Genomic DNA, 111,181 nt, shown 5'->3' on the forward strand with positions numbered 1-111,181 from the left:
TCGTTGTTCACGAAGTCGTAGAGCACTCGGGCGACGCGCAAGTTCCCCACCGACACGCGATCAGTCATGTTTCTCCTCCAAAATGGCCTCATTGGACGCCAGTGGCTACTTCGTCAGCCTACCGGCCGGCAGCCCGAGCGAGCGTAACCGCCTTACCCGCAATCGCAGGTCAGGCGCGCGAACAGCTCCGCCCATGGCGCCGGGGCGGACCTTGAGAACCGCTTTCTGGCAACGCATGTACTGCCGGCCAAGACCGTGAGCCCGCCAGCACGTTAGTGCGCCGGCGGCCGTTCAATCATACGGGCCATGGGCCGCGCCCTTCGCCAGGCGGCCCGCGAACGGTGTCACTGCGCGTCGTTCATGACGCGTCGCGCATACTGCCGACCAGGTCCTCGACCAGATCCTCCATCGCCACCATGGCGACCACGTCACCGCTGCCGCTGGTCACCAGCGCCAGATGGCTGTTGCTGCGCCGCATCCGCGACAGCGCGTCGGCGAGCGGCAACGACGTGGGTACCCGCGGCAGCGGGCGCACCAACGCCAGATCGATCACGGTCTCCGGATCGTCATTGAGCGTCAACACATCCTTGATGTGGAGGTAGCCGATGAATTTTCCGTCGCGCGCCGTGACCGGAAAGCGGGAGTAGCCGGTCTGCGCCAAAGCTCGCTCGACGTCGGCGACCTTTGGCCCCGAGCCCGAAGCGGCCACCGATAGCGCCCGCACGTCGTCTAGGGGTACGGCCACGTCGCCGACCACCCGGCTGCCGATCTGCAGCGCGCGGGTCAGCCTGCTGTGCTCCTCGGGATCCAGCAGGCCCTCGGACACCGATTCGGCGATCATCTCGCTGAGCACGACGGGGGAGACCGCGATGTGCAGCTCGTCCTTGGGCTCCACGCCCAGCGCGCGCAGTATCGCGTTGGCGCATTTGTTGTAGAACACGATGAACGGCCGGGCGGCGCGCACGTACGCCAGGTAGGGCGGGACCAGCAGCATGGCGGTGCGTTCCGGGCCGGCCAGTGCGATGTTTTTGGGCACCATCTCGCCGAGCAGCACGTGCAGCGTCACCACCATCGCCAGCGCGATCGCGAACGAAAGCGTGTGCAGCAGCGTCGCGTTCATGTCGGCGAGGCCGAGCCCCCGCCGCAGCAGGTTCGCGACCGCCGACTCACCGATCCGGCCCAGCAGCAGCGACGCCACAGTGACACCCAACTGGGCGCCGGCCAGCATCGACGACAGCTGTTCACCGGCCCGGATCACGGTGACCGCGCGCGCCTTGCCCTGTTCGGCCAGCGCTTCGAGGCGGTCCCGCCGCGCCGAGATCAGCGAGAATTCCGCGCCCACGAAGAACCCGTTCGCCCCGATCAGCAGGATCGCGAGCACCACTCCGAGTGTGTCGTTCATCAGTGGCCACGCCCCATCGCCGGTTCGGCGCGGCCGCGCAGTTCGGTCAGCTCGAGCAGATCGATGCGGCGGCCGTCCATCCGCACCACGGTCGCGCGCCAGGGCATCGACGCGTCAGGCAGGCCGTCCGGGTCCAACGCGGTCAGCTCGACCGTTTCCCCGGCCACCGGGATATGGCCGATTTCGCGAAGCACCAAACCGCCGATGGTCTCGTATGGCCCCTCGGGTGCGCGATACCCGATCGCGGCGGCCACTTCGTCGATGCGCAGCAAACCCGACACCCGCCAACCGCCACCGGCGGCGTACACGTCGGGCGTGGCGTCGTCGTGTTCGTCGCGGACGTCGCCCACGATCTCCTCGATCAGGTCCTCGACGGTCACCATGCCCGCGGTGCCGCCGTATTCGTCGACGACCATCGCGGTCTGCAGGGGATTGGCGCGGATCTCGGCCATCACCGCGTCGCCGTCCAGCGTCGACGGGACCACCGGGACCGGCTGCGCGACCGTCGCCAGCGGCGTGCTCGCCCGATGGGCCCGCGGAATCTTGAAGACCTGCTTGACGTGCACGATCCCGACGGTCTCGTCGAGATCGCCGGCGACGATCGGGAACCGGGAGAACCCCGACTCCGCGGCCGCGGCGACCAGGTCGCTGAGCGTGTCGTCGGTCTGCAGCGCCACGATCTTGGACCGCGGCGTCATCAGCTCCTCGGCGGTGAGCGCGCCGAACTGCAGCGAGCGGCGTACCAGCGCGGCGGTGGCCGGGTCCAGCGAGCCGCTGCGGGCCGAGCTGCGCACCAGCGACACCAGCTCCTGCGGCGAGCGGGCGGAGCGCAGCTCCTCGGCCGGCTCGATGCCCAGCTCGCGCACGATCCAGTTCGCCGCGCCGTTCATCAGCCGGATCGCCGGGGTGAGCAGCAGCGAGAACAGCAGCTGGACGGCGACGACGGCGCGCGCGGTCGTCAGGGGCCGCGCCACCGCGAGGTATTTGGGAACCAGCTCGCCGAACACCATCGACACCGACGTCACGATCACCAACACCAGAAACGCCATGATCGCGTCGCCCACCCGGTCGGCAATCCCCATCGCGTCGAACCACGGATGCGGCAGATCGGCGACCATGGGTTCGGTCAGGTAGCCGGTCACCAGCGTGGTGATCGAAATGCCGATCTGAGCACCCGAGAGCTGGAACGACAGCCTGTTCTGGGCGCGTTGGATCAGGCGGTCGCGGCGGCCACCGCGGCGCGCGTTGGCCTCAACGGTCGCGCGGTCCAGCGCGGTCAGGGAGAATTCGGCGGCGACAAACACGCCGTTGCCGAAGATGAGCACCGCGATGGCCAGCACGCTGACGACGGTGACGGTGAGGTTCATGGCGGAGCTCGGTTATCGGGATGACGTCGCCGGTCTGGCCCGGGCAGCGGTAGGGAGTCGCCGCCCCGCCCGGAAGGCCCCCGACTCCAACGGGGCCTCGACGGGTGCCTGCGGCACGTCATCCCTCTCGCTCTAGTACGGTTCCGGGCCGCGCTTCGCTTTGCTGCGGCCCGCAAAGTTCCAGGATTCACATGGTAGCGAAGGCGGCGGCGTCACCAGCCCAGCGGCAGCGGGTGTCCCTCGGCGAATCCGGCGGCGGATTGCACGCCGACGACGGCCCGTTCGTGCAGCTCCGCCAGGTTCGAGGCGCCGACGTACGTGCAGGTGCTGCGCACGCCCGAGGTGATGTGGTCGATCAGGTCCTCGACACCGCCGCGGTCGGGGTCCAGGCCCATTCGCGACGTCGAGATGCCTTCCTCGAACAACGCCTTGCGGGCGCGATCGAACTCGGTGTCGGCGGCGGCGCGGGCCACCACCGCCCGCTTGGACGCCATCCCGTAGCTCTCCTTGTACGGCTGCTCGTCGCGATCGCGCATCAGGTCGCCGGGCGACTCGTAGGTTCCGGCGAACCACGAGCCGATCATGACGTTCGACGCCCCGGCGGCCAGCGCCAGCGCCACGTCCCGCGGATGCCGGATCCCGCCGTCAGCCCACACGTGCCCACCGAGTTGCCTTGCCGCAGCGGCGCATTCGAGCACCGCGGAGAACTGCGGCCGGCCGACCCCGGTCATCATCCGGGTCGTGCACATGGCCCCCGGGCCGACACCGACCTTGACGATGTTCGCTCCCGCGCTCAGCAGATCCCGGGTGCCCTCCGCCGACACGACGTTGCCCGCGGCCAGCGGAACACCCAAGTCCAGCGATGCCACCAGCTTGATCGCCTCCAGCGTCTTGACCTGATGCCCGTGCGCGGTATCGATGACCAGCACGTCGACGCCGGCCTCGACGAGGGAGCGGGCCTTGGCCCCCACATCGCCGCTGATGCCCACGGCCGCGCCGATGCGCAGCCGCCCGGCCGCGTCGGTGGCTGGGGTGTACAGGCCGGTTCGCAGCGCCCCGGTGCGGGTGAGCACCCCCGCCAGCGTGTCGTCCGGGTTGGTCACCAGCGCGACCTCGATCGGGGCGTGCTCGAGCAGATCGAAGATTTTGCGCGGGTCGGTTCCGATCGGGGCGCTGACGAAGTCACGGGTGGCGACGTCGCGCACCCGGGTGAAGCGGTCGATGCCGTGGCATGACGATTCGGTCACCAGACCGATGGGCCGCCCCTCGAAGACCACCACGGCCACGCCGTGCGCGCGCTTGTGGATCAGCGCGACCGCGTCGGACACCGAATCGTCGGGCGCCAGCATCACCGGGGTGTCCAGGACGAGGTCGCGGCTCTTGACGAATTCCACCGTCTGTTGCACCGCGGTGATCGGAAGGTCTTGCGGCAGAACCACAATGCCGCCGCGCCGGGCAACGGTCTCGGCCATCCGCCGCCCGGCGACGGCGGTCATGTTGGAGACCACCACCGGGATGGTGGTGCCGGAGCCGTCGCCGGTGGACAGATCGACGTCGAACCGCGACGCCACGTCGGAACTGTTCGGCACGATGAAGACGTCGTTGTAGGTCAGGTCGTACCCGGGTCGGTGCCCGTCCAGAAATCTCATCGCTCTCGCCCCACCGTCTGCAGCCCCCGCTAGGCCATGTTAGTTGGCGCGGGCTAGGCGGGTACTTCGCTGCGGTCACCGCTCCACAGGGTGTGGAACTTCTTGCCGGGGTCCTCGTCGATGCGGCCGTAGGTGTGCGCTCCGAAGAAATCGCGCAGGCCCTGGGTCAGGGCGGCCGGCAGCCGCTCGGTGCGTAGCGCGTCGTAATACGACAGCGCCGAGGAGAACCCCGGGATCGGGATGCCCAACTGCGTGGCGGTAGCCACCACGCGGCGCCAGCCGTCGATCGCGGCCTCGATGGCGCTGCGGAAATACGGCGCCACGATCAGGGTGGGCAGTTCGGGATCGGAGTCGTACGCCTCCTTGATCCGGTTGAGGAACTTGGCCCGGATGATGCAGCCGCCGCGCCAGATGGTCGCGAGATCGCCGGGCGTGATGCCCCAGTCGTATTCGGCGCTGCCGGCCTGAATCTGGTTGAAGCCCTGCGCATAAGCGATGATCTTCGACGCGTACAACGCCTGGCGGACGTCCTCGACGAATTGCTTTGCATCGCTTGGTTTTTCGCCGAGCTGGCCCGACGCCAGCCCGGTGGTGGCCTTGCGCTGGGTCACCGAACCCGACAGCGCGCGGGCAAACACCGCCTCGGCGATCCCGGTGACCGGCACACCGAGATCCAGCGCCGACTTCACCGTCCAGCGTCCGGTGCCCTTCTGCTCGGCCTCGTCGAGGATCACGTCGACGAGCGGCTTGCCGGTCTTGGCGTCGTTTTGGCGCAGCACCTTCGCGGTGATCTCGACCAGGAAGCTGTCCAGGTCGCCGGAGTTCCACTCGTCGAACACGTCGGCGATCTCGTCGGCGGTCTTGCCGAGCCCGTCGCGCAGCAGCTGGTAGGCCTCGCCGATCAATTGCATGTCGGAGTACTCGATGCCGTTGTGCACCATCTTCACGAAGTGCCCGGCGCCGTCGGGCCCGATGTGGGTGCAGCACGGCACGCCGTCGACGTGCGCGGAGATCTCCTCGAGCAGGGGGCCCAGCGACGTGTAGGACTCAGCCGGCCCGCCCGGCATGATCGACGGCCCGTTCAGCGCGCCCTCTTCGCCGCCGGAAATGCCGGCGCCGACGAAGTGCAGCCCACGTTCGCGCATCGCCTTCTCCCGGCGAATAGTGTCGGTGTAGAGCGCATTGCCACCGTCGATGATGATGTCGCCCTGTTCCATGGCGTCGGCGAGCTGATCGATGACGGCGTCGGTGGGGTCGCCCGCCTTGACCATGATCAGCACGCGGCGCGGCTTCTCGAGCGCGTCAAGGAATTCCTCGATGGTCTCCGATCGCACGAACTTGCCCTCGTCGCCGTGCTCGGAGAGCAGCGCGTCGGTCTTGGCGACGGATCGGTTGTGCAGTGCCACCGTATAGCCGTGCCGGGCGAAATTGCGGGCGATGTTCGAGCCCATGACGGCCAGGCCGGTGACGCCGATCTGCGCGGTGCCGGTCTTGGAATTCGGCTGGGAATCCGACGAACTCATGTCTTGCCTTTCAGTTAGGCCGCTCCGGTTGGAGAACACTGTGGCACAGCGGAGTGGTCGTCCTCCAAGGGGTTTCGCTTCGCGGTGCGCTAGAGGTTGAACAGCCGCTGCAGCTCGGTGAGCCACGGTACGGCCAGCGCGATGGTGGGCACCACCAGAATGGCCGCCGCGGTCAGGTATGCGGCCGCCGACAGCGCGAGGCTGTTGCCGCGCCCGGCGAGCCGGCGGACCCGCACCACCGTGCTGGGACCGCTCGCGGCCAGCGCGCCCGACGGCGCTAGGCCGGACGCGCAGGCGACCAGCGCGCGGGCCAGGGGAGTGCGCCCGGTGGCGCGCACCGCGGCGTCGTCGGCCAGGAGCTCAACGAGCAGTTGCACGGCCCGAAGCGCGTTGGCGCTGCGGACCAGCCGCGGGAAGGCGGCGTGCACCGCGGTGAAGGCTTCCAGGACGAGGTCGTGCCGGGCCCGCAGATGGGCCCGTTCGTGGGTGAGGATGGCGGCGACTTCGGTGTCGGCGAGCGTGTTCAGCGTTCCCTCGCTCACCACCACGCGGCTGCGCACGCCCGGCAGGCAGTAGGCGAGCGGCTGGGGCACGTCCAAGACGCGAAGGTCACGGGCCCACGCGCACGCCTCGGCCAGCGCCGCATCGTGTCCCACGCCGACCAGGTCGACCACCATGCGGTGGTGCGCACGCCGTCGCCGGTTGGCGATGGCCACCCGTGCCATCGAGATCATCAATCGGACACCGACCAGCACGGTCAACGCGAAGACGGCGATGTATGCGGTCCACAGCGGCCAGCCAAGCCGGCCCTCGGCACCGATGACGCTGGCCGTGGGCCGCCCGTCCGGGCCGGGCATGAGCACCCGCGTGGCGATCGCGATGCCGGCGCTGAAAGCCGAGAGCACCGCGGCCAGCGCGATGGCCTGCCACAGCACCATCGCGGCCCGGGGAGCGCGCAGCGGCCACGTCGCGCGTGCCAACAATGCCGGCGCCGGGCCGACCAGCAGCACCGCGAGGAGGGTGAAGGCCGCCGCGGACACGCTGCTAGTCTCCCTTACTCCTCAGCGGTAGCGCCAGCCGCTGGCGTTTTGCGTTGGCTTGCTTCCAATTCGGCGAGCGCCCGCCGCAGCGCGTCCGCCTCGTCGGCGCCGACGCGTTCGACGAAGTGCACCAGCGCGGCGTGTCGGTCGCCGGAGTCCTCAGCCTGGGCCAGGGCATCGACCATCAGCCCCGCGACCAGCTCGTCGCGGCCGTGCACGGGCGCGTACCGGTGCGCCCGGTCGTCGCGGATCTGCGACACCAGATTCTTTTTAGCCAGCCGTTGCAGCACGGTCATGATCGTTGTGTAAGCGAGGTCGCGTCGCGCCGACAACGCTTCGTGGACCTGCCGAACGGTCTGGGGTTCCGCCGTGGACCACAGATGGTCCATGACGGCGCGTTCCAGATCCCCGAGCCGTGTCAGTTTGGCCATAGTTCGTCATCTCCTGAGCGTCGCACCAAGCGTACTCCTTGTTTACTACCGACTGTCGTATCGAATGCTGGGCAATCTCTGTGACCACCTCCGGGCCCCGCCGGCGCGGGCGCGGACGCTACAAACCACCCTTGCAATATTAGGGCAGCCTTGCCTATGCTGAGTCCGGTCGAGAGACAACGGACCGCGGCAGAGTCCTGAGGGCTGCAGTGACCCCCGGTCCGTCCAACTCGATCGGCGAGCCCCGTGCCTTTAGCGCACGGGGCTCGCCTGTTTCGGCGCTCGCCGCCGCGGCCTCGCGCCGGCCGGGTTGGCCATGGTGTAGACACATGAGCGTGCCACCGCCGCCCGACGCGAGCGTCCCGCCCGATTTCACGGCCCCGTTCGACAGCGAAATAGGGCTGCAATTCACCGAACTCAGCCCCGACGGGGCCCGGGCGCAGCTTGAGGTCACGCCGAAGCTGCTGCAGCCGATGGGCCTCGTGCACGGCGGTGTGTACTGCTCGATGGTCGAGAGCATGGCCAGCGTCGCGGCGTACACCTGGCTCGCCACGCGCGGCGGCGGGAATGTCGTCGGGGTCAACAACAACACCGATTTCTTGCGGTCCATCGGCTCGGGGATGGTCTACGGCGCCGCGGACCCGATCCACCGCGGCCGGCGTCAGCAGCTGTGGCTGGTCACCATCACCGACGCGGACGGCCGGGTGGTCGCCCGGGGTCAGGTGCGGCTGCAAAACCTTGTGGACACGTAATACCTTGCGCTACAACGGATTCCGGGTGGTGCGAGCGGGCTAACTAGCCCGCCGCGCGGCCTCGGCCGGGGCGCGGGCCTCGGCCGCCAATTCGGCGAGCTGTTCGAGCCGTGTTCGCGCGAACGCCTGCTGGTCGGTGATCGTCAGCTGGCCGCGCCGGGTGCTCAGGAAGGTCACCGTCCACGACAGCAGCGTGGTGATCTTCGTCTTGAACCCGATCAGGTACACCAGGTGCAGCACCAACCAGATCAGCCAGGCGATGAAACCACTGAACTCCAGCGGGCCGATCTTGGCGACCGCGGAGAACCGCGACACCGTCGCCATCGAGCCCTTGTCGAAGTATTGGAACGGCTCCCGCTCCGCCGGGTCGGCGCCGGCGAGCTCGGCCTTGATCGTGTTGGCGACGTACTTGGCGCCCTGGATGGCGCCCTGGGCCACGCCTGGCACGCCCTCGACGGCGGCCATATCGCCGACGACGAACACGTTCGGGTAGCCGGGGATGGACAGGTCGGGCAGCACTTTCACCCGTCCGGCCCGGTCCAGTTCTGCCGGCGACTGCTCGGCGAGATCCCTGCCCAGGCGGCTGGCCTGCACGCCCGCGGACCAGACCTTGCACGCCGACTCGATGCGCCGCACGGTGCCATCGGAGTCCTTGACCGTGATGCCGTTGCGGTCCACGTCGGTGACCATGGCGCCCAGCTGGATTTCGACGCCCATCTTCTCCAGTCGCGCGGCCGCACGCTCGCCCAGCTTTTCGCCCATCGGCGGCAACACCGCGGGGGCGGCGTCGAGCAGGATCACCCGCGCCCGCGTCGAATCGATATGCCGGAACGATCCTCGCATGGTGTGTTGCGCCAATTCGGCGATCTGCCCAGCCATTTCGACGCCCGTGGGCCCGGCCCCGACGACGGTGAACGTCAGCAGCTTCCTGCGGCGCTCGGGATCGCTCGACCGTTCCGCCTGTTCGAACGCGCTGAGGATCCGGCCGCGCAGCTCCAGCGCGTCGTCGATCGACTTCATGCCGGGCGCGAACTCCGCGAAGTGGTCGTTGCCGAAGTAGGACTGACCGGCCCCGGCGGCCACGATCAGGCTGTCGTAGGGGGTTTCGTAGGTGTGGCCCAGCAACTCCGACACGACGCACTGGTTGGCCAGGTCGATGTGGGTGACGTTGCCGAGCAGGACCTGGACGTTGCGCTGGTTGCGCAACACCACCCGAGTCGGCGGGGCGATTTCCCCCTCGGAAATGATCCCGGTGGCGACTTGGTACAGCAACGGCTGGAACAGGTGGTGGGTGGTGCGGGCGATCAGTTTGATGTCGACGTCGGCCCGCTTGAGCTTCTTTGCCGCATTGAGTCCGCCGAACCCTGATCCGATGATGACGACGCGATGCCGACGCTTCGGTTCAGCTGTACCTTCTGGCTGCGGGCTCATGTATCCGTTGCTCCTGCCGGGGCTCCTTGATGCGCGAATTCAGTTAGCTACCACGCTAGTCAAGCCGCCACCCGGAAACCCAGATCGTAAGCCTGTGTAATGAACCACACCGGCGGTATTACCGCTGGTCGCCGAACGTGATCCGCGTCATGCCCCGCCGCTCGCGGCGGTCCCGGCTACAGGCCGACCAATGGCCGCAGCGCCTCGCCGGCCGCGGCGATGATGCCGGGTGTGTAGAAGGGCATGTTGATGATCACCCCGTCGACACCGGCGTCCAAGATCTTGGTCTTGATTTGGTCGGCGACCGAGTCGACGCTGCCGACGACCATGCGCTGGGTCATCTCCGCGGGGATCTGGTCGGCCTTGAAATTCTCGTCGACGACCGCCGTGGTGAGGGTGCTGGTTTCCAGCGTGGCCGGATCGCGGCCGATCTCCTCGCAGCGCTCCCGAACCACCCGCACCTTGGCCGGCAGCTCGTCGAACCCGGCGATGATGTTGAGGTGGTCGAAGTGCCGAGCCGCGAGCGGGATCGTCTTCTTCTCGCCGCTGCCGCCGATCATCAGCGGAATGTGTTCGCGGAAGCGAGGATTGGCCATCGCCTGGTCGGTGTGATACCACTTGCCGGAAAAGGTCGGCCGTTCGCCCTTGATCATCGGCAGGATGATCTGCAGCGCCTCGTCGAGCCGGTTGAACCGGTCGGTGAAGTTGCCGAATTCGAAACCCAGCTGATTGTGCTCGAGCTCGAACCAACCGGTCCCGATGCCCAGGATCGCCCGGCCCTGGCTCACCACGTCGAGCGTGGTGATGATTTTGGCCAGCAGCGTCGGATTGCGATACGTGTTGCCGGTTACCAAGGTGCCCAGTTGCACCCGTTCGGTCGCGGTGGCGAGCGCACCCAACGCGGTGTACGCCTCCAGCATCGGCTGGTCGGGATCGCCCAGCATGGGCAGTTGGTAGAAGTGGTCCATCACGAAAACCGAGTCGAAACCAGCCGATTCGGCCTCGCGGGCCTGAGCCAGAACAGTGGGGAAGAGTTTGTCTACCCCGGTGCCGTAAGAGAAATTGGGAATCTGCAGACCGAGTCGAATAGCCACGCGCTCTACCGTAGTGCGGCGCCGCGTGACGGGATACGGCTCTTATTCAGCCTCAGGCGAAACTGGCCAGCGCCCCGTGGCTGACGTGCAGCGTCTGGCCGGTGATGTGGCGAGCCGCCGAGGTGGTGAGGAACAGCGCCAAGCGGGCGACCTCCGTCGCGACCGACGGCGGGGTGCGCGAAAGGCCGTCGTAGCCGGCCTGGGCGCTTCGCCCGCTGGCCACCACGTTGATGGTGATCCCCCGAGTGCCGAAGATCTCGGCCTGGCCGGCAGCCCAATTCGAAAGGGCCGCTTTGATTCCGGAGTCGACGCTGCCCGCGGGCGGGTTTTCCGCAACCACGCCGATGATGGAGCCACCGGAGCGCAGGTGATCGCCCACGGCCTGCACGGTCAGCACCGCCGAAAGCACCGTCGCGTCAAGCGCGCTGCGCCACGCCCGGGCCGTGTCGGACATCGAATAGGTGCGCGGGTCGCCGCCGTCCCAGCCGGGAGCCGGCACGTGGACGATGGTGTCGAGATGATGGGGGAACAGGCCACGCGCCTCTTCGAGACTGGCCGGGTCGGTGGTGTCGCAGACGATCGCGTCCACGTCGAGCTCTTTGGCGGCGATTTCGAGGTCGCTGCGCCGCGCGCCCACGAGGGTCACCTTGTGACCGTCATCGCGGAAGCCCTCGGCCACTGTGCGCCCCAGCTCCGTGTCCCCGCCGGTGACCAGCACTTCCACAGCCATGACCTCCTCATGTTCAACGTTGAACCCCGACGTTGCGGCGTCGATTTCCATCGATGTTACTGGACAGTAGCTATACGGCGAAATTCCAGGCGGCGCGCCGCGCGAATCATTTGAATAACTATTCGGTCGCCACGTTTTTGCGACGATTTAGGCCCCAATCAGGCCGCATCCACGGCGGGTTAGGGTTCATCCATGCGCCGGGTCCAGGCCGTTGGGCTATCCGCGATGCTGCTGACCGCCCTCGTGTCCTGCGGCTCCAAGCCACCCTCGTCGTCACCGTCCGGGCCGCCGCAGACCTCCGGATCAATCGTGGTCTTCGCGGCGGCCTCGCTGAAATCCGCGTTCACCCAACTCGGAGAGCGGTTCAAGACCGAGAATCCGGGCGGCGGCGTCGAGTTCGAATTCGGGGGCTCCTCGGAGCTCGCGACCCAGCTGACTCAGGGCGCGACCGGCGACGTCTTCGCGTCCGCCGACACCGCGCAGATGGACGTCGTCTCCAGGGCCGGGCTGTTGGCCACCAGCGCGACGAACTTCGCCTCCAACACACTGGTGATCGTCACCGCGCCGGGCAACCCGAAAAACATCGTCGCCTTCGCCGACCTTGCCAAACCCGGCCTCAGCGTGGTGATCTGCCAACAGCCGGTGCCCTGCGGATCGGCGACCCAGCGCGTCGAGGACACCACCCGGGTGCGCCTGAACCCGGTCAGCGAGGAGCTCAGCGTGACCGACGTCCTCAACAAGGTCACCAGCGGGCAGGCCGACGCGGGGCTGGTCTACGTCACCGACGCGCACAGCGCCGGAAACAAGGTGACGACCGTCAACTTTCCCGAGGCCGCGGGCGCCGTCAACGTCTATCCGATCGGGGTGCTGAAGAAGGCGCCAAAGCCGGTCCTGGCGCAGAAGTTCGTGACTTTGGTGACCTCCGGCGCGGGTCAGCAGATCCTGGCCCAGTCGGGCTTCGCCAAGCCCTGACAGCCGCTCATGCATCGTCCGACGGATCTGCCCCGCTGGGTGTACATCCCCGCCGCCGCGGGGATCGTCTTCGTAGCATTGCCGCTGCTGTCGATCGCGATCGAGGTCGACTGGCCGAATTTCTGGTCGCTGATCACCAGCCCGTCGTCGCGGACCGCGCTACTGCTGAGCCTGGAGACCGCCTCCGCCAGCACCGCGCTGTGCGTGCTGCTCGGAGTGCCCATGGCGCTGGTGCTGGCGCGCGGCACCGGGCGGCTCGTGCGGCTGCTGCGGCCGCTGATCCTGGTCCCGCTGGTGTTGCCGCCGGTGGTTGGTGGCATCGCATTGCTGTATGCGTTCGGCAGGCTCGGGTTGGTGGGGCGGTACTTGGAGGCGGCCGGCGTCAGCATCGCGTTCAGCACCACCGCCGTGGTGCTGGCGCAGACCTTCGTCTCGCTGCCGTTTCTGGTGATCTCGCTCGAGGGCGCCGCGCGCACCGCGGGAGCCGACTACGAGGTGGTCGCGGCGACGCTGGGGGCGCGGCCCAGCACCGTCTGGTGGCGGGTCACCTTGCCGCTGCTGCTGCCGGGCATGGTGTCGGGCGCGGTGCTGGCGTTCGCCCGCTCGCTGGGGGAGTTCGGCGCGACGCTGACTTTCGCCGGGTCGCGGCAGGGGGTGACTCGCACGCTGCCGCTTGAGATTTACCTGCAGCGGGTCAGCGACGCCAACGCGGCGGTGGCGTTGTCGATCCTGCTCGTGGTGCTGGCCTCGCTGGTGGTGCTCGGCCTGGGGGCGCGCAGGCTGACCGGGAACCCGATTGGGATTGGGGCGAGGTAGCCGGCGATGAGCGAGTTGCAGCTTCGCGCGGTTGTGGCCAATCGGCTGCTGGGCGTGGAGTTTTCGGTGTCCGCGGGTGAGGTGCTCGCGGTGCTGGGGCCGAACGGCGCCGGGAAGTCGACCGCTCTGCACGTCATCGCCGGGCTGGTGCGACCCGACGAGGGCGTGGTGCGCCTGGGGGATCGGGTATTGACCGACACGTCGTCCGGTCTCAACGTGGCGACCCACGATCGCCGGGTTGGGCTGCTGCTGCAGGACCCGTTGCTGTTCCCTCACATGAGCGTCGCCGCCAACGTCGCCTTCGGACCGCACAGCCGTCGCAGCATTCGTGGCATGTCGCGTTCCGTTCGCGCCGGACGGCGCGAGACCGCGCTGCGCTGGCTGCGCGAGGTGGACGCCGAGGGGCTCGCCGACCGGAAACCGCGGCAACTGTCCGGCGGCCAGGCCCAGCGGGTCGCGATCGCCCGGGCGTTGGCGGCCGAGCCCGACGTGCTGCTGCTGGACGAGCCGCTCACCGGGCTGGACGTCGGCGCGGCCGCGGCCATCCGCGCGGTGCTGCGCAACGTCGTCACCCGCGGCGCCTGCGCCGTGGTCCTGATAACGCATGACCTGCTCGACGTGCTGACCCTGGCCGATCGGGTGCTGGTGCTGGAGTCCGGGAAGATCGCCGAGATCGGCTCGGTGGCCGAGGTGCTGGCCGCGCCGCGCAGCAATTTCGGCGCCCGCATCGCGGGGATCAATCTGGTCAACGGGACGATCGAAGAAGACGGCGCGCTGCGTGCTCGCTCCGGCGACCACTGGCACGGGATTCCCGCCCACGCCCTCGGCGTCGGGCGGGACGCCATCGCGGTGTTCCCGCCGACGGCGGTGGCCGTCTATCGCGACCGGCCGCACGGCAGCCCGCGCAACTGCATCGAGCTGACCGTCGCGGAGCTGGGAGTCCGCGGTTCCGCGGTCTTGGTGCGCGCCGGTGAGCAGGCCGACGGCGCGCCGGGCCTGGCCGCGGAGATCACCGTCGACGCCGCGTCGGAGCTGCGGCTGGCGCCGGGCCAGCGGGTGTGGTTTTCGGTCAAGGCGCATGAAGTGGCGCTGTATCCGGCGGCGCAACGCCACGCTGATTCGTGACAGGCGGGCGAACTCCACGGATGCGAAACCGGTTGCACATCGGCAACATCGGGAGCACCGGATCGCATCGTCCGCAAGGCACCCTTGCGTCACAGCCGTAACACGGTAGTTTCGTGGCCATGGATCAGGTGGACCCGAACTCGACACGTCGCAAAGCACTGTGGGCGACGCTGGCGATCGCCACGGTGACCAGTGCCAGCGCCGTCACCATCGCGTTACCGGCGTCGTCACACGCCGATCCCGAGACCCCGACGCCGGTCCCGGCAACCACGACCGCCGCACCGCCGCCGGCGGGAGCTCCGGCTCCGAACGCGCAACCGGCGCCGAATGCCCAACCCGCGCCGGGCGATCCCAACGCCGTGCCGCCGCCGCCCGTCGATCCGAACGCCCCGCCACCCCCGGACCCGAACGCCGGGCGCCTCGGCAATGCCGTCGGCGGATTCAGCTTCGTGCTGCCCCCCGGCTGGGTGGAGTCGGACGCGTCGCACCTCGACTACGGCTCGGAGCTGCTGAGCAAGACGATCGGCAACCCGCCGGCGCCGAACCAGGCGCCACCGGTCGCCAACGACACCCGCATCGTCATGGGCCGGCTGGACCAAAAGCTTTACGCCAGCGCCGAACCCAACAATGCCAAGGCCGCCGTCCGGCTGGGCTCCGACATGGGTGAGTTCTTCATGCCGTATCCGGGCACGCGGATCAACCAGGCGACGGCGCCGCTGACCGGCGCCAACGGGCTCACCGGAAGCGCGTCGTACTACGAAGTGAAGTTCAGCGATCCGAGCAAGCCGAACGGCCAGATCTGGACCGGGGTCATGGGGTCAGCTACCGCGAGCCCGCCGCAACGCTGGTTCGTGGTGTGGCTCGGCACCTCGAATGACCCGGTGGACACGAACGCGGCAACGGCGCTCGCGCAGTCGATACAGCCCTGGACGCCACCGCCGGCCGCGCCCGCGCCGGGAGCGCCCGCGCCCGCACCCGGAGCACCGGCCCCCGCGCCGGCTCCAGGCGCACCCGCGCCGGCCGCGCCGCCGGCCCAGGCGCCCGCGGGAGAGGCCACTCCCACGCCGGCGCCGCAGCAGACCGAATCCGCCTGACCCGGTTAACGTCGCGCTGCGCATTTGTCGTAGCCGGTAGTCGTGGGGCCGCGGCATCTCTCGTTTTCGCCTGGAGGATTACCCAAGTCAACTCGGCAATCGCTACAGCCCTGGGGTTGGCCGGAGCCGCACCGGGGTACCCGTCGAGCGTCCCCGCTAATCAATACCTGAAGGAGCCGGCGTGATCCTGCACATCATTTGGATGATCGTCATTGGTCTCGTTGTCGGCGCAATTGCGCGACTAATCGTGCCTGGCAGGCAGCCGTTGGGCATAATAGCGACTGCGCTTCTCGGCATCGTTGGATCGTATGTCGGCGGGACGCTGGGAAGCGTGGTTTTCCCACCGCACAAGTTTACGATTACCCCCCCGATCCATCACTCGTTTTTGGGCGCGATAGTCGGCGCGGTGATCTTGTTGTTGATCTACAAATTCGCGACGTCACGCACGAAAACTTTGTAGGCGCGCCAAACCTGTCATTTTTAGCGTTTCCTAATCGGCGGCACGAGGCAGCAAGATGAACTGATGGCCGCGGCGGCAACCACGACGATGCGCGCGTGGCGAGTGCGTCGGCCCGGACCGATGGAAACCGGTCCGCTCGAGCAGGTCACCGCCGACGTGCCACGCCCCGAGCCCTCCGAGTTGCTGGTGGCAGTGCGCGCATGCGGGGTGTGTCGCACCGATCTACACGTCGCCGAGGGTGATCTTCCGGTTCACCGCGAGCACGTGACACCCGGCCACGAGGTGGTGGGGGAGGTGATGGAAGTCGGCTCAGAGGCGGTCGGTGACGGCTTCGAGGTGGGCGACCGGGTAGGGATTGCCTGGCTGCGCCACACCTGCGGCGTCTGCAAGTACTGCCGTCGGGGCGCCGAGAACCTGTGTCCGGAGTCGCGCTATACCGGCTGGGATGCCGACGGGGGGTACGCCGAATTCGCCACGGTCCCTGCGGCTTTCGCACACCACCTGCCGAGCGGCTACAGCGACAGCGAGCTCGCCCCGTTGCTGTGCGCCGGCATCATCGGATATCGCTCCCTGCTGCGCGCCGAGCTACCGCCCGGCGGCCGGCTGGGTATCTACGGCTTCGGCGGCAGCGCCCACATCACCGCGCAAGTCGCGTTGGCGCAAGGCGCCGAGGTGCACGTGATGACGCGCGGAGCCGAGGCGCAGCAGCTGGCGCGCAAGCTCGGGGCGGCGTCGGCCCAAGGCGCGGCCGATCCGCCGCCGGTGCCGCTGGACGCTGCGATCCTGTTCGCCCCGGTCGGCGATCTGGTACCGCCCGCGATGGAGGCGCTCGACCGGGGCGGGACGTTGTCGATCGCCGGGATCCACCTGTCCGACGTTCCGAGCCTGAACTATCAACGACACTTGTTTCAGGAGCGCGAAATCCGGTCGGTCACGTCGAACACCCGGGCCGACGCGCGGGCGTTCCTCGACTTCGCCGCCGGGCATCACATCGAGGTGACCACGCCGGAATACCCGCTGGCACAAGCGGATCGGGCGCTGTCCGATTTGGCCGGCGGACACATCGCCGGCGCCGCCGTGCTGCTGGTGTGACGCGGCCTCAGGTCGACAGATGCCAGACGAGCGCGGCGGCCAGGGCCCCCAGCCCGTTCAGCGACCAATGCAACGCGATCGGCGCGATCAGGCTGCCGCTGCGCCGGCGTAACCAGCTGAAGACGAATCCGGCTGTCGCGGTGGCCAATACGGCCAACGTCACGCCGGCCAGCATCCCGACGAAACCCCCGCCGAACACACGGGTGAAACCGACGTTGCTGCTCGTCAGCCCCAGCGACGTGGCGACGTGCCACAGGCCGAACAGCAGGGAACCCGCCAGCGCGACCCCGCGAAATCCCCAGGCCCGGCTCAACGCGCCGTGCAGCACACCCCGAAACGCCAACTCCTCGGGTATCACGGTTTGCAGCGGAATGATGACCATCGACGCGATCAGCGCGCCCGAGATCGTCGCGTAGTGATTGTTCATGAACATCGGCCGGGTCATCGGCAGCAGCACACCGACCGCGATGACCGACGCGACCACGCCGACCGCGGCCAGCGCATAGCCGAACCCGGACTTCCAATGCTCACGGCCCAGGCCGAGGTCGGCCCAGTCCAGACCGTTGGCGCGCATCAACAACGCCAGCCCGACCGCGGCGGCGGGGACGGTCGCGACGCTCGCCCAGGGGGTGGTGAAGTGCGCGATCAGGTTGGTGAGCACCAGCACCACGACCACCACGGCGATGTCGAGGTGAACCCGGAAGCGGTGCAGCGCCGAAAGCTGCGACACCACCGGATGGGTGTGGGCGGCCGTCGTCGCGTCGGGCATCGGGCAAGTTTACCCGCGGCCCGCGTCGGCCCAGCTCACTTCGACTGCGGCGACTCCCAGGTCCAGTCGGCGATCGCCGGATCGTCCTCGCCGTGCTCGCGGGTGTAGCGGCGGGCGGCGATGCGCGCGTCCACCATGCGCTGACGAAGCACCGCGGAGCGGTTGGCCAGCCCGTCCACGCGGTCGATGACATCCATGACCAGGTGGAAGCGGTCGAGGTCGTTGAGCATCACCATGTCGAACGGTGTCGTGGTGGTGCCCCGCTCCTTGAAACCGCGCACGTGGATGTGGTGGTGGTTAGTGCGGCGGTAACTGAGCCGGTGGATCAGCCACGGGTAACCGTGGTAGGCGAAGATCACCGGCTTGTCGCGGGTGAACAGCGCGTCGAATTCGTTGTCGGGCAAGCCATGTGGGTGCTCGGAGTCCGGCAGCAGGCGCATCAGGTCGACGACGTTGACCACCCGCACGGCCAGGTCGGGCACTTCGCGGCGCAGGATGTCGGCGGCGGCCAGCGTCTCCTGCGTCGGGATGTCGCCGGCGCAGGCGAGCACCACGTCGGGCTCGGCGGTGGCCGTGCTCGCCCACTGCCAGATCCCCAGCCCGCGGGTGCAGTGCGCGATCGCATCGTCCATCGAAAGGTAGCTCAGCGCCGGCTGCTTGCCGGCGACGATGACGTTGATGTAGTCGCGGCTGCGCAGGCAGTGGTCGGCCACCGAGAGGAGCGTGTTGGCGTCCGGCGGCAGGTAGACCCGGACGATCTCGGCGCGCTTGTTGGCGACCAGGTCGATGAACCCGGGGTCCTGATGGGACGCGCCGTTGTGGTCCTGGCGCCACACGTGCGAGCTCAGCAGGTAATTGAGCGACGCGATCGGCTGGCGCCAGGGCAAGTCGCGACTGGTGGACAGCCATTTGGCGTGCTGGTTCAGCATTGAGTCGACGATGTGCACGAACGCCTCATAGCAGTTGAACAGGCCGTGCCGGCCGGTCAGCAGATAGCCTTCCAGCCAGCCCTGGCACAGGTGCTCGGACAGCACCTCCATCACGCGGCCGTCCGGCGCGAGGTTTTCGTCATCGGGCCCGGTCTCCGAAAGCCACACCTTGTCGGTGGATTCGTACACGGCGTCCAGCCGATTCGATGCCGTCTCGTCGGGCCCCATGAGCCGGAAGCGGTTCGGGTTGCGGGCGATGACGTCGCGCAGGAACGTGCCCAGCACCCGGGTGGCCTCGTGCATCGTCGCGGCGGGTTGTTCGACCTCCACCGCGTAGTCGCGAAAGTCCGGGAGGTCCAACTCACGCAGCAACAGCCCGCCGTTGGCGTGCGGGTTGGCGCTCATCCGACGGTCACCGCGCGGTGCGATCGCCCGCAGCTCGGCGCGCAGCGCGCCGCTCTCGCCGAACAACTCCTCGGGCCGGTAGCTGCGCAGCCACTCCTCGAGCTGCGCGCGGTGCTCGGGGTTTTCGTGCGTCGCGGCCAGCGGCACCTGGTGCGCCCGCCAGGTGCCCTCGACCCGCTTTCCGTCCACCTCCTTGGGTCCGGTCCAGCCTTTGGGCGTGCGCAGCACGATCATCGGCCACACCGGCCGGTCGGTCGCTCCACCGGAACGCGCCGCGCGCTGAATGGCCGCGATGTCGTCGAACGCGTCGTCGAGGGCGGCGGCCAGCTGCTGGTGCACCGACGCCGGTTGGTCGCCGGAAACTGTGATCGGCCGGTATCCGTAACCGCGCAACAGCGATTCGAGCTCGGTCTGCGGGATTCGCGCCAGCACCGTCGGGTTGGCGATCTTGTACCCGTTGAGGTGCAGGATCGGCAACACCGCGCCGTCGACGGCCGGGTTGAGGAATTTGTTCGAGTGCCAACTGGTTGCCAGCGGCCCGGTCTCGGCCTCGCCGTCGCCGATCACGCACGCGACCACCAGGTCCGGGTTGTCGAACGCCGCGCCATAGGCGTGCACCAGCGCGTAGCCGAGTTCACCGCCCTCGTGGATGGACCCGGGGGTCTGGGCGGCGACATGGCTGGGGATGCCGCCGGGGAAGGAGAACTGGCGGAACAGCCGGCGCAGCCCTTCGGTGTCCTCCCCGATGCCGCTGTACACCTCGCTGTAGGTGCCCTCGAGGTAGGCGTTCGCCACCAGTCCGGGCCCGCCGTGACCGGGCCCGGTGACGTAGATGACGTTGGCGTCGCGGTTGCGGATGATCCGGTTCAGGTGCGCGTAGATGAGGTTGAGTCCCGGCGTGGTGCCCCAGTGGCCCAACAGCCGCGGTTTCACGTGTTCGGCCGACAGCGGCGCGGTCAGCAGCGGGTTGTCCAGCAGATAGATCTGCCCGACCGACAGGTAGTTGGCGGCGCGCCAGTACTTGTCGATGAGGCCCAGTTCGTTGTCGGAGAGTTTCGTGGTCGCGGTCGTTTCGGTTTCTAGGCTCACCCGCCCGATTGTCCGCGCTTCCGATGAACCGGCGCTAGGCGGCGCTCATTCTTCGCCTCGGGCGCGGGCCTCATAGGCGCGGCGCTGTTCGACGTCGACCTCGTCGGTGAAGACGTGCTCGCCGCCCAGCAGGCGGTTGAGACCCTCGCCCAGCCTGCGCGGCATGAACTTCTGCGACGCGACCATCGCGCCCGCCGCCCTGGTGACGCGCACCCGCGGCCTCGGGCGGACGACCAACCCGACGATCGCGTCGGCGATTTCGGAGGGCTCGGCGTTACGGAATCCCTTGGCGCCCTTGGTGCCCGCGGTCAGCTCGGTGTTGACGAACGACGGCAACACCATCGAGAAGTGCACGCCGGCCGAGCGGTATTCGAGCCTCGCGGAGTCGGTGAACGCGACCACCGCGTGCTTGCTCGCGCAGTAGGTGGCCAGCCCGACGGCGTAGATCTCGCCGGCGAGTGAGGCGACGTTGATGACGTGGCCGGATCCGCGGGGGACCATGCGCTGCACCGCCAGCTTGCTGCCCAGCATCACGCCGTACACGTTGATGTCCAGAATGCGGCGGGTGACCGCGTCGGGCTCGTCGATGATCCGGCCGACGGGCATGATGCCGGCGTTGTTGACCAGCACATCGATCGGTCCGAGCTGACGCTCGACGTCGTCGAGGAACTCCGAAAACGAGTGCGGGTCGGTGACATCGAGCTTGCCGTGGACATCGAGGCCGAGCGCGGCGCCCGACTCCTTCACGCACACCTCGTCGATGTCGCCGATCGCGACCTTGGCGCCCAGGTTGTGCAGCGCGGTCGCGGTGGCCAATCCGATGCCCCGCGCGCCGCCGGTGATCACGATGACCTTGTCGCGGACCTTCAGGCCTACTGCGGTGTCTGCCATGTTGATCCCTTCCGGTCTTAACAGGTGTCAACTATGCGATCCGGTAAGCACAGCACTCGACGTCGGGGTGCGCAATAAGTCCGCTCGCTCAGCGCAGGGTCAGCCACGCCAGGCTCGAAGCGCCGACCAGTGCGCAGTAGACGGCGAACGGTGTCAGCGTGCGCGTTTGGAAGTACCGGGTGAGATAGCGCACGGCGAGGTAGGCGCAGACGAATGACGCGATGCTGCCGGCCAGGACCTGCCCACCGATGCCGCTTCCCAGGGGCCCGAACAGTTCCGGGATTTTGTAGACCCCGGCCGCCAGGATGATGGGCGTTGCCAGCAGGAAGGAGAACCGGGCGGCGTCTTCGTGGGACAGCCCGCGCCAGAGGCCGGCCACGATCGCGATGCCGGAGCGGCTGATGCCCGGCAGCAGGGCCAGGATTTGGGCCGAGCCGATCAGCACACCGCGGCCCAGGGGCAGTTCGGCCAGCCGATTGTCGACGGCCTCGCCGCTGTGCGCGGCCTCTTCCGTGTGCGCGGCCTCATCGGCCGGCGGGTCCTCGTGAGCGGGCGCCACGCGGCGGCGCAGGACCTCGCCCGCATACAGGGCGACGCCGTTGAGGAGCAGGAACGCCGCCGCCGGAATGGGTTTGCCCAGCGTGGTTCGGAACAACTGTTCCAGCGCCAGCCCGGCCAAGCCCACCGGGATGGTGGCCAGCACGATCAGCCAGGCCAACCGCTCATCGGGAGTGCGGATTCGGCGGTACCGCACCGAGGAGAGGAATCCCGCCAGGATGCGCACCCAGTCGCGCCAGAAGAACACCAGCAGCGCCGCGGCCGTCGCGACATGGAGACCGACGATGAAGGCCAGGTAGGGCGATTGGGGTGCGGACACGTTGAGGTCTCGGGCCCATTGCCCGCCGACCAGTGCCGGCACCAATACCGAGTGCCCGAGGCTCGAGACCGGGAACAGTTCGGTGATGCCCTGGGCGGCGCCGACGATCACGGCTTCGACATAGCTCAAGTGCGCGCTCATTGGTTGGCGGTCTCCATCCGATCGTGGGTCGGCCTGTGACGATAGCCAAAGGCTCGTGGCTTACCCATGGCCCATGCCCGCGGCCGGGCGGCGTCGACCCCGCGATAGGTTCGTCGGGTGACCGTCGACCCCCGCACACCGGTGCTGATCGGCTGGGGTCAGGTCAACCATCGCGACGACATCGACCCGGCAACGCGGTCTGTCGAACCGGTCGACCTGATGGCCGCCGCGGCCCGGCAGGCCGGGGATGCCCGGGTGATCGAGGCCCTCGATTCCATCCGGGTGGTCAACGTGCTGTCCGCGCACTACCGCGATCCCGCGCTGCTGCTCGGCGAGCGGATCGGCGCCTCCGGCTTCCGCACGCTGTACAGCCCGGTCGGCGGCAACGTGCCGCAGTCGCTGGTCAACCAGGCGTGCCTGGACATCCAGGCGGGCCGGGCCGGCGTCGTGCTGCTGGCCGGTGCCGAAACGTGGCGGACCCGGCGGGGGCTGAAGGCCAAGGGCGGCAAACTCGAGTGGACTGCTCAGGACGAATCCGTCCCGTTGGCGGAGGTCAGCGGCGACGACGTCCCGATGGCCGGCGACGCGGAGATCAGGATCGGCCTGGACCGCCCCGCCTACGTCTATCCGCTGTTCGAGCAGGCGCTTCGCATCGCCCGCGGCGAATCGGTCGAGGACCACCTCGACCGCGTCGCCGAATTGTGGGCGCGCTTCAACGCCGTCGCGGTCGGCAATCCCAACGCCTGGATCCGCAAGCCGGTGACCCCGGAGGAGATTCGGCGGCCCGGACCGCAGAACCGGATGATCAGCTGGCCGTACACCAAGTTGATGAACTCCAACAACATGGTGGACCAGGGCGCCGCGCTGATCCTGGCGTCGGCCGAGCAGGCGCAACGCCTGCGGATCCCGGCCGACCGTTGGGTCTACCCGCATGCGGGCACCGACGCGCACGACACCCCGGCCATCGCCGAACGTGACGAGCTGCACCGGTCCACCGCCATCCGGATCGCGGGCGCCCGGGCGCTGGAGCTCGCCGGCCTGGGCATCGACGGCGTCGACTACGTCGACCTGTACTCGTGCTTTCCGTCCGCCGTTCAGGTGGCCGCGGCCGAACTTGGGCTGGCCGTCGACGATCCGGCGCGTCCGCTGACCGTTACCGGTGGGCTGACGTTCGCGGGCGGCCCGTGGAGCAACTACGTTATGCACTCGATCGCCACCGTCGCCGACCTGTTGGTGGCCAATCCGGGGCGGCGCGCCCTGATCACCGCCAACGGCGGCTACCTGACCAAGCACAGCTTCGGGGTCTACGGCACCGAACCTCCTACCGAATTCCGTTGGGAGGACGTGCAATCCGCGGTGGATCGGGAACCCATCCGCGACGGATTGGTCGAGTGGGAGGGCGTCGGCACCGTCGAAGCCTGGACGACTCCGTTCGACCGGGATGGGCGGCCGGAAAAGGCATTCGTTGCAGTGCGCACGCCCGACGGGTCGCGAACGCTGGCGGTGATCACCGACGGCGCCGCGGCGCAGGAAACCGTGCATGACGACATCGGTGGCGCCAAAGTTGCCGTCGCCGCGGACGGCAGCGCCACGCTGCGGTAGCCCGTCGCGGGAATACCGCCAGGCCAGAGCCCCGTTTGGGGAGTAACAGTCGCGCAATTGACAGCGACTTGCCTATTGTCGAGGTGACGTTCGGGGAGGTGAGCCCAGGTGCAGATCCTGGTTACCGACGCCACCGGCACCGTCGGGCGGCTGGTCGCACGCCAGCTCATCGCCGCCGGCCACGCCGTCAGCGGCATTGCTGCGCGCCCCCACCCGTGCCTGGACCCAAACGTCGAGTTTGTTTGCGCGCCGTTGAGCCACCCCGTCTTGCAACAGCTGGCCAACGAGGCCGACGCTGTTATTCATCTGGCCCCGGTCGACACGACCGCCCCCGGCAGCGCGGACATCGACGGCGTCGCGCGGGTGACCCATGCGGCCGCCCGCGCCGGCGCGCGCTTGCTGTTCGTTTCCCAGGCCGCGGGCCGGCCCGACCTGTACCGACCCGCCGAGGAGCTGGTGTCCACCAGTTGGGCGCCGAGCGTGGTCGTCCGGATCGCGCCGCCGGTCGGCCGTCAGCTCGACTGGATGGTCTGCCGCACCGTGGCCACGCTGTTGCGCAGCAAGGTTTCCGCACAGACCATGCGGGTGCTGCACCTCGACGATCTGGTGCGGTTCCTCGTTTTGGCGCTCGACACCGACCGCACCGGCGTCGTGGACCTCGCCACACCGGACGCCACCAACGTGATCACGGCATGGCGGGTGCTGCGATCCGCCGATCCGCGTTCCCGGCCGTATGGCGTTCGCAGCTGGCCACAGTTGATGCCGGAGATGGATATCACTGCAGCGCAAGAGGATTGGGGGTTCGAGTTTGGCTGGCAGGCAATCGAGGCGGTCGCCGACACCGCGCGCGGACTCGTCGGCCGCAGACTCGGTCCCGCCGGCGCGGTCCGCCATGGGGGGCGACTGGCGCTGCCGGTGGAGGTCCTCCCGCGGCACGCGCCGCCCGGTTCGCTGCGCAACGCGGCACCGGAGGGCATGGAGGGCGAATTCGACGACCTGATCGATCCACGCTTCCCGGTTTTCAGTGCGACCGGCCTCGCCGAGGCGCTGCCCGGACCGCTGACCCCGATAACCCTGGACGTCCAGTTGAGCGGGCTGCGGACGGCCGGCCGGGTGCTGGGTCAGGTGCTCGCGCTCGGTGGCGTCGTAGGTGACGAATGGGGAAGCAGGGCCATCGCGGTGTTCGGTCACCGCCCGTACGTCGGAGTGTCGTCCAATGTCGTTGCCGCCGCCCAGCTCCCGGGCTGGGACGCCGACGCCGTCGTCCGGAACGCCCTGATCGACCAGCCACAGGTCGGTGACCTACTACCATTCGGTCCACCACAGCTAGCCGGCGGGGCGGTGGGGTCGGTCGCCAAGGCGGTCGCCACGGCGAGATCGCTCGCCGCATTGCGTCATCTGCGGACCGACACGCGCGCCTACGCCGCCGCCGCCACCACCGAACACCTCGATGACGCGCAGCTGGGTCTGCTGCCCGATGCCAGCCTCGGGGCACGGCTCCGGCTGTTGCGGGACCGGATTCACCAGGGCTGGATCCTGACGGCGTTGTCGTTGATCGACACCGGCGTCACCGCGGCCGCGCTGGAACGCACCGGCGCGGGAACCAGGGTGCCGGGACTGGGCATGATCTTGGAAGGTGGCCGCGTAACGGCCGAGATCGCCGAGCTGGCAACGATATTGCGCGCCGACCCGCCGCTGGCCGCCCTGGCCCGCGACGGCAATCTCGACAGCATCCGCGCGTTGTCTCCCGGTACCGCCGCCGCGCTCGACTCCGCGGTCGCCCGCATCGGGCACCGCGGGCCAGCGGAAGCCGAGCTGGACAGCACGGTGTTCTTCGACGACCCGGCGATGCTGCTCGTGGCGGCCGCCGAGGCCGCCGACGCCCCCGCCGAGCCGCCTCCGCCCGCGACCCTGGCCCGGCGCTTCGCCGACAATGCCCGCGTGTCGCGCGAGCTGGCCCACGACGCCACCATCCGATTCACCCATGAGCTTCGAAGGACGTTGCGCGAGTTGGGTTCTCGACGGGTCGCGGCGGACCTGATCGACGTTGTGGCCGACGTGTACTACCTGACCTGCGACGAGCTGGTCACGATGCCGGCCGATGCCCGGTTGCGGATTAAGCGCCGGCGCGCCGAGCGGGAGCGCCTGCAGGCGCAACGCCCACCCGACGTCATCGACGGGACGTGGGTGCCCGCCGACGCGTCAGCTCACTAGGTCGGCAAGCGGGGACTGCGGATCGGCCAGCGCGCCGGGGTCGACGGAAGTCCCGGACCTGATCAGCGCTTTGACGTCATCGAGCACGTCCCAGATGTTAACGTTCATCCCGGCCAGCACCCGGTTGTCGCCGTCGAGCCAAAACGCGACGAATTCGCGTCCGGCGACGTCGCCGCGGAACACCACCCGCTCGAAGCTGGGTGCGTGCCCGACGTACTCCATCCCGAGGTCGTACTGATCGGTGAAGAAGTAGGGCAGCTCCGCGTATTCGCCTGGCTCGCCGAGCATTCCGGCGGCCGCCGCCGCGGGTTGCTTGAGGGCATTGGCCCAGTGTTCGGTGCGAATCCGGCAGCCGAACAACGGGTGCTCGGCCGCGGCGATGTCGCCGACCGCGTAGATGTCAGGATCGCTCGTGCGCAGCGACGCGTCGACCAGCACACCGCCGTCGCCCATCGCGAGCCCGGCCCGTTCGGCGAGTTCGACGTTCGGCTTGGCGCCCACGGCCACCAACACCGCATCAGCGGCGACCGTCGACCCGTCGCGCATTTTCAGTCCGGTGGCCCTGCCGCCCGCCGTCGTGATCTCGTCGACCTGCGCCTCGAGCCGCAAGTCCACCCCGTGATCGCGATGGAGGTCGGCGAACACTTCGCCCACCGATTCGCCGAGCGCGGCCAGCAGCGGCTGTTTGGCCGTCTCGACGACCGTTACGGCGACGCCACGCTGTCGGGCACCGGCGGCCACCTCCAGCCCGATCCATCCGGCTCCGACCACGGCCAGCGAAGACCCCTCGGCTAGAACAGAATTCAGCGCCACGGCGTCGTCGTAGGTGCGCAGATAGTGGACCGCGCCGGCGTCGGATCCGGGTATCGGCGGACGTCGGGACGCCGATCCGGTCGCCAGCAACAGCTTGTCGTACCGCACCGCGGTGCCGTCGGGGAGTGTGACGGTGTGTTCGGCGGGGGTCAGGGCCGACACGCGCGAGCCGAGCCTCAAGTCGACGTCGTGGTCGCGGTACCACTCGGAATTCTGCACGGTGAAATCGGTCAGCGATTTCTTGCCGGCAAGATACTCCTTCGAGAGCGGTGGTCGCTCGTAGGGCAGGTGTTCCTCTTCGGCGAAGAGGATGACCTGTCCGTCAAAGCCGCTGTCGCGCAACGCTTCTGCCGCCTTGGCTCCAGCAAGTCCGCCGCCGATGATGACGAATGTGGTCGAGCTGGCCATGATTGCTGCTCCGTTCTTTCCTCGACATTCCCAGCCTACGCGGGCCGGCTCAGGCCAAGAGTTCTTGCAAGGTCAGGGCATTGCGGACGGCGTGGCCGCCGAGGTCGTTGTTGAAATACACCCACACGTCCCTGCCGTCGCGGTCCCATTGAGCGATCTGATCGGCCCAGCGCCGCAGGTCGTCGCCGGAATAGCAGCCGGCGTAGATCGAATCCTCATCCGGGCCGTGCAGCCGCACGTACACCAGATCGGTGGTGGCGCGGGGCACGCACGCCAATCCGGCGCCGCTCATCACCACATAGGCCGCGCGGCGGCGTTCCAGCACTTCGTAGACCGCGGGATCGTTCCAGGATGGATTCCGCAACTCCACGGCCACCCGGATCGACGCCGGGACCTGCCGCAGGAACGAGTCCAGCCGCGCGTCGTCGCGCTGCTGCTCGGGGTGCAACTGAACGAGCAGCACACCGCGTCGATCACCCAGCAGCTGCCAACAGCGCTCGAACCGTTCGATCCAGGGCTCCGGGGAGGCCAGTCGGCGGTAGTGGGTCAGTCCGCGATGGGCCTTGACCGACATGGTGAAGCCGGCCGGCAGTTGGTCGCGCCACCCCGCGAACGTCGAATCCTTGGGCCAGCGGTAGAAGCTCGCGTTCAGCTCGACGGTGTCGAACACCTCGACGTAGCGCGCCAACCGCTTGCCGGCCGGCAGGCCGGGCCGGTAGAGCACGTCGGTCCAGTGCTGATACGACCAGCCCGACGTGCCGATTCGCACCGTCACAGGGAGCTCAACCGGTCACCCGCCGGCGCAGATCGTCGTCGAGTGCGACCCGCACCAACGCGGCGGCCAGCCGGGCGTTGGCACGCGGAGCCAGCGAGGCCAGCTTCGCCGCATCGGCCGGCAGGCCCAACCGCTTAGCCGCGGTGGTGGCGCGGTCGTCGAAATACGGGCGAACCCAGGTCCATACGTCTTGCACTTCGCGTAGGTAGATGTCGGCGCCGGTTTCACCGATTCCCTTGAACGTCTTGAGCATTCGCTTGGCCTCGCCGATGTCTCGATGGCTGCGACCATCGAGTTCGCGAAGGTCGCCCGAATACTCGTCGCAAACCAGCCTGGCCATGTCGGTGAGGCGGGTGGCCGAGCTTTCGTCGTAGCGCACATAGTGAGCCCGGCCGAACGCGCTGATCATGGTCCGCCTGTCGGAGGCCAGGACTGCCTTCGGGGTCCGCAGGCCCGTCTTGAAGATCTCGCGGGCCGCGCGCGTGGCGGTGGTGGCATCGATCGGCTTGCTGGCCAGCATGCTCAGCACCAGCAGTTGAAACAGCGGCATCGGTTTGTCGTTGACCCGAATGCCCGCCTCGGCCGCGTACGTGGTGCCGGCGACCTTCAGCAGTCGCCCCACCAATTGCTCGCGCCCGCTCATACCGCACCGCGTACCCGCGCCATTCCGCGGCAAACCGGACCGGGGGCCGGCTATTTGGCGGGCAGGCTGCGCGCGTAGCCGACGGCTCGCGTCACCCAACCCTGAAGCTGGCGCTTGGTTTTCACGCCCTCGTCGTCAACGCGCAACCAGCCCCGGGCTTCCCGGCCCGCCATCACCATGGCGCTGACGTGGTCGCGTTCCAGCAGCTTGTCGGTGTCGTCCGGCGGTACCCGCACCAGCAATCCGCCCTGCCCGCTAGCGGCGACGGACATGTTGCCGTTCACCAGGAACGCGAGGCCACCGAACATGCGCTTTTCCTCGACGCCACGCTCGGATCCGAGCAGTTCCCGGATCCGGTTGGCCAGGTCTTCGTCGTAGGCCATGCGCCGACCTTAACGCCGGCGACCGACACGCGCCGAGCCTGTAATTTCGCAGGCCTCTACTCGTACTTCTGCTGCAGATTTACAGGCTCGGCGAATATGCCGAACGCGGTGTCAGTCCAAGTCCACCCGAATGGTGAGCAGGTCGCTGCCCATCAGGCGCACCACGGCGCTGTTGAGCCGGGGGAGGTTGCCCAGCCGCCGCAACGCGTCGTCGTCGGGCATGAGGTGAGCCGTTCCGTTTCGCCACCGACCGCCAATGCGCACCCGAACGGCCGAGTTGGCCTTGATGTTTCGGACGTAGTCGGAACGCTCACCGTGCTCGGAGACCATCCAGAACTGGTTGTCCACCACGCGGCCGCCGACCGCGGTGCGCCGCGGCTGCCCCGATTTGCGGCCGACGGTCTCGAGCATGGTCACGGGCAGTTGCCGCCCCACCGGGTTCACCACCAGACGCTGGACGCGGTGGACGACTCGCCGCTTCAAATCCCTCAGGTCGGTCACGTCCCCGATTGTGGCAGCATCCGGCGGGGTCTACGCGGGCCGGCGAGCCGGGACGCCGACGGCGCGCAGGACCCACTCGCGGGGCACGTCGAATGCCAGCGACCGGCGCGGGATCGTGGTCAGCACCGCTTCGGGGATGGCCGTTTTGTATCGCAGCGACAGGTGACCGGAGAACGCCGGGTCGACCTGGCTGACGTCGACGTCGAGCGCGAGACCGCTCTCGGAGAATTCCGCCCTGACCGGTCCGCTCTGGGCCGCGTCCCAGCGCTGGTCGATGGCTCGACTCGCCAATTTCGGCACGGTCGACAATGTCCCGAGAACCCGCTGGGGGGTAAGGGCCAGGGAACCGGCATAGCTGCGGGTGTTGTTGCCCTTGACCACGAAACCCGGTACGGAGCCGTTGAATCGGAACGTGACCGGGACGAACTCGGCGAGATGGAGTATTCCCTCCGATTCGACTTCGGCCCGCATGTCGGCGGGCAGTTTGCCAATGCGGAGCATCCTGCGCAGGATCACGGCCATCCCCGCACAGTAACGGCCCCGGCTAGCGCCTGCGCCGTTTTGCCACAGACGAAAACAGCCGCCGCACGATGGCGGCGGCTGTCTCGTTCTGCCTGCTAGGTCGTCGCGTACGCAACGAATTGGCCGCCAGGCAGGAAGACGCCCCACTGGTTTACGGCCGGGTTAAACACGACGGGGTAGTCGACCGGTTGACCCGGCGGCATCCAGCGGGCCGGAAGCCCGTAGCCAATCGGGTCGTTGTAGTGCCCCGGTGGCGGGAATCCGCCCTGTCCCGGTGGGAGCGGCGTGCCCGGACCGTTGCAGTTGACGCCCGGGCCGCCGTTACAAATCGGCTGTCCCGGGATGATCGGTCCCTGACCCGGCACGTTCGGTCCCGGCACATTCGGCCCCGGCACGTTCGGTCCCGGAATGTTCGGGCCAGGCACATTCGGGCCGTTCGGATCGGCTTGCGCCAACCCGGCACCCAATCCGAGCGCGCCGGACGTCAAAGCACCTGCAATTGCGGCGCCAGCAGCGATTCTGTTCAACCTCATGGTGAACTCCTTATCCAGCCGATTGGCCGCATCCAGCAGCCTCACAGCAGCGATTTGTTGTTCGTCACCCGCGCAGTTGCTAAACGTCGGGATAGAGGTGAACCCCCCGGCCGGTCCTCCCTCTGCCCTGAGGCCTACCCAGGACCGGGGGAGGTCAAAACCTCAACAGCCGCATTAGGCCGCGGCGGTCGCCTTCTCGGTCACCGGCTCCAGGGCCCGTGCGACGATCTCGGCGACGTCGGTCATCGGCGTGACGGTCAGCGCCTCGAGTACCTCGGCGGGCACGTCGTCCAGATCCGGCTCGTTGCGCGACGGGATGAAAACCGTTGACAGCCCGGCACGTTGGGCGGCCAGCAGCTTCTGCTTCACCCCGCCGATCGGCAGCACCCGCCCGTTCAGCGTGACCTCGCCGGTCATGCCGACGTCGGAGCGGACGTGACGTCCGGTGGCCATCGAGACCAGCGCGGTCACCATCGTGACACCGGCCGACGGACCGTCCTTGGGCACCGCCCCGGCGGGCACGTGCACGTGGATGCGGCGGTCCAGCGCCTTGGGGTCAACCCCCAGCTCAGCGGCGTGGGAACGCACGTAGGACAGCGCGATCTGCGCCGATTCCTTCATCACGTCGCCCAGCTGACCGGTCAGCTGCAAACCGGGCTCGCCATCGGTCGCGCCTGCTTCGATGTAGAGCACATCGCCGCCCAGGCCGGTCACGGCCAGGCCGGTGGCGACGCCGGGCACCGCGGTGCGTTCGGCCGACTCCGGCGTAAACCGCGGCCGGCCAAGGTAATCGACCAGATCGGGCTCGTCGATGACTTTCGGCGTCACCGGTTCCTCGGCGATCTTCGTCGTCACCTTGCGCAGCGCCTTGGCCAGCAGGCGTTCGAACTGGCGCACCCCCGGTTCGCGGGTGTAGTCCGCGGCAATCTTCCGCAGCGCGGCGTCGGTGACGGTGACCTCGTCGTCGTTCAGCGCCGCCCGCTCGCGCTGGCGGGGCAGCAGGTAGTCGCGGGCGATGGCGACCTTGTCGTCCTCGGTGTAGCCGTCGATAGCCACGAGCTCCATCCTGTCCAGCAGGGCCGACGGAATGGTCTCGATCACGTTGGCGGTGGCCAGGAACACCACATCGGACAGGTCCAGGTCCAGATCCAGGTAGTGGTCGCGGAACGTGTGGTTCTGCGCCGGGTCGAGCACCTCGAGCAGCGCCGCGCTCGGGTCGCCGCGGTAGTCGGATCCGACCTTGTCGATTTCGTCAAGCAGCACAACGGGATTCATCGATCCCGCCTCGCCGATCGCACGCACGATCCGGCCGGGCAGCGCGCCCACGTAGGTGCGCCGGTGCCCGCGGATCTCGGCTTCGTCGCGCACGCCGCCCAACGCGACGCGCACGAACTTGCGGCCCAGCGCCCGCGCGACGCTCTCGCCCAGCGACGTCTTGCCGACTCCGGGCGGACCGGCCAGCACCATGACCGCACCCGAGCCGCGGCCGCCGACGACCTGCAGCCCACGCTGCGCACGCCGGGTGCGCACGGCCAGGTATTCGACGATGCGGTCCTTCACGTCGTCCAGCCCGTGGTGGTCGGCGTCCAGGATCGCCCGCGCGGCCGCCAGGTCCGTCGAATCCTCGGTCTTGACGTTCCAGGGCAGGTCGAGCACGGTGTCCAGCCAGGTGCGAATCCAGCCGCTTTCCGGGCTTTGGTCGCTGGCGCGTTCCAGCTTGCCGACCTCGCGCAGCGCGGCCTCGCGCACCTTCTCGGGCAGGTCGGCGGCCTCGACGCGGGCCCGGTAGTCGTCGGATCCGTCGGGCTCGCCCTCGCCCAATTCCTTGCGGATGGCAGCCAGCTGTTGGCGCAGCAGGAACTCCTTCTGCGTCTTCTCCATGCCCTCGCGCACGTCCTCGGCGATCTTGTCGTTGACCTCGACCTCGGCCAGGTGCTCGCCGGTCCAGTCGATCAGCACGCGCAGCCGCTCGGCGACGTCGACCGTCTCCAGCAGCTGGCGCTTCTGCACATCGGTCAGGTAGGACGCGTAGCCGGACGTGTCCGCCAGCGCCGACGGATCGGTCAGGCTGTTGACGTAGTCGATGATCTGCCAGGCGTCGCGCCGCTGCAGCATGGCCAGCAGCAGCTTCCTGTACTCCGCGGCCAGCGCCTTGACGTCCTCGGTCGGCTCGGCCTCGGTGACCTCGGTCACCTCGACCCATAGCGCCGCGCCGGGCCCACTCGCCCCGGCGCCGATCTGCGCCCTGCGCTCACCGCGCACGACGGCGGCGGTGCCGCCGCCGGCGATGCGGCCGACTTGCAGGATCTTCGCGATCACGCCGTGCGACGGGTAGCGGTCCTCGAGCCGCGGAGCGATCAGCAGCTGCCCCGATTCGCTGGCCCGGGCCGCGTCGATGGCCGCCCGCGCGGCGTCGTCCAGTGCGATCGGCACGACCATTCCGGGCAACACGATGGTGTCGGTGACGAACAGCACCGGCACTGATGTGGCTTGAGACACTCGTCCTCCAAAGGTTTAGTCTGTTGCGCTCAACCCTGGTTGGACGTGGTTTGTTCCCGGGTAAATCGTCGCGTCAGTGGGCCGCCGCGCGCTGGCGCGCCCGAAAAGCCTGGACCTTCACCTTGTTTCCGCAGGTGCTCATCCCGCACCAGTGCCGGTTTTTCGCTCTGGACGAATCGACGTAGAGGCGCGTGCATCCGGGATGTGCGCAACGTTTGACGTTGTCGAGGTCGGGTCCGGCGATGAGGTCGAGTAGATCCGCGGCGAGGCTGGCGAGCAGTCGCGGCGCGGTGCCCTCGCGGCGGGTGGCGCCGGTGCGCAGCAATCGCGGCGCGAGCTGGGGTTGCGACGCCCACTCGTTGAGCAGGTCGACGTCGGCGACCTGGGGCCGGCGCCCCTCGAGTCGCGCGATGACGGTGCGGTAGCTGGCCTCGCGCAGCTCGATGGCCGCGACGAGCTCGTCGTCGGTGACGTCGATCGCGTCGTCCAGCAGTCCCGCCTGGACCGCCCAATCCGACAGCAGCCGAGGATCGGTCAGCAGTTCCTCGCGCTCCGACATGCGGCGTTTCAGCGTGCTCGCGAAGTCGAGGCATCGCCGACCGCTCACGTAGACGAATTTCATGTAACCACCTTGACAGGTTTCACGTCGCGGAGCAAGGTGTAACTATCTAAGACGGTTACATGGCTAGTAAGCGAAACGGTTAGGAGCCTTCGACATGATCACGAAAATGCTTGTCAGCGCAGCGATCTTCGGCTCTGTTATTGCGGGAGCGGCGCCGGCCGCCGCCGACCCGGGCCAGTCGGACCAAAACATCTTCGGCGGCCTGACGTGCGACTGCCAGCAGACACCCCCAGCCGGCGGCGCGCTCCAGAACGACGAGATTGATCGCGGAATCTGGGCGGGTCTCGCTCCCGGCTAGCCAGCTAGGGCGCCCAACGTGCGGCTGGCTTCACGTTCGACATCGAACGTGCGGCTGGCCGCACGCTCGCGTCAGTCCGAGCGCGCAGGGGGATCGACGGGGCCCAGCCGCCGCAGCTGCGTCACGTGCTTGGGCGAAAGCTCCTCCAGGCAGGTGACACCCAGCAGGCCCATCGTCCTGATCAGACCGGTCTGCAGGATCTGGATGGCGCGGTTGACGCCCGCCTCACCGCCGGCCATCAGCCCATAGAGATAAGCCCGCCCGACGAGCGCGCACCGCGCCCCCAATGCAATCGCCGCGACGATGTCCGCGCCGGACATGATTCCGGTGTCCACCAGGATCTCGGTGTCGTGGCCGAGCTCACGGGCGACTGCGGGTAATAGATGGAAGGGCACCGGGGCCCGATCCAGTTGGCGGCCACCGTGATTGGACAACACGATGCCGTCGACTCCGCGGTCGACGACGGCGCGGGCATCGTCGAGGGTCTGGATACCTTTCACGACGAGCTTTCCCGGCCATCGAGACTTGATCCACTCCAGATCCGCGAAGGTGAGGCTGGGATCGAACATCGTGCTCAGATACTCACCGACGGTCCCGGACCAGCGGTCCAGCGACGCGAATGCCAGCGGCTCGGTAGTCAAGAGATCGAACCACCACTTCGGGTGCGGCACGGCGTCAAGGACGGTCCGCAGCGTCAGCGCCGGTGGGATCGTCATCCCGTTGCGGTTGTCGCGAAATCGCGCACCGGCGACCGGCACGTCGACGGTGACCAGCAGGGTGTCGAAGCCGGCGTCGGCCGCGCGTTGCACCAGCGCCATCGAGCGCTCGCGGTCGCGCCACATGTAGAGCTGAAACCACTTCCGCCCCTGGGGCACGGCGGTCACGAGGTCTTCGATCGCACAGGTACCGAGTGTGGACAGCGAGAACGGAATACCGGCGCTGGCCGCCGCCCGTGCGCCCGCGATCTCGCCCTCGGTGTGCATCAGGCGGGTGAACCCGGTCGGCGCGATCCCGAATGGCAGCACAACCGGTTGGCCGAGCACGTTCCAGCCGGCGGTCACGTTGCTGACGTCGCGCAGGATCGTCGGATGAAATTCGATGTCGCGGAACGCTTGTCGGGCTCGCTGCAGGGACAACTCGTCTTCGGCGGCGCCGTCGGCATAGTCGAACGCCGCCTTGGGGGTGCGCCGCTTGGCGATTCGCCGCAGATCGTCGATGGTGAAGGCGGCGTCGAGGCGCCGCGTCGTAGCGTTGAACCGGGGTCTTCTGAATTGGATCAGCGGTGCCAGATCGCGCACTTTGGGCACTCGCCGTTTGACCGCCATGTGTGCAACCGTAGTCGTATGGCGTCGGCAGCCGACCCCTTCGACCTGAAGCGTTTCGTTGATGCCCAGGCCCCCGTCTACCGCAGCGTCGTCGACGAGTTACGCGACGGGCGCAAGCGCGGTCACTGGATGTGGTTCGTGTTTCCGCAACTTCGTGGGCTGGGCAGCAGCCCGATGGCGGACCACTACGGCATCGCCTCCCTCGAGGAAGCCCGCGCCTATCTGCGGCACGACCCGCTCGGGCCGCGATTGCATGAATGCGCCCAGCTGGTGAACGAGGTGCAGGGGCGTTCGATCGCGCAGATATTCGGTTCTCCCGACGACCTCAAGCTGCGTTCGTCGATGACGCTGTTCGCCCGCGCAGCCGAGGACAACGCGGACTTCGTGGCGCTGCTCGACCGGTACTACGACGGCGAGGAAGACCAGCTGACAGTGGCGCGGCTGCGGCGTTCCTAAACGGGGCTCAGGATGCGCCAGCCATGGGGCTCGACGGCCAGCGTCTGCACGACGTCCTGGGGCGGGGCCGCCGATCCGGCGACAATCTGAGCTCGTGCCGCGCCGAGTTCGGAGAGGACCAGCTGGAGGGGCTCGTCGTCGATGTTGAGCGCCACCAGCAGTGCGTTCTCGCCGCTGCGCGTCTCGTAGACGTAGTGCCGGTTGGTCAGCCGAAGCGCGGTGGTGGACGCCGAATGCAGCCAGGCGTGGCGGCGCCGCAGCCCGACGAGGTATTGGTGCAGCGCCCACACCTCGGTGCCGAACGCATCCAATTGCACTGGGGGAGAGGCGAACTCCGGGCGGACCGCGTCGTCTCCGCCGTAGCGCTCTTCCTTCACCCCGCGAAGGGCGAACTCGTCGCCGGCGTACACGCTGGGCACGCCGCCCACCGTCAGCAGAATCACCAGCGCATGAGCCAGATGTGCGGAGTTTTCCAGCCGGCTGGCGATGCGGGTGACGTCGTGGTTGCCGACGAATGTCAGCGGGGCGAAGCTGGTGAGGAAAGTGTTGTGTCGCTGCAGCGCCCAGTCCAGCTCGAAGAAGTTGGCGTCGTTGAGCGCGCTCCAGATCGCCTTCCACAGCTCGTATTGGGTGGCGGAGTCGAACTTGGCCGCATCCACGACCGCGGCATAGTCGCCGTGGATGAGCTCGCCGACGAACCAGGCGTCCGGATGTAGTTCGCGGACCTTAGGCAGGGTAGAGGCCCAGAAGTGTTGTGGCACAATGTAAGCGGCATCCAGGCGCCAGCCGTCCGCGCCGCGGCGCAGCCAGTGCGCCATCACGTCAGCCGTGTACGCGACGACCTCGGGATTGTCGTGGTTGAGGGTGATGAGTTCGGAATGGCCCTCGAAGGTGTGGAATCGGCCCGGGCGCCCGCGAAACCAGCTTGCCGCCGCGCCGTTGTGCGGCGCCTCGCGATACCGCGGGAAGTCGACGCCGACGTGGTTGAACACGCCGTCGAGCAGGATGCGCAGCCCGCGGCGGTGCGCCTCGGCGACGAGGTAGTCGAAGTCGGTGTCGTCACCGAGGCGCGGGTCGATGCGGTAGTGATCGGTGGTGTCGTAACCGTGTGTGCGCGAGGCAAAGATCGGCCCCAGCGCGATCCCCGACGCTCCCAACGCGATGGCGTGGTCGAACCAATTCACCAGCCGCCGCAGCCGGTGTTCCTCGGGATCCGGCGGCTCGGTCGCCGGAAACGCGCCGACGAACCCCAGCGGATAGACCTGCCACCAGATCGCGTGGGGAACCCAGGACGGGGTCACGTCGCGGCGATCAGCCGACAGCTGCCAGTGTCTGCGAGGCGGTAATCGCCTGTGCCACACCGGCAATGATGGCGGCGGCCTTCAACGCCTCCAGGATGGCCTCGCGGCTGATCCCCGCCTCGCGCAGCGCGTGCTCGTGGGCGACCATACAGTGTGAGCAACCGTTGATCGACGACACCGCGAAACACCAGAGTTCGAAGTTCGCCTTGTCCACACCCGGATTGCCGATCACATTCATCCGCAGTCCCGGCCGCAGGTCGTCGTAGGCGCCTTCGAGGAAGCCGCGGCCGCGGTAGAAGACGTTGTTCATGCCCATGATGGACGCGGCGGCCAATGCGGCCTGGTATGCCTCGGCGGACAGGTTGTCGGCGGCATCCGTGCCAATCTCGTTCAGCACCTGGGTGTTTCGGGTGGCCACGGCACTGGCCAACAAGGTGCCCCACAGCTGCTCGGAGTCCAGGACGGTGCTGCGGGTGATCGAGCCCAGGTTGAGCTTGAGATCCTTGGCGTACTCGGGCAGGGCGGCCTTGAGCGTCTCTACGGTCATGTCGCGTCTTCCAATCGTGATCAGGCCTGGGATCAGGCGGAGGCCTTGAGCAACTCGCCGGCGTCCAGCGTCGGGTCGCCCTTGCGCCAGTTGCACGCACACAGCTCGTCGGACTGCAGGGCGTCCAGCACGCGCAGCACCTCGTCCACGTTACGCCCCACGGATCCCGCGGTCGCCGACACGAATTGGATCTCGTTGTTGGGGTCGACGAGGAAGGTCACCCGGTCCGCGACGCCGTCGGCGTTGAGCACCCCGGTGGCTTCGACGAGTTCCCGCTTGATGTCGGACAGCATCGGGAACGGCAGCCGCTTGAGGTCTTCGTGCTGCGCGCGCCACTGGAAGTGCACGAATTCGCTGTCGATCGAGACGCCCAGGATTTGCGCGTCGCGGTCGGAGAACTCGTCGTTCAGCTTGCCGAACGCCGCGATCTCGGTCGGGCACACGAAGGTGAAGTCCTTCGGCCAGAAGAACACCACACGCCACTTGCCGGGGTGGTCCTCATTGGTGATCGTGGTGAAGTAGTCGCCTGGTTGCTGGGCGTCGACCTTCGACAGGTCGCCACCGATCAGCGCGGTGAGCTGGTAGGCGGGGAATTGGTCGCCGATCGTCAGCAATGCCATGTCCGCTCCTTATCTGGACTTAATCAAGATTAGCTGTCTTCCCCAATGCTGCCGTGAGCTCGGTCTAAAGTAAAGGTGATATATCCCACTACACTAATAGGTATGACCGATAAGAGTTTTCAGCCCACTCTCGCCGGGCTACGTGCCTTCGTCGCGGTGGCCGAGAAGCAGCATTTCGGCAGTGCGGCAACCACTCTCGGCGTCAGTCAGTCGACGCTCTCACAGGCTTTGGCGGCGCTGGAAGCCAGCGTGGACACCCGTCTCGTGGAACGGTCGACGCGGCGGGTGCGCGTGACGACCGAGGGGATGCGGCTGTTGCCGTTCGCCCAGGCCGTCGTCGAGGCGATGGGGGCGTTCAGCGCCGCGGCCGCGGGGACATCCGACCCGCTGCAGGGCACCATGCGGTTGGGATTGATCCCGACGGTGGCGCCCTACGTGTTGCCGTCGGTGTTGGCGGGGCTGGCGAGCCGCCTGCCCGCGCTCACGCTGCGGGTGATCGAAGACCAGACCGAGCGGCTCCTGGCGGCGCTGCGCGACGGCGCGTTGGACGCCGCCCTGATCGCGTTGCCCTCCGATGCGGCCGGCGTCACCGAGATCGCCATCTACGACGAGGATTTCCTGCTCGCGGTGCCGCCCGGGCACCCGCTTTCGGGCAAACACCGCGTGCCCACCGGCGCGCTGGCGGAGCTGCCGCTGCTCTTGCTGGACGAGGGTCACTGCCTGCGCGATCAGGCCCTGGACGTCTGCCAGAAGGCGGGCGTGCGGGCCGACCTCGCCGATACGCGGGCCGCGTCGCTGGCCACCGCCGTGCAATGCGTGACGGGCGGGCTGGGCGTCACGCTGATCCCGCAAAGCGCGGCGCCGGTCGAGGCCGCGCGCAGCCAACTCGGACTCGCGCAGTTCGCGACTCCCCGCCCCGGTCGACGGATAGGCCTGGTGTTCCGTTCCTCGAGCGGTCGCGACGAATCCTATCGGCGGCTCGCCCGGATCATCGGCGAGTCGATCAAGGCTGAGCACAAGGTCCGGCTGATCAAATAGCGGCCCTGTGGACCCGGGGCCTCCGACGGTAGGTTCAGCCCATGGAGAAGGTAATCGCCGTACTGATGCGCACCGAAGCCGACGACGATTGGTGCGCCCGCCAACGGGGCCCCGTCGCCGACGCGCTGTTGGGGCTGGGCCTGCCCGGGTTGTCGGTCAATGTCCGGGACGCCGCGGTGCGCCACTCGCTGATGACGTTGACCACCCTGGACCCGCCGGTCGCCGCGGTGGTCAGCCTGTGGACCCAGCAGTGCTACGGCGACCAGACGGCGGCGGCGCTGGACCTGCTCGCCAAGGAATGCGAACTACTGGGCGCGTACCTGGTGACGGAGTCGGTCCCGCTGGCCGCGCCGGCCGTCGAATCCGGCACTCGCACACCGGGTTTAGCCAACATCGCCCTGCTGCGCCGGCCCGCGGCCCTCGATCAGGAGTCCTGGCTCACGCGCTGGCAGCGCGAGCACACCTCGGTCGCCATCGAAACCCAGTCGACATTCGGTTACACCCAGAACTGGGTGGTCCGGACGCTCACCGAGGGCGCGCCGGGAATCTCGGGCATCGTCGAAGAGTTGTTCCCCGCGGAGGCAATCACCGACTTGAAGGCATTCTTCGGTGCCGTAGACGACGCGGACCTGCAGCACCGGGTGGGCCGGATGGTCGCCAGCACAACTGCATTTGGCGCCAACGAGAACATCGACACCGTGCCGACCAGCCGGTACGTGTTCAAGGCGCCCTTTGGAAGTGAGGACACCGGATGACGACACTCGACGACGCGGTAGCGCTGGCGGCAGGGGAAAGCGGTCTGGCGGTGATATCCACCGTTCGTGCCGATGGCAGCGTGCAGGCATCGCTGGTCAACGTCGGCCTGTTGCCGCATCCGGCCGCGGGCCAACCGTCCCTTGCGTTTACCACGTACGGCAAAGTCAAGCTCGCCAACCTGCGGGCGCGGCCACAGCTGGCCGTCACGTTCAAGAACGGTTGGCAGTGGGCCACTGTCGAGGGCCGCGCCGAGCTGGCCGGCCCGGACGACGCGCAGCCCTGGCTGACGGGCGGCGATCAGTTGCGGCTCCTGCTCCGTGACGTCTTCACGGCGGCGGGCGGCACGCACGACGACTGGGACGAGTACGACCGGGTGATGGCCACCGAGCGGCGTGCCGTGGTGTTGATCGCGCCGACCCGCGTCTACAGCAACGGCTGAATTCACCAACCGTTAGGCTGCAGCCGTGACGCTGCAGATCGACGACGAAAAGCGGGTACGCACGCTTACGCTCAACCGGCCCGACGCGCTGAATGCCTTCAACGAAGCCCTCTATGACGCGACGGCCGAGGCGCTGTGGGCCGCGGCCGAGGATCCCGAGGTCGCCGTCGTGCTATTGACCGGCGCCGGGCGCGGCTTCAGCGCCGGTACCGACCTCGCCGAGATGCAGGCGCGGATCACCGACCCCGATTTCACGCCGGGAAAGCACGGCTTCGTCGGCTTGATCGACGCGCTCAGCGCGTTTCCGAAGCCACTGATCTGCGCGGTGAACGGCGTCGGGGTGGGCATCGGCGCCACGATTCTCGGCTACGCCGACCTGGCGTTCATGTCCGCGACGGCGCGCCTGAAGTGCCCCTTCACCAGCCTGGGTGTCGCGCCCGAGGCCGCCTCCTCGTATCTGCTGCCGCAGCTGGTGGGCCGGCAGAACGCCGCCTGGTTGCTCATGTCCTCGGAATGGATCGATGCCGAAGAGGCGCTGCGGATGGGCCTGGTGTGGCGGGTCTGCAATCCGGACGAGTTGTTGCCCGAGGCCCGTCGGCACGCCGAAATCCTTGCGGCGCGGCCGATTTCGAGCCTGATGGCCGTCAAGCACACGATGGTCGAACCGATCCGTCCGGAGATCGCGGCGGCCAGCGCGCGGGAAAACGCTCATTTCGCCGAGTTGATGGGCGCTCAGGCCAACGCCGCCGCTCTGGCGGATTTCAACAAACGCTGACCGGAGTTATCGCGAGCGAGCGGGCTCGAGTTGGCGCGCGGATTCGATGATCGCGCGCAGCGTGCGCCGGCAGCGCCCGCAGTCGGCGCCGGCCCCGCACGCGGCGGCAATCTCCTTCGACGTGCAGGCACCCCGCGCTACCGCCTCGCACACCGTTTGATTGGTGGCCCCCACGCACAGGCATACGTACATCAGCGGGTCCCCCGCGTGCGCGCGTAAGCCGTGCGAACCAGCCTCATATTAGTGGAGTCTAACCTAACTAGATTAGCGGAGTCTAACCTAACGATGGGTGACCTAAGTCATGCCGATGAGCCCAGCCATACCTTGCTGAGCGCAGCCATACCTTGCTGGAAGATTCGAAATCGGCGTGGCAAAGTGCTGCTACAAGCCCGAAACGGCGTGCTTCAGCCCAGCCCGCCGTCCGCGCTCAGACATGACGGCCTTCATACCCCTAAGGAGCGATCGTGCAAGGTGATCCGGACGTTTTGCGCCTGCTCAACGAGCAATTGACAAGCGAGCTCACCGCAATCAACCAATACTTCCTGCATTCCAAGATGCAGGACAACTGGGGCTTCACCGAGCTCGCCGAGCACACCCGCGCCGAGTCCTTCGACGAAATGCGCCACGCCGAGGCGATCACCGACCGCATTTTGCTGCTCGACGGGTTGCCGAACTATCAACGCCTGTTCTCGCTACGCATCGGCCAAACGCTGCGCGAGCAGTTCGAGGCCGACTTGGCCATCGAATACGAGGTGATGGACCGGCTCAAGCCCGGCATCATCATGTGCCGCGAAAAACAGGACAGCACCAGCGCCAACCTCCTCGAGGAGATCGTGGCGGACGAGGAAAAACACATCGACTACCTGGAGACGCAGCTGGAGTTGATGGAGAAGCTGGGCGAGGAGCTGTACTCGGCGCAATGCGTCTCGCGGCCCCCGAGCTGACGCTCTGATTGCCGCTAACTGACCCTGGGCATCCGTAAGCATCGGACGCCGACGGGAAGGCAGGCATGACGAGGACGACACCATCAGCGATCCCGGCCAGCCCGGCTGCCGAGCACGCACCCGGCGACGTCGCGGTCGATCCGCAGCGACGGAATTTCATCTTCGTGGCGGTCTTGCTCGGCATGTTGATGGCCGCGCTGGATCAGACGATCGTGGCGACCGCGCTGCCGACCATCGTCGCCAATCTCGGTGGGGCGGGCCATCAGTCGTGGGTTGTCACCAGCTACCTGCTCGCGTCGACCATCATGACCGCCCTGGTCGGCAAGTTCGGTGACCTGTTCGGCCGAAAGCGGGTGTTCCAGGCGGCCGTCGTGTTCTTCGTCGCCGGGTCGGTGCTCTGTGGGCTTTCGAGTTCGATGGGCATGCTGGTCGCGTCGCGCGCGCTGCAGGGCATCGGCGGCGGCGGGCTCATGGTGACCGCCATGGCGTTGATCGGCGAGGTCATTCCGCTGCGGGATCGCGGCCGCTACCAGGGAGCGATGGGCGCGGTGTTCGGCGTCACCACGGTGATCGGGCCGTTGCTCGGCGGGTACTTCACCGATCACTTGACGTGGCGCTGGGCGTTCTGGATCAACGTCCCGATTTCGGTCGTGGTTTTCTTCGTGGCCGCGGCGGCCATCCCGGCGCTGTCCGAGCGCACCAAACCGGTAATCGACTACACCGGGATCCTGTTGGTCGGCCTGGGCGCCTCGGGGCTGACGCTGGCCACCAGCTGGGGCGGCACCACCTATCCGTGGGGCTCGGCGACGATCGTCGGGTTGTTCGCGGGTTCGGCTGTGACCCTGGGAATCTTCGTCTGGGTGGAAAGCCGTGTCGCCGCGCCGATTCTGCCGACCCGGCTGTTCGGCAGCCCGGTATTCACGGTGTGCTGCGTGCTGTCCTTCGTGGTCGGGTTCGCGATGTTGGGCGCGCTGACGTTCCTGCCGACCTACATGCAGTTCGTCGACGGCGTCTCGGCGACCACGTCGGGCCTGCGCACGCTGCCGATGGTGGTGGGCATGCTGACCACCTCGATGGGCAGCGGCGCCCTGGTCGGCCGCACGGGCAGATACAAGGTCTTCCCGGTCGCGGGCACCGCCGTGATGGCCGTGGCGTTTTTCCTGATGTCGCGGATGGACCCGTCGACATCGACCCTGCTGCAATCGGTGTTCCTGGTCATCCTGGGCGCGGGGATCGGGATGTGCATGCAGACGCTGGTCCTCATCGTCCAGAACACCTCGAGCTTCGACGACCTCGGCGTCGCCACCTCCGGGGTGACCTTCTTCCGCACGATCGGCAGTTCGTTCGGCGCGGCCATCTTCGGCTCGCTGTTCAACAACTTCCTGCACAGCCGGATCGGGCCGGCGCTGGCCGCCAGCCACGCGCCCGCCGCCGCCGCCGCTTCGCCGGCGGCCCTGCACCGCCTGCCGCATACCGTGGCTGCCCCGATTGTGGCCGCCTATGCCGACTCGCTCACCCTGGTGTTCCTCTGGGCGGTGCCGGTCGCGCTGGTCGGGTTTGTGCTGGCGCTGTTTTTGCGCGAAGTGCCGTTGCGGGGGATCGGCAATAACCGCGGCGACATCGGCGAGGCGTTCGCCATGCCCACGAGCCAATCACCCGACGAGATGCTGGAGACCGCGATCGGCCGGCTGCTGCGGGGCGCCCCCGGCATGCGGCTGCGCAGCATCGCCATGCGGCCCGACTGCCGGCTCGACGTCGCCGGGTTGTGGGGCGTCCTGCGGATCTACCGCTATCAGCAGATGTATGGGGCGGCCCGGCTCACCGATATCGGCGACACGCTGCGGATACCTTTCGAAGTACTAGAGCCCACCTTCCGCCGCCTGGTCGGCGCCGGTTTCGTGCAGGGCGACGGGGACCAAATGTGGTTGACGCAATCCGGCGTCCAGCAGGTCGATTACGTGTACTCGCTGCTGGTGGCCTGGATCCTCGACAAGCTGGCCCGTTCACCGAGTTTCGAGGGCCGGCCGGACCGCCGCCAGGTGGAGGCCGCCATGCAACGCATCGCGCATCGGGTTCTGGCACAACGCGAGTGGCACGACGAACAGCCGACGATCGCCCTACCGCAAACGGGCTAGGGCGTACCATCACGCCATGAGCCGAATCGGAACCTTCGCGGACGACGACGTCTACAGCTGGGCCACGAAATCGCCTGACCTTGGCGGCGCGATCGCCAACTTCAGCCAGGCGGTCTACACGAAGAACCGGTTGCCGATGCGCACCCGCGAGCTGGCCCGGACGGTGATCGCACATGACAACGAGTGCACCGTGTGCATGAATACCCGCGATGCCGACGGGCCCGCGGCAGGCGTCGACGAAGAGCTCTACGAGCACGCGCTGGAATGGCGCACCTGGCCCGGCTACAGCGAACAGGAGCGCCTGGCCGCCGAGTTCGCCCACCGCTTTGGCACCGAGCACACCAAGCTGCGTGACGACGAAGACTTCTGGAGCCGCTGCAACGAGCACTTCTCCGAGGAGCTGCTCGCCGACCTCGCGATGTCCTGCGCCCTGTGGGTCGGCATGGGCCGGATGCTGCGCACCCTGGATATCGGCCAGGCCTGCAAGCTGACCTTGCCCAGCCGCGCCTGACCAGCACGCGACGTTTCGGGCTGCCATGACAGCCACACCGCTCGCCGCCGCGGCGATCGCCCAGCTCGAGGGCGAAGGCGTCGACACCGTCATCGGCACCGTGGTGAACCCGGCCGGGCTCACCCAGGCCAAAACGGTGCCGATCCGGCGGACCAACACGTTCGCCGACCCCGGCCTGGGTGCCAGTCCCACGTGGCACGCGTTCGCCATCGACCAGACCGGCATCGCTTTCACCGACGACGTCGGCGTGGTGGGCGATCAGCGTCTGCGCATCGACCTGTCGGCGCTGCGCATCATCGGCGACGGGTTGGCGTGGGCGCCGGCCGCGTTCTTCGAACAGGACGGCACACCGGTCCCCGGATGCAGCCGCGGAACGCTGACGCGAATCGAGGCCGCACTTGCCGACGCGGGCATCGAGGCGGCCATCGGTCACGAAATCGAATTCCTCCTAGTGGAGCCCGACGGTGCGCGGCTCCCGTCGGTGTTGTGGGCGCAGTACGGCCTCGCCGGCGTGCTCGAACACGAGGCCTTCGTCCGTGATGTCATCGCTACCGCCAGCACCGCCGGCGTCGGGATCGAGCAGTTCCACCCCGAATCGGGGGCGAACCAATTCGAGATTTCGTTGTCCCCGCTACCGCCGGTGGCCGCGGCCGATCAGCTGGTGGTGGCCCGGATCATCATCGGCCGGGCCGCCCGGCGCCATGGGCTGCGCATCAGCCTGTCGCCGGCCCCGTTTGCCGGCAGCGTCGGATCCGGTGCACACCAGCACTTCTCGCTGAGCACTCCCGACGGACCGCTGTTCTCCGACGGAACCGGCGCCGCCGGCATGACAGCGGCTGGGGAGAGCGCGGTGGCCGGGGTGATTCGCGGGCTGCCGGAGGCGCAGGGGGTGCTATGCGGTTCGATCGTGTCCGGCCTTCGGATGAGGCCCGGTAACTGGGCCGGCGCCCATGTGTGCTGGGGCACCGAGAACCGCGAGGCCGCAGTGCGATTCGTCAAGGGCGGCCCGGGCAGCGCGCACGGCGGCAATGTCGAGGTGAAAATCGTCGACCCCTCGGCGAATCCGTACCTGGCGTCGGCGGCGATTCTCGGGCTGGCCCTCGATGGGATTCGGCGCGACACGCCACTACCGCCGGAAGCGACGATAGATCCGGCAAAACTGTCCGCCTCGGAGCGCAAGCGCATCGGCGTGCTGCGACTTGCGGAGAATCAGGTGGAAGCGATTGCCGCACTGGATAATTCCGAGCTGATGCGCGGCATCCTGGGCGATGCCGCCGTCGACATGGTCATCGCGGTCCGCCGCCTGGAGCATGAGCGGTACGGCACCCTGGACGACGAGCGGCTGGCGGACAAGTTTCGGATGGCCTGGAGCCTGTGAGCGTGCCGGACCCTTCGGACCTGGCGCAGCGCATCGGCCAAGTGCCGTTGATCGATCAGCACGTCCACGGGTGTTGGTTGGCGCCGGGGGACCGGGCACGCTTCGAGAATGCGCTCAACGAGGCCAACACCGACGCGCTGACGCACCCGGGCTTCGACTCGCAACTCGGCTTCGCCGTCCGTGCCCACTGCGCCCCGATCCTGGAGTTGCCCAAACACGCCGAACCCCAGGCCTATTGGGAGCGGCGCGGCCAGTTCACCGAGGACGAGCTGGCCCGGCTGTTCCTGCCGGCCGCCGGAGTGAGCGACTGGCTGGTGGACACCGGGATCGGCGCCGACGTCGCGGATGTCGAGAAGCTGAGCGCGCTGTCCGGCGACCGCGCTCACGAGATCGTTCGGCTCGAGCAAGTGGCCGAGCAGGCCGCGCAAGCACCCGGCGACTACGCCTCGGCGTTCGAGGAGATCCTGCAGCGGCGAATGACCACGGCCGTCGGCACCAAGTCCATCCTGGCCTACCGGGGCGGGTTCGACGGCGACCTGAGCGAGCCTTCGCCGGCGGAGGTGGCCGAGGCCGCCGGGCGGTGGCGAGATGGCGGCGGCGTCCGGCTGCAAGACCGCGTCCTGCTGCGCTTCGGGTTACATCAGGCGCTGCGGGTCGGCAAGCCGCTGCAATTCCATGTCGGTTTCGGCGACCGGGACTGCGACCTGCATAAGGCCAATCCGCTGTATCTGCTCGACTTCCTCCGGCAGGCCGGCGACACCCCGATCGTGTTGCTGCACTGCTACCCCTACGAGCGCGAGGCCGGCTACCTCGCCCAGGCGTTCAACAACGTCTACCTGGACGGCGGGCTGAGCGTGAACCACCTGGGCGCACGGTCGCCGGCGTTCATCGGGCGAACCCTGGAGATGGCGCCATTCCGCAGAATTCTGTATTCCTCGGATGGGTTTGGCCCCGCGGAATTGCACTTTCTCGGTGCAGCCTTGTGGCGCAAGGGCATTCATCGCGTGCTGAGCGAATTCGTCGCAGACGGGGACTGGAGCGAGGCCGACGCGATCCGGGTGGTCGACTTGATCGCCCGGGAGAACGCCGCCCGCATCTACCGCGTTTGACCCCCGGTGACACCGGGGTACCCCTGCGGATATGCCGTCCGTGGGGGATGTCTTGCAGTGGGCCCGCGATCAAGTGGTATCGCGGGTGCCCAAAGCCGACCTCGACCAGCGCGATCCCGACTACATCCGCGACCAGCTTCCCGGCACCTGGCTGCTGGCGTCGCTGTACTTCCGGGCCGACGTGCGGGGCCTGGACCGCATTCCGCCGGAGGGCCCGGTGCTGCTGGTCGGCAACCACAGTGGCGGCAACGTGCCCCCTGACACGTTCGTCTTCACGCTCGCGTTCTGCTCGTACTTCGGGGTCGAACGACCCTTCTACCAGCTGGCCCACAACCTCGTCGTCTCCGCACCGCCACTGGGCTGGTTGCGCAAGTTCGGCACCGTCGCCGCAAACCACGAGAACGCCCGGTTGGCGCTGGAGTCCGGGGCGGCGCTGCTGGTCTATCCCGGCGGCGACTACGAGGTGTTCCGGCCGTCGTGGGAGCGCCACACGGTCGACTTCGGCGGGCGCATGGGTTACGTGCGGCTGGCCCGCGAGGCGGGCGTGCCGATCGTTCCCGTCGCCAGCGTCGGCGGCCAGGAGAGCGCGCTGTTCCTCGATAGGGGACAGTGGCTTGCCAAGCTCTTGATGACGGATAAGTTGTTGCGGCTCAAGAGCATTCCGATATCGCTAGCGCTGCCGTGGGGTCTGAACATCAGCGACCTGGCCGGCCACATCCCGCTGCCCACCAAGATCGCGATCGAGGTGCAGGAACCGATCGAGGTCGACGGCGACGACCAGGCGGTGCACGACAAGGTGACGGCCAGCCTGCAGGGCGGCGTCGATCGGCTGGCCGCCAAACGCCGATTTCCGGTGATCGGCTGATGCGCGTCGAACGCCGATGCGTGATCAACGCGGACCGCGACGCGGTCTGGAAGATCGTCAGCGACCCGGACTGCTACCCGTCGTTCATGACGAGCCTCGAACGCTGGGAGACGGCCGGTGAGCAGCGCAGCGGGGTGGGCGCGCGCTACACCGTGCACTGGAAGATCGGCTCGGTTCCCGTCGGCGGCCTGATCGAGGTTGTCGAATTCGACGACCGTCGAGACTTGGCCTGGGTCGGCATCACCGGGGTAAACCTGCGTGGCCGAATCCGGTTGCGTGACTGCGGGGACGGCAAAACCAGGGTGACGTTCCGGCTTTCGTATCAGGCACCCGGCGGCATCTTGGGCTACATCGCCGACCGGATCGCGGTACGTCAGGTCGGTCGCAACCTGTCCGCCACGCTGAAATGCCTCAAGGGCCTCGTCGAGGGTTAGCTGTCTTTGGGGGCGTACTGCGGGCAATACTCCTTGATGCTCACGCCCACGAAGTAGCCGGAATGGTAGGCGGGCATGCTGCTGCTGTTCAGCACGTCGGCCGCCACCTGGTTGGGCGTCATGCCCTGGTCGAGTTTCTGGCAGACCATGTGACCGGCCTCGATCGCGTGGCTGGCCGATACGTGGTCGGTGATGCCCTCGGACTTGAGCGCTTTGAGGAATTTGTCGTCGTTGGTATCGGCATGCGCGGTCGACACCGCCGCGAACGGGCCCAGCAGCGCGACCATCGCAGCCACGAACAAGCGGATAGCCATGGATTCACCCCCATTGTCGCCGCAGGCATCGCTGGCAGCATTCGCTGGCAGTGGCTGCGGCCGAACCTCTTTCGAAAGCCGCTATCCCCTTAACGACTCCCGACGACTGATAACCCCTATCGCCGCCGGCCACACCCGCGATCGACAGAGTTCACGCGGTATGCACTAACCGGTAACCGCTCAGACGAGGCCGGTCGCGTCGAACACCCAGCTGGTGTCTCCGGCAAGGCCCTCGAAGTGGTTGGGCGGCGCGAAGCTGACCAGGCTGTTCATGTCCCAATAGTCTTTCCAGACAGTGATTTTCCCGTCGATGACTTTGTGCACCGTGACGAACCTCAACACGCCCTGCTCGCCGGTCGCGAAAGTCCAAGTCTCCGAATGCTCGTACATGACATCGGGACCGTTGGAGACCAGCAGACCGTCGTGGTTCTCGTAGCCCGCGAGCGGCTCCAGCCCCATTTTCAGCCGTTTCACGATGTTGTCGGGACCCCGTGCCGCCAGCGCGGGGACCGGCATGTCCGCGTAGAGGCAGTCGTCTGCCAGGAACGTCTTCACCGCGTCCCAATCGCGCCGCGAAAGTGCCTGCCAAAGCCCGCTTACGACGTCCTCGACCGCGATCATAGAAGCCTCTGTCATAGCGGCAAATAAACTCGGTCGCCGGGCGGATGTCAACCCAATGACGTCGTTGCCCACCCGGCGCACCGGACGCGCTTACGTGTCGACCCGCGCCATCGACCGCGCTGGGCCCAGGATCACCGGCAGCGTCGACCATCCCCGCAGCACGCGCGTGTCACGCCTGCTGCCGGCGCCCGCCGCGCGCACGCCGGGAAAGCGGTCGAAAAACGTTCGCAGGCCCACTTCGCCCTCGGCGCGGGCAAGGGCGGCGCCCAGGCAAAAGTGCCGGCCCCCGGAGAACGCGAGATGTTTGCCGGCATTGGGCCGTTCGATGTCGAAGCGGTGTGGATCGGGGAATACCGACGGGTCCCGGTTGGCCGCGGCGAGGTAGACAACCGTCAATTCCCCACGCTCGACCCACTGGCCCGCCACCTCGACATCGTTGCGGGCCACTCGCGCGGTGAGCTGCACCGGCGATTCCAGCCGCAGGATCTCTTCAACGGCGTTGGGCCACAACTCCGGATGCTGCCGCAGCGCCTCGAGGTGCTGGGGTGTGTCCAGCAACATGCGAATCCCGTTGCCCAACAGGTTCACCGTGGTTTCGAACCCGGCGGCCAGCACCAGCCCGGCGATCGCCTGAAGCTCAGTCTCATCCAGATATGTTTCGGCAGAGCCGCTTTCGGCAGTTTGGATCAACTGGCTCATCAAATTGTCGCCCGGGGATCGCCGCAATTGCCGCAGATGCTCCGCGAGCCAGGCGTTGAATCCGGCGATTCCCTGCTGCACGGTCCGGTACTGCCGCCACGGCAATGCGATGTCCAGGCTAGGCGCGGCCAACTCACCGAATTCCAGGATGCGCCCCCGGTCCCGCTCGGGTACGCCCAGGATGTCGCTGATGATCGCGACCGGAAGCCGCGAGCAATACCGTCCAACAATGTCCACGACACCGGGCTCTTCGGCCAACTCGTCCAGGAGATCGGCCGCGGTCTGCTCGACGCGATCCCGCAATGCGCTGACGGCCCGCGGGGTGAACACGGCCGACACCGTCTTGCGATAGCGCGTGTGGTCCGGCGGCTCGACGGCGAGCAACGACGGCGCACGCAACGGATGCAGAAGGTCGTCGCGGGCGTGCCGCTCCAGCCATCGCATCGGCGCCGGCAGATTCGACCCGAATATCAGCACGCGGAAGTCGTCGGATCGCAGCAATTCATGGGCGACCGCGTGGTCGGCAGTGATGAGGCTCGCCCGGCACTTCACCAGCGGGCCGTGCGCGCGTACTTCGTCGTAGAACGACACCGGGTCGGCGGCCACCTTCGGATCGATGATCAGCCTGCCCTGCAAATCTCCTCGCCGGGCCCCGATCGTCGCGAGAGTCCTGATCAACCCGTGCATCGCAAGCCAGTGCAATCTCCGCTTCATGGCTTCAGCACTCGGCGCTGATCTTGAAGTCCGTCGTGACGACCTTGTTGGGATTGCGGCTGTTGATCCCGTAGGCGCTGCCGGAGATGGTGTACGCCCTGCCCGCGAGTTCGACGTGCGCGCTTCCGACGCCGCCCTGCCAGAAGCTGCCGGTGAACCCGTCGATATTGCGGATCTTCACCCACTGGGGGACCACGCGGTAGCCGCTGAGCAGCACCACCGCTTCCACCTGGCCGTCGCGGTCGGGGATCTCGATGGTCCGGTAGGACTGCAGTTGGCTGCACGCGGGAGGTCGGGCGCTGTGCGTGGTCCCGTCGATGGTCAGGCGGGCGGACCGCAGTGGCGTCGTCTGCGCCTGCGCGCACCCGGCGACGCTGGCGACAACGGCCAGACCGATCGCGATCACCCGTTTCTGCACGGATTCACTCCTTCACTGGGGTCTTTTCCCCTGGGGTTTTCGGCATCAGCGCGGGTAGAGATTTGACGATGCGCCCTCGCACGAGCTCCGGGCTGAGGCCCTTGAACAGGTCGATCAAGCGAATGCCCTTGGGCACATACCAATGCAGCCGCCTCGGGTGGTGGTAAGCCTGCCACGCGGCCTCCGCGACACTGGTCGCCGGCATCAGCCGGAACAAGCCCTTTTTTGGCGAGGTGGCGCGGAGTTCCTCGCCGGACATCGTCGACCCGCCGTCGGCGGAGTGGTTGGTCGTCGTGGTCAGGATCGCGGTATCGATCAGACCGGGAAGGACGTCGGCGACGCGCACCCCGTGTCGCTGCCACTCGACGCTGAGCGCCTCGGTCAGGCCCTTGACCGCATGCTTGGTCGACGAGTACACGGCGATGCGCGGCATCCCGTAGGTGCCTGCCGACGACGACGTCGAGAACATCAGGCTGCCCGGAGCCCGCTTGAGGTAGGGCAGCGCGCCGTAGGCCCCGGTCAGCACCGCTTTGTAGTTGACCTCCACCACGCGCATGGCGGCGTCGTACGGCACGTCCTCGAACCAGCCCGATTCACCGATGCCGGCGTTGTTCCACATCATGTCGAGTCCGCCGCCGGTATTCCCCGCGCAGAAGTCGGCCAGTGCGCCGTCGAGTGCGTCCTTGTCCGTCACGTCGACGACCCGGGTCCACAGCCGCTCGGCGCCCAGCTCCCGGCTCAAGCCCGCCAGACCGTCGCCGTTGCGGTCCACCGCGGCCACTCGCCATCCATTGGCGTGGAAGAGCTTTGCGCCCTCGCGGCCCATGCCGCTGCCCGCGCCGGTGATGAAGATGGATTTCACCCAGGCCGCCTCTAGCCCGCCTCGACCACATCTTTGATGCGGTTCAGCGTTTTGGTCATGTCGCGGATGTTGCGGCGCTTACGCAGAAAGCCGCCCAGCAACCAATACACACCGAGCCACGGCGCCGGGTTGAGGCGAAACGATTCGGTGACGTCCGTGCCACCGCCGGAAGGCGCCAATCGGTAGTGCCAATTGTTCACCGGGCGGTCGCCGAGCATGACCGCGAAGCCGAACTCACGGCCGGGTTCGCACGCGGTCACCTTGCAGGTCGTCCAGTACACCGGGCCTATCTCGTTGCGCCGGACGTGGCCGCGGAATTTGGCCCCCAGCGTCGGGCCGGCGGCATCGCCGAGCCACTCTGCCTCAATGACTTCCGGGGAGAACCGCCCGGTGTTGCGGACGTCCGCGATCAGCTCCCAGATCTTGTCCGCGGGCGCCGCCATATGTACTGTCGCCGAACCTTCCATGGCCTGATCCAAACACAGCTTTGTGCGCGGTCATAGACCATGGGCGGTCATCGACCATCAGTGCGGGATGCTCGCCTGAATGATCCCGTTGATGATTTGTTTGATGCCCTGTGCGGGGTGCGAATACAGCCCGATCGGAAGGCCCGAAGCGGCGCCGCACTTCGGCCATGCCTCGACCCCCTGGTCGGCAAAGACCCGGTTTGCCACCGCGATCTGTTCCTCCCTGGATGCGGCCGCGGGGTTACCGACGCCGCCGTATCTGGTCCAGGTGGCTGGTTTGAACTGCAGCCCACCGTATTCGCCGTTGCCAGTGTTGGCCTGCCAGTTCCCGCCGGATTCGCACTGCGCCACCGCATCCCAGTTGGGGGTGACGGGGGTGGCGTTGGCTTCGACGGTTGAAGTAGTCAGCGACGCTGCAACGAACCCGCCGGCCATCAGGGACTTGACGAGAGGCTTGCAGAGTTTACTCATGTCAAACAATTCGGCAGCTGTGTCCGAAGCGTTACCAATTCGAAAATTGGCCGAGATAGGCCGTCTATCAGCCGAAATTGGTTCTCACCAGCGGAAAGACAGCTTTAGAGATTCGTAAGAAATGACTAAATCAGCCCTGGCAATACGAGCTCGTCGCCAACGAGAGCGCCTGCCGGTCGACGCCGTCGAGCTGGCGTGCCCAGATGACGCCGCCGCTGGCAGCGTCGAGCTGCGGGGCGCATGCCGGCGAATGCAGCAGGCCCCAGTTGGCCGCGATCTGGGTCAGCATCGTCTGGTTGAGGGCGTCGATCGCGCTGCGCAACGTGGGCAGGTCGGGCGGATCGGCCGGCACGCTGGCCGGGTCGAGCTTCCACGCCGCGAACCGGCTGTATTCGATCGCCTCGGTCGCGTGGATCTGGTCGCGGAAGACCTGGGTGACGTAGGCCGGGTCGACGTGCCGGGCGGTGGCCTCGGCGCCCACCTTGGCGAGTTCTCGTTCCACGCGGTCTGGGTCCTCGATGGCGCCGTGCGTGCGCCACTTGACGGCGGCCACCGGCTCGGCGAGCTGCAACCGCTGCGCGGCCGCGTCGACCAACTCGGTCAGTCCGCTGTCGGCGCGCGCCTGCGGCGCCAGGGCGGCGACCAGAACCGCCGGCGCCGCGATCACGACCCTTAACGCGCTACTGCGCCTGACGATGGCGTCAAGCGCAGTAGCGATGGTCGGACTACGACGGGCTATCCGCCGCCTCCGGGGGTGGCACCCAAGCTGCTCTGCAGGTCACCCTTCATGGCGTTGAGCTGCGCTCCCCAGTACTCCCAGCTGTGGGTTCCGTACGCGGGGAAGTTGAACACGGCGTTGTGGCCACCCGCGGCGTTGTAGGCGTCCTGGAACTTCTTGTTGACGCCGATCATGAAGTTGCTCTCCAGGAACGTCGCCGGCAGGTTGGCACCGCCCAGCTCGTTTGGAGTTCCGTTGCCGCAGTACACCCAGAGCCGGGTGTTGTGCTCGACGAGCAGGTTGACGTTGACCAACGGGTCGTTGCGTTGCCACGCCGGGTCGTTGTCCGGCCCCCACATGTCTTCCTTCTTGTAGCCGCCGGCGTCGCCCATTGCCAAACCGATCCAGCCCTGCCCGGTGGACGGGCTGAGGTAGCCGGACAGCGAGCCGGCGTAGACGAACTGGCCCGGGTGGTAATTGGCCAGGTTCATCGCCGACGCACCGGCCATCGAGATGCCCACCGCGGCACTGCCGTTCGGCTTGACGCCCTTCTGCGAAGACAGATACCCCGGCAGCTCGCTGGTCAGGAACGTCTCCCACTTATAGGTCGAGCAGCCGGCCTTTCCGCACGCCGGGCGGTACCAGTCGGTGTAGAAGCTGGACTGCCCACCGACCGGCATGACGATGGACAGGCCCGACTTGTAGTACCACTCGAACGCGGGCGTGTTGATGTCCCAGCCGTTGTAGTCGTCCTGAGCGCGCAGGCCGTCGAGCAGGTACACCGCCGGCGAGCCGCTTCCGCCGCTCTGGAATTGGACCTTGATGTCGCGGCCCATCGCCCCGGACGGAACTTGCAGGTACTCGACCGGCAGGCCCGGGCGCGAAAACGCGCCAGCGGTCGCCGTCCCCCCCGCAAGACTGATCAGGCCCGGCAGTGTGACGGCCGCTGCTGCACCGACCAATAGCCGCCGTCTCCAGGCCCGAATCTTTTCGCTCACGTCTGTCATACCTGCCCCTTAGTAGTGTGTTCGTCGGGTGCCCTCGGCAGAATTTACCGTGTGAATAGGTCAAATGTCGATTAGGACGCGAAGTAATCTCGGTTTGATATCGGTTAGCGCCCGTCAATTAACCACCGCTGCTCCGTGGGCCTTCGACCTCCCTGACCGCCCGGAACGCCGGGCAACAAGGCCGGTATGGAGCTTCCGAGGCGGCATCGCGGTCAGCCCCGCGGGTAATACATAAAGGCTGTCTAATCAAAATGGCGAACCCGATTTCGCGGAGTTCGATCGGGCCAGGCAATCCTGCGGCGACGCCGCTGCGTCGGCGCGATTTCGGTCGCCGCGGGTCGACACGCTGGCTCAATCTGCGAGTTTGGCCGGGATCCCACACTGGCGCGGCCGAACTTGAATCGACCGCGTAGGCTCTGTCGGAGCAAGCCGATGGAGACCAACCCCTCCTGGTCCGTTCCGGCTCTCACGAATCACCGCACCAGCGGACTTCTTGGTGCGCGCGGTGGTTTGGTCGAGGGCGTTGGAGGCCCGGGAACGATCGAGGTGCAAATTTGGACGCGGTACTAGGGCTATCACTGACGCCAACCACCGTCGGGTGGGTCCTCGCGGAGGGGCACGGCGCAGACGGCACCATCGCGGACCATCGGGAATTGGCACTGCAAGCGGGGCGTGGTGTGCGCGCGGTGAGCACCGCGGAGCAGGTGGCAGAAGAGGTATTGCGGGTGAACGCGCTGGCGGCCGCGGGCGAGCGTCACCTGCGCGTCATCGGAGTCACCTGGAACGACCAAGCATCCGCGCAGGCCGCCCTGCTCGTGGAAGCGCTGACCGACGCGGGTTTCCACAACGTCGTGCCGGTTCGATTGCTCGATGCGGTCGAGACCCTGGCGCGCGCCATCGCACCCGTGATCGGTTACGACCAGACCGCGGTCTGCATCCTCGAGCATGAGTGGGCGACGGTCGTCATGGTCGACACCCATGACGACGAGACGCAAACAGTCGTCAAGCATGTGCGCGGCGGCTTCGACGGGCTGACCCAGTGGCTGACCGGAATGTTCGAACGCAACGGGTGGCGTCCGGGCGGAGTCGTCGTCGTCGGGGCGGACGCCGATACCGCCGGACTATCCTGGCAACTCGAAAAGGCGTTACCAGTACCGGTTTTCGCGCAGACCATGGCGCAAGTGACGGTGGCGCGGGGCGCGGCTCTGGCCGCCGCATCCAGCACCGACTTCACCGACGAGCAACTGGTAGCGCACATCAGCGAACCCGCCGCCGCGCCCGAGCGGAGTCGGCGGTTGTCCTACGCGGGGGCCATGACCGCGTTGGCCGCCGGCACGGTTACCTTCGTCGCGTCGGTCTCCCTCGCTCTGGGCATTCAGCTGGCGCCGGGCGCCCAGCCCGCGGGACCTAAGCACTCGGTGCACCCACCCACGCCGCAAGTCGCCGAGGCCGGCGCTCCCGCGGTCGCACCGCCCCGCGAAACCGAGCAGGCTGCCCCGCATTCCAAGGCGCCGGCCGGTGAGCCGGTTGCGGGGCCGGGAGCGCCGGACGAACAGCAAGGCGTACCGGCGGAGCCGCAGCCCGAGCCGAATGGGCAGCCGTATCTGACCAGGATGCTCGAGCATATCCCCGGCGGCACCGGCGATTCCGGGCCGCACACGCCGACCCAGCCTTAATCCCCGCGGCGCTTGCCCTTCGGGTGCACCCCCGTGAAGGACACCGTCACCTCGTCGGCAACCTGCACCGAGCCCATCAACAACGAATAGGGCTTGACGCCGTAATCGCTTTGGCGAACCAGGGATTCGGCAGACATTCGCCACGAATCACCGAGATCCTCTGTGCGCAAGTCGATTACGTGTTCTCGCGACTTTCCTTTGATGTGTAGCTTGCCGGTGAGGCGGTACCCGTCGCCGGTCTTGTCGATGGCATCAACATCAGCATCGGCGGCGAACCGGATCTCCGAAAATCGCCCGGCGTCCAACGACTTCAACGCGTTGGACCGGATCAAGGCCTTCTCGGGACCGGACAGGCCTTTGACGCCGCCGTCGCCGCGTAGCACCTCGAACGAGTCAGTCTCGACCGCGAGCTCGGCGGCGACGGGTTCGGCGCCGGCCCAACTCACCGTGGCCCGCCACCGCGTCATCGCGATGGTGAGCCGATGACCCATCCGCGCGGCCCTGCCCTTGACGCCGGTACGAAGTAACAGCTCACCGTCGGATGCGTCCAGGTCCCACCGGTCGGTCACACACCGACCCTATTCGGGGCCTTGTTCACATGGTCAAAACGGTGCGGTAGTGCGCCCGGCCGCCTTCCAGCGCCGCATAGCCCTCCGCGGCTTGCGACAGCGGTAATTCCTCGATCCACGCCCGTACGCCGGACAAGACCGCGAAATGCATCGTGTCCTCGACGTCCTTGGCGGTCCCGGAGGGATGGCCGACAATGCTGACGCCCGGCGTTATCAGCTGCACCGGACTGATGGGCAGCGGTTCGGGCGTGACGCCGATGGTGACCAGTTCACCTTGGGGGAGTATGCCGCCCACCGTGGCGGCCATGGCCTTCGAATTGCCCGCCGTGGCCAGCACGACCGTCGCCCCGCCCAAGGCCTTCAGCGCCTCGGCGGGGTCGCTGGCCGTGGAGTCGATGTAGTGGTGGGCGCCAAGTTCCCGGGCATCATCGGCTTTGCCGGTACCGCGGTTGATCGCGATGGTCTCGAATCCCATTGCCCGGGCGAACTGGACCCCTAGGTGGCCCAGGCCGCCGACACCGAGTATCGCCACCCGATCGCCCGGCAGCGCCTTGGTGTGGCGTAAGGCGTTGTAGGTGGTCACGCCGGCACAACCCAATGGGGCGGCTTCGGCGTCGGAGAGCTCTGCCGGTATTCGGGCCAGAGCGCTGACCGGCACGGTCACCGACTCGGCGTAGCCGCCGGGATACTGCCAACTCGGCACCTTGCCGTTCTCGCAGTGAATGAACTGGCCCTTTCGGCATTGATCGCAGTGGTAGCAGCATCCACCGAACCATCCCACCGCGACGCGATCGCCGATCGCGAAATCCTGGACGCCGTCGCCGATTTCAGCGATTTTGCCGGCGATTTCATGCCCGGGCGTCAGCGGCCACGACATGCCCGGAAAGCCACCCGCGACAAAATGTGCGTCGGTGCCGCAAATGCCACACGCGGTAACCGTCAGACGAACCTCGTCGGGGCCCGGCGGCTTGGTTTCGACATCGACCAGTTCTAACGCTGCTCCAGCGGACTTTACGTGAACGGCTCGATGCGTGGGCATGCGATTGATGCTAGTGCGCGACAGGGGATTTCGCCGCCCCGTTGGTGTGGTAGTCCACCTGCCAATGCTTGATGCCGTTGAGCCACCCCGAGCGAAGCCGCTCGGGTTTGCCGATCGATTCCAGGTTGGGTATGCCGTCGGCGATCGCGTTGAAAATCAGGTCGATCGTCATTCGCGCCAGGTTGGCGCCGATGCAGTAGTGCGCGCCGGTGCCGCCGAAACCCACGTGGGGGTTGGGATCGCGCAAGATGTTGAAGGTGAACGGGTCATCGAACACCTCCTCGTCGAAATTGGCGGAGCGGTACACCATCACGACCCGCTGGCCCTTCTTGATCTGCACGCCGGACAGTTCGTAGTCCTCCAGCGCAGTGCGCTGGAACGACGTGACCGGGGTGGCCCACCGGACGATCTCGTCGGCCGCGGTGGCGGGACGCTCCCTCTTGAACAGTTCCCACTGATCGGGGAAGTCGGTGAAGGCCATCATGCCCTGGGTGATGGAGTTGCGGGTCGTCTCGTTTCCGGCGACCGCCAGCAGAATGACGAAGAAGCCGAACTCGTCGTCGGACAACTTGTGACCGTCGATGTCGGCCTCGATCAGCTTGGTGACGAGGTCATCGCCCGGGTTCTTCGCCCTGTCGGCGGCCATCTGCATGCCGTACATGATGAGTTCGACGGAGGCGGTGATGGCGTCGTTGTTGGCGAACTCGGGGTCTTGGTCGCCGACCATCTCGTTGGACCAGTGGAAGAGTTTCTTGCGGTCTTCCTGCGGCACACCCATCAGGCCGGCGATGGCCTGCAACGGCAGCTCGCACGACACCTGTTCGACGAAGTCACCGGAGCCTTCGGCCGCCGCGGTCTCGACGATGCGCCGGGCGCGCTCGGCGAGGTCTTCGCGCAGCCGTTCGATTGCTCGGGGAGTGAAGGCACGCGAAATGATCTTGCGTAAGCGCGTGTGCTGCGGCGCATCCATATTGAGTAGGACGAACTTGCCACGCTCGACCTGCTCACCGACGGTGCCGTCCCGATAGCGCGGTATCGCGGTCTTTTGCAGGCTGGAGAAGATGTCGCTGCGCAGCGAGATCTCCTTGACGTCCTTGTGCTTGGACACCACCCAGAAACCGCCGTCGTCGAAACCGCCGGCCCCGAGGGGTTGCTCGTTCCACCAGATCGGCGCAGTCCTGCGGAGCTCGGCCAGCTCTTCCACCGGCAGCCGCTCGGCGTGAACGTCCGGGTCGGTGAAATCGAACCCTGGAGGCAGATTGGGGGTTGGCATGAACCACTCCTCGATACGACGTGTTCTAGTGCCAATAAACCATTGCAACACCCCGGTTGGGAAGCACCGAAGCAAGATCGACACCACGAACTGCAACATGTTCAGCGGCGATGAATTTTCGTGACGCCGGCGGTCTGCACCAGTGAGCACCGACCAACAGGACCGAGCAAGCGAAAGGGCGTGACCGATGCGCATCGTGCTGAGCGACTTCATGAGCCTCGACGGCGTCGTCCAAGCACCGGGCGGACAGGGCGAAGACACCGACGGCGGATTCGCGCACGGCGGCTGGTCGATGCCCTACTTCGACCCCGAAACGATGGGCGCGGCCGTCACCGAGACCATGGCCACCACGGATGCGCTGCTGTTCGGCCGGCGCACCTGGCAGACCATGGCCGCGGCCTGGCCGGACCGCGCCGGTGATCCGTTCGCCGACCGAATGAACGAGATTCCCAAATACGTTGCGTCCCGCACGCTCACACCGGACGACCTCACCTGGCCTGCCTCGCATCTGTTACCCGCCGGCGACGCGATCGGCGCCATCCGCCGGCTGCGAGCGCAGAGCGGCGGCGCGATTCAGGTCATGGGCAGCGCGTCGTTGGCCGCGCAGCTGATCGACCACGACCTGGTCGACGAGTACCGGCTGATGATCGAGCCGATCCTGCTCGGTGGGGGCAAGCGGGTGTTTCCCAGCGACGGCCGGGCCCGCGCACTCGAGCTGGTTTCCGTCACCTCGACCGGCACCGGCGTTCTAATCTGCACCTACCGTCCGGCCAACCATTCGGAGTAGGGCCCCCGGAAGCAATACGACCTTGTGGCCCGCGGCTCAATGGATATGCTTTGGTGCAGGTCACCGGCGACAAGTGGGGTGGAACATGATTCGGGCACTGCTCAGCGCCGCTTCGATAGCGGGCATCACGATCGGCATGGCACCGTGCGCGGCCGCCGGTTACGACGGCGACGTGCCTGGGATGAACTATCAGGCTTCGCTGGGGGCGCCCTGCGACAACTACGAGCGCTTCATCTTCGGGCGAGGACCAAGCGGCCAGGCCGAGGCCTGTCATTTCCCGCCCCCGAACCAGTTCCCCGCGGCCACCACCGGCTACTGGGTCATCTCCTACCCCCTGTATGGGGTGCAGCAAGCCGGCGCGAAGTGCCCGGGCCCGCAAGCGGCGGCACAGTCGGACCGCGGGCTTCCGATGCTGTGCCTGGGAGATCAGGGCTGGCAAGAGGGATGGTTCACCGGGGCAGGGTTCTTCCCGCCCTCTTCGTAGCGGGTCGGCCGATGAATGACGTCCGCCCCGTCCAAGCATCGATCCCGCGGTGGCTGCGCTTTGTTCTCGCGTCCGATCGCACGGGCTCGGCGTGGTACATCGGGGCCGGCTTCTTCTTCGCCCCATTGCTCGCGGTGCTGTCGCCGTGGCCCGCAGTCACCGCCGTGCTGTGGGGGATCATCGGCGTCGCAGGGTTATGGCTGGGCCTGCTCGGCGTGGCGATGGCCATCGGCCTGGCGCGAATATTGCGGTCCGGCGCCGAGATTCCGGAAGACTACTGGCGGAGCCTGGTCAACTACTGAGCGAGCGGGTCGCCAGGCGCCCCGTCTAGAGTCGTACCCAACGTCCTGCAACACGTCCTGCAAAACGTCCTGCAACCAAGGGAGACTCCGATGGCCATCACCGCCAAAGATGTGGTCGACGCCGCCAGGGACATCGCGACCAATGCCGTCGAAAAGACTTCGGACATCGTCGAACACGCCAGCGACATCCTCCGCGGCGACATCGCCGGGGGTGCCAGCGGCATCGTTCACAATTCGATCGACATCGCGACACACGCGGTCGACCGGGCGAAAGAGGTGTTCACCGGCAAGGGCGCGGTCGACGTCGACGACGACGAGTAGCCGCCGCTAGACGGTGGCGGCCTCGTTGAGCTCGTCGAGCCTGTTCGTCGCCTCCAGGTACTCCTGCACCCAGCGTTCGATGACCGTCGAGGTCTTTTCCACCTTGCTGAACTGGCCGACCACCTGGCCAACGGGATTGAACGCGACGTCGACGGTCTCGTTCGGGTACTTGTTCGTGGCCCGCACCGCCATGCCGGAAACCATGTACTGCAACGGCATTCCCAGTGGCTTCGGGTTGTCGGCCTGCTCCCACGCCTCGGTCCAGTCGTTGCGTAGCATCCGGGCGGGCTTACCGGTGAACGAACGGCTGCGGACGGTGTCCCGGCTGCTGGCCTTGGCGTATGCAGCCTGCTGAACCGGGGTGTTCGAGGCTTCCTCGACCATCAGCCACTGCGATCCGGTCCACGCCCCCTGGGCACCCAGCGCCAGTGCCGCCGCGATCTGCTGACCACTGCCGATGCCGCCCGCCGCCAGCACCGGCACCGGGGCGACCTCCTTGATGACCTGCGGCCACAACACAATTGAGCCCACCTCGCCGCAGTGACCGCCGGCCTCGCCGCCCTGCGCGATGATGATGTCGACGCCCGCATCGGCGTGCTTGCGGGCCTGCGACGGCGAGCCGCACAGCGCGGCGACCTTGAGCCCGGCGTCGTGGATGTGCTTGATCATGTCGGCCGGCGGGGTGCCGAGCGCGTTGGCGATCATCTTGACTTTCGGGTGCTTCAGCGCCAATTCGACCTGCGGGGTAGCGGTCGCCTCGGTCCAGCCCAGCAACTGCAGGGTGTCCTCGTCGGCGTTCTCCACTGGCACGCCGTGATCGGCGAGGATCTTCTTCGCGAAGTCGAGGTGCTCCTGTGGCACCATCTTGCGCAGCGTGTCGGCCAGCTCCTCGGCGGACAGGTGCGAGTCCATGCCCTCGTACTTATTCGGGATCACGATGTCGACGCCGTATGGGTGGTCGCCGATGTTCTCGTCGATCCAGTTGAGCTCGATCTCGAGCTGCTCGGGTGTGAAGCCCACGGCGCCGAGCACGCCGAACCCCCCGGCCTTGCTGACAGCCACCACGACGTCGCGGCAGTGGGTGAAGGCGAAGATCGGGAACTCGATACCGAGTTCATCGCAGATAGGGGTGTGCATACCAACTCCTGGGACGCTCGCCGAATTGAAACGTGTTCTAGTTTAGTACGCACCCCCTTGACGAGGCCAGCCGCCCCTCGCCAGCGTCCCGGAACTACGAAGCGTCGCCGATGTCAGAGCACCACGGTGTGGGCCACCCACAAGATCAGGAACGCGAGGATGCAACCGATGCAGACCAGATGATCCCGCCAGATGGAGCGCGCCAGGCGAGTCTGCTCGGGCGCGCTGTCGGTGCGGTGCCCAAGCCGAACGGCGTCGGGAACGGTCTGGGTCAGTGCCAGCATGATCGGAATGCCCGCGAGCAATGCCGACGTCACGAGCAGCCAGGCGGGGTCGTGCCCGCGCGTGGCCTGAAACCCCAACGCGCCCAACAGGATAAGCATCACCAGGGCGATCAGCCGGTTCATCGGTCGCGACGTGGTCGTCGCCCGGTGGTAATACGCGGCGACGGACGCGAGCACCGCCTCGGGCAGTTCGTCACCGCCGCGGTGCCGGAGAACCTGGGCATCGAAAATCAGATCCATCCATAAGACGGCGAAAAGGAACCCGCCGCACGCCGCAAGTAATGGGGCCACTGGTCATCCACCTCCGCTTCGCCCAGGTCACCATTGTTTCCCAGCGCATCGGACAGGCACAGGGCTTCGGCCGGCGAACCCAGGCGCTAGCCTGACCCGTCATGGGACGAGTGGATGACAAGGTTGCACTGATCAGCGGCGCGGCGAGGGGAATGGGCGCCTCGCATGCCCGGTTGCTCGTGGCCGAGGGCGCCAAGGTGGTGATCGGCGACATCCTCGACGACGAAGGCAAAGCGCTGGCCGACGAGCTCGGCACCGCGGCGCGCTACGTGCATCTCGACGTGACGAATCCCGAGCAATGGGCGGCGGCCGCGGCCGTGGCCGTGGCGGAGTTCGGCAAGCTGAATGTCTTGGTCAACAACGCCGGAATCATGAACTACGGCCCGCTCAAGACTTTCGACCTGACCAAGTGGCAGCAGATCCTCGACATCAATGTCACCGGAACGCTGTTGGGCATCCAAGCGGTGATCGATCCGATGACCGCCGCCGGCGGGGGCTCGATCGTCAACGTGTCGTCCATCGAGGGCCTGCGCGGTGCGGCGTGGGTGCACGGGTACGTGACCTCCAAGTGGGCGGTCCGCGGCCTAACCAAGTCCGCCGCACTGGAATTGGCGCCGCAGCACATCCGCGTCAACTCCATTCACCCCGGTTTCATTCGAACCCCGATGACCGCGAAGCTTCCGCAGGATCTGCTCAACATTCCGTTGGGACGGCCCGGGGAGGCGCAGGAGGTGTCGATGTTCGTGCTCTTCCTCGCCAGCGACGAATCCTCGTACGCGACCGCGGCCGAGTTCGTCATGGACGGCGGCTTGATCGCCGACGTTTCACACAAGGCCGAGTAGCGGTCCCTCAAACCCATCGGCGAAACCACTTGCGCCACTTGCGTTTCAGTGGTTTCGAGAGTGGTTTCTCGGTGGAGATTCTTGTCGGTGTGCCGTCGTAGTATCCGAACATGCTTTCGAGTGATCGTGCGGAGATCGAAGCCGACTATGTCGGGCTGCGCGCCGCGGTGTCGCGGATCCTCGGGCACTCTTACGACGCGCTAACTACGCCCGAGCGGCTGGCATTGCTCGACCAACTCGAGCGTGAGGCGCGGCGGCTACGGGCGCCGGGCCACCAATTGATCAATCAGCTCGCCGGGCAGGCGACGCCTGAAGAGCTGGGCGGCAAGCTGCCCCATGCACTTGCCGACCGGCTGCACATCACGCGCAGCGATGCGAACCGGCGGATAGCCGACGCCGCCGACTTGGGGCCGCGCCACGCGTTGACCGGTGAATCGCTGGAGCCGCGGCTGACCGCGACGGCCGCGGCCCAGCGCGACGGCGCTATTGGGACTGCTCACGTTGCGGCGATTCGCGACTTCTTCAATCAGTTGCCGCATTGGGTGGATGTGGAGACCCAAGAACGAGCCGAGCAACAGCTCGCGCAGCACGCCATCCGGTTTCGCCCCGAGCAACTGCGCAAGCTGGCGGATCGGCTCGCCTACTGCCTCAACCCGGACGGGAATTTCACCGATATTGACCGCGCCCACCGCCGTGGGCTGATCCTGGGCAAGCAGGACATCGACGGGATGTCGCGGCTCAGCGGCTGGCTAACGCCGGAAGTGCGTGCCACCGTCGAGGCAGTGCTGGCAAAACTGGCGGCACCGGGAATGTGCAATCCCGCGGACGCCATCCCGGTAGTCGATGGCGTGCCGGACGAGGAGGCAGTCCAGCGTGACGCCCGTTCGGCGGGCCAACGCAACCATGACGGATTGCAGGCCGCATTACGCGCCGTGCTCGCAAGCGGGAAACTGGGGCAGCACAATGGATTACCGGCGACCATCGTCGTGACGACGACGCTCAAGGAACTCGAAGCGGGTACGGGCAAGGCGGTCACCGGGGGCGGCGCCCTGCTACCGATGAACGATGTGATCCGCCTGGCCCGCCACGCGCACCACTACCTGGCCATCTTCGACAAGGGCCAAGCTCTGGCGTTGTATCACACGAAGCGGCTTGCCTCGCCGGGACAGCGAATAGTGCTCTACGCCAAGGACCGTGGGTGTTCGGCACCCGGCTGCGATGTACCCGGCTATCTCTGCGAAGTCCACCACGTTGACGAGTACGCGGCGTGCCAGGCGACGGACATGGACAACCTCACGTTTGTCTGCGGCCCCCACCATCGACTATTGCGACCCGGCGGCTGGACGACCCGAAAACGCGCCAACGGCGACACCGACTGGATTCCGCCGCCGCACCTCGAGCGCGGCCAACCGCGCACCAACACCTTCCATCACCCCGAGGAGGCGCTGCGCGAGGAAGCCTACGAGGAAGCCTGCGATGACGAAGACGCCGACGACCCTTGATCCGCTCCGTCGGCAACGGGTAGCGTAGTGCTGCCAATTACGAAACGCCTCGTAGCGTAATTCCTGTAGCGTTATGTCACGACCGCCGAAAGGATCGGCTTGATGCGCAGCCGCTATGCCGGCCATCCCTTCACGACGTCGACGCCGGAAATCGCGGCCGCGCTAGAGGATGTCAGCATTCCGACGCTGCTGCTTTCGCTCGTGCATATCACCGGCGACCCGCGATTCATCCGCGAGTTCAAACAGATGGGCATCTTCCTCAACGAAGTCCAGGGGTTCATGTCGGAGGAGGACAAGGCACGAGCCCGCGCGGCGGCACTGCCGGTGATCACCGAATATCGAGACCGCGGATGCCCCGAACCGGAACCGCTGAGCCCCGAGCTCATCCGGGAAATGATGGCCTGGGCGGCCTGCGAGCACGTTCCCGACGACTACCTTGCCCTGGTCTCCGAGGAGCTGGACCTCGACGGGGCCGACCCCCGCCGGCCGGCGCCCCTGCCGCCCGAGCGCGCGGCCGCGCTTCCGGTGCTCGTCGTCGGCTGCGGCGAGTCCGGCATCCTGGCCGGGGTGCGCCTCCGACAGGCCGGCATCCCCTTCACCATCATCGAGAAGAACGCCGGTCCCGGCGGAACATGGTGGGAGAACAGCTATCCCGGGGCGCGCGTCGATGTGGCGAACCACTTCTATTGCTACAGCTTCGAACCCAACAACGACTGGACACACTTCTTCGCCGAGCAGTATGAGCTGCAGGACTATTTCACCCGAGTGATGAACAAGCACGACCTGACCGAGCACGTCCGTTGGAACACCGAGGTTCTCGCGGCCGAGTGGCAGGACGACGACGGCATGTGGGCCGTCACACTGCGCTCGGCCGCCGGGCAGACGAGCACGGTGCACGCGCGGGCGCTCATCACCGCGGTCGGTCAGCTGAATCGCCCCCATATCCCCGAATTCGACGGTGCCGACACCTTCGAGGGGCCGTCGTTTCACTCCGCGGCCTGGGATCACTCGGTCGACCTGACCGGCAAGCGCGTCGCGCTTGTCGGCGCCGGCGCCAGCGGGTTCCAGATAGCACCGGCGATCGCCGGAGAAGTCGAGCGGCTCACCGTCTTTCAGCGCACCGCGCAGTGGATGTTCCCGAATGCGATGTACCACGACGAGGTCGGTGACGGCGTGCGCTGGGCGATGCGGCACCTGCCGTTCTACGGCAGGTGGTACCGGTTCCTCGTGCTGTGGCCCGGCTCCGACAAGGGTCTCGACGCCGCGCAGGGCGACCCGAACTATGCCGATCAGGACTATGCAGTCAGCGACATCAACGCCGCCGCGCGGATGATGTTCACCCAATGGATCACCAGCCAAGTCGGCGACGGTCCAGACTCCCAAGAACTGCTGACGAAGGTCATGCCCGACTATCCCGCCACCGGCAAGCGCACGTTGCAGGACAACGGCAGCTGGCTGCAGACACTGCAACGGGACAATGTCGAGCTGGTGCGGACGCCGATCCGCAAGATCGTGCCACGCGGCATAGTCACCGAAGACGGGGTTACCGAAGACGGGGTCACCGACGACAGCGTGACTTACGAGGCCGACGTCATCGTGTACGCCACCGGATTCCGGCACACCGATGTGCTGTGGCCGCTGAAAATCACCGGCCGTGACGGGATCGACCTGCACGACATGTGGGGGAGCCGGCCGTACGCCTACCTGGGCGTCACAGTTCCGCAATTTCCCAACTTCTTCATCATCTACGGACCCGGCACGCACCTCGCGCATGGTGGCAGCCTGATCTTCCAGTCCGAACTGCAGATGCGCTACATCGATCAGTGCCTGAAGCGGCTGGCGGAGCCGAACGTGCATTCCGTGGAACCGCGTCCGGAGGCGGCCACCGATTGGCACCGGCGCACTCAGACCCAGATCAAGAAGATGGTGTGGTCACATCCCGCCGTCAAGCACTCGTACTTCAAGAACGCCGACGGGGAGATCCACACCGTCAGCCCGTGGCGCCTCAACGAGTACTGGGCTGCCGTCCGCGAACCGGACTGGTCACAATTCGTCATACGAGAACGAAAGTGAAGCGTCAACCATGCGCACAGTAGTCGTCGACGGGCCCCGGAGCATCATGGTCGATACGCGTCCCGATCCGGCGCTTTCCGGACCCGACGGGGCGATCGTCGAGGTCACCGCCGCGGGCATCTGCGGATCGGACCTGCACTTCTACGAGGCCGATTTCCCCCTCACCGAGCCGATGACGCTGGGCCACGAGGCGGTGGGCACCGTCGTCGAAATCGGACCCGAGGTGCGCACCGTCAAGGTTGGCGATCAGGTCATGGTGTCGTCGGTCACGGGCTGCGGTGCATGTCCCGGCTGCGCCACCCGCGATCCGGTCATGTGCTACTCCGGATTTCAGATCTTCGGCGGCGGCGTGCTCGCCGGCGCGCAGGCGGATCTTCTCGCCGTGCCCGCCGCCGATTTCCAGCTGCTCAAGATTCCGGAGGCGATCAGCACCGAACAGGCGCTGCTGCTCACCGACAACCTCGCCACCGGCTGGGCGGCGGCGCAGCGCGCCGACATTCCCTACGGCGGCACCGTTGCGGTCATCGGTCTGGGCGCGGTCGGCCTGTGCTCGCTGCGCAGCGCGCTTTTCCAGGGCGCGGCAACGGTTTTCGCCGTCGATCGGATCGATGGCCGCCTCGACCGGGCGGCCCGGTGGGGGGCGACGCCGATCAAGGCTCCGGCGGTCGAGGCCATCCTGACCGCCACCGGAGGTCGCGGCGCCGACGCAGTGATCGATGCCGTCGCCACGGACACATCCCTGACCGACGCGCTCAACGCGGTGCGGACGGGCGGCACGGTCTCCGTTGTCGGTGTGCACGACATGAATCCGTTTCCGCTCAACGCCCTGGGCTGCCTGATCCGCAGCATCACGCTGCGGATGACCACGGCGCCGGTGCAGCGAACCTGGCCAGAATTGATCCCGCTGCTTGAGTCGGGCCGGCTCGACGTCGACGGCATCTTCACCACGAGGCTGCCTTTGGAGGAAGCGGCCAAGGGCTACGCGACCGCGGAGTCGCGATCCGGCGAGGACGTGAAAATTCTGCTCACGCCGTAGCTCGTGTCGCGGTGACGTACTGCGAGCGCATGAAGCTGTCGATCTTGACGTCCACGTCCGGTGGCGTCATGCCGTAACCGGCCTGCAACTCAGGGTTGTTGCGGACGGGCTCGACCGCCCAGCCATGGCTGGCCAGCCATTCGGCGGGCTCCGCCCTCGTCTCGTAGGTGAGCGCGGAGAAGTCCACGTCACCCGACACGTTCACGCCCGGATGCGTCGACTCCAGGGCCTCGAGCTGTTCGCGGTCCAGCCGCGAGCCCAACGCGCCCAACGCAACTCGGCTACCCGGCGCACACAGCTCGGTGATTCGAGTGAACAAAGCGGTTTGCGCGTCGTCGGTCAAGTAGGGCAACACCCCCTCGACCGACCAGGCGCTCGGGCTTTGCGGGTCGAAACCCGCCGCCCTCAATGGGGTCGGCCAATCCGTGCGTAGATCGGCCGCGACCTCGATCCTGTGGGCCTTCGGCTTCGCGCCGTGCTCACCCAACACGCGCGCCTTGAATTCCAGGACTTTCGGTAGATCAACCTCGAAAACCGTTGCGCCTTCCGGCCATTCGAGGCGATACGCCCGGGAATCCAATCCGGCGGCGACGATCACCGCCTGCCGGATGCCGATTTCGCCGGCCGAGGTGAAGAAGTCGTCGAAGAAGCGCGTCTGCACGCCGTAAAGGCGGGGAAATGCGGTCTCGTCCTCGGTGGTGCCCGGGTTGGCCAGTACACCCGTGAGATATGGGTCCTGTGCGGCGGCGATGAAGAGCTTCGCGTAGTCGTCGCGGACCAGCGGTTGCGCGCTCGCGGCGTGCACGGCGCGCCACCCCGCCACCAGCAGCGCGGTATAACCCACGCCGTTGACGATGTCCCAGTCGTCGTCCTCGGAACGAAGTGACCCGAATTCGGGTGTCCTGCTCACGGTAACCAAACTACCGGCGGCCTCAGAGCTCGAGAAGGACCGTCACGGGGCCGTCGTTCGCCAATTCGACCTGCATCATCGCACCGAACACGCCCGTTTCCACGTGCGCTCCGAGTTCACGCAGCGCCTCGGCGAACTCCGTCACGAGCGGTTCCGCGACCGGCCCCGGGGCGGCCGCGTTCCACGACGGTCGGCGTCCCTTCGCCGTGTCGGCGTAGAGGGTGAACTGGCTGACCACCAAGACGGGCGCGTTCACGTCGGCGGCCGAGCGTTCGTCGGTGAGAATGCGCAGATTCCATAGCTTTTCGGCGAGCCGCCGCGCCTTGTCCGCGTCATCGCTGTGGGTGACGCCGACGAACGCGAGCAGTCCCTGGTTATCCGGCCGAATGGCGCCCACCACACGGCCATCCACCGACACCGCTGCCCTCGAGACCCTTTGCACAAGAACCCGCATGGGCCTCGATGCTGCCAGGTACGCTCGTCGGGTGTCCGTGCTCGTCGCATTTTCGGTCACCCCGCTCGGGGTCGGCGAGGGCGTCGGCGAGATGGTTGCCGAAGCCGTTCGGGTGGTTCGCGATTCCGGCCTGCCCAACAAGACGGACTCGATGTTCACCGTCGTCGAAGGCGAGACCTGGGAAGAAGTGATGCTCGTGGTGCAGCGCGCGGTAGAGGCTGTCGCCGCCCGCGCCCCGCGGGTCAGCACCGTGATCAAGGTGGACTGGCGCAAGGGCGCCACCGACGCGATGACGGAGAAGGTCGCGTCAGTCGAGCGCCATCTGTCCCACGGCTAGCGCTCGACGGCGTCCCGGAACGCTCGCTCGGCCGGGTCACCGTGGACCGCGAACACCACCCGCTCGAGCGAACTCGGCTGGTGCTGCCGCACGGCGTCGACCATCAGGCGCGCGGCGTCTTCGAGCGGGAAGCCACCCACCCCCGTGCCGAACGCGACCAGTGCCAGCGAGCGGCAACCCAGCTCGTCGGCCTTGCGCAGCGTCGAACTCGTGGCCCGCGCGATGATCTCGGCCGAGGTGGGGCCGCCCAGCTCCATCGTCGCCGCGTGGATCACGTAGCGAGCCGGCATGTCGCCGGCGGTGGTCTCGACGGCATCCCCGAGGCCGATCGGCGCCTTCTCGGTCGATTCGCGTTGCACGTCGGGCCCACCGGCGCGGGCGATCGCCGCGGCGACGCCGCCTCCGTGCCGCAGCTCGGTGTTGGCGGCGTTGGTGATCGCGTCGAGTTCGAGCTTGGTGACGTCGGCCTGCAATACCTCTAACTCGATCATCGGTTCATCCTCTCGCAGCCGTCCCGCGGGCGCGCCAGTAGGCTCATGCCGGTGAGCGCACGCGCAGGCATCGTGGTCACCGGGACCGAGGTCCTCACCGGCCGGATCCAGGACCGAAACGGGCCGTGGATCGCCGACCGCCTCCTGGAACTGGGCGTGGAGCTGGCACACATCACGATCTGCGGTGACCGCCCCGCCGACATCGAGGCGCAGCTGCGCTTCATGGCGGGCCAGGGCGTGGATCTGATCATCACCAGCGGCGGCCTTGGACCGACCGCCGACGATATGACGGTCGAGGTGGTGGCGCGGTTCTGCGAACGGGAGTTGGTGCTCGACGAAGTTGTCGAGGGCAAGATCGCCGACATCCTCAAGCGGCTGATGGCGCACTTCGATACGGAAAGCTTCGATGCGGTGCGCGCCGCGAACCGCAAGCAGGCCATGGTTCCCGCGGGTTCGCAGGTGCTCGATCCGGTGGGCACCGCGCCGGGTGTCGTGGTCCCCGGAAAGCCGGCCGTGATCGTGCTGCCCGGACCGCCGCGGGAGCTTCAGCCGATGTGGCGCAGGGCCATCGAGACGCCCGCGGCGCAGCAGGCGATCGCGGGCCGAACGATCTACCGGCAGGAGACGATTCGGATGTTCGGTCTGCCCGAGTCGGGGCTGGCCGAAACCCTGCGGAGCGCCGAGGCGTCCATTTCCGGTTTTGACGCACTGGAAATCACCACGTGCTTGCGCCGGGGCGAGATCGAAATGGTCACCCGCTACGAATCCGACGCCGCGGACGCCTATGCGCAGCTGACGAAGCTGCTGCGGGACCGGCACGGACAGCAGCTCTTTTCCGAGGACGGCTCCCAGGTCGACGATCTGGTCGCCCGGTTGCTGGCCGGCCGCCGGATCGCGACGGCGGAATCCTGCACGGCGGGGATGGTGGCGGCGCGGCTGACCGACCGGGCGGGGTCGTCGGACTACGTGGCCGGCGGCGTGGTGGCCTACTCGAACGAGGCCAAGGCGGAGCTACTCGGCGTCGACCCGGCGCTGATCCAGGAGCACGGTGCGGTGTCCGAGCCGGTGGCCGAGGCGATGGCGGCGGGCGCGTTGCGGCGCTTCGGCGCCGACACCGCCGTCGCGACGACGGGCATCGCCGGGCCGGGCGGGGGAACGCCGGAAAAGCCCGTCGGCACAGTATGTTTCACGGTGATGCTGGGAGACGGCCGCACCGATACCCGGACGCTGCGCTTGCCCGGGAACCGCTCCGACATCCGGGAGCGATCGACGACGGTGGCGATGCACCTATTGCGGCGCCTGCTCAGCGGCTAGCTCACGTCACTTCACTCGGCAGGAAAGCGCTTTCGGCGGTGCCGAAGCGAATCCCGGTGGCGTCCTTGCCGATCAGCGTGAGGAAAGCCACCGCGATCAGCACCGGCACGATCGTCGCCGCCAGCGCGAACGGATAGCCGTGCGACTCGGCAAGGCGTTCCTGGATGGGTAAGTTGAACGCCGCCAACAGGTTTCCGAGCTGGTAGGTGACCCCGGGGTAGAGGCCACGGATGGCGTCCGGCGACAGCTCGGTCAGGTGCGCGGGGATCACACCCCACGCGCCCTGCACGCAGAGCTGCATCAGGAACGAGCCGAGACACAGCATCGCCGCGGTGCGCGAATAGGCGAACAACGGCACGATCGGCAGGCCGAGCACCGCACAGAAGACGACGGTGTAGCGGCGGCTGAACCGTTGCGACAGCGTGCCGAAGAATAGCCCGCCGATGATCGCGCCGATGTTGTACACCACGGCGATCCATTTGACGGTCACGCTGGACAGACCCGCGCCCTGGTTCGCCGTCGCGCCCAGGAAGGTCGGGTAGACGTCCTGCGTTCCGTGGCTCATCCAGTTGAACGCGGTCATCAGCAGCACCAGGTAGACGAACCGGCGGATGATCGCGCCCTCGCGCAGCACGTCGCGAATCCTGGTGCTGGTGAGCCGCATTCGATCCTGCGCCGCCTCCCACACCTCGGACTCCTCGACGCGATAGCGGATGATCAGGCTGATCAGGGCCGGGACGATGCTCAGGGCGAACAACCAGCGCCACGACAGGCCAAGCCAATTCATCACCACCAGCGAGGCCACGCTGGCCAGCAGGTAGCCGAAGGCGTAGCCCTCCTGCAACAGCCCGGAGAAAAATCCGCGCCGCTCGACGGGCACCTTTTCCATGGCCAGCGCGGCGCCCAGCCCCCATTCGCCGCCCATGCCGATGCCGTAGAGCACGCGCAGGATCACCAGCACGGTGAAGTTGGGCGCGAAGGCGCACAGGAATCCCACCGCGGAGTAGAACATCACGTCGACCATCAGCGGGAGCCGCCGGCCGACGCGGTCGGCCCACAGCCCGAACAACAGCGCGCCGACCGGGCGCATCACCAGTGTCGCCGTGGTGATGAACGCGACTTCGGTCTTGCTCTGGTGGAAAGTCTTTGCGATGTCGGCATAGACGAACACCACGATGAAGTAGTCGAAGGCATCCATCGTCCAGCCCAACAACGCGGCGACGAATGAATTTCGCTGGTCGGCGGTCATCTTCTGCCGGGGATTATTTTGACGACTGCGTGTGGTCACTTGAGCATCGTGCAGTACCAGGCGGCGCCGCGCGAGAGTAAGTTGACCGAACATGCGAATCATCGACGCCGATGGACACGTTGCCGAGAACCCCTCGCTGGCGATCGAGGCGATCAAACGCTGGCCGGAATACATCAAACCCAGCACCGACGGGCGGCCGAGCCTGACATTCGAGGGCCGCAACTATCCGGAGGATCGGGGCCCCGGCGCGGGATGCCCGCCCGAGCACGGAATCAGCAAGGCGGCCGACCTCAATTGCCGCTCGCCCGAGGGCGTGCTGGGCGACGCCGACCGCGATCACATCGACACGATGGTGCTCTATCCCAGCCTTGGGCTGTGCGCGCCGAGCCTGGAGGATCCGGAGTTCGCCGCGGGATTCTCGCGGCTCTACAACCAGTGGATCGCCGATTTTTGCGCCTCGTCGGGCGGCCGGTTGCGCGGCGTCGCCGTCACCCCGATCGAGCACGGCCAGGCCGCCATCGACGTCATGACCGAGGCCAAGGAGCTCGGGCTGGTGGCGACCCTGGTCCCGCCCGCGCTGAAGACCCGCAACCTAGACCACCCGGACCTCGACCCGTTCTACGCCGCCGCCGTGGAGCTCGGGATGCCGCTGGGCATTCACGGCGCCCCCGGCATTCACCTGCCGAAGATCGGCGTGGACCGCTTCACCAATTACATTCAGGTGCACTGCATCAGCTTTCCGTTCGACCAGATGACCGCGATGACGGCGATGGTGTCCGGCGGCGTCTTCGAGCGGCATCCGCAGTTGCGGGTCGCCTTTCTCGAAGCGGGGGCGGGCTGGGTGCCGTTCTTCATGGACCGGCTGCACGAGCACTACGAGAAGCGCGGCGATTGGGTGGAACGCGGCTGGCGCCGCGACCCGCACGAGTATCTGGCCGCGGGCAACATCTTCGTGACCTGCGAACCGGAGGAGCCGATCCTGCCCGGCGTGATCGACGTGCTCGGCTCCGACTTCATCATGTTCGCCAGCGATTACCCGCATTGGGACGGCGAATGGCCGGAGAGCACCAAGCATTTGCGGACCCGCGCCGACATCAGCGAGGAGGCCCGCGAAAAGATCGGCGGGCTTAACGCGCAGCGCTTCTACGGGCTGAACTGACGCCCATGGGCCCCTTCCTTATTCGCGCCGCGCTGACCGGGTTTGCGTTGTGGGTAGTCACCCAGCTGGTCCATGGGCTGACGTTCGTGGGCGGCAATACGACGCTGCAGAAGATCGGCATCATCTTCGTCGTCGCCGTCATCTTCGGTCTGGTCAACGCGATCATCAAGCCGATCGTGCAGATCCTCTCGATCCCGCTGTACATCCTGACGCTTGGCCTTTTCCACATCGTCGTCAATGCGTTGATGCTGTGGATCACCGCGCGGATCACCGAACACACCACCCACTGGGGATTGCAGATCGATCACTTCTGGTGGACCGCGATCTGGGCGGCGATCGCGCTGTCGATCGTGAGCTGGCTGCTATCGCTGCTGAGCCGCGACGTCCGACGGGTCACGAACCGGTAGTCGTCAGCGGGCCCGCCAGCTCGGCGGTCGCTTCTCGGCGAAGGCACGCGGCCCTTCCTTCGCGTCTTCCGTCGCGAAAACGCGGTCGCTGTGCCGGGTCTCGTTCTCGTATGCCGATTCGAGGTCGAGCGCCAGGCCCTCGAGCGCCGACTGCTTCGTCGCAAACACCGCCAGCGGCGCGTTGGCCGCGATGCGCTCGGCGTAGTCATACGCCGTCTCCATCAGCTGATCCGCCGGCACCACGCGATTGAGCAGTCCCATGGCCAGGGCTCGCTCCGCGTCGACCATGTCGGCGGTCAGCAGCAGTTCCATCGCCAGCGCGTAGGGCAGCTGGCGCGGCAGGCGGACCGTGCTTCCACCGCCGGCGAACAGGCCGCGCTTGGGCTCCATCACCGCGAATCGCGCGTCGGGCACGGCCACTCGAATGTCGGTGCAGCCCAACATCTCGAAGCCGCCCGCCACGCAGGTACCGTTCACCGCGGCGATGATCGGCTTGTACACCGGGAAGCGATGCAAGACGGCGTGGATGGCATCGTCCTTGTTCCAGCCTTCGGGCTGGGGCAGGTCGCCGGTGAGTTCCGGGATGAATTTCTTCAAGTCAGCACCGGTGCAGAAATCCCGCCCGACGCCCGTGACCACGGCAACCCAGGCGCTGGCGTCATCGCGAAAGGCGGCCCAGGCGTGGGCCAAATCGCGGAAATGTTCCATGTCCAGCGAGTTGCGGGTCTCGGGACGGTTGATCGTGATGGTGGCGATGTGCGCGCGCAGGGCGTAATCGATGCTCACAACGTCTCCCGCTCGGTGACCAGACGCACGACGTCGCGCGCGCAACCCCACGACAAGGTCACGCCATTGCCGCCGTGCCCGTAATTGTGGACGCATCGCGATGTGCCAAGTGGCTCGGCCTCGACTCGCACCGATGGACGGTCGGGACGCAGGCCGGTGATGGTCTCGATCACTTCGGCCTCGCCAAGCCGCGGCTCGATCTTGCGGCAGCGCCGCAGGATTCGTTCGCTCACCTCGGGGTCGGGGGTGAGGTCCCACCGCCCGGGAACGCTGATTCCGCCGCACACCACACGCTGGGGGTGGGGGAAATAGCAGGTCCATTCCGGGCCGGCGTTGATTTCCAGAAACAGTTGCCGCAAACCGGGATTGGTGAGCACGACGTGCTGGCCGAACAGCGGGCGCATCGTGTCGTCGCCCGCCAGCGCTGCGGCCCCGAGGCCCGCACAGTTGACCAATATCGGCGCGGCGTCGGCGCCCTCGGCCAGCGATCGCACCGTGCGGGTTTCGATTTCGCCGCCGGCCGCGGTGAGTCGATCGGTCAGGTAGTCGAGGTATTGCGGCATGTCGATCATCGGCAAGGTGGCACGAAACCCGGTGCCGAAGCCCTGGGGGAGATCGGCCGCATCGGCCGGGCGCAGGTCGGGGATCAGCGCGGCCGCCGACGACATCGCCTCGGCCCCGGTCAATTCGCCGACGGCGATCGCCGGCGCCATGCGCACGCCGGTGCCGGGGGTGTCGGCCAATTTCCGGAAGACGCCGAGGGAATGCTCGGTCCAGGCCAGGGTTTCGCTGGCCCGCTCGGCCGGCCGCGGCGGCGCCCATACCGCGCCCGCGACGATCGAGGTTGTCTGGCGAGGCATTGCCGCCGCCCACACCCGCACCGGCCACCCGGCTTCGGCGAGACAGATCGCCGACGTCAATCCGCTGACGCCGGCACCAATGACGACGATCCGCTGGGCGCTGGCCACGGCGTCACGGATCAGGAATGAGGCGCTTGCTGGCCGTTAGGGAGCATCCCGTTGAGGATGCCGAGAATACCTTGAAGTTGGGCCCCCGCGGCCGGCCCGGAAGCATCGGGGGGCGGCGCACCATCCGTCTGCTGCCAGGGCTGGCAGCCGTCCGTCTTGAATGCCTTGTCGGTCGGCTCGATGCGAACCACCTGCGGCTTCTTGCTCATTGAATTGTCGATGAGGTTGCCGTCGGGGTTGCCCATCCGTTTCCAGTAACACGTGCCGTTGGCGACGGGTCCCGCCGAGCTGTAGGTGCCCGGCGCGATGTCGGTCCCCACCGCGAACGTGCCGTCGTGATCGATGCTCGTCTTCGGCCCGGCCGCGGGTGCTGCCGCCGGCGGCTCCGCCGGTGACGGCTCGGGTGACGGCTCGGGATCGCCGTAGGCAACACCGGCGGACACCGCCCAGCCCGCGATGACCAGCGCCGCGGCGCCGAACCGTGCCGCAACGGATGCTGGCGCGTTAAACCACATAGAACAGCAGCGTACCGGGGCCGGCAGCCTATTTCATGTGGCTGCGCCGGTAGCGCCCTGTTCCGCGACACATAAACCTTTGCGACGACACGCCGACGAAGTTCGCTCCGCCTTATGTCTCGGCGAACCCGTTGGGTTGATGTGGGCGCTCGGCGGATGTAGCTAGGTCAGCCTGCGGACCTTGCCGGCGTAGCCGAGCGCGTGCTCGTAGGTGTCAAGGTTGTCTCGGGAAATCCTCGCGTGCACGGGACGTTCGAGGAAGAAACGCAGCACCGGGTTGTAGGCGTGGTAGGTCTCGTGGAAGGTCAGCACCGTGGTGCCGTCGGGCTGTTCCTCGAGTTGGTGATAGCCCTCCGCGCGCGACCACAGCGGCGCGCCGACCGCCACGTAGCGCGACAGCTTGTAGATCTCCGCCTCGGTGACGCTCTCCCACGACCGCCCTTTGCCGCCCGACAACAGGTACTTGGGCACCGGGAAGACGCAGGTGCGGACCAGGCCCTCGCCGGCCTCGTTGCCTTCGTTCAGGATTTCCATGCTGCCGGTGGGCCACGTGAGGACCCGCGGGCGCGGCGCGTCCGGCGGTGCGGGCGGGTGCAACACCCGCCAGACCTTCCTCGGCGGCGCGTCGACATGGAATCGCACGGTGTAGGACTGCATCAGCTTTCTCCCCAGGTGTCCCAATAGGTGACCGTCTCCGGGGGCGGCCGCGAGGCCGGACGGAAGTCAGTGCCGATCGTGTAGGCGACCGGGAACAGCGCGGCCTGCGTCGCCGTCGGCGGAATTCCGAGCACCTCGGCCACCTCTTGCTCCTTGGCCAGGTGCATCGTCGTCCACACCGAGCCCAACCCGCGGGACCGCAGTGCGAGCAGGAAGCTCCAGCCCGCCGGGATGATCGATGCCCACGCCGATGCGGCGGTCAGCAGGGTGGAGTTGTCGATGCGGTTGTTCAGGCAGGGGATGACGTGCACGGGCACCCTGGCCAGTGTCTCGGTCAGGGCCAGCGCGCCGGCGTACACGCGCTGGGTCTGCGGATCGGAGGCCTCCTTGGCCGCGTACGCAAGATAATCGGCGCCAACGCTGCGATAGATCTCGCCGACGGCGGCGCGCTTAGCGGGATCGGTGATCACCAGCCATCGCCAGTCCTGCGCGTTGCTCGCGGTGGGGGCCTGCACCGCCAGCCGTATGCACTCGAGGATCACATCGCGGCCGACCGGCCGGTTCAGGTCGAGCCGCCTGCGCACCGCACGCGTGGTGCTCAGCAATTCGTCGACCGTCGCGATCTCCATTGGTTCCTTCCCGATGCTGGTCCGATGCTGGTTCAGTGCTGGTTCAGTGCTGGTTCAAAGATCGATTGCGCAGGACTGGTCGACACCGAGCACGGTCAAGGAACGTCCCAGTCCGAGGAATACGGCGACGCACAGCGTGAGATCGAGGATCTCTTCGTCGGAGAACAACTCCCGCAGGCGCTCGAAAAAGGCATCGTCTATCGACGTGTGCGCGGTGGCGAAACGCTCGGCGAATTCGATGGCAAGACGCTGGCGCGGCGTATAGCCCGGATAGCTGGCGTACGCGGCGACATGGTCGTAGAGCTCCGGCGCGACACCAGCGTCCGGGCCGGCGTCCAATATGGATTGCGCGCGAAAATCCGAGCACGCCACACAATGGTTGATCTGTGCGATCCGCATCCTGGCGAGCTCGCGCTCGTCGGCCGGCAGGATGCTCTGCTGGTATGCCCCGCGGATCATCCGCTCGACCATGCCGCCGAGTTGCGGTCGTAGCGTCCAGATCATCGCGGCCTCGCCGCCGGGGCCATCCGGCACATTGACTCGGGCCATCCGCGAACTCCTGCCCGGTAAGGACGGTACCGAGTTGAGCAAACCAGATTCTCAACTGAACTGTCTAGGCCACTCGCGTCGTGTAATTGGGCATATGCCAAACCAACCCTGGACGTGGAAAACGGCCGGGGGCTAACGTCCGTTGAGCGGCGTTGAGCCCACAGCGCCGCGAATGGGAGGTCTCCGCGTGCTTTTCATGCACGAATTACACAAGGTGCGCGGCCGCGCCGAAGACGACTTCGAGGGGGCGTTCCGCGACGGCTGGATGCGGATACTCGCCGCGGGTGACGATGCCCGGTTGCTGTGGTACGCCAACCAGGCACACGGCAGTGGACCCGCCTACACCGTCGTCACGGTGACCGCGGTTCGCGACGGAGCGGCGTGGGAGCGACTGACGCTGCGGGTCCAGAAAGGCGACCTGCAGGAGTGGATGCGCAACCTCGACGAGCTGCGCCACGAGGTCGACGCGAAGCTGCTGATGCCGCTGCCATGGTCGCCGCTTCGGGAGGTCGACTTCGACGCGGTCCCCGCCGACGGCCGAGAGCACGAGATGACCCTCTACATGGAAGACACCATGTGGCCCTACGAGGACAAGTTCGAGGAATACATTGTCCGCTGCGGCGAGGTGTACGCCAGGAGTCTTGAGCAGCCGTCGTCAATGCTGAAGATGCATGCGGCATTTCAGCCCGCGCTCGGCAGCCACCTGCGCCGCGAGGTGATCCTGATGCAGCGAATCAGCCGACCCGAGGCGCTGCTTGACCTGCTGCGCAGCCATATCCCCGCCGAGTACCGCGCCCCGGGCACATGGATGCATGACGCCTTGGACCTGCGCGACCAGTGGACCAGCCGGCTGCTGCGCACGTCCGAGTGGTCGCCCCTTTATTGATTACCGAGCCGCACATGAACATCGGGACGATCCTCGACGCGACGGCGCGCGGCGATCCCCACCGCACCGCGCTCATCGTCGACGGGCGCGCGATCAGCTACCGCGCGCTGGCGGCGGCGGTGCGGCAATGCGCCGCCGGGCTGGCCGCCCACGGCGTGGTGGCCGGGCAGCGCGTCGCGGTGGTCGACGGCGGAAGCCTGCTGTCCATCGCGACGTTGCTCGCGGCGGCGCGCCTCGGCGCGGCGGCCGCGCTGATGAACCCGGCGCTGACTCCGCCCGAGCTGCAGGGCCTGCTGAAGAACGCCGGCTGCGCCGACGTGGCGGTCGCGGGGGAGCAGTACGCCGACCGGCTGCGCGAAGCCGGCGCACCCACGGTGTTGACGGGCACCGACCTGCTGGACGGCAACGCGGTCGAGCCGGCCGCCGAGGCCGACACCGTCGCCGACACCGACGCCCCCGCCGACCGTGACGCGTTGATCCTATTCACCAGCGGGACAACCGGACTCCCGAAGGCCGTCGCCATCAGCGCCCGCCGGCTCGCCATGCGAATCAGGGGGATGGCGGCACCATTCCATGCGGACGCCCCGCCCTCGGTGGGGATGATGTGCGTCCCCTTCTTTCATGTCGGCGGCGCGCTGGGCACGCTCGGGAGTTTGTATTCGGGCAACACCTCGGTGGTGCAAACGCGGTTCGATGCCGGCGAGTGGCTTCGTCTGGTCTCGCGGCATCGCGTCACCACCACATTCCTGGTGCCGACCATGCTGCAGCGGATCCTCGACCATCCCGACTTCGCGAACGCCGATCTGACGTCCCTGGTCGCCATCGCCTACGGGGCCGCGGCGGCGCCGATCAATTTGGTGCGCAGGGCAATGGCGGCGCTGCCGCATGTGGCTTTCGCCAACGTATTCGGCCAGACCGAGACCCTCGGGGCTTACACGACCCTGATGCCCGACGATCACCGCGACCCGGCCCGTGCCGGATCCGTCGGCCGACCGCTGCCGGGAGTCGAGGTGCGCGTGGTGGACCCCGACACGGGCCGCGATGTCGAAGCGGGAGCCATCGGCGAGCTGTGGGTCAACACCACCCAGAACGTCACCGAGGGCTGGTTACACACTGGTGACCTGGCACGCCAGGATGCCGACGGTTACATCTTCCCGAGCGGCCGGCTCAGTGACACCATCAACCGCGGGGGTGAGAAATTTGGGCCGATCGAAGTCGAAGAGGCGCTGCGTTCTCATCCGGCGGTCAGTGACGCCGCCGTCGCCGGGATCGCCGACGACGAGCTCGGCCAGCGGGTGGGGGCCGCGGTAGTGGCTTGCGCCCCAGTCACACTCGAGGAACTTCGATCGCATTGCCGACAGGTGATCGCCTACTTCAAGCTGCCCGAGCGACTCGCGATCGTCGACCACATTCCCTACAACTCGATCGGCAAAGTCAACCGCCGCCAGCTCGCCGCGCTCATCGCGGACGATGGTTGAACCCAGGGAGTCCACATGTTGTTTCTGCATGAGACCCACAAAGTGGTCGGTGCCCGGGAGGAAGAATTCGAGGCCGCCTACCGCGAGGGCTGGATGCCCACGCTGGCCAAAGAAGACGACGCCCGGCTGCTCTGGTACACCAACCACGCTCATGGCAGCGGCGTCTCCTACAACGTGGTCACCATCACGGGCATCACCGATGGCACCGCGTGGGAGCGACTGGCGCACCGCGCCCAGGCCGGGGACCTTCGGCCATGGATGCGCGAACTGGACAACCTGCGCCACGAGGTGACGGGCAAGCTCATGTTGCCCGTCGCGTGGTCACCGCTTCAGTCGGTGGACCTGACGACCGTGCCCACCGACGGCGCGACCCATCAGCTGAGCCTGTTCATGGAGGACACCGGCTGGCCCGACGCGCCGCTGGACGACTACATCCGCTCGTGGGACGAAATCTATTACCGGCTGCTCTCCAAGGCGCCACCGGGGATGCGGATCCTGGATATTCAGGCGTGCTTCCAGATCGCGCACGGCAGTCATCGACGACGAGAAGCGATGCTGTGGCAGAAGATTGAGGACGCCAACAACTATGCGGCGCTCGTGCACCTGCTGACCACCGAGACGCCGCCCGAGCACCGGGCACCCGGCAGCTACATGTATGAGGCCTTGAAGTATCGGGATCAGTGGGAGAGCCGGTTGTTGCGGACGTCGGCCTGGTCACCCCTGTATTGAACGCCTCGCTCCCGGATCGCTTGTCGGGGTGACGGACTCCAAGAACGATTCGGCCACGGCGAGAAAACCGTCCGGATCCGACGAGAAGACCACGTGCCCCGTGTCGAGGATCTCGAGCCGGGAACCTCCAATGGCGTCATGGGTCGTATGTGCGGCGCGCAGCGGTATCGCGATGTCTCTCTTGCCCCACACGATGAGCGTGGGCGCGGTCAAATCAGCGGCACGACTTCGCAAATCGTGTGCGGGAGCCGGGAAGCTGCGCCAGAGCCCCGTGGCGAGGCGAACGCCCTCGGCCGTTTTCGCCGCGGCGATCGCGCGCTCGACGATCTGGCGGTCGTTGTCGGTCCTGGACTTCATGTAGCCGCGGACAAACGGGGGAGCGGCCCGGCGAAACACGGCAGGCGTGCCGAGCGCCCGGCAAAAGGCGCGGGCGAGTGCGTTCATCGGCACGAAGCCGCCGGTGTTGACCAGAACCAGGCCGGCGACGAACTCGGGACGGGTGATTGCCAGCCGCGCGGCCGCGAACCCGCCGACCGAATTTCCGATCAACGTCACCTTCGTCAGGCCGAGACCGTCGACGAGATCTTCGAGCGCGTCGGCGAAGAGCGACGCGCTGGGCTCGAGGGCGGGGTCGACGGGATCCGAGTCGCCGTGGCCGGGCCAGTCCACCGCGATGGTGCGGAAGCGGCGGGCAAGCGTGTCGACGATCGGGTCGAAGTCATGTCTGTCGTGCAGTATCGCATGCAGGAGCAAAACCGTTGGCCCACTGCCTAATTCGCTGTAGGCTACCCGGCCCGCCCGGGTTTGGATCGTCGGCATGGGAGTTCCTCTCGACGGAATTGACCGACTGGTCGGTCATTGCTACAGTACAACCCCAGGCACACCCTGACAAGGAGGAAGTCGAGATGCGGCAAGCCCCACCTCCCGAAGCACCGTTCGCGGACAAGATGGCCTACTACCGCACCCAACACACATCGAAGGGGGTTCGGGCCACCCACCTGGTCGGGACGCCGATCATCGCGGCGGGCCTGCCGCTGATGTTCGTCAAGCCGAAGGTCGGTGGCCCGATGTTCGTCGGGGGATGGGCCATGCAGATAGTCGGCCATCGGCTGTTCGAGAAGAACCTCCCGTCCACGCACAAGGGGTGGATCACGTATCAACTGACCGGCGTCATTCACGTGTGCGAGCAGTACGGCGAAATGCTGGCTCACCGCAGCCAGCGCAAGGCGGGATTGCGGTGAGATCGCCTGAGCCGGGCCGTAATGCGCTGCTGGATGCGGGACGGCGGCTATTGGGAACCGCCGACCTGGCCCGAATCTCAGTCAACTCGATCGTCGCCGAGGCCGGGATGGCGAAGGGTAGCTTCTATCAGCACTGGCCCAGCCGCGCCGAATACGTGCGGGCGCTGCACGCTCGGTTCCACGACCAGTTGGAAGAATCGATCGCCGCTGCCATGGCCGACCGACCGCCCGGACGCGACCGGCTCGAGGCGGGGATGAACACCTATCTTGACGGATGTTTGGCCGACCCGGCCACGAAAGCGTTGCTCGTGCAGTCGCGAACTGAGGCCGGACTGAGCGATTTGGTCGCGGCCCGGAATGAGAGCGCGGCCAGGCTGATAGCGCCCGACTTGGCAGCGCTTGGCTGGACGCCACCCGAACCGATCGCCGTGCTCCTCGTGGCGGCGGTCGCGGAGATCGCCCTTATCGAGCTCGCCAACGGCAAGCCCGACAAGCAGTTACGCCGCGCGTTGCTTCGGCTGGCAGCCCGAACGGGTTAGGCGCGTCGTTCAGGGTTTGCAGGCGGGCTCGAGGGAAAGTACCGGACCACCTGATTGCAGGGAGAGCAGATACAGGTAGGTTGGGAGCGAATGTTCGCACGCCACAGTGGATTTGACCAGGGGCTTCGGCGGAAGAGGTGTCAGTCGGATCGGGTTCAGCTCATACGGGTTGAGCACGTGCTCGTAGTTGATCGGCGGGGGCAAGGCCGGGACGATGTCGAGGCGATTGGCGATCCGATACGAGTTGAGCACCACCTGGTCGTAGGTGCTGGCGAACAGCGAATCCCCGGTGCGCGGGCTGCCATACGTGTAGACGGCCGGCGCCTTGAAAACCGTGTTCGCCGCGACGTCGAGGGCAAGCAAGGTGGCCAGCGCTCCGCCCAGGCTGTGCCCGCAGATCGTCACGGAGGTGACGGGTCGCGGGAACGCAAGCGTCGCAAGAGCATTGACCACCGCCGGCGAATCCGACGCGGTCCCCGTCGTCAGCGACTCGTACATGTCGGTGAAGCCGTCTTCCGTGTGGCCGGCGCCGGCCAGGAATGGGCACGGCACCAGATCGAACTCGGCGTCGTGAATCCACTCCAGGATTCCCTCGGTGCCCCGAATCGCGATCACCGCATCACCGGCTTGATTGACCTGACAGATCAGGCCGATGGAAACCTCGTCGGCGGCCCGGATCGGGTTAATGTCGGTCGACAGATCGTTGGCGTAGATCGTCGTGACGATGGTGTAGTCGACGCCGCCGGCGCTCAACGCCCGGCCGGCCGCGTTCGCCAAATCGCCGGGCGGTGTCGCGTAGGTTGCGTTCACCAGTTGGCCGAATTGTATTGCCTTCATTACGTCTAACGTCGGCGGCATCGGCATGGCGCACCCCGTCAGGCTCCGAATGTCCCGGTGAGGACGGCGTGTGCCGTCGCGGCCTGCGCTATCGCTTGCGCCGCATGCGGTCCGGTCGCTCCCGCCGGCAGTTGGAAGGTGGGCGGCAGCTGGTAGAGAGTGAACCGGTAATGATGTGTCCCGGTGCCCGACGGCGGGCACGGCGCCGCGTAGCCGGATTCACCGCTCGAATTCGCCAGAGTGGTTGCGCCGGCAGGTGTCTGACCGTCGGCTGTGCTGCCGGACCCGGAGGGGATTCCGGCCACGATCCAGTGCACGTAGGGTCCGCTAGGGGCGTCGGGGTCGTCGACGACGAGCGTGGCTCCCGACGGGGCCGACCAGGCCAACGGTGGCGCCGTGCTGGCGCCCTTGCAGGTGTACTGCACCGGGATCGGCGCGCCGTCGGCGAACGCGGGGCTCGTAATGGTCAGGGGCCCGGTCGGCGGCGCCTGGGGCGTGGACTGACCGGCTGTCGTCGCTTGCGGCGCCGGTGGCGACGTCGTTCGGGCATTCGTTCGAGCATTATCGCTACCACCGCAGCCGGCCAGCACCACCAGCACTGCCAGGCCCAGGCAGGCCGATGCGATTGGGTGACGTGTGCGACCCGAGGTTTCCATATAACCCAGTGTCGTCAACCGTCATCCCAGAAAACAGGGGTCGCAGAAAACAGGGGCCGCGGCTACTTACCGTCCCCCTTGACCTTGAGCACTCGCTTCCGCAGGCCCTCGGTCGCGGTTTCCATCAATCCCTTCGCCCCCTTCTTGACCAGAAACCCGGGGATCGGCACGGTGGGGTCGACCGTGAGCTCGAAGCGGAGCCGGGTCGAATCGCCTTCGGGCGTCAACGTGTAGCGGCCGTCCTGCGCGCGTTGTTGTTTGGCGCTGACCAGTGACCAGCTCACCCCGTCGTCGTGCACGGAGTAGGCCAGTACCTGTTCGTCGCTGACGCCCACGATCTTGACGACCTGCCGCGATTTGCTTGGTCGGCCTTGGTCGTCGCGCTCCAGGACTTCGACCTTTTGATGGGTCGAGGACCACTCGGGCAGCGATTCGATATCGAACAGGACGTCCAGGATCTCGTCGGGCGTCGCCTCGATGACAACTTCGCGTGAATCGGAGACAGCCATGCTAGGACGCATAGCCACTGTCGCGACGTTGAAACCCGGCCTCCGCAAAACTCCAGCGAACCCTAGGGCACCAACACGACCTTGCCGACGTTCTCCCGCGCGGCCAGGATGCGATGCGCCTCGGGCGCTTCGGCGAACGGAACGGCCGCATGCACGATCGGCGAGATCGTCCCGTCCTGCAGCCCCCGGGTCAGCGGCGTGATCCAGGGCTCCAGCGTGCCGCGGTCGTCCCACAACCGCAGCATGTTCAGGCCGATCACGGCTTTCGAGTCCTCCAGCTGGCGGAGCAGGTTGAAGCCGCGCAACATCGACAGCGCCTGTGGAGCCGCCCGGCGCAGCGAGCGTTTCTCACCCTGCTGCAGCGCCGAAACGCCGTATCCGACAAGCCTTCCGCCGGGGCGCAGCAGGTCGTACGACCGCCGCAGCGACGTTCCGCCGAGGGCGTCGAGGACCAGATCGTAAGGGCCAAGCCCCTGCCACCAGCCGTCGCGACGGTAGTCGATCGCGTGGTCGATGCCCAGCTCGGCGAGCTTCTGGTGTTTGCCGGGTGACGCCGTGCCGTGCACTTCGGCCCCGGCGGCCTTCGCGAATTGGATGGCCGCGATGCCGACCCCGCCCGCGGCGGCGTGGACCAGGACCCGCTCCCCGGCGCGCAGGGACCCGTAGCCATGCAGGGCCGCCCACGCCGTCGCGTAGTTGACGGGCACCGCGGCGCCCTGCTCGAAGCTCAGTGCGTCGGGGATCGCGACGGAGTCGGTGGCCGCGACGTTGACGATCTCGGCGTAGCCCCCAAATCGCGTTCCGGCGAGCACCCGTTCACCGACGCGTCCCGGGTCGACGCCGTCGACGATCCCGGCAACCTCGTAGCCGACGACCGCCGGAAGTTTGGGCGCGTCCGGATAGAGCCCGACGCGGGCCATGTGGTCGGCGAAGTTCACCCCCGCCGCGCGCACGGCGACCCGGAGTTGACCCGGGCCGGGCGGAGCGGGGTCCGGCCGCTGCTCGACCCGCAGCACCGAGGGGTCGCCGTGTTTGGTAATGACGACGGCGCGCATCGCGTCAGGCCTCCGCGGCGGTGGCCGCAAGGCGGGGGAGAACGACGTCACGCCACCCGGATCCCATGCGATGGAAGGCATCGGCCATCCGCTTGTCGTCCAGATCAAAGCCGCTGTGATCCAAGAACACTCGGGTACCGGAGCCTTCCTCCTCGAGACGCCAGGTCAGCGTCCAGGCCGGCGTGAACGTGTACACGAAGCGGTGCGGCGGATCGACCTCGAGCACCTTGCAGGGTTGCTTCCCATAGCCCGGCATGTCGAGAGTGAATTGGTGGCCGACCACCGCGGCGACCTGGCCCTCCGCCCACCAGAGCCGCATCAGCTCGGGTTCGGTCAGCAACCGCCACACCCTGTCCGGCGGAGCGGCCACGAATTGGTCGACACGGATGGTCGCGGGCGTTGAAGTCTCCGTCATTCCAGCTCCTCTGCTGCCTCGGCGAGCGCGGCCAGCCGTCCGCGCCAGAACTTCTCGAATGGATGCAGCCACTCACCGAGTTCCGCCAATGGCTCCGCGGTCAGGCGGTAGATGCGATGCCGGCCCCTCGGTTCGTCCGCGACTAGCCCAGCTTCGCGCAACACCCTGAGGTGCTCGGCGACGGCGGGGCGGCTCAGCTCGAACCGGTCGCTGAGTTCCCCCGCGGATAATTGCTGCCGGGTAAGGATTTCCAGCAGTTCGCGCCGCACCGGGTTGGCCAGAGCGAGAAAGATGCGGTCGGGAGCGGCCATGGTCGACACCATATGTCGGAAATTCCCGACATGTCAATTGGGTGAACAATCGAGTACCGAACAACTGGAGCGGCCGCGTTGCTTCGGATCGGACTGCTGGAGATCTACCGTTAGTGGAACTAATCAGACAGCGACGACGAGGTTGATGTGGACAGCGACATCGCGGCAATCGCCACTCGGCTCAGCGAGAGGATCACCGAGATCGGCGCCGCGATATCCACCACGGTCGAAGACAACATCGCCGAACTTCCCCGCGACGAGCGAATGATCGAGTTGATGCACCGGGGGATACGGGATCACCTCCAGACCATCCTGCATGCGCTGCTGCACAGCGTCGGCGTGGACAAGGTCAAAGCGCCGCCGGCGGCGATCGAGTACGCGAGGCGCCTTGCGCAGCACGACGTTTCGCCCCGTGCGATGATGCGTGCGCACCGGCTGGGGCAACGCCGGATGACCGAGCTGGTGTTCACCGAGTTGCAAGCGTTGGGCCTCGAGCCCGCGGCGAGGGTTGCGGTGATCCAGGTGATCACCAAGGCGCTGTTGAAGTACGTCGACTCGGTGGAGCTGCAGGCCCTCGCGGCGTATCAGGGCGAGCGCCAGTTGCTGCTGGAGAGTCGGAGTACCGCCCGCGAGACGCAGGTCCGAGACGTCCTCCTGGACGACACACCGGTCGACGTCGATGCCGCGTCCATGGCGATCGGCTATCCGCTTGGCTGGCAGCACCTGGCGCTCATCGTGTGGCATCCCAACGGCGATGGGACGGGCGACGGGTTCACGCGGCTGCAACGGTTCATACGCGACCTGGCGAATATCGTCGACAGCTCGGCGAGCCCACTGCTAGCCGCTGCCGAACCGGCAAGCGCGTGGGTCTGGTTGCCGTACAGGTCGCCGCCGGGTGACGTGGTCGCGAAAATCCGCCAGTTCGTAAGCTCGCGACCCGATGCACCCAGCGTCGCGATCGGAGCTATGGGTTCCGGCGTTAAAGGATTTCGGCGCTCCCACCGCCAGGCGCAACGCGCGCGGGCGGCCGGCCGCGCCCGCAGCCGCCTCGAAAGGCTCGACCGGGTGGTGGTCGCCGCGACCGACCCCGGCATCATCACGCCCGCGCTGCTCGGCGCGGGCATCGACGAGATCCGCGAATGGGTGGCCGACATCCTCGGTCCGTTGGCGTCCGACACCGATGACGACGCCGGCCTGCGGAACACCCTGCGGGAATTCCTGCGCTCCGGCTCCGGCTACGACGCCCAGACAGAAGAACTCAGCGCGGATCCCAGCATCGTGAAGTCCGGCGTCGAGAGGGCGGTGGCCAGGCGCGGACGGCCGATCGACGACCGGGTCGATGTCGAACTCGCGCTGCTTGCGTGCGAGTGGTACGGCGCGGCCGTGCTGCTGCGCGGCTGAGCCACTTTTCGGCCCCGTCTCGGGGCGTTACCGTCCTGTCTGTGCATTTCGCGTGGGAACCGCTGACCGACAATGCGTATCGCTGCCGGCTGCCGTTCTGCGACGTCACGGTCGGGCTGGTGTGTGGCCGTTCGGGAGCGCTGCTTGTCGACACCGGCACTTCGCTCACCGAAGCCGCCGCGATCGACGCCGACGTTCGGCAGCTTGCCCGGTGTCCCGTCACGCATATCGTGTTGACGCACAAGCACTTCGACCATGTCTTGGGTTCCGCGATGTTTGCCGGAGCCGAGATCTACTGCGCACCAGAGGTTGTCGAGTTTCTGTCGTCATCCACCGCCCTGATTCGCGCCGATGCTCTGGACCATGGTGCGGATGCCGCGGAAATCGACCGCGCCATCGCGGCATTGCGGACGCCAGACCATGCGGTCTACGACACCGTCATCGGCTTAGGCGATCGCACCGTCACGATCGCCTACCTGGGCCGCGGCCATACCGCTTCCGACTTGGTCGTGATGGCGCCCGGGAACGACAACGACCGGGCCGTGGTGTTCACGGGTGACCTCGTGGAGGAGTCCGCTGACCCGGCGATCGACGCCGATTCCGATGTGACGGCCTGGCCGGCAACCCTTGATCGGCTGCTCGCGCTCGGTGGACCCGACGCGATCTACGTCCCCGGCCACGGAAAAATCGTCGACCCGGAGTTCATTCGTCGCCAGCGGAATTGGTTGAGAGAACGCGCGAACCTGCAGAGCGGCTAGGCGCGGGCCGCGGAGCACGCGGCTATGAGGGCATCCGGGTCGGTGGCGCTCACCCACAGCGAGCGCAGCCGCACCGACCTGAAGACGACCTTCGCATCCACCGGTGGCTCAATCGTCAACGCCACGAGGCCCTTCCCCGACCCATTGACCAGCCAGCGCCCGCGCGAGTAGTGCACGCCCCAGGCGAACACCCGCTCGTCCTTTGCCTCGGCAGTGACGATGGACGCCAACGGGATATGGGCGTCGAACGCCCAGCCCATCTTCACGTGCAAGGTATCGCCGGCCACCCGCAGCTCGCTGCGCTCAGGTCCCATCCCGACGGCAACCGCCAGGGGCAAATACCAACGCTCAAAGCGCAATTTCGCCTCCATGGAGGTGACCATACTCATCGCCGACACTGTTTGCTGGCGATTGCGCGACAGGGCGGTCCGGGCGCCGGCCCTCTCAGACGACGCAAGCCAGGCCGTAGTGTGCACGGGTGACCTTGAGGACGAGTCCGCTCAACCCGCGGTCGGCGCGGAGTCCATTCCCCGGCAGCGGAATTGGCTGAAAGAACTAGCTGGCGTCGCTTCGCATGATCGATGACATAGTGCTCCGTTGGGTCGTCACCGGCCTGTCCGCGCTCAGCGCCGTGGCATGGGGTTTCGTACTCCTGCACCGTCATCGCTCGTGGGTGGAGGTTGTGCGGTGTGTGTTGCACGTCGTGATGGCGATCGCGATGGCGGTAATGGTCTGGCCCTGGGGCGCGCAGCTACCGGCGACGGGGCCCGCGGTGTTCTTCCTGTTCGCCGCCCTCTGGTTCGTCATTTCGGCCGTTGCTTCAGCCGAAACCCTCCCGCTGCGGACGGTGTACGGGTATCACGCCCTGATGATGTTGGCGATGGCGTGGATGTATGCGTTCATTCACGGGCTCCTGCTGCCGGGCCACTCTGTGAAGCACCACCACCACATGGACATGGATATGGCCGGCACGGTGGTGGTGCCGACCACGGTCGGGTCGCCGGGGTGGATCGCGGCGACCAACTGGTTCTGGTTCGTCGGTTTCGGGCTCGCCGCGGCCATCTGGGCGTCCGGTTTCGGGCTGAAGCGGGCGGATGAATCGGATCCCGGTTCGTGGCGTTCGCTCACCGCGCCGGCTCAGGCAACGATGGCCGCCACGATGTCCATCATGTTCGGCGCCACCCTGTTTCAGGGCTGAGCCGATTCTCACCGCGGGCGGCAAACCCCGCTCGCGAAAGCGCGCCGTCCGCCGGTGATTGAACCGTGTTGCCCGGGGATAGACTCACATTCAGCGGAATCGTGCTGAAGAGGAGCGTAATTTCATGGCCATCATCGACGCGGACACCGAAGTTCCCGCACCGTTCGACCAAGAGGTCGCCGCCACGCAGCGATACTTCGACGACCCGCGGTTCGCCGGAATTATCCGCCTCTACACGGCCCGGCAAGTAGTGGAGCAGCGCGGCACGATCCCCACCGACTACACGGTGGCGCGGGACGCGGCCGGGGCGTTCTACAAGCGCCTGCGCGAGCTCTTCGCCGCCAAGAAGAGCATCACGACGTTCGGGCCCTACTCGCCGGGGCAGGCGGTGAGCATGAAGCGGATGGGCATCGAGGGGATCTACCTCGGCGGCTGGGCCACCTCCGCCAAGGGTTCCACTACCGAAGACCCGGGGCCCGACCTGGCCAGCTACCCGCTGAGCCAGGTTCCCGACGACGCCGCGGTCCTCGTGCGCGCGCTTCTCACCGCCGACCGCAACCAGCAGTACCAACGGCTGCACATGACCGAGCAGCAGCGCGAGGCGGCCAAGGAATACGACTTTCGGCCGTTCATCATCGCCGACGCGGACACCGGACACGGCGGCGATCCGCACGTGCGCAACTTGATCCGCCGGTTCGTCGAGGTCGGTGTCCCGGGCTATCACATCGAAGACCAGCGTCCGGGCACCAAAAAGTGCGGCCACCAGGGCGGCAAAGTTCTGGTCCCGTCAGACGAACAGATCAAGCGTCTCAACGCGGCCCGGTTCCAGCTCGACGTCATGCGGGTGCCCGGCATCATCGTGGCGCGCACCGACGCGGAAGCGGCCAACCTGCTCGATAGCCGCGCCGACGAGCGCGACCAGCCGTTCCTGCTCGGTGCCACCAACCTCAATATCCCGTCCTACAAGGCCTGCTTCCTGGCACTCGTTCGGCGCTTCTACGAGCTGGGAGTCAAGGAACTCAACGGCCACCTGCTCTATGCGATGTCCGACGCCGAGTACGCCAACGCCACGGCGTGGCTTGAGCGCCAAGGCATCCAGGGGCTCGTCTCCGACGCAGTCAACGCGTGGCGGGAGAACGGGCAACACTCGATCGACGATCTCTTCGATCAGGTCGAGTCGCGGTTCGTGGCCGCCTGGGAGGACGACGCCGGGCTGATGACCTACGGCGAGGCCGTGGCCGAGGTGCTCGAATTCGGCGAGAGCGAGGACGAACCCGCCGACATGAGCCCCGAGGACTGGCGCCGGTTCGCCGAGCGTGCATCGCTGTTCGCCGCCCGGGAAAAGGCCAAGGAGCTGCGCCTGGACCCGCCGTGGGACTGCGAATTGGCCAAGACACCCGAGGGCTACTACCAGATCCGCGGTGGTATTCCCTACGCGATCGCCAAGTCGCTGGCAGCGGCGCCGTTCGCCGACATCCTTTGGATGGAAACAAAGACCGCCGATCTGGCCGATGCCCGGCAGTTCGCCGAGGCGATCCATGCCGAATTCCCCGACCAGATGCTGGCCTACAACCTCTCGCCTTCGTTCAACTGGGACACCACCGGCATGACCGATGACGAGATGAAGCGCTTCCCCGAAGAGCTGGGCAAGATGGGCTTCGTCTTCAACTTCATCACCTATGGCGGACACCAGATCGACGGCGTTGCGGCAGAGGAATTCGCCGGCGCGCTGCGGCAGGACGGCATGCTGGCGCTGGCTCGCTTGCAGCGCAAGATGCGCCTCGTCGAATCTCCCTACCGCACGCCGCAAACCCTGGTCGGCGGCCCGCGCAGCGACGCGGCTCTGGCCGCATCCTCGGGCCGCACGGCGACCACCAAGGCCATGGGTAAGGGCTCGACCCAGCACCAGCATCTCGTACAGACCGAGGTGCCGAAGAAGCTGCTGGAGGAGTGGCTGGCGCTGTGGAGCGAGCACTACCAGCTGGGCGAGAAGCTCCGCGTCCAGCTGCGGCCCCGCCGCCCCGGGTCGGACGTGCTCGAACTCGGGATCTATGGCGACGGGGACGAGCAGCTGGCCAATGTCGTCGTCGATCCCATCAAGGATCGCCACGGCCGCAGCATCCTCACGGTGCGCGACCAGAACACCTTCGCCGAAAAGCTGCGCAAGAAGCGGCTGATGACCTTGATCCACCTCTGGCTCGTGCACCGCTTCAAGGCCGATGCGGTCTACTACGTCACGCCGACCGAGGACAACCAGTATCAGACCTCGAAGATGAAGTCGCACGGCATCTTCAGCGAGGTCTACCAAGAGGTCGGCGAGATCATCGTCGCCGAGGTGAACAAGCCGCGCATCGCCGAGCTGCTCACGCCCGACCGCGTCGCACTGCGGAAGCTGATCACCAAGGAGGGGTAGCGGCCAAGCTCCCGTCCTACCTGCGAGGGCCCGGATTTGCCCGCGGATTCACTCCGCGTGCCCAATTCACCTTCATTCCTGTTTGCACCCCGCGACGGCGGGGTACGACAGGTTGACTGGGTAAATGTGGCGCGAGTGGAGAGTGGGGAATCTGATGAGATCCGAAGCCAGAACTGCTGTCGCGCTTTTCGGCGGCGCGGCCATGCTCGTCGCAGCGGTCGGATGTGGGGGCGGTGGCAATAAAGGACCCAGCAGTACCACGACGACGACACCAACCACCACTTCCTCGACCAGCGTGGCGCCAACCACGGCGCCGGGCACCGGCGGTGGCGCTCCGACGGGCGGCGGCACCGTCCCCGGTGGCCCCACTGGCGGTGGCGGACCCGGCGGCGGCGGTGGCAGCGTCCCGGGTGGCCCCACGGGTGGCGGCGGTCCCGGTGGCGGCGGCGGCAGCGTTCCCGGCGTCGGCGGAGGCGGCGGTGGACCGGGCGGTGGCGGCGGTTGCGTCGGCAACGTCTGCGGCGGATATCCGTGATCGCATCCCGCCGTTGAGCATGCCGGTATCGAGCGTGCGCTAAAGCACTTCAGAAACGAAGACTTGCTCCCAAGCCGGTGGGGCCATGCAAAGCTGGCCCCACCGGCTGAGCTATCTCCGGAGGTCTAGGGCGGACCGCGCATTCGGGTTATGGTTTCGGACAACTCGATTGCAAAGGGACCTCAATGGCCAAGCTCAGGTTCGGTTATTTCATCGCCCCATTCCATCGCGCGGGCACCAACCCGACGCTTGCGCTACAACGCGACCTGGAATTCATCGAGCACCTCGACGCCCTCGGCTTCGACGAGGTGTGGTTGGGCGAGCACCATTCGGCCGGCAGCGAGATCATCAGCTCACCGGAGATCTTCATCGCCGCGGCCGCCGAGCGCGCCAAGCGGATTCGGTTCGGGACCGGGGTCATCTCCCTCGCGTACCACAACCCCCTTTGGGTCGCCGACCGCCTGATGCTGCTCGATCACCTCACCCATGGTCGCGTGATCGGCGGGATGGGACCGGGCTCGTTGCCCACCGACTCGGCGATGATCGGACTCAACCCCACCGACACTCGCGAGCTTCTCGAAACCAACCTCGACATTGTCGTCCGGTTGCTGGCGGGCGAAACGGTGAGCGCCAAAACCGCCACGCACCAGCTGTTCGACGCCAAGTTGCAGCTCGCCCCGTATTCGGACGGCGGGATCCCGCTGGCGGTGGCCGCGGTTGCCTCGCCCACCGGCGCGAGGCTGGCCGGCAAGCACGGCATCGGCCTGCTCTCCATCGGTGCGACGCTGACCGTCGAGGGCTTCAACGCGCTGTCGTATCACTGGGGCATCGTCGAGGAACGCGCGGAAGCCTTCGGCACCCAAGTCGACCGCAAGGACTGGAGCCTGGTCGGGCCGATGCACATCGCCGAGACCGACGAACAGGCCCGCGCCGACGTGAAATTCGGCATCGAGTCGTGGTTCAACTACTTCCAGAAGGTGGCCGCCTTCCCGCAGATGACGATGCCGGGGGAGCAGCTGGACGAGATGATCGACGTCATCAACGACAACGGGGCCGGTGTCATCGGAACGCCCGAGCGGGCGCGCGAACAGGTGCAGCGGGTGTGGGATCAGTCCGGCGGCTTCGGCTGCTTTCTGCAGATGGGCCACGAGTGGGCCAACCCGGCGGCCACCAAACGCTCGGCCGAATTGTTCGCCGCCGAAGTCATACCGCACTTTCAGGGTCAGGCGCAGCCGACGCTCGATGCCGCGGCGCGCGCCGGCCAGGTGCGCGACGGGCTCGCGCAATCACAGCTGCAGGCCGTCGAGCACATGGCCAAGAAGTACCAGGACGAAGTCAGTTCGAAATAGCTGCTCGAAAACCCTTGAGCCGCAGGAATAATCGCTACCGTCCGCCGGCCGACTCGCGCTCGGCCGCCTTCACCAGGCGGCCCGCGAAAAACCGCACGGCACCGCCCATCGCGGCCCGCATCAGCGGACCGGTCCCGCGCACTCCCTCGGTAAACGAGCCCGTCCAGTGAATGTCGGTGCCGCCGGCCGCATTCGGCGTGAACACGACTTCGCCGAAGTAGTCCTTGGCCGGCGAGGCGGGTCCGACCAGTTTGTAGGCGTGCCGGCGATCCTGCTCGTACTCGACCGTCTCCTCCTGCACCAACACGGGCCACATCCCGACCTTGCGGATAGCCCCGACACCGCCGGGCGCAGGATCACCTTGCCGCGCCCAGCTCGAGTGCAACACGATCGGCTTGGCCCATTTCGACCAGTTCGCCCCATCCGCCACGAGCCGGAACAACGTTGCGGCGGGCGCGCTACTGGTCTTGTCGATCTCGAACGAAAACTTCCGACCCACCATGCCCGACTCCCTGACAACCAAACGACCCCGAGTGGGATTGCCGGGTACCTTACCGTCCACGCCAGGCCAGGCGCATACTCACCCAGTGAGTCAAGCCGATCGCGTTTCAGCCTGCCCGCACCAAACGGGGACCGGTCGGCCCGCTTCGCAACGGCCGCGGGCACGAAAGACGTTGTGAATAAACATGGTAACGCGACTGTCGGTACTAGCCCTCGCAGCGATATTGTCGCTCGGCGGGTGCTCCGACGGTCGAAACGCCACACCCGCCAGCACTACAACAAATCACGACGCCTCAACAACCCGCAGCCAGAACATACTCGACGCCGCTATCGAGGCCGACGGACCCGGATGCTCGGCGGCGGTAGGCATCAAGGGCAAAGTCGTCTGGACAGGAGTCCGCGGCGTCGCCGACGCGTCAAACGGCACCGCGATCACCGCGCAAACCGTGTTCGACATCGCCTCGGTATCCAAGCAATTCACTGCCACCGCGCTGCTGCTGTTGGTTGACGCGGGGCAGGCGACGCTCGACGACCCGTTGTCCCGATACATGCCCGAACTTCCAACATGGTCCGGCTCCATCAGCGTCGGACAGCTGATGCACCAGACGAGCGGCGTCCCCGAGTACGTCGGGCTGCTCGAGGCGCAGGGGTTCCAGTTGAGCGACCGCACGACAGAGGACCAAGCCTTGCAGACGCTGGTCAGCGTGCCGAACCTGGAGTTTCCACCAGGGTCGCGGTTCGAATATTCGAATTCCAACTACCTACTGTTGGGCGAGATTGTCCGCCGGATCACGCGGAAACCGCTGGCGCAGTTGCTAGCCGAGGAAATCTTCCGTCCGTTGAGTCTGGCAATGGTCTTGGATCCGACCGGAGAGGTTCCCGGCAAAGCCATCGCGTATGAAAAGGGCAGCGAGGGGTACCGGGCCACCCGATCAGGCTGGGAGCAGGTCGGTGACGGCGGCATCCAGACCACGCCAAGCCAACTGGTCTACTGGGCGGACAACTACCGAACCGGGCGCCTGGGCGGACCCAAGCTGAGGGAGGCGCAACTGGCCGGCGCGGTGCCAACCGAGCCGACGGGCGGTGACAAGTATGGCGCCGGGATTTACGCGCTGGCCAACGGCATGCTCGATCACGACGGCGCCTGGGGCGGATTCGTCACGGCATTCCGCATCAGCAAGGACCGAGCAACGTCGGTGGCCATCAGTTGCAACACCGATAAGCAAGACCCGGAAGCCCTCGCCGACTCGCTGGCGAAAGTCTGGATGTAGCCCGCGTCAAAGCACATGGGGCGCAACGAGAACCGCGGCGCTCGCCACGGCGAACCCGATCAGGAACGCGATCACCGTAAAGCCCATTACCTGGCGCACATTGAGCTTCGCGATCGCGATTACCGGCAGCAGCCAGAACGGCTGAATCATGTTCGCGACGCCCTCGCCGACCGCGACCGACATCGACATCAACCCGAGGTAAGCCGGCGAGTGCTGGCCAACGGCCACGGCCGAACCAACCGCTATTGGCCCCTGCACCGCCCAATGCCCGCCGCCCGACGGCACGAATAGCGAGATGAGGACGGAACCGACGAACGTCAGAAACGGAAGCGAGTACTGATCCGCGCCGCGCACCAGCGCTTCGGCGAGCACCGTCTGCAGCGCCTTGCTCGACCCCGTTGGCAAATAACCCAGCAGCCCCACGATCCCGCCGTACAACGGATACTGCAGCAGCAGCGGGCCGGATACCTTTGCCGCGGCGGAAAATGCGCGGATGAAGCGAATCGGCGTGCGGTGCAGCAAAGCGCTCGTCACGGTGAACAGCATGATTATTGACGAAATGTTCAGCGCAAAGCCGCTCAGCACGAAGTACGTTACGCCCGCCGCGAAGACAATGACGTTGAGGATCCACAGGTTTTCCAGCCACTCAGCAAAGGTCCGCTTACCCTCGGGCGGGTCCTGCTCGGGTTCCTCCTCGAACACCGCGGGGTCGGGCTCGAGGCTCTGCGCCGGTGCCATGCGCCAGATCGCGGTGCCGAGTAGGGCGAACACGACGAGCACCGCGACCACGTTGTACGGCTGAAAAATCGTCAGCCTTAGCGGCACGATCGTGCCGGTCATCTTGTGAATCACGTTGATTGGGCTGGAAGTGTCGGTGTTGGCGAGCGCGATCGACGACGACAGACCCTGCGTCCAAACGATGAAGCCCATGAACCCAGCGGCGATCAGATAGCCGAAATGCGCACCGGTGAGTCGCTTTGCGACCTGGCGCGCGACCAACGCCCCCGCCACCAGGCCGAGCCCCCAGTTCAGCAGCGAGAAGACGGTACTGACGCAGAAGCACAGCAGGGCTCCCTGAACCTGGTTGGTCGGCTTGCTCGCGAGACGGACGATGGCCCGCTTCAGGACCGGCGCCTCGGCCAGCGTGTAACCCGTCACCAGGACGAGCACCATCTGGAATGCGAAGGTGAAGATGTTCTGCGGCCCCCACACACCGCCGTACCACGCCTTCAGAATGCCGGAGGCGGTGGCGCCCCGGACCAGTAGCGCAACCAACCCGACGACGATCAAGGTCAGGATGACCGCGAACAAATACGGGTCGGGCATCAGCCGTTCGACGTACCGGACGCAAAGCCCGGTGAGGCGCTGAACAAATCCGCCTCGTTCGACGTGTCGGTCCTCTTCCGTCGTCATCGGCTTCCTTTACCGTGATGGTTTGCTCGCGGGTCGTTTCGTTCGGTGGTCTAAACCTTGCCTTACGCAACCGCTGGCCGCTCGGTGGCATCCTGGCGATGTGGGATTGGTAATCCGGTTGGCGGAGTTCCTGATTCTGCTGCTGCCGCTGGTAGGCCTGGTCATCGGCGCGCTGCGGGCCTTTCGCGGCAACCGGCCGCGCACCGCGGAATCGCCCGAGCCCGCGGCCGAGCCGCCCGAACGCACCGCCAACAATCAGGTGGCCCAATGGCAGTCGCTGAAACGGGTCCTGGAGGAGCACAGCCGCACCGACAAACGCTGGCTCGACTACGAGCTCGACTTCGCCAAGCTGCTCGACTTCCCGCTCATGACCGACATGCGTAATCCGCTGACGGTCGGGTTCCACAAAGCCAAGCTCCGGGCGGATTTCCTCCGCCCCGTCAAAGCCGAAGATCTGCTCGACGACCGGGAGACCGCCGCGCTGTATCTGTCCGCAGTCGAGGAGTACGTGAGCGCCTTCAACGTCGCGGAGGCAGAGGCGATGCGCAGGCGCCGCAGCGACTTCTCCCGAGAAGACCAGCAGCGCATCGCGCGCGCCCAGAACCTGTTGCGGGTGGCCTCGGACCCCGCCGCGGCCCCGCAGGAACGCCAGAACGCCTACGACCGAGCCCGTAAGGAACTCGAGGGACTCGTCGTCGTGCCATCCACGACGCAGGCCAGCATTGAGCGCGGAATCTCCGGTCAGATAGAGCCCTAGATCGCGCCGGCGACGGCAGTCGCCGTGCCACGATGATCGAATGACCGCCACGCCCGGCCCGCCCGCCGCAGAGTCGGATGAGAGCCCGAATCTCGCCGGATTCCCGATCGTCGCGCCACCGCTTCCCGGCCGAGTCACCTTCGAGCAGCGCTGGGACGATCTGACCTTCATCCATTGGCCGGTGCGCCCCGAGAGCGTCGAAGGGCTGTGCCCGCCCGCAACCCGCCCCGACGTCTTTGCCGATGGGTTGACGTACGTGGCGCTGGTCCCCTTCATGTTGAGCGGCACCAGGGTCGGCACCGCGCTGCCACTGCCGTATTTCGGCAGCTTCGCCGAGACCAACGTCCGGCTCTACACGGTCGACGACGCCGGGCGACACGGCATCGTGTTCCGGTCGGCGGAAACGGCTCGCCTGGCGGCCGTGCCCGCGATCCGGATCGGCCTCGGCGTCCCCTACACCTGGTCGCGGATGCGGGTGACGCGATACGGCGACCAGGTGACGTATGACAGCGTGCGCCGCTGGCCCCGGCGCGGCCTGCGCAGCCGGGTCACGGTCACCGTTGGCGACCCAATCCAGCCGACACCGCTCGAGGTGTGGCTCACCGCCCGGTGGGGCGCGCACACCCGCAGGAGCGGCCGTACGTGGTGGGTGCCGATCGAGCACGCGCCGTGGCCGTTGCGCGCGGCCGAGATCGTCGAGCTGAGCGACGAATTGGTGGGCGCAGGCGCCGTGCGACCAGCCGGAGATCCGTTGCGTGCGCTGTTTTCGCCCGGCTTGCGAACCCGGTTCGGCCGCGCCCGCGTCGTCGAATAACCCGCGCGGTCAGGGGCAGCAGTAGCCACCGTCGATCACGACGTCGGAACCGGTCATGTAGCTCGATGCCTCGCTGGCCAGGTACAGGTAGAGGCCGCTGAGCTCGTCCGGCCGGCCCAGGCGGCCCAGCGGTATCTTGGGCTCCCACAGCGCGTGTAGCTCGGCCATGGGCATGACGAGCTCGGTGAGGATATAGCCCGGACTGACGCTGTTGACCCGGATCTTGTGCGGCGCGAATTCGACGGCCATGGCCTTGGTCAGGTGGATGACCGCCGCCTTCGAAGCGCAGTAGTGGCCGACCTGCTGCGGGATGTTGATGATGTGTCCGGACATCGAGGCGGTGTTGATGATGACTCCGCCTTGTCCCTGCCGGACCATTGCCCGGGCCGCCGCCTGGGCGGTGAGAAACACACCCGTCACGTTGGTGTCCTGAATGCGCTGGAATTCCTCCGGGGACATCTGCAGCATCGGAGTGACGGCGACGATCCCAGCGTTGCAGACCGCGATGTCGATGCCGCCCAGCTCGGCGGTCACCCGGTCCAACATCGCGTTTACCTGGTCCGGCCGGGTCACGTCGCAACACACCGGCACGACCTTGCCGGTGCTCGCGAGCTCTGCGGCGACCTGCTCCAGGGTGTCCGGGTGCCGTGCCGCGATGGCCACTTCCGCGCCCGCTTGCAGGTACGCCCGCGCGACTTCCTTGCCGATGCCGCTGGACGCCCCGGTTACCAGGGCCCGCTTGCCGTCCAAGTTGAACAAGTCCAACACGTTCATCCGAGATCCCCATCCATCCGAGCCACCCAAAAACCGGAACACGTTCTAGTGTGTCCGTCATGGGCAAATTCACCAGGGCCGAAATCGAGCAAGCTTTCGCGAACTACACCACCGTCGTCGAGGGGTGCAGCGCTTCGGGTGACTGGCGACCGTTCGCGGATTTGTTCACCGAGGACGTCGTCTACACCGAGCACCACTATGGCGTCTTTCACGGCCGGGAGGCGGTCCGGGACTGGATCGTCGCGGTGATGGCCCCATTCCCACACATGCGTTTTCCCAACGACTGGATCGCCTACGACGACGACAACGACGCGATCGTCATGATGATCAAGAACCTGCTCGACCACCCCACGGACCCCGACGGCGAGCCGTTCTGGTTCCCGAACTGGACGCGGCTGGTCTATGGCGGCGACGGCCTGTTTTCCAGCGAGGAAGACATCTACAACCCCAACCGTGATGCGCCGGGGGTCGTCGCGGCGTGGATGCAGGCCGGCGGCCAGCTTGCCTCCGACGAAATCCTGCAGCCCAACGCCTAGCTAGGCCGGCGACCGATCCGGCTGGCGACTGCGCCGGCGTGAACGGACTGCCGTCAGCGCCTGCTCCCAGGCCAGCAGCGTGGCGGCCTTGAGGTTGGCCGGTTTGACGCTGTCGCGGGAAAGCAGCGCCGTCGCAGCGGCTTTCGTGGTCGCCGAGGCCTTGGACATATGGCCGCTGTCGAACGGTGGCTGCGGGTCGTATTCGATGGCGAGCTGGATGGCCTTCGCGCGGCCTTCGCCGCCGATCTCGCCGGCCAGCCACAGCGCAAGGTCGAGTCCGGCGGAGACGCCCGCGCTCGTGACAACGTCGCCCTGGTGCACGATCCGCTCATCGGCGACGGGGGTCGCGCCGAAACCCTTCAGCAGCGGAAGCGCAATCCAGTGCGAGGTCGCGCGCCGGTCCTTGAGCAGGCCGGCCGCCGCCAGGATCACAGAGCCCGAACACACCGACGTCGTCCAGCTGGCGGTCCGGTGGGCCTGACGCAGCCAGTCCAGCAGCCGCGCGTCGCGCGCGTGCACAGGCGTCGACGGACCGCCGGGCACCAGAATCACGTCGGGCGAAGGTGTTTCGGCCAGCGAATGCGTCGCGCCGATGACCAGGACGCCCGAATCGGCGGTGATCGGCCCGGAATCGTGCCAGACGAATCGCACCTCGGCGCCCGGGAGGTTTCGCAGCACCTCGTAGGGTCCGATCATGTCCAGGGCGGTGAATCCGGGGTAGGCCACGAAGGCAATTTGGGTCATGCTGTCGTCCTCTCAGGCGAAGGCCTTGCGGTACTGATCCGGCGAGACACCGACGCGGCGAATGAAGTTGCGCCGCATGGTTTCTGCGGTTCCGAAGCCGCATCGCGAAGCGATCGCCACGACGGTGTCGTCGGTCTCCTCCAACTGCCGGCGAGCGGCTTCGGTGCGGATGCGTTCGACGTAGTGACCGGGCGCCTCGCCGACCTCGTCGGTGAAAACGCGAGTGAAGTGGCGGGGGCTCATGGTCGCCCGGCGGGCGAGTTCGCCGATGCTGTGCGAGCCGCCCGGTTCGGACTCGATGGCCTCCTGCACCTCCCGGATCGAAGGCCGTTTCGCCCGCGGCATCCATACCGGCGCCGCGAATTGCGTCTGACCGCCCGGGCGCCGCAAATAAAGCACCAAATAGCGGGCCACTGTCTGCGCCAGCTCGGTACCGTGGTCGTCCTCGACCAGCGAGAGCGCGAGGTCGATGCCCGCGGTGACGCCCGCGGCGGTCCATACGGTGTCGGAGCTACGGACGAAGATCGGGTCGGGGTCGACGTCGACGGCCGGGAATTCGCGTGCCAGCCGCCCGGCGAACGCCCAGTGCGTGGTCGCGCGGCAGCCGTCCAGCAGCCCCGCCTCGGCCGCAAGGAACGCGCCGGTGCAGACCGTGACGATGCGGCGAGCGGTGCCGGCGACGGCTTTGATCCACGTCACGAGCTCACTGTCGGTTCGCGCGTCGTCGATGCCACCGCCGCCGGGCAACACCACGGTGTCCAGCGGGTCGTCCGGATCCGGCAGCGGCGCCGCCTGGAAGGACAGGCCGGTGGGGGTGCCGACGGGTTGACCACCGGCGGAGGCGACGACGACGTCGTATCCGCCGTCGGTCAGTAGTGACGCGGTGCTGAAGACGTCATGCGGCCCCACCACATCGAGTGCCTGCACGCCGGGAAAGCCGACGATCACCACTTTGCGAGCCATGGACCCAGTGTTGGCCACGTAGGGGCATGGCGTCTACGCCGTGTAGCCCACGAATTAGGACATGCGGACCTGGCCCCGGGCGGCCGTCCCGGGCTTGGCAGACTGTGGCCATGGCACAGATAACCTTGCGTGGAAACCCGATCAACACTGTCGGCGAGCTGCCCGCCGTCGGATCTCAAGCCCCGGCCTTCACCCTGACCGGTACGGATTTGAGCGCGGTCAGCAACGACCAGTTCAGTGGTAAGCCCGTGGTGCTGAACATCTTTCCCTCGATCGACACACCGGTGTGCGCCACGAGCGTGCGGACTTTCAACGAACGTGCGGCCGCCACCGGGGCGTCGGTGTTGTGCGTGTCGAAAGATCTGCCGTTTGCGCAGGCGCGGTTCTGCGGGGCGGAGGGCATCGAGAATGTCAAGACGGGGTCGGCGTTCCGCGGCGGCTTCGCCGACGACTACGGCGTCGGCATCATCGACGGACCCATGGCCGGGCTGCTCGCGCGCGCGGTGGTCGTGATCGGCGCCGACGGCAACGTCGCGTACACGGAGTTGGTGCCAGAGATCGCCCAGGAGCCGGACTACGACGCGGCGCTGGCGGCGGTCGGCTAGAACCTACGGCCAGTCGGGCGGTGGCGGCGCTCAGGTAGGCGTCAGGGTAAACGGCAGCCAGTACATCCCCGGACCATCGCCGGGACATCCGGGTGCGCCGACCGCGAAAGTCCGCTCGCCGCGGAAGCTTCCGTCACCGTTGGGCACCAGGAAGTCGGATCTGGTCGTCGCGACCGTGCCGCCGTCGTCGCAGTGGAACGGGTAGTCCGAGCTCGACGCCCACCGGTCGCCCGCCCACCGGTAGTCGAACAACGCTGGGGCATTGGGGTTGTCCCGCAACTGATCCACCAATAGCCAGTGCGCGACGCAGCCGGAGGCGTCGCAGTTGGTGGTGAAGCTGGCGGCTTGCGTCGACGGTTCCGATGCCCGCGGTTGGCCGTTGAAGGTCTGCTTTGAATGGTCGAGGAACGTGTTGTACGAGCCGTAGAGCGGGACGGGTTCGGGCCGGTCGGCGCCCGCTAGCGGTGCCCCCACACCGAGGGTGACTGCTGCGAAGGTTGCAGCTATCACGACGTGTCGAAGTGCCATTACCGCTCACCTTTGCAGCCGATGATCATTTGTCTTCGTAACCTGTTGTATCGCAACGAAAGCGTGTTAGCCTGCGGTTCCGCGCAGATTTCTCCGAGCGCGAGTGCGGCAAAGGAGCCCAGCGATGCGACCCCTCATCCGAAGTGCCGGCGTCCGCGTCCTCACGGGGATGCTCGTCGGCCTTGTGGCTGTGCAGCTGGCCGGCTGTAGTTCGAAGTCAACCATCAAACCCGACGGCGCCGCGCAATCCGTCGTCGATGTCGTGTCCAAGCAGACCGGCTTCCATCCAACCGACGTGCATTGCCCATCCGGGGTGGAGGCGAAGGTGGGTGGACAGTTCGACTGTCACTTCACCGGGCCCGAGGGCACGCCGTACGTCGCGAACATGCGCATCACCAAGGTTGAGGGCGAGCGGGTCGAGTTCGACGTCAAGACCCACCCGAGTTAGCCGTCATCGGCCGCGCGGATCGATGAGTTCACGGAATCGCTCCGCCGGGTAGACGGATGCACCCAACGTGCGTACCCGGTCGTGCAGCGCCCTGTCCGACGTCACCACGCGAATGTCGTGTGGGCTGGAGTCGGCCCGAACCAGCCGGACTATTTCGTCGTCGGCGGAATTCGCGGCCGCTCTAGGTGCATGCGCTATTTCGACGACCGATGACGTGATGACGGTCGTCGGCGGCCGCTCGAACACCACCGTCACCGTCTCGCCTCCATCGCAGGCCCATCGGTCCAGCCTCTCCACCAGCGTGGCCATCGCGCGGCCGCGGTCCTTCCACCAGCCGTCGGGACGACTCCCGATCACGTTCATGCCGTCCACGATCCATCGCACAAAGACACGGTAGGGCCGCTTTGCCGGTGCGGCCGGACGGGCCGGTACGGTCACCCCTATGACGTCGATAGCCGACACCGGTGACCGGGTCGTTTCGCTGGCTCGCGGTATGCGAGATCTCGTGCGGGCGCAAGCCGCCGAATCTGAGCGGATGCGCACGCTGACCCCGGCCATCGTCGACGAAATGTGGGGCAGCGGACTGATGTCCGCGTTCAATCCCGTTGTGGCCGGCGGTGTTGAGCCGTCTTTCACCGAGATGATCGAGACGTGGATCGAAATGGCTTGGCAGGACGGTTCATTCGGCTGGATCGGCATCGCCAATCTGCCGTCCTCGTTCGCCGCCGCCGCGTACCTGCCCGACGAGGGCTTCGCCGAGGTTTTTACCGCGCACGACAACCGCGTCACGCTGGGCGGCCAGTTCTTTCCCAACGGCCAGGGAACCGTCGCCGACGGCGGTTATCTGTTGAACGGGTCGTGGAACTTCGGCTCGGGCATCGGCCACTCGCAATACATCGCGGCGGGATTTTTGCCGATGGAAAACGGCGAAATGCGCTGGATCAGTGAAGGTTTCCCCGAGATGCGGGTCGCGGTTATTCCGCGCGACGAGATCAGCTTCGACGACGGCTGGTTCGTGCAGGGGCTCAAGGGGACGGGATCCTATGACTACAGCGCCGAGGGCGTGTTCGTGCCAGCGAGCCGCACCTTCGAACTGTTTGTCAGGCAGCCATATCGCGGCGAGTCACCGGCCACCCGCATGGGGCTGATGCCCGTCACCGCCGCCGGCCACGCATCATGGGCGCTTGGTGTGGCCAAGAGCATGCTCGACGATGTCCAGGAACTGGCCGCAACGAAGTTCCGGATGAGCGACATGGCGTCCCTGGCCAGCCGGCCCACGTTCCAGAAGGGACTGGCGCACCACCGGGCGGCCTGGCGGGCAGCCCGCCTACTGGTGCTCGACTCGTTCACCACTGCCGAGGCGGCGGTTGCCGCCGGAGAAGATCTGACCCCGGCCCTGCGCGCTGACATGCGAGTGGCCGCGGTCTATGCCACCGACACGGCCCGAGCCTGCGCCGAATGGGCCCATCTGGTCGCCGGCACCAGCTCGATCCGCGAGGGCAGTCGCCTCGAGCGGGCTTTCCGCGACATGTACACCGGGACGCAACACGCCTTCATCAGTGAAAAGGTGGCCATCGACGTGGCACAGATATGGCTGGGCATCATCGACGACCAGCCGGGGCTCTGACGCGCGGACGGCTGGTTGTCGTTAGCTACAGCAGTTGCTCGCCCCGTCGCTGCTCACCGGAGTTGTCGCTGTCGCTGTTGTCCTGAGCCTGATCAACGGACGCCAGGCCCGGCCCGGCACCGCCGCCGGCCGCCGCTCCCTGGGCGAGTGAGCCGATCGAACTCAGCGGAGCGGCCGCGGCGCCGAGCGCGGACGATGCGGCACCGACGAGGCCGGGTGCCGCCCCAGCGCCGGCACCGACGCCGCTGACCGGGCTCGCTGGGGCAGCGACGCCACCCAGCGATGTGGCCGCGGCGTAACCGGCGGCCGGCACCGAAGCAGCGGGGCTCGCGGCCGGCGCTGAAACGACGGGGCTGGCGGCCGGCGGTGCTGCGGCAGGCGGTGCTGAGGCCGGCGGTGCTGGGGCCGCCAGTGTTTCGGCGCCAAGCAGTGCGGCGTCTCGCCCAGGACGGCGGGACACCGCAGCGGTACCGATAGCCCCGAGCTGCATCGCGTTGGCGTGCAGGGTGCCGGCAGCGGTGGCATCGGTTTGCGTATACATGCGGACGATGTCGATCAGCGCCGCGCCCGTGCGCAGAAGTTCTTGTTGAGCCGCTGTCTGTGCAGCCAGGAACGCCGCGGCGTCCACCCCGAACGCCGCGGCCGCCAGCATCGACACCTCTTCGGCGCCCGCGGGCGCGAGCGCGGTCACCGTGGGCGCCGCCGCGGCGCCCGCGGCCAGGCCTCGGGTCCCCATCTCGATGACCTGCCCACCGATGGCAGCAGCGGCCGGGTCTTGCGACATGGATGTCATATACGTCCTGTTCCTGCGAATTGATGCGCCGACGCCAGCTAGGCGCACTAGGCAATTCTACCGAGGTAGCGGACTGCGTCGTTCACTAATTTGGGCCGCGCAACTCGAATGGCGCATCGACCGTTGGCTCGCCCGGCCGCGGCGCTTAATGCGAGCACAATGCGCAAAACCGGGTAATCGTCGCTTATTTCGACTATCGCCCACAAGAGAGACATCCCGGCCGTCGCGCCGTAATTTCGGTTTCAGCAGATAGCCGAACGCGCCGCACGATCAGTACGGCGAGCCGAAACACCCTCCGCACGAATGACTTTCGCGATGCGCTTCCGCATCGTGGCACGGCGTTGCGGCATTACACAGAGAAGGGGTCGGGAGAATGGTCGCACTGGGAAGCATCAACGCGTGGCAGCCGGGCGAGGGGCCGGTCGTCACGTGGCGGGCCTCAGCTGCCGCGCGCGCGGCGGCTCTCACCGCGCCGCGCAGCGACTTGGCGCCCAGCTACCAAAGGGCTCGGCACCTGCGGTCCGCCTACGACGCCGCGGGGCGGGCCGCGCAGCTGCCCAGGCTGATGGTCGTGGCGTGGGACGTTCCGGGCGTTTGTGACATCCCGGTGATGACGGCGACGCTCAACGCGCATGTCCGCCGCCACGACGCCTACCACGACTGGTTCGAGCTCGAGGACGGCGTCATCGTCCGTCGCAGGATCGAGGACCCCATGGACATCGACCTGGCGCCGATCGAGTTCGGCTACATGGATGCCGATCAGGTCCGCACGCACGCCCTGACGACAACCCCGGGGACGCTCGAGTGGGACTGCTTCACGTTCGGCATCGTTCAGCACGCCGACTACTTCACCTTCTACGCCAGCGTCGACCACCTGCACATCGACGGGATGTCGGCGGGCCTGATCTTCTTCGACGTCCACACGACGTACCAGCACCTGTCGCAGACCGGGGCCGCGGCCGTCGCCCTCCCGCAGGTGGCGAGTTACCGCAGCTATGCCGCGCGCCAGCGTGACGGACTCGCGGAGCTGACCCTGTCCTCGCCGAAGATCATGGCGTGGATCGACTTCGCGCGCGACACCGGCGGCCAGTGGCCAACCTTCCCGCTGCCGGTCGGTGACGGTGGGACCGGCACCGAGGGCACCTTCGTGACGGTCGACCTGCTCGACGCCGCCGACACGGAGTCCTTCGAGATCGCCTGCCACGCCGCCGGCGCCCGGTTCAGCGGGGGAGTGCTGGCCTGCGCGGCGTTTGCCGACCACGAGTTCACCGGCACCGCAACGTATCACGGCTTCACCCCGTACGACACCCGGACTCCTGGCCTCGACTCGATGACCGTGGGCTGGTTCGCCAACCTGGTCCCGGTCAGCGTGCCGATCTGCACTGCCACCTTCGCCGAGGCGGCGCGGGCGGCTCAGGAGTCGTTCAACGCCGCCAAGGCCCTGGCCGACGTGCCCGTCGAGCGAGCGCTCGAGCTGGCGGCGCCACTTGAGCTGGGCGTCGAGCCGCCCGATTCCCGGGCGATGATGGTGTCGTTCATCGACTTTCGCAAGATCCCTGCCGCCGGCCTCTTCGAGGAGGCCAACTGGGGCACCTACGCCGACAACCTGTCACACGGCGGGATCAACTTGTGGATCAATCGCCAGGCGCACAAGACCACCGCGACGATCTCCTTCCCGGACAACGCGGAGGCCCGCAAGTCGGTGCACCGTTACCTGGCGGCGCTGACCCAGGCGTTCTCCTACGCCGTCAAGACGACCCCCGATTGGGTGGATGCCGTTGCGCATCACGCCAACTCGAACCACGGTGTGCCGGTCATCAGCGTGTAACAGCGACGTGTGACAGCGAAAGGACGACGAAAATGAGCAACGCACTCGATCTGGTCGACCAGACCTTTTTCCGCGTCGAGCGGGCGGCCGGAGTCACCAATCTCATCCAGTGTTCGTGGGTGTACGACCGCGGCGCCGATGTCGAGGGGCTGCGCCGGTTCCATCGGCACCTTCGGTCGGGACGGCTATCCCGCCGCATCGAGCGCTCGCCGCTGCCGTTCGGCCGCCATCGGTGGGTGGCGTCCACCGACAATCCCGACCTCGAGATCGTCGAATCGCCCCGGCCCCGTGAGGAATTCGATGCCTGGCTGGCTGAGCAGGCCGAGACCCGCCTCGACGCCGAGCACGGGCCCGGATGGCACCTGGCGGTGCTGCCGTTCACCGACGGCGGCACCGGGGTCAGCCTGGTGGCATCTCATTGCCTGACCGATGCCGTGGGGTTGTGCGAGGCGCTGGCGGACGCGGCTCGCGGCGACGACGGCGCGATCAACTGGCCGGCGGCCGGCTCGCGCCCCTGGTGGCGGGCCCTGCATGAGGACGCGCGCCAAGCCGCACGTGACATTCCCGGCATCGCCCGCGCCGCGGTCGCCGCCTCACGATTTGTCCGGCGTCATCGCGGCGACGCCGCCGTGGCCGCCGCATCCGGGTCGGAGCCCACCGCGGGCACCGACGAAAAAGCCACGCCGCCCACGGCGACCGTCTTCGTCGACGCCGACGACTGGGACGCCCGCGCGCGAGCGCTCGGCGGGACCAGCAACACGCTGTTCCTGGCGTTGGCGGCCCGCCTCGGCCAGCGCATGGGGCGCATCGGCGCCGACGGCTCGGTTGCCTTGACGATGGCCGTCAACGAGCGCACCGCCGGCGACACCCGCGCCAACGCGATCACCAACGTCGACTTCACCGTGGACCCCGCGCCGGCCACCAACGACCTGCGGCCTATCCGGGCCATTACCAAGCAGACGCTGATCCGCTCGCAGACCGAGCCGGACGAGCGCTGGACGCTGCTTCCCCTGGTTCTGCTGGTGCCCGAGCGGCTCGGCAAGCGATGGGTCGGCGCCGCCACCAACAGCGCGGCCAGCGTGGGCTCGTCCAACGTCGGTGTGGTACAGCCGGTCGTCAATCGACCCGACGGCACCGACGCCGACCACTTCGCCATCAGGTCGCTCAGCGTAGGCATGACCGCGGGCATGCTGCACCAGCTCGGGGGGCTGCTGTCCCTGCTCTCCGGAAGGGCCAACGGCCGGGTCTTCGCGTCCGTCGTGGCGTACCAGCCGGACGGCGTGAATTCGGAAGCCGAACTGCAAAGGCACATCTCGGAAATCCTGGGTGAGTTCTCGCTGAGCTCGACCGCAGGCTGGCGCTGCGACGAGCCGGTGCCCGCCCGATGAGCACAATGCGCACAATCGCGGAATCGCCGCTATCGGCGACTATCGCTCACAAGCGCGACACGCAAGGACCCGCGGCCGTACGTTCGATCTGAAGCAAGTAACACCGCGATTCTCTCGATCGAAATCTTGTCCACCGCAACGATATTCGGTGGATGCCGAAAAGGACATGCCAAATGGACAACGTAATCGACCTGGTCGACCAGACTTTCTTTCGTCTCGATGGGGCCGCCGGCGTGGGGCAGGCCGTCTGGGTGTACGACAGGCCGGTCGACATCGACGGTCTGCGCCAGTTTCATCGGTATCTTGAGCAGGGACGGCTATCGCGTCGCATCGAGCGCTCACCATTGCCGTTCGGTCGCGACCGGTGGGTCTCGGCCAACGACCGACACGAGCTCGAGATCGCCGCACCGCGCCGGCGTGCGGAGTTCGACGCCTGGCTGGGCGAGCAGGTCAACACCCCGTTGGACGCCGAGCGCGGGCCCGGCTGGCACCTGGCGGTGCTCCCGTTCACCGACGGCGGCGCGGGCGTGAGCCTGGTCCTGTCACATTGTGTGACCGACGGCATCGGGGGGTGCCTGGCGATCGTGGAGGCGGCTTGCGGCTACGACGGCGGGGTCGACTGGCCCGCCGCTGGGTCGCGCAAGCGGTGTCGTGCCCTGCGCGAGGACGCCCGCCAAACGATGCGTGACCTGCCCGCGATCGGCCGCGCCGTCGCCGCGGCGGCACGGCTGGCCCGGCGCGACCGCAGAGGCGCGGAATCCGCGGCCCCGGTACCCCCGCAGGCCGCCGCGGCCGACGAACGCATGGCGGTGCCGACCGCGACAATCTTCCTCGACGCCGACGAGTGGGACGCCCGCGCGCGGGCGCTCGGCGGGACCAGCAACACCCTGTTCGCCGCGCTGGCGGCCCGCCTCGCGCAGCGGATCGGGCGAGTCGCCGAGGACGGCTCGGTCACCCTGGCGATACCGGTCAACAAGCGCACCGCCGACGACACCCGCGCCAACGCCGTCGCGATGGTCAACAT

The 111,181-nt window shown here is 67.2% G+C and carries 124 protein-coding genes (1 of these 124 cut by a window edge); 56 read left to right on the forward strand and 68 right to left on the reverse strand.

Annotation, left to right across the window (positions count from 1 at the left end; translation table 11 throughout):
* The 7 genes from A5736_RS27305 to A5736_RS23495 form a co-directional block, all read right to left on the reverse strand.
* The coding region (locus A5736_RS27305; RefSeq protein ID WP_371328408.1) for a hypothetical protein at positions 1-68 on the reverse strand (68 nt) is incomplete at its 3' end.
* A 290-nt stretch (positions 69-358) separates the two neighbouring features.
* Positions 359-1,402 (reverse strand): hemolysin family protein, encoded by a 1,044-nt coding sequence (locus A5736_RS23470; protein WP_076248935.1) that lies wholly within the window; start codon positions 1,400-1,402, stop codon positions 359-361.
* Positions 1,402-2,769 carry a hemolysin family protein gene (locus A5736_RS23475; protein ID WP_076248937.1) on the reverse strand — a complete coding sequence of 456 codons (1,368 nt, stop codon included), beginning with the start codon at positions 2,767-2,769 and terminating at the stop codon, positions 1,402-1,404. The genes A5736_RS23470 and A5736_RS23475 overlap by 1 nt, the downstream gene beginning before the upstream one ends.
* 212 nt (positions 2,770-2,981) lie before the next feature.
* On the reverse strand, positions 2,982-4,418 hold the full coding sequence (locus tag A5736_RS23480; protein ID WP_076248939.1) for a GuaB1 family IMP dehydrogenase-related protein: 1,437 nt from the start codon (positions 4,416-4,418) through the stop codon (positions 2,982-2,984).
* Positions 4,419-4,471: 53 nt separating this feature from the next.
* Complete coding sequence (gene gndA, locus A5736_RS23485) at positions 4,472-5,941, reverse strand: NADP-dependent phosphogluconate dehydrogenase (protein ID WP_076123187.1); 1,470 nt, start codon at positions 5,939-5,941, stop codon at positions 4,472-4,474.
* A gap of 89 nt (positions 5,942-6,030) precedes the next feature.
* A complete protein-coding gene (locus A5736_RS23490) occupies positions 6,031-6,981 on the reverse strand; it encodes a M56 family metallopeptidase (protein ID WP_076123189.1) in 951 nt (316 codons plus the stop codon).
* A gap of 14 nt (positions 6,982-6,995) precedes the next feature.
* Complete coding sequence (locus A5736_RS23495) at positions 6,996-7,412, reverse strand: BlaI/MecI/CopY family transcriptional regulator (protein ID WP_076123192.1); 417 nt, start codon at positions 7,410-7,412, stop codon at positions 6,996-6,998.
* A 329-nt stretch (positions 7,413-7,741) separates the two neighbouring features.
* Between A5736_RS23495 and A5736_RS23500 the strand changes: the two genes are divergently transcribed.
* A complete protein-coding gene (locus A5736_RS23500) occupies positions 7,742-8,164 on the forward strand; it encodes a PaaI family thioesterase (RefSeq protein WP_369805031.1) in 423 nt (140 codons plus the stop codon).
* 39 nt (positions 8,165-8,203) lie between these two features.
* On the opposite strand, the gene A5736_RS23505 is transcribed toward A5736_RS23500, so the two are convergent.
* The 3 genes from A5736_RS23505 to A5736_RS23515 form a co-directional block, all read right to left on the reverse strand.
* On the reverse strand, positions 8,204-9,595 hold the full coding sequence (locus tag A5736_RS23505; RefSeq protein WP_076248940.1) for an NAD(P)/FAD-dependent oxidoreductase: 1,392 nt from the start codon (positions 9,593-9,595) through the stop codon (positions 8,204-8,206).
* 176 nt (positions 9,596-9,771) lie between these two features.
* Positions 9,772-10,689 carry an LLM class F420-dependent oxidoreductase gene (locus A5736_RS23510; RefSeq protein ID WP_076248942.1) on the reverse strand — a complete coding sequence of 306 codons (918 nt, stop codon included), beginning with the start codon at positions 10,687-10,689 and terminating at the stop codon, positions 9,772-9,774.
* Positions 10,690-10,741: 52 nt separating this feature from the next.
* Complete coding sequence (locus tag A5736_RS23515) at positions 10,742-11,419, reverse strand: SDR family oxidoreductase (RefSeq protein ID WP_076249041.1); 678 nt, start codon at positions 11,417-11,419, stop codon at positions 10,742-10,744.
* 192 nt (positions 11,420-11,611) lie between these two features.
* On the opposite strand from A5736_RS23515, the gene modA reads away from it, so the two are divergent.
* The 6 genes from modA to A5736_RS23545 all read left to right on the forward strand — a co-directional run bounded on the left by modA (position 11,612) and on the right by A5736_RS23545 (position 16,978).
* Positions 11,612-12,391, forward strand: coding sequence for a molybdate ABC transporter substrate-binding protein (modA, locus tag A5736_RS23520; RefSeq protein ID WP_076248944.1), 780 nt, complete (start codon positions 11,612-11,614; stop codon positions 12,389-12,391).
* Positions 12,392-12,400: 9 nt separating this feature from the next.
* Complete coding sequence (locus A5736_RS23525; RefSeq protein WP_076248945.1) at positions 12,401-13,207, forward strand: ABC transporter permease; 807 nt, start codon at positions 12,401-12,403, stop codon at positions 13,205-13,207.
* A 6-nt stretch (positions 13,208-13,213) separates the two neighbouring features.
* Positions 13,214-14,332: a sulfate/molybdate ABC transporter ATP-binding protein gene (locus A5736_RS23530; RefSeq protein WP_076248947.1), complete on the forward strand. Its 1,119-nt coding sequence runs from the start codon at positions 13,214-13,216 to the stop codon at positions 14,330-14,332.
* A 119-nt stretch (positions 14,333-14,451) separates the two neighbouring features.
* Positions 14,452-15,426 (forward strand): alanine and proline-rich secreted protein Apa, encoded by a 975-nt coding sequence (locus A5736_RS23535; RefSeq protein WP_076248948.1) that lies wholly within the window; start codon positions 14,452-14,454, stop codon positions 15,424-15,426.
* A gap of 181 nt (positions 15,427-15,607) precedes the next feature.
* Entirely contained in the window at positions 15,608-15,886 is a 279-nt protein-coding gene (locus A5736_RS23540; RefSeq protein WP_076123207.1) for a GlsB/YeaQ/YmgE family stress response membrane protein, read from the forward strand.
* A gap of 63 nt (positions 15,887-15,949) precedes the next feature.
* A complete protein-coding gene (locus A5736_RS23545) occupies positions 15,950-16,978 on the forward strand; it encodes a zinc-binding alcohol dehydrogenase family protein (RefSeq protein WP_076248950.1) in 1,029 nt (342 codons plus the stop codon).
* A 7-nt stretch (positions 16,979-16,985) separates the two neighbouring features.
* Here the strand turns inward: A5736_RS23545 and A5736_RS23550 are convergent, their stop codons facing one another.
* The 4 genes from A5736_RS23550 to A5736_RS23565 all read right to left on the reverse strand — a co-directional run bounded on the left by A5736_RS23550 (position 16,986) and on the right by A5736_RS23565 (position 22,079).
* A complete protein-coding gene (locus tag A5736_RS23550; RefSeq protein WP_076115497.1) occupies positions 16,986-17,747 on the reverse strand; it encodes a CPBP family intramembrane glutamic endopeptidase in 762 nt (253 codons plus the stop codon).
* Between the two features lie 35 nt (positions 17,748-17,782).
* Positions 17,783-20,170, reverse strand: coding sequence for a phosphoketolase (locus A5736_RS23555; protein WP_076248952.1), 2,388 nt, complete (start codon positions 20,168-20,170; stop codon positions 17,783-17,785).
* Between the two features lie 45 nt (positions 20,171-20,215).
* Positions 20,216-21,061, reverse strand: a complete 846-nt coding sequence (locus A5736_RS23560; protein WP_076058051.1) for an SDR family oxidoreductase — start codon at positions 21,059-21,061, stop codon at positions 20,216-20,218.
* Between the two features lie 88 nt (positions 21,062-21,149).
* Positions 21,150-22,079: an undecaprenyl-diphosphate phosphatase gene (locus tag A5736_RS23565; RefSeq protein WP_076248954.1), complete on the reverse strand. Its 930-nt coding sequence runs from the start codon at positions 22,077-22,079 to the stop codon at positions 21,150-21,152.
* 117 nt (positions 22,080-22,196) lie between these two features.
* On the opposite strand from A5736_RS23565, the gene A5736_RS23570 reads away from it, so the two are divergent.
* Both A5736_RS23570 and A5736_RS23575 read left to right on the forward strand, forming a co-directional pair.
* A complete protein-coding gene (locus A5736_RS23570) occupies positions 22,197-23,681 on the forward strand; it encodes an acetyl-CoA acetyltransferase (RefSeq protein ID WP_076248956.1) in 1,485 nt (494 codons plus the stop codon).
* 108 nt (positions 23,682-23,789) lie between these two features.
* Positions 23,790-25,895, forward strand: coding sequence for an NAD-dependent epimerase/dehydratase family protein (locus A5736_RS23575; protein WP_076248958.1), 2,106 nt, complete (start codon positions 23,790-23,792; stop codon positions 25,893-25,895).
* On the opposite strand, the gene A5736_RS23580 is transcribed toward A5736_RS23575, so the two are convergent.
* The 9 genes from A5736_RS23580 to A5736_RS23625 all read right to left on the reverse strand — a co-directional run bounded on the left by A5736_RS23580 (position 25,884) and on the right by A5736_RS23625 (position 33,594).
* Entirely contained in the window at positions 25,884-27,116 is a 1,233-nt protein-coding gene (locus tag A5736_RS23580; RefSeq protein WP_076248960.1) for an NAD(P)/FAD-dependent oxidoreductase, read from the reverse strand. The genes A5736_RS23575 and A5736_RS23580 overlap by 12 nt on opposite strands.
* 49 nt (positions 27,117-27,165) lie before the next feature.
* The gene (locus tag A5736_RS23585; protein WP_076248961.1) at positions 27,166-27,891 is read right to left on the reverse strand and encodes a DUF72 domain-containing protein; all 726 of its coding nucleotides are present in this window, start codon (positions 27,889-27,891) and stop codon (positions 27,166-27,168) included.
* Positions 27,892-27,898: 7 nt separating this feature from the next.
* Positions 27,899-28,534 (reverse strand): endonuclease, encoded by a 636-nt coding sequence (locus A5736_RS23590; RefSeq protein WP_076248963.1) that lies wholly within the window; start codon positions 28,532-28,534, stop codon positions 27,899-27,901.
* 50 nt (positions 28,535-28,584) lie between these two features.
* Positions 28,585-28,917, reverse strand: a complete 333-nt coding sequence (locus tag A5736_RS23595; protein WP_076248965.1) for a TfoX/Sxy family protein — start codon at positions 28,915-28,917, stop codon at positions 28,585-28,587.
* Positions 28,918-29,028: 111 nt separating this feature from the next.
* Positions 29,029-29,418, reverse strand: a complete 390-nt coding sequence (locus A5736_RS23600) for a nitroreductase/quinone reductase family protein (RefSeq protein ID WP_076248967.1) — start codon at positions 29,416-29,418, stop codon at positions 29,029-29,031.
* Between the two features lie 30 nt (positions 29,419-29,448).
* A complete protein-coding gene (locus A5736_RS23605) occupies positions 29,449-29,940 on the reverse strand; it encodes a hypothetical protein (protein ID WP_076248969.1) in 492 nt (163 codons plus the stop codon).
* Between the two features lie 95 nt (positions 29,941-30,035).
* The gene (locus A5736_RS23610) at positions 30,036-30,473 is read right to left on the reverse strand and encodes a hypothetical protein (RefSeq protein ID WP_233147987.1); all 438 of its coding nucleotides are present in this window, start codon (positions 30,471-30,473) and stop codon (positions 30,036-30,038) included.
* Positions 30,474-30,647: 174 nt separating this feature from the next.
* Positions 30,648-32,972, reverse strand: a complete 2,325-nt coding sequence (lon, locus tag A5736_RS23620) for an endopeptidase La (RefSeq protein ID WP_076248971.1) — start codon at positions 32,970-32,972, stop codon at positions 30,648-30,650.
* A 73-nt stretch (positions 32,973-33,045) separates the two neighbouring features.
* Positions 33,046-33,594, reverse strand: a complete 549-nt coding sequence (locus tag A5736_RS23625) for an ABATE domain-containing protein (RefSeq protein ID WP_076123240.1) — start codon at positions 33,592-33,594, stop codon at positions 33,046-33,048.
* A gap of 94 nt (positions 33,595-33,688) precedes the next feature.
* Between A5736_RS23625 and A5736_RS23630 the strand changes: the two genes are divergently transcribed.
* Complete coding sequence (locus A5736_RS23630) at positions 33,689-33,892, forward strand: hypothetical protein (RefSeq protein ID WP_076248973.1); 204 nt, start codon at positions 33,689-33,691, stop codon at positions 33,890-33,892.
* A 71-nt stretch (positions 33,893-33,963) separates the two neighbouring features.
* Here A5736_RS23630 and A5736_RS23635 read toward each other — a convergent pair whose 3' ends face one another.
* Entirely contained in the window at positions 33,964-35,217 is a 1,254-nt protein-coding gene (locus tag A5736_RS23635) for an alpha-hydroxy acid oxidase (protein WP_076248975.1), read from the reverse strand.
* Positions 35,218-35,235: 18 nt separating this feature from the next.
* Here A5736_RS23635 and A5736_RS23640 point away from each other — a divergent pair, with 18 nt between their 5' ends.
* Complete coding sequence (locus A5736_RS23640; protein ID WP_076123246.1) at positions 35,236-35,673, forward strand: DUF1810 domain-containing protein; 438 nt, start codon at positions 35,236-35,238, stop codon at positions 35,671-35,673.
* Here the strand turns inward: A5736_RS23640 and A5736_RS23645 are convergent.
* The 3 genes from A5736_RS23645 to A5736_RS23655 are packed head-to-tail and all read right to left on the reverse strand — an operon-like array spanning position 35,670 to position 38,141.
* Positions 35,670-36,974, reverse strand: coding sequence for an alpha-amylase family glycosyl hydrolase (locus A5736_RS23645; protein ID WP_076248976.1), 1,305 nt, complete (start codon positions 36,972-36,974; stop codon positions 35,670-35,672). The two genes, A5736_RS23640 and A5736_RS23645, sit on opposite strands and share 4 nt — an antisense overlap.
* A gap of 10 nt (positions 36,975-36,984) precedes the next feature.
* The gene (locus A5736_RS23650) at positions 36,985-37,521 is read right to left on the reverse strand and encodes an alkyl hydroperoxide reductase (protein ID WP_076123251.1); all 537 of its coding nucleotides are present in this window, start codon (positions 37,519-37,521) and stop codon (positions 36,985-36,987) included.
* Positions 37,522-37,553: 32 nt separating this feature from the next.
* Positions 37,554-38,141, reverse strand: coding sequence for a peroxiredoxin (locus A5736_RS23655; RefSeq protein WP_076123253.1), 588 nt, complete (start codon positions 38,139-38,141; stop codon positions 37,554-37,556).
* Positions 38,142-38,243: 102 nt separating this feature from the next.
* Here A5736_RS23655 and A5736_RS23660 point away from each other — a divergent pair, with 102 nt between their 5' ends.
* The 4 genes from A5736_RS23660 to A5736_RS23675 are packed head-to-tail and all read left to right on the forward strand — an operon-like array spanning position 38,244 to position 41,149.
* Positions 38,244-39,179 (forward strand): hydrogen peroxide-inducible genes activator, encoded by a 936-nt coding sequence (locus A5736_RS23660; RefSeq protein WP_076248978.1) that lies wholly within the window; start codon positions 38,244-38,246, stop codon positions 39,177-39,179.
* A 41-nt stretch (positions 39,180-39,220) separates the two neighbouring features.
* Positions 39,221-39,934 carry an EthD domain-containing protein gene (locus A5736_RS23665; protein WP_076248980.1) on the forward strand — a complete coding sequence of 238 codons (714 nt, stop codon included), beginning with the start codon at positions 39,221-39,223 and terminating at the stop codon, positions 39,932-39,934.
* On the forward strand, positions 39,931-40,374 hold the full coding sequence (locus A5736_RS23670; protein WP_076248981.1) for a TIGR03618 family F420-dependent PPOX class oxidoreductase: 444 nt from the start codon (positions 39,931-39,933) through the stop codon (positions 40,372-40,374). Before A5736_RS23665 ends, A5736_RS23670 begins: the two co-directional genes overlap by 4 nt.
* A gap of 25 nt (positions 40,375-40,399) precedes the next feature.
* Positions 40,400-41,149, forward strand: a complete 750-nt coding sequence (locus tag A5736_RS23675; protein WP_076248983.1) for an enoyl-CoA hydratase/isomerase family protein — start codon at positions 40,400-40,402, stop codon at positions 41,147-41,149.
* Between the two features lie 6 nt (positions 41,150-41,155).
* Here the strand turns inward: A5736_RS23675 and A5736_RS23680 are convergent, their stop codons facing one another.
* Positions 41,156-41,341 carry a bacterioferritin-associated ferredoxin gene (locus A5736_RS23680; RefSeq protein ID WP_076248985.1) on the reverse strand — a complete coding sequence of 62 codons (186 nt, stop codon included), beginning with the start codon at positions 41,339-41,341 and terminating at the stop codon, positions 41,156-41,158.
* Between the two features lie 272 nt (positions 41,342-41,613).
* Here A5736_RS23680 and bfr point away from each other — a divergent pair, with 272 nt between their 5' ends.
* The 7 genes from bfr to A5736_RS23715 all read left to right on the forward strand — a co-directional run bounded on the left by bfr (position 41,614) and on the right by A5736_RS23715 (position 48,525).
* On the forward strand, positions 41,614-42,093 hold the full coding sequence (gene bfr / locus A5736_RS23685; protein WP_076058007.1) for a bacterioferritin: 480 nt from the start codon (positions 41,614-41,616) through the stop codon (positions 42,091-42,093).
* A gap of 65 nt (positions 42,094-42,158) precedes the next feature.
* The gene (locus A5736_RS23690; protein WP_076248986.1) at positions 42,159-44,228 is read left to right on the forward strand and encodes an MDR family MFS transporter; all 2,070 of its coding nucleotides are present in this window, start codon (positions 42,159-42,161) and stop codon (positions 44,226-44,228) included.
* Between the two features lie 16 nt (positions 44,229-44,244).
* Positions 44,245-44,739 carry a carboxymuconolactone decarboxylase family protein gene (locus tag A5736_RS23695; protein WP_076123265.1) on the forward strand — a complete coding sequence of 165 codons (495 nt, stop codon included), beginning with the start codon at positions 44,245-44,247 and terminating at the stop codon, positions 44,737-44,739.
* A 25-nt stretch (positions 44,740-44,764) separates the two neighbouring features.
* Complete coding sequence (locus A5736_RS23700) at positions 44,765-46,117, forward strand: glutamine synthetase family protein (RefSeq protein WP_076248988.1); 1,353 nt, start codon at positions 44,765-44,767, stop codon at positions 46,115-46,117.
* Between the two features lie 2 nt (positions 46,118-46,119).
* Positions 46,120-47,226: an amidohydrolase family protein gene (locus A5736_RS23705; RefSeq protein WP_076248990.1), complete on the forward strand. Its 1,107-nt coding sequence runs from the start codon at positions 46,120-46,122 to the stop codon at positions 47,224-47,226.
* Between the two features lie 31 nt (positions 47,227-47,257).
* A complete protein-coding gene (locus A5736_RS23710) occupies positions 47,258-48,091 on the forward strand; it encodes a lysophospholipid acyltransferase family protein (RefSeq protein WP_076248991.1) in 834 nt (277 codons plus the stop codon).
* Positions 48,091-48,525, forward strand: a complete 435-nt coding sequence (locus A5736_RS23715) for an SRPBCC family protein (RefSeq protein WP_076123274.1) — start codon at positions 48,091-48,093, stop codon at positions 48,523-48,525. Before A5736_RS23710 ends, A5736_RS23715 begins: the two co-directional genes overlap by 1 nt.
* Here A5736_RS23715 and A5736_RS23720 read toward each other — a convergent pair.
* The 9 genes from A5736_RS23720 to A5736_RS23760 all read right to left on the reverse strand — a co-directional run bounded on the left by A5736_RS23720 (position 48,522) and on the right by A5736_RS23760 (position 54,816).
* Positions 48,522-48,839 carry a DUF732 domain-containing protein gene (locus tag A5736_RS23720; protein ID WP_076248993.1) on the reverse strand — a complete coding sequence of 106 codons (318 nt, stop codon included), beginning with the start codon at positions 48,837-48,839 and terminating at the stop codon, positions 48,522-48,524. The genes A5736_RS23715 and A5736_RS23720 overlap by 4 nt on opposite strands.
* Positions 48,840-49,019: 180 nt before the next feature.
* Positions 49,020-49,460 (reverse strand): nuclear transport factor 2 family protein, encoded by a 441-nt coding sequence (locus A5736_RS23725; protein ID WP_076123279.1) that lies wholly within the window; start codon positions 49,458-49,460, stop codon positions 49,020-49,022.
* Between the two features lie 90 nt (positions 49,461-49,550).
* On the reverse strand, positions 49,551-50,873 hold the full coding sequence (locus A5736_RS23730; protein ID WP_076248995.1) for a cytochrome P450: 1,323 nt from the start codon (positions 50,871-50,873) through the stop codon (positions 49,551-49,553).
* A 4-nt stretch (positions 50,874-50,877) separates the two neighbouring features.
* Positions 50,878-51,291 (reverse strand): lipoprotein LpqH, encoded by a 414-nt coding sequence (locus A5736_RS23735; protein WP_076248997.1) that lies wholly within the window; start codon positions 51,289-51,291, stop codon positions 50,878-50,880.
* 4 nt (positions 51,292-51,295) lie between these two features.
* A complete protein-coding gene (locus A5736_RS23740; protein ID WP_076248998.1) occupies positions 51,296-52,153 on the reverse strand; it encodes an SDR family oxidoreductase in 858 nt (285 codons plus the stop codon).
* Between the two features lie 11 nt (positions 52,154-52,164).
* Complete coding sequence (locus tag A5736_RS23745) at positions 52,165-52,638, reverse strand: SRPBCC family protein (RefSeq protein ID WP_175611372.1); 474 nt, start codon at positions 52,636-52,638, stop codon at positions 52,165-52,167.
* Positions 52,639-52,677: 39 nt separating this feature from the next.
* Positions 52,678-53,091, reverse strand: coding sequence for a resuscitation-promoting factor RpfC (rpfC, locus tag A5736_RS23750; protein ID WP_076057987.1), 414 nt, complete (start codon positions 53,089-53,091; stop codon positions 52,678-52,680).
* 130 nt (positions 53,092-53,221) lie between these two features.
* Positions 53,222-53,758 carry a chorismate mutase gene (locus tag A5736_RS23755; RefSeq protein WP_076123287.1) on the reverse strand — a complete coding sequence of 179 codons (537 nt, stop codon included), beginning with the start codon at positions 53,756-53,758 and terminating at the stop codon, positions 53,222-53,224.
* Positions 53,759-53,826: 68 nt separating this feature from the next.
* Positions 53,827-54,816: an esterase family protein gene (locus A5736_RS23760; protein WP_076123289.1), complete on the reverse strand. Its 990-nt coding sequence runs from the start codon at positions 54,814-54,816 to the stop codon at positions 53,827-53,829.
* 554 nt (positions 54,817-55,370) lie between these two features.
* On the opposite strand from A5736_RS23760, the gene A5736_RS23765 reads away from it, so the two are divergent.
* Positions 55,371-56,492, forward strand: coding sequence for a hypothetical protein (locus A5736_RS23765; RefSeq protein ID WP_076248999.1), 1,122 nt, complete (start codon positions 55,371-55,373; stop codon positions 56,490-56,492).
* Here A5736_RS23765 and A5736_RS23770 read toward each other — a convergent pair.
* From A5736_RS23770 to A5736_RS23780, 3 genes are read right to left on the reverse strand one after another with little or no spacing between them, the layout of a single operon-like run.
* Positions 56,489-57,061, reverse strand: coding sequence for a YceI family protein (locus tag A5736_RS23770; protein WP_076249000.1), 573 nt, complete (start codon positions 57,059-57,061; stop codon positions 56,489-56,491). The genes A5736_RS23765 and A5736_RS23770 overlap by 4 nt on opposite strands.
* Positions 57,062-57,086: 25 nt before the next feature.
* Positions 57,087-58,100 carry an alcohol dehydrogenase gene (locus A5736_RS23775; protein ID WP_076123296.1) on the reverse strand — a complete coding sequence of 338 codons (1,014 nt, stop codon included), beginning with the start codon at positions 58,098-58,100 and terminating at the stop codon, positions 57,087-57,089.
* A gap of 10 nt (positions 58,101-58,110) precedes the next feature.
* The gene (locus A5736_RS23780; protein WP_076123298.1) at positions 58,111-59,373 is read right to left on the reverse strand and encodes a cytochrome P450; all 1,263 of its coding nucleotides are present in this window, start codon (positions 59,371-59,373) and stop codon (positions 58,111-58,113) included.
* 187 nt (positions 59,374-59,560) lie between these two features.
* Between A5736_RS23780 and A5736_RS23785 the strand changes: the two genes are divergently transcribed.
* The 4 genes from A5736_RS23785 (at position 59,561) to A5736_RS23800 (ending at position 61,267) form a co-directional block, all read left to right on the forward strand.
* On the forward strand, positions 59,561-60,160 hold the full coding sequence (locus A5736_RS23785; RefSeq protein ID WP_076249001.1) for a dihydrofolate reductase family protein: 600 nt from the start codon (positions 59,561-59,563) through the stop codon (positions 60,158-60,160).
* Positions 60,161-60,245: 85 nt separating this feature from the next.
* A complete protein-coding gene (locus A5736_RS23790) occupies positions 60,246-60,644 on the forward strand; it encodes a hypothetical protein (RefSeq protein ID WP_076123445.1) in 399 nt (132 codons plus the stop codon).
* Positions 60,645-60,655: 11 nt separating this feature from the next.
* Positions 60,656-60,946 (forward strand): hypothetical protein, encoded by a 291-nt coding sequence (locus A5736_RS23795; RefSeq protein WP_076123300.1) that lies wholly within the window; start codon positions 60,656-60,658, stop codon positions 60,944-60,946.
* A 90-nt stretch (positions 60,947-61,036) separates the two neighbouring features.
* Entirely contained in the window at positions 61,037-61,267 is a 231-nt protein-coding gene (locus tag A5736_RS23800) for a hypothetical protein (protein WP_076123301.1), read from the forward strand.
* Between the two features lie 6 nt (positions 61,268-61,273).
* On the opposite strand, the gene A5736_RS23805 is transcribed toward A5736_RS23800, so the two are convergent.
* Positions 61,274-62,404, reverse strand: a complete 1,131-nt coding sequence (locus tag A5736_RS23805; protein WP_076057976.1) for a nitronate monooxygenase — start codon at positions 62,402-62,404, stop codon at positions 61,274-61,276.
* Between the two features lie 113 nt (positions 62,405-62,517).
* A complete protein-coding gene (locus A5736_RS23810) occupies positions 62,518-62,979 on the reverse strand; it encodes a hypothetical protein (RefSeq protein ID WP_076249002.1) in 462 nt (153 codons plus the stop codon).
* A gap of 101 nt (positions 62,980-63,080) precedes the next feature.
* On the opposite strand from A5736_RS23810, the gene A5736_RS23815 reads away from it, so the two are divergent.
* From A5736_RS23815 to A5736_RS23830, 4 genes are all read left to right on the forward strand, one after another.
* Entirely contained in the window at positions 63,081-63,821 is a 741-nt protein-coding gene (locus A5736_RS23815; RefSeq protein ID WP_076249003.1) for a glucose 1-dehydrogenase, read from the forward strand.
* Positions 63,822-63,931: 110 nt separating this feature from the next.
* Complete coding sequence (locus A5736_RS23820; protein WP_076249004.1) at positions 63,932-65,323, forward strand: HNH endonuclease signature motif containing protein; 1,392 nt, start codon at positions 63,932-63,934, stop codon at positions 65,321-65,323.
* Positions 65,324-65,425: 102 nt separating this feature from the next.
* Positions 65,426-67,396, forward strand: coding sequence for an NAD(P)/FAD-dependent oxidoreductase (locus tag A5736_RS23825; protein ID WP_076249005.1), 1,971 nt, complete (start codon positions 65,426-65,428; stop codon positions 67,394-67,396).
* A gap of 10 nt (positions 67,397-67,406) precedes the next feature.
* On the forward strand, positions 67,407-68,432 hold the full coding sequence (locus A5736_RS23830; RefSeq protein ID WP_076249006.1) for an alcohol dehydrogenase catalytic domain-containing protein: 1,026 nt from the start codon (positions 67,407-67,409) through the stop codon (positions 68,430-68,432).
* On the opposite strand, the gene A5736_RS23835 is transcribed toward A5736_RS23830, so the two are convergent.
* Both A5736_RS23835 and dtd read right to left on the reverse strand, forming a co-directional pair.
* Positions 68,422-69,342 (reverse strand): class I SAM-dependent methyltransferase, encoded by a 921-nt coding sequence (locus tag A5736_RS23835; protein ID WP_076249007.1) that lies wholly within the window; start codon positions 69,340-69,342, stop codon positions 68,422-68,424. The genes A5736_RS23830 and A5736_RS23835 overlap by 11 nt on opposite strands.
* A gap of 22 nt (positions 69,343-69,364) precedes the next feature.
* On the reverse strand, positions 69,365-69,796 hold the full coding sequence (gene dtd / locus A5736_RS23840) for a D-aminoacyl-tRNA deacylase (protein WP_076249008.1): 432 nt from the start codon (positions 69,794-69,796) through the stop codon (positions 69,365-69,367).
* 31 nt (positions 69,797-69,827) lie between these two features.
* On the opposite strand from dtd, the gene A5736_RS23845 reads away from it, so the two are divergent.
* Positions 69,828-70,133, forward strand: a complete 306-nt coding sequence (locus A5736_RS23845) for an MTH1187 family thiamine-binding protein (protein WP_076123328.1) — start codon at positions 69,828-69,830, stop codon at positions 70,131-70,133.
* Here the strand turns inward: A5736_RS23845 and A5736_RS23850 are convergent.
* A complete protein-coding gene (locus A5736_RS23850; RefSeq protein WP_076123330.1) occupies positions 70,130-70,624 on the reverse strand; it encodes a macro domain-containing protein in 495 nt (164 codons plus the stop codon). The two genes, A5736_RS23845 and A5736_RS23850, sit on opposite strands and share 4 nt — an antisense overlap.
* Before the next feature lie 45 nt (positions 70,625-70,669).
* Between A5736_RS23850 and A5736_RS23855 the strand changes: the two genes are divergently transcribed.
* Positions 70,670-71,938 carry a competence/damage-inducible protein A gene (locus A5736_RS23855; RefSeq protein WP_076249009.1) on the forward strand — a complete coding sequence of 423 codons (1,269 nt, stop codon included), beginning with the start codon at positions 70,670-70,672 and terminating at the stop codon, positions 71,936-71,938.
* Between the two features lies 1 nt (position 71,939).
* Here A5736_RS23855 and A5736_RS23860 read toward each other — a convergent pair whose 3' ends face one another.
* Positions 71,940-73,187: an MFS transporter gene (locus A5736_RS23860; protein WP_076249010.1), complete on the reverse strand. Its 1,248-nt coding sequence runs from the start codon at positions 73,185-73,187 to the stop codon at positions 71,940-71,942.
* Positions 73,188-73,278: 91 nt separating this feature from the next.
* Between A5736_RS23860 and A5736_RS23865 the strand changes: the two genes are divergently transcribed.
* Both A5736_RS23865 and A5736_RS23870 read left to right on the forward strand, forming a co-directional pair.
* Positions 73,279-74,346: an amidohydrolase family protein gene (locus A5736_RS23865; protein WP_076123338.1), complete on the forward strand. Its 1,068-nt coding sequence runs from the start codon at positions 73,279-73,281 to the stop codon at positions 74,344-74,346.
* Between the two features lie 5 nt (positions 74,347-74,351).
* Positions 74,352-74,753: a phage holin family protein gene (locus A5736_RS23870; RefSeq protein WP_076123341.1), complete on the forward strand. Its 402-nt coding sequence runs from the start codon at positions 74,352-74,354 to the stop codon at positions 74,751-74,753.
* A 3-nt stretch (positions 74,754-74,756) separates the two neighbouring features.
* Here A5736_RS23870 and A5736_RS23875 read toward each other — a convergent pair whose 3' ends face one another.
* From A5736_RS23875 to A5736_RS23900, 6 genes are all read right to left on the reverse strand, one after another.
* Positions 74,757-75,539: an enoyl-CoA hydratase/isomerase family protein gene (locus A5736_RS23875; RefSeq protein WP_076123344.1), complete on the reverse strand. Its 783-nt coding sequence runs from the start codon at positions 75,537-75,539 to the stop codon at positions 74,757-74,759.
* Complete coding sequence (locus A5736_RS23880; protein ID WP_076249011.1) at positions 75,536-76,507, reverse strand: FAD-dependent oxidoreductase; 972 nt, start codon at positions 76,505-76,507, stop codon at positions 75,536-75,538. The genes A5736_RS23875 and A5736_RS23880 overlap by 4 nt, the downstream gene beginning before the upstream one ends.
* A gap of 11 nt (positions 76,508-76,518) precedes the next feature.
* Positions 76,519-77,022: a hypothetical protein gene (locus A5736_RS23885; protein WP_076249012.1), complete on the reverse strand. Its 504-nt coding sequence runs from the start codon at positions 77,020-77,022 to the stop codon at positions 76,519-76,521.
* Between the two features lie 162 nt (positions 77,023-77,184).
* Positions 77,185-77,679 (reverse strand): SRPBCC family protein, encoded by a 495-nt coding sequence (locus tag A5736_RS23890; protein ID WP_076249013.1) that lies wholly within the window; start codon positions 77,677-77,679, stop codon positions 77,185-77,187.
* Entirely contained in the window at positions 77,679-78,308 is a 630-nt protein-coding gene (locus A5736_RS23895; RefSeq protein WP_076249014.1) for a nitroreductase family protein, read from the reverse strand. The genes A5736_RS23890 and A5736_RS23895 overlap by 1 nt, the downstream gene beginning before the upstream one ends.
* Before the next feature lie 54 nt (positions 78,309-78,362).
* Complete coding sequence (locus tag A5736_RS23900) at positions 78,363-78,857, reverse strand: carboxymuconolactone decarboxylase family protein (RefSeq protein WP_076249015.1); 495 nt, start codon at positions 78,855-78,857, stop codon at positions 78,363-78,365.
* Between the two features lie 172 nt (positions 78,858-79,029).
* Here A5736_RS23900 and A5736_RS23905 point away from each other — a divergent pair, with 172 nt between their 5' ends.
* From A5736_RS23905 to A5736_RS23915, 3 genes are read left to right on the forward strand one after another with little or no spacing between them, the layout of a single operon-like run.
* Entirely contained in the window at positions 79,030-79,743 is a 714-nt protein-coding gene (locus A5736_RS23905; RefSeq protein WP_233147989.1) for a hypothetical protein, read from the forward strand.
* 14 nt (positions 79,744-79,757) lie between these two features.
* Positions 79,758-81,221, forward strand: coding sequence for a class I adenylate-forming enzyme family protein (locus A5736_RS23910; protein ID WP_076249016.1), 1,464 nt, complete (start codon positions 79,758-79,760; stop codon positions 81,219-81,221).
* Between the two features lie 15 nt (positions 81,222-81,236).
* Positions 81,237-81,950 carry a hypothetical protein gene (locus A5736_RS23915; RefSeq protein WP_076249017.1) on the forward strand — a complete coding sequence of 238 codons (714 nt, stop codon included), beginning with the start codon at positions 81,237-81,239 and terminating at the stop codon, positions 81,948-81,950.
* Here the strand turns inward: A5736_RS23915 and A5736_RS23920 are convergent.
* Positions 81,936-82,769, reverse strand: coding sequence for an alpha/beta fold hydrolase (locus A5736_RS23920; protein WP_076249018.1), 834 nt, complete (start codon positions 82,767-82,769; stop codon positions 81,936-81,938). The genes A5736_RS23915 and A5736_RS23920 overlap by 15 nt on opposite strands.
* A gap of 86 nt (positions 82,770-82,855) precedes the next feature.
* Here A5736_RS23920 and A5736_RS23925 point away from each other — a divergent pair, with 86 nt between their 5' ends.
* The gene (locus A5736_RS23925; protein WP_076123364.1) at positions 82,856-83,191 is read left to right on the forward strand and encodes a DUF962 domain-containing protein; all 336 of its coding nucleotides are present in this window, start codon (positions 82,856-82,858) and stop codon (positions 83,189-83,191) included.
* The gene (locus A5736_RS23930) at positions 83,188-83,730 is read left to right on the forward strand and encodes a TetR/AcrR family transcriptional regulator (protein ID WP_076123365.1); all 543 of its coding nucleotides are present in this window, start codon (positions 83,188-83,190) and stop codon (positions 83,728-83,730) included. The genes A5736_RS23925 and A5736_RS23930 overlap by 4 nt, the downstream gene beginning before the upstream one ends.
* Before the next feature lie 9 nt (positions 83,731-83,739).
* On the opposite strand, the gene A5736_RS23935 is transcribed toward A5736_RS23930, so the two are convergent.
* The 6 genes from A5736_RS23935 to A5736_RS23960 form a co-directional block, all read right to left on the reverse strand.
* Positions 83,740-84,567, reverse strand: a complete 828-nt coding sequence (locus A5736_RS23935; protein WP_076249019.1) for a lipase family protein — start codon at positions 84,565-84,567, stop codon at positions 83,740-83,742.
* Positions 84,568-84,605: 38 nt separating this feature from the next.
* On the reverse strand, positions 84,606-85,223 hold the full coding sequence (locus tag A5736_RS23940) for a YbhB/YbcL family Raf kinase inhibitor-like protein (RefSeq protein ID WP_076249020.1): 618 nt from the start codon (positions 85,221-85,223) through the stop codon (positions 84,606-84,608).
* A 62-nt stretch (positions 85,224-85,285) separates the two neighbouring features.
* Complete coding sequence (locus A5736_RS23945; RefSeq protein ID WP_076123368.1) at positions 85,286-85,732, reverse strand: SRPBCC family protein; 447 nt, start codon at positions 85,730-85,732, stop codon at positions 85,286-85,288.
* 62 nt (positions 85,733-85,794) lie between these two features.
* Positions 85,795-86,787: a medium chain dehydrogenase/reductase family protein gene (locus A5736_RS23950; protein ID WP_076249021.1), complete on the reverse strand. Its 993-nt coding sequence runs from the start codon at positions 86,785-86,787 to the stop codon at positions 85,795-85,797.
* Between the two features lie 4 nt (positions 86,788-86,791).
* Positions 86,792-87,202: an SRPBCC domain-containing protein gene (locus A5736_RS23955; RefSeq protein ID WP_076249022.1), complete on the reverse strand. Its 411-nt coding sequence runs from the start codon at positions 87,200-87,202 to the stop codon at positions 86,792-86,794.
* A complete protein-coding gene (locus tag A5736_RS23960; RefSeq protein ID WP_369805033.1) occupies positions 87,199-87,513 on the reverse strand; it encodes an ArsR/SmtB family transcription factor in 315 nt (104 codons plus the stop codon). Before A5736_RS23960 ends, A5736_RS23955 begins: the two co-directional genes overlap by 4 nt.
* A gap of 147 nt (positions 87,514-87,660) precedes the next feature.
* Between A5736_RS23960 and A5736_RS23965 the strand changes: the two genes are divergently transcribed.
* Both A5736_RS23965 and A5736_RS23970 read left to right on the forward strand, forming a co-directional pair.
* A complete protein-coding gene (locus tag A5736_RS23965; RefSeq protein ID WP_076249023.1) occupies positions 87,661-88,914 on the forward strand; it encodes a hypothetical protein in 1,254 nt (417 codons plus the stop codon).
* A gap of 41 nt (positions 88,915-88,955) precedes the next feature.
* Positions 88,956-89,672, forward strand: coding sequence for an MBL fold metallo-hydrolase (locus tag A5736_RS23970; RefSeq protein ID WP_076249024.1), 717 nt, complete (start codon positions 88,956-88,958; stop codon positions 89,670-89,672).
* Here A5736_RS23970 and A5736_RS23975 read toward each other — a convergent pair.
* Entirely contained in the window at positions 89,669-90,043 is a 375-nt protein-coding gene (locus tag A5736_RS23975; RefSeq protein ID WP_076249042.1) for a hypothetical protein, read from the reverse strand. The genes A5736_RS23970 and A5736_RS23975 overlap by 4 nt on opposite strands.
* Before the next feature lie 203 nt (positions 90,044-90,246).
* Between A5736_RS23975 and A5736_RS23980 the strand changes: the two genes are divergently transcribed.
* The 4 genes from A5736_RS23980 to A5736_RS23995 all read left to right on the forward strand — a co-directional run bounded on the left by A5736_RS23980 (position 90,247) and on the right by A5736_RS23995 (position 95,167).
* Positions 90,247-90,870 carry a DUF5134 domain-containing protein gene (locus tag A5736_RS23980; RefSeq protein WP_076249025.1) on the forward strand — a complete coding sequence of 208 codons (624 nt, stop codon included), beginning with the start codon at positions 90,247-90,249 and terminating at the stop codon, positions 90,868-90,870.
* 124 nt (positions 90,871-90,994) lie between these two features.
* Positions 90,995-93,283, forward strand: coding sequence for an isocitrate lyase ICL2 (aceA, locus tag A5736_RS23985; RefSeq protein ID WP_076123377.1), 2,289 nt, complete (start codon positions 90,995-90,997; stop codon positions 93,281-93,283).
* A 154-nt stretch (positions 93,284-93,437) separates the two neighbouring features.
* On the forward strand, positions 93,438-93,818 hold the full coding sequence (locus A5736_RS26995; RefSeq protein WP_233147990.1) for a hypothetical protein: 381 nt from the start codon (positions 93,438-93,440) through the stop codon (positions 93,816-93,818).
* Positions 93,819-94,003: 185 nt separating this feature from the next.
* Positions 94,004-95,167: an LLM class flavin-dependent oxidoreductase gene (locus A5736_RS23995; protein ID WP_076249026.1), complete on the forward strand. Its 1,164-nt coding sequence runs from the start codon at positions 94,004-94,006 to the stop codon at positions 95,165-95,167.
* A 34-nt stretch (positions 95,168-95,201) separates the two neighbouring features.
* On the opposite strand, the gene A5736_RS24000 is transcribed toward A5736_RS23995, so the two are convergent.
* Positions 95,202-95,669, reverse strand: a complete 468-nt coding sequence (locus tag A5736_RS24000; RefSeq protein WP_076249027.1) for an SRPBCC family protein — start codon at positions 95,667-95,669, stop codon at positions 95,202-95,204.
* Between the two features lie 184 nt (positions 95,670-95,853).
* Between A5736_RS24000 and A5736_RS24005 the strand changes: the two genes are divergently transcribed.
* Complete coding sequence (locus A5736_RS24005) at positions 95,854-96,939, forward strand: serine hydrolase (protein ID WP_076249028.1); 1,086 nt, start codon at positions 95,854-95,856, stop codon at positions 96,937-96,939.
* Between the two features lie 6 nt (positions 96,940-96,945).
* On the opposite strand, the gene A5736_RS24010 is transcribed toward A5736_RS24005, so the two are convergent.
* The gene (locus tag A5736_RS24010) at positions 96,946-98,352 is read right to left on the reverse strand and encodes a TIGR00366 family protein (RefSeq protein ID WP_076249029.1); all 1,407 of its coding nucleotides are present in this window, start codon (positions 98,350-98,352) and stop codon (positions 96,946-96,948) included.
* A gap of 100 nt (positions 98,353-98,452) precedes the next feature.
* On the opposite strand from A5736_RS24010, the gene A5736_RS24015 reads away from it, so the two are divergent.
* Together A5736_RS24015 and A5736_RS24020 are read left to right on the forward strand one after the other, a co-directional pair.
* On the forward strand, positions 98,453-99,109 hold the full coding sequence (locus A5736_RS24015) for a hypothetical protein (protein ID WP_076123384.1): 657 nt from the start codon (positions 98,453-98,455) through the stop codon (positions 99,107-99,109).
* A gap of 40 nt (positions 99,110-99,149) precedes the next feature.
* Positions 99,150-99,923, forward strand: a complete 774-nt coding sequence (locus tag A5736_RS24020; protein ID WP_076249030.1) for a YqjF family protein — start codon at positions 99,150-99,152, stop codon at positions 99,921-99,923.
* A 9-nt stretch (positions 99,924-99,932) separates the two neighbouring features.
* Here the strand turns inward: A5736_RS24020 and A5736_RS24025 are convergent, their stop codons facing one another.
* Complete coding sequence (locus tag A5736_RS24025) at positions 99,933-100,697, reverse strand: SDR family oxidoreductase (protein WP_076249031.1); 765 nt, start codon at positions 100,695-100,697, stop codon at positions 99,933-99,935.
* Positions 100,698-100,756: 59 nt separating this feature from the next.
* Here A5736_RS24025 and A5736_RS24030 point away from each other — a divergent pair, with 59 nt between their 5' ends.
* Entirely contained in the window at positions 100,757-101,233 is a 477-nt protein-coding gene (locus tag A5736_RS24030; RefSeq protein ID WP_076123390.1) for a nuclear transport factor 2 family protein, read from the forward strand.
* Here the strand turns inward: A5736_RS24030 and A5736_RS24035 are convergent, their stop codons facing one another.
* Positions 101,234-101,977, reverse strand: coding sequence for a DJ-1/PfpI family protein (locus tag A5736_RS24035; protein WP_076123392.1), 744 nt, complete (start codon positions 101,975-101,977; stop codon positions 101,234-101,236). It lies immediately after the preceding gene.
* A gap of 12 nt (positions 101,978-101,989) precedes the next feature.
* Positions 101,990-102,940: a GlxA family transcriptional regulator gene (locus A5736_RS24040; protein ID WP_076249043.1), complete on the reverse strand. Its 951-nt coding sequence runs from the start codon at positions 102,938-102,940 to the stop codon at positions 101,990-101,992.
* A gap of 110 nt (positions 102,941-103,050) precedes the next feature.
* On the opposite strand from A5736_RS24040, the gene tpx reads away from it, so the two are divergent.
* The gene (tpx, locus tag A5736_RS24045; protein WP_076123396.1) at positions 103,051-103,545 is read left to right on the forward strand and encodes a thiol peroxidase; all 495 of its coding nucleotides are present in this window, start codon (positions 103,051-103,053) and stop codon (positions 103,543-103,545) included.
* A gap of 30 nt (positions 103,546-103,575) precedes the next feature.
* On the opposite strand, the gene A5736_RS24050 is transcribed toward tpx, so the two are convergent.
* On the reverse strand, positions 103,576-104,073 hold the full coding sequence (locus A5736_RS24050; protein ID WP_076249032.1) for a hypothetical protein: 498 nt from the start codon (positions 104,071-104,073) through the stop codon (positions 103,576-103,578).
* Positions 104,074-104,197: 124 nt separating this feature from the next.
* On the opposite strand from A5736_RS24050, the gene A5736_RS24055 reads away from it, so the two are divergent.
* Positions 104,198-104,521 carry a DUF4333 domain-containing protein gene (locus A5736_RS24055; RefSeq protein ID WP_233147991.1) on the forward strand — a complete coding sequence of 108 codons (324 nt, stop codon included), beginning with the start codon at positions 104,198-104,200 and terminating at the stop codon, positions 104,519-104,521.
* A 3-nt stretch (positions 104,522-104,524) separates the two neighbouring features.
* Here the strand turns inward: A5736_RS24055 and A5736_RS24060 are convergent, their stop codons facing one another.
* Entirely contained in the window at positions 104,525-104,905 is a 381-nt protein-coding gene (locus A5736_RS24060; protein ID WP_076249044.1) for an NYN domain-containing protein, read from the reverse strand.
* A 58-nt stretch (positions 104,906-104,963) separates the two neighbouring features.
* On the opposite strand from A5736_RS24060, the gene A5736_RS24065 reads away from it, so the two are divergent.
* Positions 104,964-106,148, forward strand: coding sequence for an acyl-CoA dehydrogenase family protein (locus tag A5736_RS24065; RefSeq protein WP_076249033.1), 1,185 nt, complete (start codon positions 104,964-104,966; stop codon positions 106,146-106,148).
* Positions 106,149-106,173: 25 nt separating this feature from the next.
* On the opposite strand, the gene A5736_RS26500 is transcribed toward A5736_RS24065, so the two are convergent.
* The gene (locus A5736_RS26500; protein ID WP_254848446.1) at positions 106,174-106,932 is read right to left on the reverse strand and encodes a PE domain-containing protein; all 759 of its coding nucleotides are present in this window, start codon (positions 106,930-106,932) and stop codon (positions 106,174-106,176) included.
* Between the two features lie 382 nt (positions 106,933-107,314).
* On the opposite strand from A5736_RS26500, the gene A5736_RS24075 reads away from it, so the two are divergent.
* The 3 genes from A5736_RS24075 to A5736_RS24085 all read left to right on the forward strand — a co-directional run.
* Entirely contained in the window at positions 107,315-108,769 is a 1,455-nt protein-coding gene (locus A5736_RS24075) for a condensation domain-containing protein (protein WP_076249035.1), read from the forward strand.
* Between the two features lie 32 nt (positions 108,770-108,801).
* Positions 108,802-110,157 (forward strand): hypothetical protein, encoded by a 1,356-nt coding sequence (locus tag A5736_RS24080; protein ID WP_076249036.1) that lies wholly within the window; start codon positions 108,802-108,804, stop codon positions 110,155-110,157.
* 173 nt (positions 110,158-110,330) lie between these two features.
* Positions 110,331-111,181, forward strand: the 5' portion of a protein-coding gene (locus tag A5736_RS24085; protein WP_076249037.1) for a hypothetical protein. It continues 511 nt past the right edge of the window; 851 of the gene's 1,362 nt are visible here — the first part of the coding sequence; it begins with the start codon at positions 110,331-110,333; its stop codon lies beyond the right edge, outside the window.

Origin of the sequence: Mycobacterium sp. SP-6446, assembly GCF_001954045.1 — a bacterium.
GTDB lineage: Bacteria > Actinomycetota > Actinomycetes > Mycobacteriales > Mycobacteriaceae > Mycobacterium.

Coding starts and splice junctions, on each gene's coding strand:
- A5736_RS23805 (WP_076057976.1), bottom strand. CDS start 62,404: ATGCACACCCCTATCTGCGATGAACTCGGTATCGAGTTCCCGATCTTC.
- A5736_RS23945 (WP_076123368.1), bottom strand. CDS start 85,732: ATGGCTGTCTCCGATTCACGCGAAGTTGTCATCGAGGCGACGCCCGAC.
- A5736_RS23670 (WP_076248981.1), top strand. CDS start 39,931: ATGACGACACTCGACGACGCGGTAGCGCTGGCGGCAGGGGAAAGCGGT.
- A5736_RS23525 (WP_076248945.1), top strand. CDS start 12,401: ATGCATCGTCCGACGGATCTGCCCCGCTGGGTGTACATCCCCGCCGCC.
- A5736_RS23775 (WP_076123296.1), bottom strand. CDS start 58,100: ATGCCCACGCATCGAGCCGTTCACGTAAAGTCCGCTGGAGCAGCGTTA.
- A5736_RS23475 (WP_076248937.1), bottom strand. CDS start 2,769: ATGAACCTCACCGTCACCGTCGTCAGCGTGCTGGCCATCGCGGTGCTC.
- A5736_RS23960 (WP_369805033.1), bottom strand. CDS start 87,513: ATGGCCGCTCCCGACCGCATCTTTCTCGCTCTGGCCAACCCGGTGCGG.
- A5736_RS23700 (WP_076248988.1), top strand. CDS start 44,765: ATGACAGCCACACCGCTCGCCGCCGCGGCGATCGCCCAGCTCGAGGGC.
- A5736_RS23505 (WP_076248940.1), bottom strand. CDS start 9,595: ATGAGCCCGCAGCCAGAAGGTACAGCTGAACCGAAGCGTCGGCATCGC.
- A5736_RS26995 (WP_233147990.1), top strand. CDS start 93,438: ATGAGATCCGAAGCCAGAACTGCTGTCGCGCTTTTCGGCGGCGCGGCC.
- A5736_RS23825 (WP_076249005.1), top strand. CDS start 65,426: ATGCGCAGCCGCTATGCCGGCCATCCCTTCACGACGTCGACGCCGGAA.
- A5736_RS23820 (WP_076249004.1), top strand. CDS start 63,932: ATGCTTTCGAGTGATCGTGCGGAGATCGAAGCCGACTATGTCGGGCTG.
- gndA (WP_076123187.1), bottom strand. CDS start 5,941: ATGAGTTCGTCGGATTCCCAGCCGAATTCCAAGACCGGCACCGCGCAG.
- A5736_RS23500 (WP_369805031.1), top strand. CDS start 7,742: ATGAGCGTGCCACCGCCGCCCGACGCGAGCGTCCCGCCCGATTTCACG.
- A5736_RS23695 (WP_076123265.1), top strand. CDS start 44,245: ATGAGCCGAATCGGAACCTTCGCGGACGACGACGTCTACAGCTGGGCC.
- A5736_RS24040 (WP_076249043.1), bottom strand. CDS start 102,940: ATGGCTCGCAAAGTGGTGATCGTCGGCTTTCCCGGCGTGCAGGCACTC.
- A5736_RS23530 (WP_076248947.1), top strand. CDS start 13,214: ATGAGCGAGTTGCAGCTTCGCGCGGTTGTGGCCAATCGGCTGCTGGGC.
- A5736_RS23650 (WP_076123251.1), bottom strand. CDS start 37,521: ATGACCGTAGAGACGCTCAAGGCCGCCCTGCCCGAGTACGCCAAGGAT.
- A5736_RS23535 (WP_076248948.1), top strand. CDS start 14,452: ATGGATCAGGTGGACCCGAACTCGACACGTCGCAAAGCACTGTGGGCG.
- A5736_RS23625 (WP_076123240.1), bottom strand. CDS start 33,594: ATGAAATTCGTCTACGTGAGCGGTCGGCGATGCCTCGACTTCGCGAGC.
- A5736_RS23885 (WP_076249012.1), bottom strand. CDS start 77,022: ATGTGGTTTAACGCGCCAGCATCCGTTGCGGCACGGTTCGGCGCCGCG.
- A5736_RS24020 (WP_076249030.1), top strand. CDS start 99,150: ATGACCGCCACGCCCGGCCCGCCCGCCGCAGAGTCGGATGAGAGCCCG.
- dtd (WP_076249008.1), bottom strand. CDS start 69,796: ATGCGGGTTCTTGTGCAAAGGGTCTCGAGGGCAGCGGTGTCGGTGGAT.
- A5736_RS23980 (WP_076249025.1), top strand. CDS start 90,247: ATGATCGATGACATAGTGCTCCGTTGGGTCGTCACCGGCCTGTCCGCG.
- A5736_RS23855 (WP_076249009.1), top strand. CDS start 70,670: ATGCCGGTGAGCGCACGCGCAGGCATCGTGGTCACCGGGACCGAGGTC.
- A5736_RS23780 (WP_076123298.1), bottom strand. CDS start 59,373: ATGCCAACCCCCAATCTGCCTCCAGGGTTCGATTTCACCGACCCGGAC.
- A5736_RS23955 (WP_076249022.1), bottom strand. CDS start 87,202: ATGACGGAGACTTCAACGCCCGCGACCATCCGTGTCGACCAATTCGTG.
- A5736_RS24005 (WP_076249028.1), top strand. CDS start 95,854: ATGGTAACGCGACTGTCGGTACTAGCCCTCGCAGCGATATTGTCGCTC.
- A5736_RS23920 (WP_076249018.1), bottom strand. CDS start 82,769: ATGCCGACGATCCAAACCCGGGCGGGCCGGGTAGCCTACAGCGAATTA.
- A5736_RS23715 (WP_076123274.1), top strand. CDS start 48,091: ATGCGCGTCGAACGCCGATGCGTGATCAACGCGGACCGCGACGCGGTC.
- A5736_RS23940 (WP_076249020.1), bottom strand. CDS start 85,223: ATGGAAACCTCGGGTCGCACACGTCACCCAATCGCATCGGCCTGCCTG.
- A5736_RS23995 (WP_076249026.1), top strand. CDS start 94,004: ATGGCCAAGCTCAGGTTCGGTTATTTCATCGCCCCATTCCATCGCGCG.
- modA (WP_076248944.1), top strand. CDS start 11,612: ATGCGCCGGGTCCAGGCCGTTGGGCTATCCGCGATGCTGCTGACCGCC.
- A5736_RS23580 (WP_076248960.1), bottom strand. CDS start 27,116: ATGGCCAGCTCGACCACATTCGTCATCATCGGCGGCGGACTTGCTGGA.
- A5736_RS23595 (WP_076248965.1), bottom strand. CDS start 28,917: ATGGCCTACGACGAAGACCTGGCCAACCGGATCCGGGAACTGCTCGGA.
- A5736_RS23975 (WP_076249042.1), bottom strand. CDS start 90,043: ATGGAGGCGAAATTGCGCTTTGAGCGTTGGTATTTGCCCCTGGCGGTT.
- A5736_RS24050 (WP_076249032.1), bottom strand. CDS start 104,073: ATGGCACTTCGACACGTCGTGATAGCTGCAACCTTCGCAGCAGTCACC.
- A5736_RS23660 (WP_076248978.1), top strand. CDS start 38,244: ATGACCGATAAGAGTTTTCAGCCCACTCTCGCCGGGCTACGTGCCTTC.
- A5736_RS23900 (WP_076249015.1), bottom strand. CDS start 78,857: ATGGCCCGAGTCAATGTGCCGGATGGCCCCGGCGGCGAGGCCGCGATG.
- A5736_RS23800 (WP_076123301.1), top strand. CDS start 61,037: ATGGCCATCACCGCCAAAGATGTGGTCGACGCCGCCAGGGACATCGCG.
- A5736_RS23640 (WP_076123246.1), top strand. CDS start 35,236: ATGGCGTCGGCAGCCGACCCCTTCGACCTGAAGCGTTTCGTTGATGCC.
- A5736_RS24080 (WP_076249036.1), top strand. CDS start 108,802: ATGAGCAACGCACTCGATCTGGTCGACCAGACCTTTTTCCGCGTCGAG.
- A5736_RS24010 (WP_076249029.1), bottom strand. CDS start 98,352: ATGACGACGGAAGAGGACCGACACGTCGAACGAGGCGGATTTGTTCAG.
- aceA (WP_076123377.1), top strand. CDS start 90,995: ATGGCCATCATCGACGCGGACACCGAAGTTCCCGCACCGTTCGACCAA.
- A5736_RS23790 (WP_076123445.1), top strand. CDS start 60,246: ATGATTCGGGCACTGCTCAGCGCCGCTTCGATAGCGGGCATCACGATC.
- A5736_RS24055 (WP_233147991.1), top strand. CDS start 104,198: ATGCGACCCCTCATCCGAAGTGCCGGCGTCCGCGTCCTCACGGGGATG.
- A5736_RS23950 (WP_076249021.1), bottom strand. CDS start 86,787: ATGCGCGCCGTCGTCATTACCAAACACGGCGACCCCTCGGTGCTGCGG.
- A5736_RS23545 (WP_076248950.1), top strand. CDS start 15,950: ATGGCCGCGGCGGCAACCACGACGATGCGCGCGTGGCGAGTGCGTCGG.
- A5736_RS23565 (WP_076248954.1), bottom strand. CDS start 22,079: ATGAGCGCGCACTTGAGCTATGTCGAAGCCGTGATCGTCGGCGCCGCC.
- A5736_RS24025 (WP_076249031.1), bottom strand. CDS start 100,697: ATGAACGTGTTGGACTTGTTCAACTTGGACGGCAAGCGGGCCCTGGTA.
- A5736_RS24035 (WP_076123392.1), bottom strand. CDS start 101,977: ATGACCCAAATTGCCTTCGTGGCCTACCCCGGATTCACCGCCCTGGAC.
- A5736_RS23605 (WP_076248969.1), bottom strand. CDS start 29,940: ATGGCCGTGATCCTGCGCAGGATGCTCCGCATTGGCAAACTGCCCGCC.
- A5736_RS23815 (WP_076249003.1), top strand. CDS start 63,081: ATGGGACGAGTGGATGACAAGGTTGCACTGATCAGCGGCGCGGCGAGG.
- A5736_RS23890 (WP_076249013.1), bottom strand. CDS start 77,679: ATGCAGTCCTACACCGTGCGATTCCATGTCGACGCGCCGCCGAGGAAG.
- A5736_RS23865 (WP_076123338.1), top strand. CDS start 73,279: ATGCGAATCATCGACGCCGATGGACACGTTGCCGAGAACCCCTCGCTG.
- A5736_RS23665 (WP_076248980.1), top strand. CDS start 39,221: ATGGAGAAGGTAATCGCCGTACTGATGCGCACCGAAGCCGACGACGAT.
- A5736_RS23680 (WP_076248985.1), bottom strand. CDS start 41,341: ATGTACGTATGCCTGTGCGTGGGGGCCACCAATCAAACGGTGTGCGAG.
- A5736_RS23785 (WP_076249001.1), top strand. CDS start 59,561: ATGCGCATCGTGCTGAGCGACTTCATGAGCCTCGACGGCGTCGTCCAA.
- A5736_RS23895 (WP_076249014.1), bottom strand. CDS start 78,308: ATGGAGATCGCGACGGTCGACGAATTGCTGAGCACCACGCGTGCGGTG.
- A5736_RS23730 (WP_076248995.1), bottom strand. CDS start 50,873: ATGAAGCGGAGATTGCACTGGCTTGCGATGCACGGGTTGATCAGGACT.
- A5736_RS23725 (WP_076123279.1), bottom strand. CDS start 49,460: ATGATCGCGGTCGAGGACGTCGTAAGCGGGCTTTGGCAGGCACTTTCG.
- tpx (WP_076123396.1), top strand. CDS start 103,051: ATGGCACAGATAACCTTGCGTGGAAACCCGATCAACACTGTCGGCGAG.
- A5736_RS23630 (WP_076248973.1), top strand. CDS start 33,689: ATGATCACGAAAATGCTTGTCAGCGCAGCGATCTTCGGCTCTGTTATT.
- A5736_RS23635 (WP_076248975.1), bottom strand. CDS start 35,217: ATGGCGGTCAAACGGCGAGTGCCCAAAGTGCGCGATCTGGCACCGCTG.
- A5736_RS24065 (WP_076249033.1), top strand. CDS start 104,964: ATGACGTCGATAGCCGACACCGGTGACCGGGTCGTTTCGCTGGCTCGC.
- A5736_RS23550 (WP_076115497.1), bottom strand. CDS start 17,747: ATGCCCGACGCGACGACGGCCGCCCACACCCATCCGGTGGTGTCGCAG.
- A5736_RS23925 (WP_076123364.1), top strand. CDS start 82,856: ATGCGGCAAGCCCCACCTCCCGAAGCACCGTTCGCGGACAAGATGGCC.
- A5736_RS23480 (WP_076248939.1), bottom strand. CDS start 4,418: ATGAGATTTCTGGACGGGCACCGACCCGGGTACGACCTGACCTACAAC.
- A5736_RS23860 (WP_076249010.1), bottom strand. CDS start 73,187: ATGACCGCCGACCAGCGAAATTCATTCGTCGCCGCGTTGTTGGGCTGG.
- A5736_RS26500 (WP_254848446.1), bottom strand. CDS start 106,932: ATGTCGCAAGACCCGGCCGCTGCTGCCATCGGTGGGCAGGTCATCGAG.
- A5736_RS23850 (WP_076123330.1), bottom strand. CDS start 70,624: ATGATCGAGTTAGAGGTATTGCAGGCCGACGTCACCAAGCTCGAACTC.
- rpfC (WP_076057987.1), bottom strand. CDS start 53,091: ATGAGTAAACTCTGCAAGCCTCTCGTCAAGTCCCTGATGGCCGGCGGG.
- A5736_RS23910 (WP_076249016.1), top strand. CDS start 79,758: ATGAACATCGGGACGATCCTCGACGCGACGGCGCGCGGCGATCCCCAC.
- A5736_RS23795 (WP_076123300.1), top strand. CDS start 60,656: ATGAATGACGTCCGCCCCGTCCAAGCATCGATCCCGCGGTGGCTGCGC.
- A5736_RS23915 (WP_076249017.1), top strand. CDS start 81,237: ATGTTGTTTCTGCATGAGACCCACAAAGTGGTCGGTGCCCGGGAGGAA.
- A5736_RS23690 (WP_076248986.1), top strand. CDS start 42,159: ATGACGAGGACGACACCATCAGCGATCCCGGCCAGCCCGGCTGCCGAG.
- A5736_RS23610 (WP_233147987.1), bottom strand. CDS start 30,473: ATGAGGTTGAACAGAATCGCTGCTGGCGCCGCAATTGCAGGTGCTTTG.
- A5736_RS23560 (WP_076058051.1), bottom strand. CDS start 21,061: ATGGCAGACACCGCAGTAGGCCTGAAGGTCCGCGACAAGGTCATCGTG.
- A5736_RS24075 (WP_076249035.1), top strand. CDS start 107,315: ATGGTCGCACTGGGAAGCATCAACGCGTGGCAGCCGGGCGAGGGGCCG.
- A5736_RS23710 (WP_076248991.1), top strand. CDS start 47,258: ATGCCGTCCGTGGGGGATGTCTTGCAGTGGGCCCGCGATCAAGTGGTA.
- A5736_RS23935 (WP_076249019.1), bottom strand. CDS start 84,567: ATGAAGGCAATACAATTCGGCCAACTGGTGAACGCAACCTACGCGACA.
- A5736_RS23720 (WP_076248993.1), bottom strand. CDS start 48,839: ATGGCTATCCGCTTGTTCGTGGCTGCGATGGTCGCGCTGCTGGGCCCG.
- A5736_RS23760 (WP_076123289.1), bottom strand. CDS start 54,816: ATGACAGACGTGAGCGAAAAGATTCGGGCCTGGAGACGGCGGCTATTG.
- A5736_RS23495 (WP_076123192.1), bottom strand. CDS start 7,412: ATGGCCAAACTGACACGGCTCGGGGATCTGGAACGCGCCGTCATGGAC.
- A5736_RS24030 (WP_076123390.1), top strand. CDS start 100,757: ATGGGCAAATTCACCAGGGCCGAAATCGAGCAAGCTTTCGCGAACTAC.
- A5736_RS23590 (WP_076248963.1), bottom strand. CDS start 28,534: ATGAGCGGGCGCGAGCAATTGGTGGGGCGACTGCTGAAGGTCGCCGGC.
- A5736_RS23905 (WP_233147989.1), top strand. CDS start 79,030: ATGGGAGGTCTCCGCGTGCTTTTCATGCACGAATTACACAAGGTGCGC.
- A5736_RS23515 (WP_076249041.1), bottom strand. CDS start 11,419: ATGGCTGTGGAAGTGCTGGTCACCGGCGGGGACACGGAGCTGGGGCGC.
- A5736_RS23830 (WP_076249006.1), top strand. CDS start 67,407: ATGCGCACAGTAGTCGTCGACGGGCCCCGGAGCATCATGGTCGATACG.
- A5736_RS23470 (WP_076248935.1), bottom strand. CDS start 1,402: ATGAACGACACACTCGGAGTGGTGCTCGCGATCCTGCTGATCGGGGCG.
- A5736_RS24000 (WP_076249027.1), bottom strand. CDS start 95,669: ATGGTGGGTCGGAAGTTTTCGTTCGAGATCGACAAGACCAGTAGCGCG.
- A5736_RS23655 (WP_076123253.1), bottom strand. CDS start 38,141: ATGGCATTGCTGACGATCGGCGACCAATTCCCCGCCTACCAGCTCACC.
- A5736_RS23870 (WP_076123341.1), top strand. CDS start 74,352: ATGGGCCCCTTCCTTATTCGCGCCGCGCTGACCGGGTTTGCGTTGTGG.